Raw genomic sequence first — 115,343 nt, 5'->3', positions numbered from 1 at the left:
TTCTGTGAATACCGCAGCCTGCTGCCGCGTGGCGTGAAGCTGGCGCCGGAAGACGTGTGGGAGCGCATTGCGTTCGTACTGTCGATGAAAATGCAGGAGCCGCAGTTCTCCGGCCAGACCAAGGAGCGCCTGTCGTCCCGCGAAGCGGCGGCATTTGTTTCCGGTGTGGTCAAGGATGCCTTCAGCCTGTGGCTCAACGAGCACCCGGAACTGGGCCTGGCCCTGGCGGAACTGGCAATCAACAACGCCGGCCGTCGCCTCAAGGCCAGCAAGAAAGTCGAGCGCAAGCGCATCACCCAGGGTCCGGCATTGCCCGGCAAGCTGGCCGATTGCGCCGGGCAGGACCCGATGCGCTCCGAACTGTTCCTGGTCGAAGGTGACTCCGCCGGTGGTTCCGCCAAGCAGGCGCGGGACAAGGAATTCCAGGCGATCCTGCCGTTGCGCGGCAAGATCCTCAATACCTGGGAAGTCGATGGCAGCGAAGTCCTTGCCAGTCAGGAAGTGCACAACATCGCGGTGGCCATCGGCGTCGACCCGGGCGCGGCGGACATGAGCCAGTTGCGCTACGGCAAGATCTGCATCCTCGCCGACGCCGACTCCGACGGCCTGCACATCGCGACCCTGCTGTGCGCGTTGTTCGTGCAGCACTTCCGCCCGTTGGTGGATGCCGGTCACGTCTACGTCGCCATGCCGCCGCTGTACCGTATCGACCTGGGCAAGGAGATTTTCTACGCCTTGGACGAAGCCGAACGCGATGGCATCCTCGACCGCCTGGTCGCCGAGAAGAAGCGGGGCAAGCCGCAGGTCACCCGATTCAAAGGCTTGGGTGAAATGAACCCGCCGCAACTGCGTGAAACCACCATGGACCCCAACACCCGGCGCCTGGTGCAGTTGACCCTGGAAGACTTCGCCGCTACCTCGGAAATGATGGACATGCTGCTGGCGAAGAAACGCGCACCGGACCGCAAGTCCTGGCTGGAATCCAAAGGCAACCTCGCCGAGGTTCTGGGCTGATGCGCACAGGTTTCGCCCTGGCGATCCTGATGTTGAGCGGGCTGGCAGCGACTCAGGTCGCCGCCGCGCCCGTGGCTGAGCTCAAGCTGGTGTCCGAACACCCGGTGGACGGCATGCGCGGCGGTAACCTGTCGGGCCTGGCGCAGTGTGGCAAGGAATTGTGGACGGTTTCCGACCGCGATGACGACCAGATCTATCGTCTCGATACCCGTGCGCCGACCTGGCAAGCCGAAGCGGTAAGCATCGATGTACCGCCGGTGCCGGAGTCCGGGCTGCCCTGGGGGCTGCGTTCGCGCACCAAGGCTGCGTCGTTCATTCGCGGCGGCGACCTGGATTTTGAAGGCATCACCTGCGATGCCGCCGGCAATCGCTATATTGTCAGCGAAGCCCATGCGGCGGTGCTGCAAGTGCCGGTGAACGGTGCGCCTGAATGGTTGAAGATCGCCCCGGGCATGGTGCGTGAAGCACGGGCCAGTGGCATGTTGCTGCACTTCAATGCGTTGTTCGAAGGCCTGGCAATCAACCCCGGGGGTAATCAGATCTGGCTGGCTGCGGAGCGTGAGCGGCGCGGCCTCATCTCCATCAAGCGTCCGCAAAGCCTGTGGGATTGCGATGGCCCTTGCGTATTGCTGAGCGAGGCCGGCCAGGAGATGCAGCCGGCCAAGTTCATCGGTGCCAAGGCGGTGTCCAAGGATTTCGCCGATCTGTCACTGTTCAACGGCAAGCTGTTTACCCTGGAACGCAATGCGTTCCAGATCTGCCGGCGCGATGCGGTCACGGCCAAGGTCGAGCTGTGCTGGTCGTTCGCTGACGAAACCCTGACGCCCGAGCGGCGTTACGCCCAGCCCTATGGCCTGGCCGAAGCCCTGGTGGTGGACGCAGACGGTGCCTGGCTGGGCATCGACAATAATTTCGGCCCCCGCGCCGATGGTGAAAAACGCCCCATGGTCTATCGTTTCGCCGCCCCCGCCGGCGGCTGGAGCGCCCAGCCATGAGCCGCTACTTTTTTGAATCGATCCGGTGCGGCGGCATTTCCGCTGCGCCTTACCAAACAATGATGAGGCCCGCATGAGTGACATCCTCGCAGACAGCTTAGATGGCGTAGAACGCCGGTCGCTGGCTGACTTCACCGAAAATGCCTACCTCAACTACTCCATGTACGTGATCATGGACCGTGCCTTGCCGCATATCGGCGACGGCCTCAAGCCCGTACAGCGGCGCATCATCTACGCCATGAGTGAGTTGGGCCTGGACGCCGACTCCAAGCACAAGAAGTCGGCGCGTACCGTCGGTGACGTGCTCGGTAAATTCCACCCCCACGGCGATTCGGCCTGCTACGAAGCCATGGTGCTGATGGCTCAGCCGTTCAGCTATCGCTACACCCTCGTCGATGGCCAGGGCAACTGGGGTGCGCCGGATGATCCCAAGTCCTTCGCGGCCATGCGTTACACCGAGGCGCGCCTGTCGCGCTATTCGGAAGTGTTGCTCAGCGAACTGGGCCAGGGTACCGCGAACTGGGGGCCGAACTTCGACGGCACTCTCGACGAGCCGCTGGTGTTGCCCGCACGTTTGCCGAATATCCTGCTCAATGGCACCACCGGTATCGCGGTCGGCATGGCCACCGACGTACCGCCGCACAACCTGCGCGAAGTCGCCACCGCCTGCGTGCGCTTGCTGGATGAGCCCAAGGCCACGGTCGAGCAGCTTTGCGAGCATATCCAGGGCCCGGATTACCCGACCGAAGCGGAAATCATCACGCCGCGCGCCGACCTGCTGAAGATGTACGAGACCGGCAAGGGCTCGGTGCGCATGCGTGCCGTGTATCACATCGAAGACGGCGACATTATCGTCACCGCGCTGCCGCACCAGGTGTCCGGTGCCAAGGTGCTGGAGCAGATTGCTGCGCTGATGCAGGCCAAGCCATCGAAATTGCCCCAGGTCGCTGACTTGCGTGACGAATCCGACCACGAAAACCCATGCCGCATCGTGATCATCCCGACCAACAGCCGGGTCGACCATGAAGTACTGATGCAGCATCTGTTTGCCAGCACGGAGCTGGAGTCCAGCTACCGGGTCAACGTCAACATCATTGGCCTGGACGGTAAGCCGCAGCTGAAAAACCTGCGCAACCTGCTGGTCGAGTGGCTGGAGTTCCGGATACAAACCGTGCGTCGCCGCCTGCAGTTCCGCCTCGACAAGGTCGAGCGCCGCCTGCACCTGTTGGACGGCTTGCTGATTGCCTACCTCAACCTGGATGAAGTGATCCACATCATCCGTACCGCCGAGCATCCGAAAGCCGAACTGATCGCGCGCTTCGAGCTGAGCGAGATCCAGGCCGACTACATCCTCGACACCCGCTTGCGTCAGTTGGCACGCCTGGAAGAAATGAAGCTGCGCGACGAGCAAGACGCGCTGCTCAAGGAGCAAGCCAAGCTGCAGGCCCTGCTGGGCAGCGAAGCCAAGCTGAAGAAGCTGGTGCGCACCGAGTTGATCAAAGACGCCGAAACCTATGGTGACGACCGCCGTTCGCCAATCGTGCAGCGTGCCGAAGCCAAGGCGCTGACAGAGACCGAACTGCTGCCGAACGAGAAAATTACCGTCGTTCTGTCGGAAAAGGGTTGGGTTCGTTCAGCCAAAGGGCATGATATTGACGCCACTGGCCTGTCGTACAAGGCGGGTGATGGCTTCAAGACTGCCGCAGCCGGGCGTTCCAACCAGTTTGCGGTGTTTATTGACTCCACCGGGCGCAGTTATTCGGTGCCGGCCCATACCTTGCCCTCAGCGCGGGGGCAGGGCGAGCCGTTGACCGGTCGCCTGACGCCGCCACCTGGGGCGAATTTTGAATGTGTGCTGCTGCCGGATGATGATTCGCTGTATGTGATCGCTTCCGACGCGGGCTACGGGTTCGTGGTCAAGGGTGAAGACCTGCAGGCCAAGAACAAGGCGGGCAAGGCATTGTTGAGCCTGCCGAACAACGCCAAGGTCATCCTGCCGCGTCCGGTGGAAGACCGCGAAGGCAACTGGCTGGCGTCGGTGACCACCGAAGGGCGCTTGCTGGTGTTCAAGATCAGCGATCTGCCGCAGTTGGGCAAGGGCAAGGGCAACAAGATTATTGGTATTCCCGGCGAGCGGGTGGCCAGTCGCGAAGAGTACGTGACCGACATCGCCGTGATCCCGGAAGGTTCCACCCTGGTGCTCCAGGCCGGCAAGCGCACGTTGTCATTGCGCCCTGACGACCTCGAACACTACAAGGGCGAGCGTGGTCGTCGCGGTAATAAATTGCCTCGCGGCTTCCAGCGTGTGGATGCTTTGCTGGTGGAAACGCCGGTTTAAGGCGTATTAGAGCCCTCGATCTACGATTTAAAGCGTAGATCGACGCTTTGGCGCTGGAGTCATGGCGCATATTCACGGATGATATGGCCTTTCCAGCGCCGGCGTGGCCGAGCGTGTTTAGGTTATTTTTAGTATTACATTGTGGTTCGCCTTGTGGCAGCCACCTGGATGGGATGATGACTGCTCCACGCGTTCCTCTATTTTTGATGCTCGCTGGCCTTTTGGGGTTGGCGGGTTGCAGCACACACAAGCCTGTGTCGCTGTACCAGCTGGACAGCGGAAGTCCAGCTCAGCCAGCCCAAACCGCTGGCATGGCCGTTTTGCTCGGGCCGGTGGTCGTGGCCGACTACCTGCAACGCGAAACCCTGCTGCAACGTCAGAACGATGGAAGCCTGCAAGGTTCCACCGATGGTCGTTGGGCAGGCAGTTTGTCGTCTGACATCAGCCAGTTGATGTTGCGTCAGGTGGCCGGTCAGTTGGACAGCCAGCGTGTGGTCCTGGCGCCCGCGCCCACCGGCTTCAGCCCGGATGTGCAGGTCTTGCTGACCATTACCCGGCTTGATTCCGGTAAATCGCAACCGGCGATCCTCGATGCGCAATGGCGCTTGATCGACCGTCGCGGCCAGGTGCGTGATAACCGCATCGTGCACCTGCAGGAAGAGCACGCCGGCACCACCGCGTCCCAGGTTCAGGCCCAGGGCGTGCTGCTGCAGCAATTGGCGCAGCAGTTGTCGGTGGCCCTCAAGCCATTGGCCAACCAGCCGCCGATTGCCGAGGCGCCACGCAAGCAGGCTCCGGCCCAGGCCAAGCCGGCAGAACCGCAAAAGCCGAAGATGCCGATGGCTACGCCGATCCGTACGGATATGGAAGTGTTCAGGTTCTGATCTGAAAAAGCTCCAACAAAAAAGGCCCGCTGACTCAGCGGGCCTTCTTGTGTGTGGAGATATAAGTCACGGCGCAGATCAAGTGTGGGAGGGGGCTTGCCCCCGATAACGGTGGTTCAGTCAATGATGTGCTAACTGATACTCCGCAATCGGGGGCAAGCCCCCCTCCCACATGTTCTTCAGGGCTTTGCGCGGGTCTCATGCATCCGCGCCAACTGCCGCTCCAGCATCGAGGGGTACGGCTCCATCAACCTTTCCACGCAGCTTGCCCCCTCAGGGCTGGCAATTGGGCGGATACGCGCGCGCTGGCGGATCAGCGTGTCTTCACTGATCTTGCGCTCCACCAGCAGCAGGTTACGGCTGTGTTGAGACAAGGCCAGTGCGTCCTGGGCGTTTTCAGTCAACAGCAGGTCGATCTGGCTCATGCCGAACAGATCATCGCCCACGGTGAGGCCCAGTTGCAGTTGCAGGGTGATGCCGCTGTCGGCGACTTCGATCTGCAATTCATGGCCCAGGGCGCGCAGCAACTCACCGCAGCAAATCGCATTGGTCAGGTAATCTTCGCCGCTGTCTTCGCTGTGGAACAGCATCAGCGTGCTGCCGTCGTTCAGGGTGTGCAGTTCGCTCTGGTACAGCGAGGCGGCCTGGTCGAGGCAGTCACGGTAGCGCTCCAGCAGTTCGGTCAGGCGTGCACGGGGCAGGCGGCGCAATTGGTCCTGGGCACCCAGTTGTACGGCGAGCACAGCGCTGTACTGCGGCTCGCTGCTGCGTACCGGCGGCGCCTTGGGGGCGATTGCGGTGCTGTCGGCTGACGTATCACGCAGGTCGGCAAAGGGGTCTTCATCGTCCAGGTCGTCTTCTTCGGCCTTGAAGGCATGACGCGGTGCAGGCTTGAGGCCCGCCACCGGCGGACGCTCGTCGAAGCCAGGGTCACGCAGGTTGCGCACTTCGAACTCTGGCTCGTCGTCGTAATCGGTGTCGTCGTATTCAGGCTCTGGCTCGACTTCAGGCACCACCGGTTCCGGGGCGAAGCTGGCGTGCAGCTGGCGGGCAAGGTCGCCGATTTCATCCTGGCGGTCGGTAGCCGGGGTGTGTTCGTCGATGTCCCGCAGCCAGATGCGCAGTTGCATGAGCGGCGTGGAGATATGCCGGCCCAGGCGCAAGCTCAGGGCCAGGGCCAACGCCAGCAGGATGGCGCTGAGGATACCCATGCTTTGCAGGCTGATGGTCATCGGCTGCTGGAACTGCTGCATGTCGAGGCTGATACGCAGTTGGCCGGCCTTCACGTCCTGAAACGTGATATTGCTCTGGTACAGGCCTTCGGCTTCGCCCAGCAGGCCGTTTTTCGGGCGCTGCCCGGCTTCGGCCATGATGCGGTTGTCCACGCTGTAGATGGCGGCATGGGCCACGAGCGGGTTCTTGGTCAGGTTGTTGAGCAGCACGTTGAGGCTGAGGATGTCGTTGGACACCAGCAGCTCGGTCGCCGAGGTGGCGGTTTGCGTGGTCAGGCTCTCGCCCAGGGCGTCGGCTTGCTCGTGCATGGCCTGCTTGAATTGCAAACCCATCACGCAGGCGTAGATCACCAGGGCCAGGGCGACCAGGATCACGTTATGGCTGGCGATGCGTAATGCGATCGGTACACGGCGGTGGCGCAGTGCCCGGAAGATCAGCAGGAAGAAGTTGTCGGTTTTTACTGGCGTGGGCCGGTTCACTTGAGCTCGGCTCTTGGTCCGTGAAGTTGACGCGCAGTATAGCGACAGGCCCAAGACCGGCAAAGCGCTGGCTGTGCCCGATGGTCACTGAAAGTGGGTAGAATGCGGTTTTTTTCCAGCCTGGGGGTGCGCCTTGCGCGAAATTGTCCTGATTAACATCACTGGGGAAGACCGCCCGGGTCTTACCGCAGCCATTACCGGCGTTCTGGCCCAGGGTGGTGTGAACATTCTCGACATCGGCCAGGCGGTGATCCACGACACGCTGTCGTTCGGCATCCTGGTGGAAATTCCCAGCACCGAGCAGGCCTCGTCGGTGCTCAAGGACATCCTGTTTACGGCGTACAAGCTCGATCAGCAGGTGCGTTTCACCCCGGTATCCGAAGAGGATTACCAGCAGTGGGTGGCCGGCCAAGGCAAGAAGCGCCATATCGTGACGCTGCTGACCCGCAAGGTCACCGCCGAACAACTGCAGCGCGTCAGCTCCATTACCGCGCAATATGGTTTGAATATCGACCATATCGACCGTTTGTCGGGTCGCATGCCATTGGACACCCCGGCCGACAAGGGCAAGGGCTGCATCGAGTTCTCCGTGCGTGGTGAGCCGGCCGACCCGCAGGCCCTGCGCGCCGAATTCCTCAGCGTGGCCCAGGAACTGAATGTCGATATCGCCTTCCAGGAAGATTCGCTGTTCCGTCGTAACCGTCGCCTGGCGGTGTTTGACATGGACTCCACGCTGATCGAAGCCGAAGTCATCGACGAACTGGCCAAGGCGGCCGGCGTGGGCGAGCAGGTTTCCGCGATCACCGAGCGCGCCATGGCCGGGGAATTGGATTTCCGCGCCAGCTTCAAGGAACGCCTGGCCTTGCTCAAGGGCCTGGATGTGAGCGTGCTGGACTCCATCGGTGCGTCGCTGCGCCTGACCGAAGGCGCCGAAACCCTGTTCGCCGAACTCAAGCGCCTGGGCTACAAGACGGCGATCTTGTCGGGCGGCTTCACCTACTTCGCCAAGCAGTTGCAGGCCAAGCTGGGCATTGACTATGTGTTCGCCAACGAACTGGAAGTGGTCGATGGCAAGGTGACCGGCGTCGCGGTCGAGCCGATTGTCGACGCGCAGCGCAAGGCGGATCTGCTGAAGGAATTGGCCCACAAGGAAGGTTTGCGTCTGGAACAGACCATTGCGGTCGGTGACGGCGCCAACGACTTGCCGATGCTGGCAATCGCCGGTTTGGGCGTGGCGTTCCGCGCCAAGCCATTGGTCAAGCAATCGGCCAAGCAGGCGATTTCGACCTTGGGGTTGGATGGCGTGCTGTATCTGCTGGGCTTTCGCGACCGCGACGGTCAGCTGTAACTGACTAAATGTGGGAGGGGGTTTGCCCCCGATGGCAGTGGTTCAGTCACTGATGTGTTGACTGATACCCCGCTATCGGGAGCAAGCCCCCTCCCACATTGGGTTCGGCGTCAGGCTTTAGGTAAAGCGATGCCTTGGCCCATCTGCACCGGCGAACCCGCCACCAGTTCCTCAGCCCACTTCACCTGATCCGGCCCGAACAGCACGATCGCAGTGGAGCCCAGCTTGAAGCGACCCAGCTCCGCACCCTTCTCCAGGTGAATCGGCGCGCGGGCGGCTTCGTCATAGTGGAAGGTTTTCAGTTCGCGCTTCGGCGGGGTAACCAGGCCGGCCCATACGGTTTCAATCGACGCGACAATCATCGCCCCCACCAATACCACCGCCATCGGGCCGCGTTCGGTGTCGAACAGGCAGACAACACGCTCGTTACGCGCAAACAATTCCGGCACGTTTTCGGCGGTGGTCTGGTTTACCGAGAAAATCCGCCCAGGCACGTAGACCATCTCACGCAGGGTACCGGCCAGTGGCATATGCACCCGGTGGTAGTCCTTCGGCGACAGGTAAATGGTGGCGAAATCGCCGCCCATGAACGGCGCAGCGACCGCGGCATCACCGCCCAACAGTTCCAGCACGCTGAAGCTGTGGCCTTTGGCCTGGAACACACGACCGTGCTCGATGGGGCCAAGCTGGCTGACTGCGCCATCGGCTGGGCTCAATACTGCGCCAGGGGTCTGGTCCAGTGGGCGGGCGCCGTCTTTCAGGGCACGGGTGAAGAAGGCGTTGAAGTGCTCGTAAGCGGTCACGTCCTCCACCAGCGCCTGGGACATGTCCACTTCGTAGCGCTTGGCAAACCAGGTGGTGAAGGCATTCTTGAACCAGCGCACGCGGCACTCGGCGATGCAGCCGGCCAACCGCGACAGCAGGTGGTGCGGCAGCAGGTACTGGCTGAGGATAAACAACTGCTTTTTCATTGACTGTCCTTAAACCTTAAATCTCGACGGGGGTGTCGGGGTGGTTGCCCCATTCGCCCCAGGAACCGGCATAACCTTTGACTCGCGGATAACCGAGCGCCTTGGCCACCAGGTAGGTGAAGCCAGAGCGGTGATGAGTCTGGCAGTGGGTGATGATTTCTTTGTCTTTGGTCAGCCCGAGGCCTTCGAGAATCTGCGGCATGTCACGGCGGATGCGCAGGTTGCGCTCTTTGTCCATGCCGGCCGTCCATTCGAAGTTCACCGCGCCGGGGATATGACCACCTTTGGCCGCAAGCACCTTCTCGCCGGAATATTCCAGCGGGCCGCGCGCATCCCAGATCCCCAGGTCGGCAGCGCCGAGGCGGCTTTGCAGGTATTCGCGGGTAGCGGTGGGGCCGTCGTGCAGCGTGAGACTGACCGGGCCGCCGGCCGGGGCGGGCACGTCGGTGGAGAGCGGGTGCTTGCCCTCCAGCCACGCCAGCAGGCCGCCGTCCAGGTAGTGGTACTTCTGGTGGCCGATCACGTCGAGCATCCAGATAAAACGCCCGGCCCAGCCACCGCCTTCGTCGTCATAGACCACGTAGGTAGCGTCAGGCGTGTGGCCCAGTTCGCCGAACAGTTTCTCAAGATCGGCCTTGCCGGGCAGCAGACCGGGTGCCGGCGCCTGGCCCAGTTGGGTGCGCTTGGGGTCAACGAAATGCGCGCCGGGGATGTGCCCTTCGGCGTAGCGGGCGGCACTGGTGAGGTCCACCAGAATCAGGTGTTCGGCATCCAGTTGACCGAGCAGGTCACTGGATTCGATCACCAGCGGCAAGCCAGAGAAGTCAGGCATGTGAGGTCTCCTGGGCACAAATGTTGGCGATAAAGGACGGCGATTGTAGCGCAAGCATCAAGCGCTGCGGTTGGTAAAGCTGTGCAGGGCTTTCTCGATGCATTGGGCGGTTTTACCGAAGGCCTGCACGGTGGTTTCCGAGAACGGCCCGCCGCCTTGGTCGGCGACCATCACCATCACCACGCGCCCGTTGCAGCTCATGGAGCGCAACAACAGGTGCTCGCCGGTGAACAGGCGGCGCAGGATCGGCGGCAGCAGTGCCGAGAACTGGGCGTGGTTTTCCGGTGTGAGGCGCACCTGGGCGGACTTTTCCAGCAGGCGCTGCAGCAGCGTGCTGTTGACCACATCCAGGCTCAGGTTGGCGGCGTCCTTCGGCAGGCCGTCGGCCTGATGCACACGCAAGGTGCTCAGGGCACGATCGGCCATGAACAACAGGACGCGCTGCATGCCGCTGGCCACCAGGGCTTCCTTGGCGCACGTAGTCAAATGCATGGCGTTGGCAAAGCGGCTCGGCTCCACCAGCAGTTCGGTACAACGCTTGCGCCAGACGGCCAGGGCTTCGGCGGTGGGCGGTGGTGCGGGCAGCAGGCCGCGATGAATCTTGTGTACATGCCAGGGCCAGATCAGCGACAGCGCCGGGTGCCAGAGATCGGGCATCAAGGTGTCGCGGGCACTGGTGACCGCTTGCTGGTGGACCTGTTGCTGCACGTCGCTCAGGGGCTGTTGCAGGTACAGCGCGGTGAGGTATTGCCAGCGCTCGGTGTGCGGGCAGGTCCAGGATTCCTGGGCCGACATCGCCAGGCCGTTGGCCAGCAGCACCGTATTGGCCGGCTGATTCAGCCAGCGGCGCAGGTTGGGTTCGGCGTCGAGCAATTGCTGGTGGCGCAGGGGGGCGTCTTCGCGGGCGATATGCAGGGCCTTGACCAGCAAGCGCTGCTCGGTCCGCAGCAGGGTATACCCCTGGGACACCCAAATCGGCAGGTGCCAGGTCTCGGTCAGGCCGAGGCACAGGTCCAGCAGGCGCACGCCGAACAATGCCTGTTCGACCTTGCGTGCCGACTCGCCCTTGTGGATGACCCGCAGTTCCCACTCCTCCAAAAGCTTGGGGTAGGCAACGGCCATCGGCCACAGCGGTGAAAGAAACAGCAGGCTGCCCCAATGAATGTCCTGCCACAGCCGCGCCAGGCGGCTGCCGAACAATCCATTGGCTTGTTGCGAGGCGTGCTGGCTGACCAGCAACAACTGGCGCAGCGCTACGGGAATTTCATGGGCCGGCACCGACGGCAGGCGTGCCAGCAGTTCCTCGGCGCGTTTGAGGCCCAGACGGTTAAGCGCCACTTCGAGGTTTTCCGCCGGCGCTGTCAGGCTGCCATGGGTGTGGCTGTTGGCCTCGCGCATGACGCTGAGTACGAGGGCCGGGCTGTTTTGCATCAGCTCGGCAATATCTCGCAACGAACTGCGGCTATCGCGGATGGCTTTGCATACGCGGTCATGGCTGGCCTGTGGAACAGGCAGCAGCACCTCGTCCAGGCGCTTGATCCAAGCGGCTAGAGAAGTAGGTTTTGCAGTTGGGACTGTCGTTTCATTAGCCATGATTGGGGCGCGATCATCACTTGCGGTCAACACACCCGGAGCGGGCCGAACTGGCTTTTCGCCTTAACGGGCTATAGTCTGGCGCAGTTTTGCCGATAAGAGGAACAAGAGTTTTTCAGTTCCCCCAAATATGTCCATGAACCCGACGGCGCAAGTACTCATCTCCTATGGCTAAAATTATCGGCATTATCGTCGTCTTCGCGAGCGTGCTCGGCGGCTACGTCCTGTCCCACGGTAAAATTGCGGCACTGATCCAGCCTTTCGAGGTGCTGATTATTGGTGGTGCGGCACTGGGTGCCTTTCTGCAGGCGAACCCCGGCTACATGACCATGCACGTGGTCAAGAAGTCGCTGGCAATGTTCGGTTCGCGTTTCACCCACACCTTCTACCTGGAAGTGTTGGGCCTGGTTTACGAGATCCTCAACAAGAGCCGCCGCGAAGGCATGATGGCCATCGAGGCCGATATCGAAGACGCTGCGGCCAGCCCGATTTTCGCCAAGTACCCGGCCGTGCTCAAGGATGAACGCATGACCGCCTACATCTGCGATTACCTGCGCATCATGTCTTCCGGCAACATGGCCCCCCATGAGCTGGAAGGCCTGTTCGACATGGAATTGTTCAGCCTCAAGGAAGAGCTGGAGCATCCCTCCCATGCAGTCACCGGTATCGCCGACGGCATGCCCGGCTTCGGTATCGTCGCGGCGGTACTGGGTATCGTGGTGACCATGGCCTCCCTGGGCGAAGGTGATCAGGCGGCTATCGGCATGCACGTAGGTGCGGCGCTGGTGGGGACCTTCTTCGGTATTCTCGCGGCTTACGGCTTCTTCGGCCCGCTGGCGACCTCCCTGGCCCATGACGCCAAGGAAGAAATCAACCTGTACGAATCGATCAAGGCCAGCCTGGTGGCATCCGCTTCCGGCATGCCGCCATCGTTGGCGGTGGAGTTCGGTCGCAAGGTCCTGTACCCGAAGCATCGCCCAAGCTTCGCCGAGCTGGAACAAGCGGTTCGCGGTCGCTAAGCCATGGAAAACAACCAGCCGATAATCATCAAGCGCGTCAAGCGCTTCGCTGCGGGGCACCATGGCGGTGCCTGGAAAATCGCCTTCGCCGACTTTGCCACGGCGATGATGGCGTTCTTCCTGGTGCTGTGGCTGATGTCCACGGCCACGCCCGAACAGAAGATCGCCATCGCCGGCTACTTCAAAGACCCGATTGGCTTCTCGGAAAGCGGTACGCCGTTCGTGATCGACCTGGGCGGCTCGCCGCAACTGGCGCCTGAGCGCACCATCAACCCGGAAGTCAAAACCGAAGCGCCGCAGGAAAAAATCCCGATCGAGCGCGATACCGTCGAAGCCATGGCCGAGCAGGTCGAGCACGAACGCCTTGAACTGTTGCTGCAAGAGTTGCAGAACAAGGTCGAGGAAAACCCGCAACTGCTGAAGTTCAAGGATCAGATTTCGTTCGAGATCACTCCGGATGGCTTGCGCATCCAGATCACCGACGCCGCCAACCGGCCGATGTTCGACTCTGGCAGCGCACGCTTGAAACCGTACTTTGAGGACATCTTGTTGGCCATGGCCGACACCATCAAGGCGGTGCCGAACAAGATCAGCATCAGCGGCCACACCGATGCCAAGCCTTACTCGGGCCAGGGTGACTTTGGCAACTGGGAGCTTTCCGCCAACCGCGCCAACGCGGCGCGTCGTGCGCTGGTGGCCGGCAGCTATCCGGACCCGCAAGTGGCGCGGGTGGTGGGTTTTGCGTCCTCGCAACTGTTTGATGCGAAGGATCCGTTCAACCCGATCAACCGTCGCATCGATATCGTTGTGCTGACCAAGAAGGCTCAGCGTGCGATTGAAGGTGATCAGCCCGCGCCACCACCGGTCCCAACTCCGGGAGCGGGTGCGCCAGGTGAGGTGCCGGCCGACCCAAACACCATTCCGCCCGGCCAGGAGCCATTGCCGGCCCATGAGCTGCGGCAGAAGCTGAACCTGTTTGATGAGGGTGGGGTGAAAGACCCTACGGTGCCTGGGACGGGTTCCTAAGTCACCTACAATAAGGCCGCGATGATCGCGGCCTTATTGTTTCGCAAGTTTAGTAACTACTTTCCGGCAAGCTCGCAATAATCGACCGATAGCTGTTCATGCGCTGCTGCTGCACGCGGCCATCTTCCAGCGCCTTGAGCAGGGCGCAGCCCGGCTCGCGATCGTGTTTGCAATCGCGGAAGCGGCAGGTGCCGATCAGGTCGTTGAATTCGATAAAGCCCGCTTCCACGTCGCTGCGGCTGACGTGGCCGAGGCCGAATTCACGGATACCCGGGGAGTCGATCAACTCACCGCCGCCCGGGAAGTGGAACAGCCGCGCCGTGGTGGTGGTGTGGGTGCCCTGGCCGGACAGCTCCGACAGCGGCCCCACGCGGGTATCGACTTCCGGCAGCAGGCTGTTGACCAGCGAGGATTTGCCCACGCCCGACTGGCCGACAAATACGCTGATACGCCCGTCCAACTGCTGTTGCAGCTGTTCCATGCCGTTGCCGTGGTGGGCCGAGACTTCCAGCACCGGGTAGCCCAAGGTGCGGTAGACCGCCAGCAGCGCGTTGAGCGCGGGGGCATTCTGCTCGTCGATCAGGTCGAATTTGTTCAGCAGCAACAGCGGGCGAATGCCGGCATGCTCGGCCGCCACCAGGTAGCGGTCGATCAGGTTGGCATGGGGCTCGGGCAGCGGTGCGAACACGATCACGATCATGTCGACGTTGGCCGCTACCGGCTTGAGCTGGCCGCGGCTGTCGGGGCGGCGCAGTTCGGTGGTGCGCGGCAGCTGGGCGACGATCACGCCGATGCCTTGGTTGCCGGCACGCCAGACCACCTTGTCGCCGGTGACCAGCGCAGGCAGGTTGGCACGCAAGTGGCAGCGGAACACCTGGCCCGCGAGTTCGCCTTCCAGCGCCTCGACTTCGACCTGTACACCAAAGTGCGCGATCACCAGGCCCGTCTGTTCGGGGCCCAGGTCGCCGCCCTCGAGCGCGTCCACGGCGGAGGATTCACGTTTGGCGGCGCGTGCAGCGCGTTCACCTTGAATCTTTTCGATGCGCCAGTTTTGGCGACGATTGAGCTGGCGTTTGGCCATTGGTGTTCCGTGTCGATAATGCAAAGGTTAGGTAAAACGGTCGCGAGTCTAGCACGGCCCCGCCTGCTAAACTGCGCAGCTACGCCAAGGTGCCAAGAGAATCAAGCCATGCAAAACCCACAGAACCTGATTTGGATCGATCTGGAAATGACCGGTCTGAACCCTGACACCGACGTCATCATCGAGATGGCGACCATTGTCACCGACAGTAATCTCAATACCTTGGCCGAAGGTCCGGTGATCGCCATCCACCACAGCGATGCCGTGCTCGCCACCATGGACGAGTGGAACACCCGCACCCACGGCAACTCCGGCCTGACCCAGCGTGTGCGTGACAGCCGCATCAGCATGGCCGAAGCCGAAGCCGAAACCATTGCCTTTCTGGAAAAGTGGGTGCCGAAGGGCAAGTCGCCGATCTGTGGCAACAGCATCTGCCAGGACCGCCGCTTCCTTTATACCCACATGAAGGCGCTGGAAAGCTACTTCCACTACCGCAACCTGGACGTGTCCACCCTCAAGGAGCTGGCCGCGCGCTGGGCGCCGGAAGTCAAAGACAGCTTCCATAAAGGCAGCACCCATCTGGCGCTGGATGATATTCGCGAGTCGATCGCCGAGCTGCAGCACTACCGCAAGCATTTCATCAAGGCTTGAAACGCAGGCTGCTGACCGGGCGCCTTCGCAGGCAAGCCAGCTCTCACACTTGAATGTATTCCCAGGTCCAAGTGTGGGAGGGGGCTTGCTCCCGATGGCAGGCAACTCGATTTATCGCCAGGCGCCCCCTTTTGGTGCCATCAGCAAATGATTAGACTGCCGGCCTCTTTGCAAGGATCGCCATCATGCTGCTGATGCTCTACCTCATCGCCATCACCGCCGAAGCCATGACCGGCGCCTTGTCCGCCGGCCGGCGCGGCATGGACTGGTTTGGTGTGGTGCTGATCGCCTGCGTGACGGCGCTGGGCGGCGGCTCGGTGCGCGATGTGCTGTTGGGGCATTACCCGTTGACGTGGGTCAAGCATCCGGAATACCTGGTGCTGACCTCCGTCGCGGCGCTGGTGACGATCTTTATCGCACCGTTGATGCGTCACCTGCGCTCGCTGTTCCTCGCGCTGGATGCCGTGGGCCTGGTCGCGTTCACGCTGATCGGCTGCATGACCGCCCTGGAAATGGGCCACGGCATGCTGGTGGCCTCGGTCAGCGGGGTGATCACCGGCGTCTTCGGCGGCATTCTGCGGGATATTTTCTGCAACGACATTCCGCTGATCTTCCGCCGTGAACTGTACGCCAGCGTGTCATTCCTCGCCGCCTGGTTCTACCTGCTGTGCCTCTACCTGGAACTGCCCAGCGAGCAGGCAATTCTACTGACGCTGTTCAGCGGCTTTCTATTGCGCCTGCTGGCGATTCGATTTCACTGGGAAATGCCCAAGTTCGTCTACAACGACGACGTGCACTAGCGCGCCGCGTGCTGGTTCAGCGCCCATTCCACATGCTCGCGCACCAGCTCCGACGGATAATCCCGACGCGCCTTCAAGGCTTCCAGTACCGGGATGCTCGACGGCGCGTTGCCCAGGCCCACCGCCAGGTTGCGCAGCCAGCGTTCATAACCGGCACGGCGCAAAGGTGAACCTTCGGTACTGCTGAGGAATTTATCCTCATCCCACAGGAACAGCTCCGCCAGTTCTGCGTTATCCAGGTTGTGCCGTGGCTTGAAATCGCTTTCGGCGGTAGGTCGCGCGAAACGATTCCACGGACAAACGATCTGACAGTCATCGCAGCCGAATACCCGGTTGCCGATCAGCGGGCGCAGGTCTTCAGGGATTGCGCTCTTGAGTTCGATGGTCAGGTAGGAAATGCAGCGCCGGGCGTCCAGCACATAGGGGCCGACAAACGCATTGGTGGGGCAGATATCCAGGCAGGCGGTGCAGCGGCCGCAGTGTTCGGTACTGTGCGGTGGATCGACCGGTAGCGGCAAATCCACAAATAGCTCGCTCAGGAAGAAATAACTGCCGGCCTTGCGATTGAGCACCAGGGTGTTTTTACCGATCCAGCCAAGACCGGCTTGTTCGGCAATGGCTTTTTCCAGCACGGGCGCGCTGTCGACAAAGGCACGAAAGCCGAAAGGCCCGATCTGCGCCTGGATACGGTCGGCCAACTGTTGCACGCGTTTGCGGATCAGCTTGTGGTAGTCGCGGCCCAGGGCGTAGCGCGAGATGTAAGCCTTTTCCGGTTTTGCCAGCAGTTGCGCCATCTGGGTATCGCCGGGCAGGTAGTCCATGCGCAGCGACACCACGCGCAGGGTGCCCGGCACCAGTTCGTCCGGGTGCGAGCGTTTGCTGCCATGGGCGCCCATGTAGTCCATCTCGCCGTGGTAGCCCGCGTCGAGCCAGCGTTGCAGATGGTGTTCATGCTCAGCCAGGTCAAGGCCGCTGATGCCGACTTGTTGAAAGCCCAGCTCGCGCCCCCAGTCTTTGATCGATTGGGCGAGGGCGGGCAGATCGGAGGTAATAGCGGGCATGAGACACGGGAAACCACAGGTTAGATGCGTATAATTCTGCCAGACATCGGAGCTTGAAGACGCATGCCGCAGACAAAACACGAAATAACCGACGTTCAGCCTTTGTTGCATGGCCATTTGCCGCAACTGGCTGCGCGTTCACCGGACGCCCATAAAGGCCAGTTCGGTCACCTGCTGATGATTGGCGGCGACCGGGGCTTTGGCGGCGCCGCGCTGCTCGGCGCCGAAAGCGCCTTGCGCAGTGGTGCGGGCAGGGTGTCCCTGGCCACTCGCCTTGAGCATGTGCCGGCCGCGCTGGCCCGTTTGCCGGAAGTCATGACCGTCGGCGTGAGTTCGGCCAACCAGTTGATGGGCTTGCTGGAAAAAATCTCGGTGATCGTCATTGGCCCCGGCCTGGGCGAAGCCGCCTGGGGTAAAAGCCTGTTGTCTGTCGCAGCCAATGCACGGCAGCCGCAGGTCTGGGACGCCGATGCACTCAATCAACTGGCGACTGGCAGCGTGAGCTTGCCAGCCCATTGCGTGATCACCCCGCATCCGGGGGAGGCGGCGCGATTGCTGGGGATTTCGACAGCCGAGGTTCAGGCCGACCGTCTTAAGGTGGCGCGCGCGTTGAGCCAGAAATTCAAGGCAGTGGCCATCCTCAAGGGTGCTGGCAGTTTGATTGCCAGTCCGGACGGGCGCGTTTCGCGCTGCGATCAAGGCCATCCGGCGATGGCGACGGCGGGCCTCGGTGATGTTTTGGCCGGCCTGGTGGGTGCGCTGCTGGCCCAGGGCATGCCGGCCTATGAAGCAAGCTGCCTGGCCGTCTGGTTGCACGCCACGGCAGGGGATCGCCAGGGCAGCTTTGGTCGCGGGCTGGCCGCCAGCGACCTGATACCCGCCATTCGTCAATTGCTGGAGGAACAGTCGCCGTGTCTGAAGTAATCCTTTTCCTGGCCGATGAAGAGGCCATGGTGGCGTTAGGTCAGCGTATTGCGCAGGTCACGGCCGGGTCAGGGCTGATTTTTCTTGAAGGCGACTTGGGGGCAGGCAAGACCACACTGTCCAGGGGCATCATTCGCGGGTTGGGCCACACGGGGGCGGTAAAAAGTCCCACGTTCACTCTGGTTGAACCCTACGAGATCGGCGCAGTGCGGGCTTTCCACTTCGACCTCTATCGCCTGGTGGATCCCGAAGAACTCGAGTTCATGGGCATCCGTGATTACTTCGATGAGGACGCGCTGTGCCTGATTGAGTGGCCAGATAAAGGCACAGGCTTTTTGCCAAAGCCGGACCTGACCATTACCATTACGCCGCATGATCACGGACGTCAGCTGAAGTTGTTGCCCCAGAGTGCGCGCGGTGAGTCGTGGTGCGCTGCTCTGGCTTTGGAATTCAAATAATTGGTGGGGTTAGGTATGCGCTTTCGCGCGTTGGTTGCTGTCGTAGGGGTGTTGCTTGCGGCAATGACTGTCAATGCTCTGGCTGCTTCACAGGTGAAGAGTGTTCGCCTGTGGCGAGCGCCGGATAACACGCGACTGGTGTTCGACCTGTCTGGCCCGGTCCAGCACAGTGTCTTTACCCTAACGGCGCCTGATCGGCTGGTGATCGACATCAACGGTGCGACCCTGGCCGCGCCGTTGAACGTGTCCACCGCCAATACGCCGATTACCGCCATGCGCTCGGCGCAGCGCACGCCGACTGACCTGCGGGTAGTCATCGACCTGAAAAAGGTCGTGACCCCGAAAAGCTTCTCCCTGGCGCCAAACGCCCAATACGGCAACCGGCTGGTAGTCGATCTGTTCGACAACGCCGCCGATGCCGCGCCGCCGCCTGCGCCAACTCCAGCCGTGGCAACAGTGCCGGCAGTACCGGTCAACCCGTCCCAACCCCAGGTCAAGCTGCCACCGCCGCCGCCAGCCCCGGCCGGCAAGCGTGACATCATCGTGGTGATCGATGCCGGCCACGGCGGCGAAGACCCGGGCGCCTCTGGTTCGCGCGGCCAGCATGAGAAAGACGTGGTGCTGGCCATCGCCCGTGAACTGCAGCGCCAGGTCAACGGCATGAAAGGCTACCGCGCCGAACTGACCCGTACCGGCGACTACTTCATTCCGTTGCGCGGTCGTACCGAAATCGCCCGTAAGAAGGGCGCCGACCTGTTTGTCTCGATCCATGCCGACGCCGCACCTTCGGCCGCCGCCTTCGGTGCTTCGGTGTTTGCCCTGTCGGATCGCGGCGCCACGTCCGAGACCGCCCGCTGGCTGGCCGACAGCGAAAACCGTTCCGACTTGATCGGCGGGGCTGGCAACGTGTCCCTCGATGACAAGGACAAGATGCTCGCCGGTGTACTGCTTGATCTGTCGATGACGGCTTCGCTGACCTCCAGCTTGAACGTCGGCCAGAAGGTGTTGAGCAACATCGGCCGCGTGACCTCGTTGCACAAGCAGCGCGTGGAACAAGCCGGGTTCATGGTGTTGAAGTCGCCGGACATCCCATCGATCCTGGTGGAAACCGGGTTTATCTCCAACGTCAACGAAGCCTCGAAGCTGGCCAGTGCCAGGCACCAGCAGGCCTTGGCGCGTTCCATCAGCGCCGGTGTGCGCCAGTTCTTCCAGCAGAACCCGCCGCCGGGCACCTACATTGCCTGGTTGCGCGACTCCGGCAAAATCGCCCAGGGCCCGCGTGATCATCGCGTGCAACCGGGCGATACGCTTGCCATGCTGGCGGTGCGGTTCCAGGTTTCGGCCGCGTCCTTGCGCAGCGCCAACAACCTGAAGACCGATGAGTTGAAGGTCGGCCAGGTGTTGACCATCCCTGGCACTGAATTGGCGGCACAGTAATGAGCGAATCAACCTTGAACAGCGGGTCGCGCATTGAATTGCTCAGCCCGCGCCTCGCCAACCAGATTGCGGCGGGCGAGGTCGTCGAGCGCCCGGCATCGGTGATCAAGGAGTTGCTGGAGAACAGCATCGACTCCGGCGCCAAGCGCATTGATGTCGACGTGGAGCAGGGCGGCGTCAAGCTGTTGCGCGTGCGCGACGACGGCAGCGGTATCTCCTCCGATGACCTGCCGCTGGCCCTGGCCCGCCACGCCACCAGCAAGATTCGCGACCTGGAAGACCTTGAGCGCGTGATGAGCCTGGGCTTTCGCGGTGAGGCATTGGCCTCCATCAGCTCCGTGGCGCGCCTGACCCTGACGTCGCGCACCCGTGATGCCGAGCAGGCCTGGCAGGTGGAAACCGAAGGCCGCGACATGGCGCCTCGGGTCCAGCCGGCTGCGCACCCTGTGGGCACCTCGGTGGAAGTGCGCGACCTGTTCTTCAACACCCCGGCGCGGCGCAAATTCCTCAAGGCCGAAAAAACCGAATTCGATCACCTGCAGGAAGTCATCAAACGTCTGGCCCTGGCGCGTTTCGATGTGGCGTTTCACCTGCGCCACAACGGCAAGACCATCCTCAGCCTGCACGAAGCCCACGACGACGCCGCGCGCGCTCGCCGAGTGTCGGCCATCTGCGGAGCGGGTTTCCTGGAACAGGCGCTGCCGATTGAGATCGAACGCAATGGCCTGCGCCTGTGGGGTTGGGTGGGCTTGCCGACCTTCTCCCGCAGCCAGGCGGACTTGCAGTATTTCTTTGTGAATGGCCGGGCGGTACGCGACAAACTGGTGGCCCACGCAGTGCGCCAGGCTTATCGCGATGTGCTGTTCAACGGGCGGCATCCGACCTTTGTGCTGTTTTTCGAGGTCGACCCTTCGGTGGTCGACGTCAACGTGCACCCGACCAAACACGAAGTGCGCTTCCGTGACGGGCGCATGGTGCATGACTTCCTCTATGGCACCTTGCACCGTGCCCTGGGCGATGTGCGCCCGGATGACCAGTTGTCTGCGCCCATCGTGACGGCGGTGGTGCGTCCGAGCGGCCCCGAAGCGGGCGAGTTTGGCCCTCAAGGCGAAATGAGCCTGGCGGCAAACCTGCTGCAATCGCCGCAACCCCAGCCGAGCTACACAGCGCCGGGCTCTGGCTCGGGAGCGGGTTATCAGTACCAATACACACCGCGTCCGCAATCGGCTGTGCCGGTCGCCGAAGCGCAGGCTGCCTATCGTGAGTTTTTTGCGCCGTTGCCAGGGGCCGAGCCGGGCGCAGTGGCCTTGCCGGAAGGTGGCGGTGATATTCCACCGCTGGGCTACGCGTTGGCGCAGCTCAAGGGCATCTACATCCTCGCGGAAAATGCCCATGGCCTGGTGCTGGTGGACATGCACGCCGCTCACGAGCGGATCATGTACGAGCGCCTGAAGATCGCTATGGCCAGCGAAGGCCTGAGTGGCCAGCCGTTGCTGGTGCCCGAATCCCTGGCCGTCAGCCAGCGTGAGGCCGATTGCGCCGAAGAGCATCACGCTGTGTTTCAAAAACTGGGCTTCGAGTTGCAGCGCCTGGGTCCGGAAACCCTGGCCATTCGCCAGATTCCCGCACTGCTCAAGCAGGCCGAGGCCAACCGGCTGGTCGCCGATGTGTTGGCTGACCTGATGGAGTACGGCACCAGCGACCGTATCCAGGCACACATCAATGAACTGCTCGGTACCATGGCCTGCCACGGCGCCATCCGCGCCAATCGCCGCCTGGCCTTGCCGGAAATGAACGGCCTGCTGCGCGACATGGAAAACACCGAACGCAGCGGTCAGTGCAACCATGGCCGTCCGACCTGGACCCAGATGGGCCTGGACGATCTGGACAAACTGTTTTTGCGCGGCCGTTGATGAGCGCCTTGCCCCCCGCGATCTTCCTGATGGGCCCCACGGCCGCCGGCAAGACCGACCTGGCCATCGAGCTCACCAAGGTGCTGCCGTGCGAACTGATCAGTGTCGATTCTGCCCTGGTTTACCGGGACATGGACATCGGTACCGCCAAGCCCTCAAAAGAGCTGCTGGCGCAGTATCCGCACCGGTTGATCGACATTATCGACCCGGCCGAGAGCTATTCCGCAGCGGATTTCCGCACTGACGCCCTGGCCGCCATGGCAGAGATCACTGCGCGGGGCAACATCCCGTTGCTGGTGGGCGGCACGATGCTCTACTACAAGGCCTTGCAGGAAGGGCTGGCCGACATGCCGCCCGCCGATGCCCAGGTGCGCGCCGAGCTTGAAGAAGAGGCTGCGCGCCTTGGCTGGCAAGCCCTGCACGACCAATTGGCAGTGGTTGACCCGGTATCTGCCGCGCGCATTCACCCCAATGATCCCCAACGCCTCAGTCGCGCCCTGGAAGTCTGGCGGGTCAGCGGACAGACCATGACTGAACTGAGGCTGAAACAAACTGCGCAAAGTGCTGACGCAGGCGCATCTGGACAGTCACAATTGCCCTATACTGTGGCGAATCTGGCCATCGCTCCGGCAAATCGCCAGGTGCTGCATGAACGAATTGCACAAAGATTCACAATTATGTTGGAACAGGGGTTTGTGGACGAGGTCGTAGCACTGCGTTCAAGAGGTGACCTGCATCCAGGGTTACCTTCGATACGTGCTGTAGGCTACCGCCAAGTCTGGGATCATCTGGATGGCAAGCTGACGTCAGCTGAAATGCAGGAGCGCGGCATCATTGCCACGCGCCAATTGGCGAAGCGCCAGTTCACCTGGCTGCGCAGCTGGAGCGATTTGCACTGGTTGGACAGCCTGGACAGCGACAATCTGTCACGCGCCTTGAAATACTTGGGAACGGTCTCCATATTGAGCTGAGTCCTTGCAATTGCCGTCTATCCTTGGGGGTGTGGCGGCCATAAGCTATCTATTTTCCGATTTTTTATTATTGATCCTTAAAGGAGTGCGGCACATGTCAAAAGGGCATTCGCTACAAGACCCTTACTTGAATACTTTACGTAAAGAGAAAGTGGGGGTTTCCATCTACCTGGTCAACGGTATCAAGCTGCAAGGTACGATCGAGTCGTTCGACCAGTTCGTGATCCTGCTGAAAAACACCGTCAGCCAGATGGTCTACAAGCACGCTATCTCGACAGTGGTTCCAGTTCGTCCAATCCGTCTGCCGAGCGCAGCCGGTGATGATGCAGCTGACGCTGAGCCAGGTAACGCCTGATAGGAGTCTCCTTTGTTCTTTGAGCGCCACGGTGGTGGTGAGCGAGTAATCCTCGTTCACTTGGATGGACAGGACCCTGAGGCGCGCGAAGATCCGCAGGAGTTTCAGGAGTTGGCAAATTCGGCCGGCGCCGAGACCGTTGCGTTTTTTAACGTGCCGCGTCATCGGCCAACCGCCAAATTCCTGATTGGCAGTGGCAAGGTCGAGGAACTGCGCGACCTGGTCCATGCCGAAGAAGCCGATCTGGTGATCTTCAACCATACCCTCACGCCCAGTCAGGAACGTAACCTCGAACGTGTATTCGAGTGTCGCGTGATCGACCGCACCGGTCTGATTCTCGATATTTTCGCCCAGCGCGCCCGTACCCATGAGGGCAAGCTCCAGGTCGAACTGGCCCAGCTTGACCACATGAGCACCCGGCTGGTTCGCGGTTGGACTCACCTTGAGCGTCAGGGTGGCGGTATTGGTATGCGGGGCCCGGGTGAAACCCAGTTGGAAACCGACCGGCGCCTGCTGCGGGTTCGCCTGCGTCAGATCAAGGGCCGGCTGGAGAAGGTGCGTAGCCAGCGCGAGCAATCGCGACGTGGCCGTTCACGTGCCGATATTCCTACCGTGTCCCTGGTGGGCTATACCAACGCCGGCAAGTCCACGCTGTTCAACAACGTGACGAAATCGGACGTGTATGCGGCTGACCAACTGTTCGCTACCCTCGACCCGACCTTGCGCCGTCTGGATATTGACGACCTGGGGCCGATTGTCCTGGCCGACACCGTGGGTTTCATTCGTCATCTGCCCCATAAGCTGGTCGAGGCGTTTCGGTCTACGCTCGAAGAGTCGAGCAACTCCGACCTGCTGTTGCACGTGATCGATGCGGCCGAACCGGATCGCATGTTGCAGATTGAACAGGTCATGGTCGTGCTGGGCGAGATTGGCGCCCAGGACTTGCCGATCCTTGAGGTCTATAACAAACTCGATTTGCTTGAAGGCGTTGAGCCACAAATCCAGCGCGACGAGAACGGCAAGCCCCAGCGGGTCTGGCTGTCGGCGCGCGATGGCAGTGGTTTGGAGCTGCTTGAACAAGCCATTGCCGAGTTGCTCGGCAGCGATTTGTTCGTCGGCACCTTGCGCTTGCCTCAGCGTTTTGCTCGACTGCGTGCACAGTTTTTCGAGCTGGGCGCGGTACAGAAAGAAGAACACGACGAAGAAGGTGTCAGCTTGCTGGCCGTTCGGTTGCCGCGCTCGGAGCTCAATCGGCTGGTCAGCCGTGAAGGCGTAGTACCGACAGAGTTCATCGAACAACACACTTTGCAATAAAAGCCTGAGAAAGCGGTTGTGCCGCAGTAGCAGGCATTCTGTAGCATTGGTCGGCGCGCCGTGGGTGCGTCTTTGCTTTATCAGATGGAGAGCGCTATGGCTTGGAATGAGCCGGGTGGCAACTCGAATAATCAGGATCCTTGGGGTGGTAAACGCCGCAATAATGGCGACCGCAAGGGGCCACCAGATCTCGACGAGGCCTTCCGAAAGCTGCAGGAAAGCCTGAATGGGTTGTTCGGTGGTGGAAAAAAACGTGGTGGTGACGAGGGCGGTCGTACGAGCAAGGGCGGCGGCTATGGCCTGCTGGGCCTGGGTCTTGTCGTGCTGGCGGCCGTATGGCTGTACAGCGCCGTATACGTCGTGGACGAGCAGGAGCAAGCCGTGGTGCTGCGCTTCGGTAAGTACTACGAGACTGTCGGTCCTGGCCTGAACATCTATTTCCCGCCGATCGACAAGAAGTACATGGAGAACGTCACGCGTGAGCGTGCCTACACCAAGCAGGGCCAGATGCTGACCGAAGACGAGAACATCGTCGAAGTGCCGCTGACCGTGCAGTACAAGATCAGCAACCTGCAGGACTTCGTGCTGAATGTAGATCAGCCGGAAATCAGCCTGCAACACGCAACCGAAAGCGCCCTGCGCCACGTGGTGGGTTCCACCGCCATGGACCAGGTGCTGACCGAAGGTCGTGAGTTGATGGCCAGCGAAATCAAGGAGCGCCTGCAACGGTTCCTCGATACCTATCGCACCGGTATCACCGTCACCCAGGTGAACGTACAGAGCGCAGCGGCACCGCGTGAAGTGCAGGAAGCCTTCGACGACGTGATCCGCGCCCGTGAAGACGAACAGCGTTCGCGCAACCAGGCTGAAACCTACGCCAACGGCGTCGTGCCGGAAGCCCGTGGCCAGGCCCAGCGTATCCTTGAGGATGCCAACGGTTACCGTGACGAAGTGGTCTCCCGTGCCAAGGGTGAAGCGGATCGCTTTACCAAGCTGGTCGCTGAGTACCGCAAGGCACCTGAGGTGACTCGTGAGCGTCTGTACCTGGACACCATGCAGGAAGTCTTCAGCAATACCAGCAAGGTCCTCGTGACCGGCAGCAAGGGTGGGCAGAACAACCTGCTGTACCTGCCGCTGGACAAGATGATCGAAGGTGGTCGTAGCAGCTCCAATGCACCGTCCACCGGCTCCAATGCCGCTGCCAACGAAGCGAGCGCCCGTGCGGCCGCTGACTTGCTGCAACAGCAAACACGTACCAGGGAGAGTCGTTGATGAGCAATAAATCGCTGACCGCCCTGATTGTGGGCGTCGTCGTGGTCATCGCTGCCTGGAACTGCTTCTACATCGTGGCTCAGACCGAGCGTGCGGTGCTGCTGCAATTCGGCCGTGTGGTCCAGGCGGACGTCCAGCCGGGCCTGCATGTGAAAGTCCCCTACGTCAACCAGGTGCGTAAGTTCGACGGCCGCCTGATGACGCTGGATGCACCGACACAGCGCTTCCTGACCCTGGAAAAGAAAGCCGTGATGGTTGACGCCTACGCCAAGTGGCGCGTCAAGGATGCCGAGCGCTTCTACACCGCCACCTCCGGCCTCAAGCAGATTGCCGACGAGCGTTTGTCGCGCCGTCTGGAATCGGGCCTGCGTGACCAGTTTGGTAAGCGCACCCTGCACGAGGTGGTGTCCGGTGAGCGTGATGCGCTGATGGCGGATATCACGCGTTCGTTGAATACGATGGCGGAAAAAGAACTGGGCATCGAAGTTGTCGATGTTCGGGTCAAGGCCATCGATTTGCCGAAGGAAGTGAACCGCAGCGTGTTCGAGCGTATGAGCACCGAGCGTGAGCGTGAGGCCCGTGAGCACCGTGCCAAGGGTAACGAGCTGGCTGAGGGTATCCGTGCGGATGCCGACCGTCAGCGCCGTGTACTGCTGGCAGAAGCCTATCGCGAGTCTGAAGAGGCCCGTGGTGATGGTGATGCTCAAGCCGCGTCGATCTACGCCAAGGCTTACGGCCAGGACCAGGAGTTCTACGCGTTCTACCGTAGCCTGCGTGCCTACCGTGAAAGTTTCGCGAACAAAACCGACGTCATGGTGCTGGACCCAAGCAGCGACTTCTTCCGCTACCTGGAAAAGTCCAAGTAACCAGCCCGTGATTTTGTAGGGCGCACTCCGTCGGGCGGCTAAAACGCCTGGCGGGGTGATCCTTTCAGAAAACGGGTGTATGATGCGGCAGCCGGGAAATTCCCGGCTTTTTTGCGTCTGCATGTTTGATTCGGCAGGCGTGACAGGTTTTTCGAGGAAAGTGCCCGACGAGGCCGTTAACAGGTCGTTCGTCACGTCGCTCTTGCGCGTGGTTTATGCAGGGGGCGGGTATTTTCTGCTTCACTCAAGGCTCGGCCGAGGGCTGGCCGCCCGGATCATAGGGGAATGGCGTAATGGCAACGGTAGACCGCTGGCTGCTGCCAGATGGCATCGAAGAAGTACTGCCACCAGAAGCTGCGCGCATTGAAGTAGCGCGTCGCCAGGTGTTGGATCTGTTCCAGAGCTGGGGTTACGAGTTTGTCGTGACCCCCCATATCGAGTACCTGGAATCCCTGCTGACCGGCGCGGGCCAGGACCTGGATCTGCGCACCTTCAAGGTCATCGACCCGCAATCGGGCCGGCAAATGGGGTTCCGTGCCGACATCACGCCGCAAGTGGCGCGCATCGATGCGCACACCTTGCGCCGCGAAGGCCCGAGCCGCCTGTGCTACGCCGGCAGCGTGCTGCACGCTCAACCGCGTGCCTTGTCGTCTTCCCGCAGCCCGATCCAATTGGGTGCGGAGTTGTACGGTGATGCCAGCCCGAGCAGCGACGTTGAAGTGATCAGCCTGATGCTGGCCATGCTGCAACTGGCTGATGTCCCAGATGTCCACATGGACCTCGGTCACGTGGGGATCTACCGTGGCCTGGCCCGTGCGGCCGGTTTGTCCGGTGAAGTCGAGCAACAGCTATTCGATGCTCTGCAGCGTAAGGCGATCGATGAAGTCATTGCCCTGACCGCTGGCGTGCCTGCGGATCTGGCCGACATGCTGCGTGCACTGGTCAACCTGTGTGGCGGCCGTGAAGTGCTGGTGGCTGCACGTGAGCGCCTGGCCAAGGCGCCGGCGCCGGTATTGGCTGCACTCGATGACGTGCTGGCGATTGCTGAGCGGTTATCGGCGCGGTTCCCGCAGTTGCCGCTCTATTTTGATCTGGGCGAGCTGCGCGGCTACCACTACCACACCGGTGTGGTGTTCGCGGTGTTTGTACCGGGTGTTGGCCAGGCCATCGCTCAAGGTGGCCGTTACGACGACATCGGCGCCGACTTCGGTCGTGCGCGTCCGGCCACCGGCTTTTCCACCGATTTGAAAACCCTGGTGACCCTGGGGCGTGCTGAGGTCGAGCTGCCGTCTGGTGGCATCTGGATGCCCGACAGTACGGACGCAGCACTCTGGCAGCAGGTTTGCCAGTTGCGCAGTGAGGGTCAGCGAGTTGTCCAGGCATTGCCCGGGCAGCCATTGGCCGCCGCCCGTGAAGCGGACTGCGACCGGCAATTGATTCTGCAGAACGGGCTTTGGCAAGTATCGCCACTGGCTTCTTGAGTTTTCCTGCCGGCCATCGCCGGCACCAAGTTTGCGCGAATGAGGACAAGTGTTATGGGTAAGAATGTCGTAGTCCTGGGCACCCAATGGGGTGATGAGGGCAAAGGCAAGATCGTTGATCTGCTGACCGAACATGCTGCCGCCGTAGTGCGCTACCAAGGCGGCCACAACGCTGGCCACACCCTGGTCATCGATGGCGAAAAAACCGTCTTGCACCTGATCCCGTCGGGCGTCCTGCGCGAAGGCGTGCAGTGCCTGATCGGCAATGGCGTCGTGGTTGCACCGGATGCCCTGCTGCGTGAGATCACCAAGCTGGAAGAGAAAGGCGTACCGGTGCGCGAGCGCCTGCGTATAAGCCCGTCCTGCCCGCTGATCCTGTCCTTCCATGTTGCGCTGGACCAGGCCCGTGAAAAGGCCCGTGGCGAGCTGAAGATCGGTACCACCGGTCGGGGCATCGGCCCGGCCTACGAAGACAAGGTCGCACGTCGCGGCCTGCGTGTGGGCGACCTGCTCAACATGCCGCGCTTTGAAGACAAGCTGCGTGAACTGGTGGATTACCACAACTTCATGCTGGTGGGTTACTACAAAGAGCCAGCCATTGAATTCGACAAGACCCTGGCCGAGTGCAAGGAATACGCTGAGCTGCTCAAGCCGCTGATGCTGGATGTGACCGCAGAGCTGCACGACCTGCGTCGCGCTGGCAAGGACATCATGTTCGAAGGCGCCCAGGGTTCGTTGCTGGACATCGACCACGGTACCTACCCGTACGTGACCAGCTCCAACACCACTGCTGGCGGCGTTGCTACCGGTTCGGGCGTTGGTCCTATGTTCCTGGACTACATCCTCGGCATCACCAAGGCCTACACCACCCGTGTAGGTTCGGGCCCGTTCCCGACTGAACTGTTCGACGAAGTCGGTGCGCACCTGGCCAAGCAAGGTCACGAGTTCGGCGCGACCACCGGCCGTGCTCGTCGTTGTGGCTGGTTCGACGCCGTTATCCTGCGTCGCGCTATCGATGTGAACAGCATCTCGGGCATCTGCTTCACCAAGCTGGATGTACTCGATGGCCTGGAAACCATCAACATCTGCGTCGGCTACAAAGATGCCGAAGGCAAGGACGTTGCCCCGGTTGATGCCGACAGCTACGTGGGCCTGCAGCCAGTGTACGAAGAAGTGCCGGGCTGGAGCGAGTCGACCGTGGGCGCCAAGACCCTGGAAGAGCTGCCAGCTAATGCCCGCGCCTACATCAAGCGTGTCGAAGAGCTGATCGGCGCGCCGATTGACATTATTTCGACGGGCCCGGACCGCAACGAAACCATCGTTCTGCGTCACCCGTTCGCTTAATAAGCTGTTGATGTAAAAAGCAAAGGGCTCCTTCGGGAGCCCTTTGTCGTTTCTACTGCCTGAGCGGCACGACCCTTGCTTCGCTTCTCTCTTTCGCGGTGCTATCAAATTAATGGCACCCGTGGTGGAGGGATTCCCGATGTCTGCCGTTCTCTCATTGTTACAAAGCCGTCTGTTGCGGCCGGTGTTCGTTACCCTAGGTATCGCTCTTTTGGTGCAAGTGCTGGTGGCGGTTGCCCTCACCCGGAGCACAGTCACGGCGCTGGAAGCCGATTTAGGCAGTCGCCTGGGCATCGACAGCCAGAAGCTGTCCGGTGAATTGGCCCAGGCCGGCAAGGAAGTCACGTCGAGCCTGGACAGCTTGTCCAACAGTACCCGTCAGCGTCTGACCGCCGGGCTTTCCGAGCGCCTGCAGGCTGAGCAGAAGCAATTGCGTGCCACGCTGGAAAAAGATCTGCAGGACTCCGCCAATGATATGGCGCAGTTACTCGCCTCGGTGGCGCCCCGTGCCATGTGGGACAGTGACGTGCCGACGCTGTCGGAGTTTGCCCGGCGTGCACAGCGCAATCCCAACGTATTGTTCGTGGTTTATGACGACGCGGCGGGTGAGCACCTGACTCGTTATCTGAATCGCGAAAATCCGATCAACAAGGCGTTGCTGGAAAAAGGCCAGGGCGATCGCGCCTTGGACAAAGTCCTGAACGCCGCGAAGAACGATCCTTCGGTGTTCTACGTCGAGGCTTCCATCAGCCCTAACGGCGTGGAGATTGGCAAGGTGCTCATGGGGGTGTCGACCGCGTCGGTCGAGGCCGATCTGCAAGCGCTGGACAAGCGTTTTGCCGCATTGATTGCCAGCGGTGATAAGTTGGTCGGTGACAGCCTCAAAGGTGCCGCGGCGGATAGCGCGGCGGCCATGGGCGCTCGCCTGCAGTCGGCGCAAGCCACTGCGACCCAGATGACCGTCAACACCACCGGCGCCGTGCAGGAGGCTGCCGGCACCTTGCGTTGGCGCATCGGCATGGGGCTGGCGGGGGTTGGTTTCGGCGTATTGCTGCTGATCGCCGTGGTTCTCGGCCGCCGCGTGGTCAATCGCCTGAAACTGCTTATCGCGGCCATGGATGACCTGGCCGCGGGCGAGGGCGACCTCACCAAGCGCGTTCAAATCAACAGCAAAGACGAAATCGGCGACATGGCCTCGGCGGTCAATCGCTTTGTGGATAAGCTGCAACCCATCGTGCGCGAGGCGGGCGATGTGGCGCAGCGTACCGGCGTGGAAATCGGCGCCATGACCTTGCGCAATGCCGGCGCCGATGCGGCAGCTGGCTTGCAGCGTGATGAGGTGGCGGAGAGTTTGCGCGCGCTGTCGCAAATGGCCGACGAGGCCCAGGCCGAAAGCCACGCCATGCAGGCGGCGTTGCAACAGGTGGTGGATATTCGTCAGGCGACGGACGAGAACTCGCGCACTTCGGCCGAAGTCGGCAGTTTGATCGAGGCACTGGCGGGGCAAGTGCAGGCCGGTTCGCAGGTCATCGAGCGTCTGGCCCAGCAAAGCGAGCAGATCGAAGTGGTGCTGACGGTCATCCATGGCATCGCCGAGCAGACCAACCTGCTGGCGCTCAACGCGGCCATCGAAGCAGCGCGTGCCGGCGAAACGGGGCGTGGCTTTGCGGTGGTGGCGGACGAAGTGCGTGCGTTGGCCAGCAAGACCCAAAGTTCTACTGGCGATATCCAGGCGCATATCGTCGCGTTGCAGCAGGGCGCACGCGAAGCGGTCGAAACCATCGGCAAGGCCGGGCGTCAGGCCAATGAAGGCTTGCTGGTGCTGCGCGACAGCGTGCGCTTGCAGCAGACGGTGCAGGCCTCGGTGGAGCAGGTGCATGCGGCGATTGGCCTGGCTACCCGCGCAGCCGAGCATCAAGCCCAGGGTGCCCATGCGGTGCGAGGCCGGGTCGAGGTGATCCATGCCCAGGCCGAGCGTGCGGCGCAGGCGGTGGTGGAGACTACCGCCAGTGGCAAGGTGCTGGACGGGTTGGCGGCGCAGTTGAAGGCGAGTCTGGGGCAGTTTCGGGCTTAGCGTCGTCTGTTCTGGCCTCATCGGGAACAAGCCCCCTCCCACGGGTTGAAGTGCATTCAAAATGTGGGAGGGGGCTTGTCCCCGATACCGATCTCAGCGGCTCAAGTACATCCGAGTTGTTAACAGATAGACCGGCAGCCCCGACACCACTATCAACAACGCCGCATAAGGCGCCGCCGCCGCAAACTCCACATTCGAGGTATGTGCCCACACGGCAGTCGCCAAGGTATTCAGTCCGGTCGGACTGAGCAGCAACGTCGCCGTCAATTCCTTCATGGCGTCCAGGAACACCAGCGCAAATGCCGCCCCCAATGCCGGAAAAATAATTGGCAGCGTCACTCGGCAAAATGCACTGAACGACGATGCCCCCAGCGTGCGTGCAGCCTCTTCCAGCTGCGGTGCGGCTTTGTTCAAGGCTGTGCGGATCGGCGCCTGGGCCAATGGAAGAAACAACAACGCATAGGCGATCAGCAACAACGCCGACGTCTGGTACAGCGCCGGCACGTAATGCAGGGCGAAATACACCAGCGTCAACGCAATCACCAGGCCGGGCAGGGCGTGCAGCAGGTACGGCAGGCGTTCGGCCCAGATCGCCAGTTGGCCTTTGTAGCGCACCACCAGCAGTCCCACCGGCACCGCCAGCACCAGGCATAGTGCCGCGCCCCCCAGCGACAGCGTCAGGGAGGACAGCAAAGCCTCACCAATCTCGGCCACCGGAAACGCCGCCGAGGAACCTACCGCCAACCAATAGCCGAGCATGCCCAAGGGAATGCCGCTGCCAATGATCGCCAGCGTCAGGCAATACACCTGGCCCAGTGGCGCCCACTTGCCCAGTCGCACCTGCGCCGCATGTCGCGCCGCGCCCTGCCCGATGCGCACGTGCCGGCCCTTGCCGCGCACGCGCAGTTCCAGCCATAGCAGGGTCAGGCACATCAGCAGCAATACCGCCGAAAGCATCGCGGCATTGGCGTTACTGAATTCCAGTTCGAATTGCTGGTAGATCGCAGTGGTAAAGGTTTGCAGGCCAATGATCGACAGCGCGCCGAACTCCACCAGCATATGCAGCGCGATCAAAAGTGCCCCGGCCAGCAGCGACGGCCACAGCAAGGGCAGGGTGATGCGAAAGAATACGCCCCAGCGATTCAGGCCCAGAGTGCGGGCCGATTCTTCAAGGGAGGGGTCCAGGTTGCGCAAGGTCGCTGCCACCGGCAAAAACACCAGCGGGTATTTGGACAGGGTCATCACCAGGATCGCTCCGCCGAGCCCTTCGAAGTTGGCGCTCAGCGATACCCAGGTGAAGCTGCTGACAAACGCCGGCACCGCGAACGGCAGGCACAGGATTACGCCCCAGATGCGGCGCCCCGGCAGATTGCTGCGTTCCAGCAGCCAGGCCAGGGATAGGCCGATTACGCCGCACGCCACCGTCACACCGATCATCAGCGCCAGGGTGTTGCGCAGCAGTCCGAATACGTAGGGTCGCCATAGCAGATGCACCGCCTGCGCCCAGCCCGCCTGCCAGGCCTTCAGCCCGACGTACACCAGTGGCAGCAGGCTCAGGCCAACCAGTAGCAGGACGGGGAGCAGTAGCCAGATCGAAGGGCGCTTGCGGCGTGGGCTGAACCCCCCGCGCAAGGCGGGGGTGGGTAGCGATGGGTTCATCAGTTCAAGCCAACCTCACGTTCCAGCTCCAGGGCTTCTTCCGCGTTGCCCAGGTCGGCGGGGGTGACTTTCGGCGGTTGCAGTTCGCTGAAAGGCTTGAGGCCGCGGTTGGATTCCATGCCCTTGCGCAGCGGGTACTCGGCCGAGGTGTTGGTGATCACGCGCTGGCCTTCTTCGCTGGCCATGAACGCCAGCAGTTGCTGGGCTTCTTTTGGATGCTTGCTGGATTTCAGCGCGGCCGCCGAAGACACGGTGATCAGGCCGCCGGCATCGCCGTCGGTGAAGTAGTGCAGTTGTGAGTCCAGGTTGGTTTTTTCTTTCTTCAGGGCAAACCAGTAGTAGTTGTTCACCAGTACGGTGGCGACTTCGCCATTTTCCACGGCTTTAAGGGCAACCATGTTGTTGCTGTACACCTTGCCGAAGGCGCGCAGACCGGTCAGCCATTCTTCAGCGGCTTCGCGACCGTGCAACTTGATAATTGCCACGGCCTGTTCCTGGAACGCGCCGCTGGTGGGTACGAAGCCGACCTTGCCTTGCCACTCGGGGCCGGCGAAATCCAGTACCGACTTGGGCAGGTCTTTCTCGGCAATCAATTTCGGGTTGAAGGCCACGACGCGCGTGCGTGCGGTTACGCCCATCCAGTCGCCTTTGCGGCCGACGTAATCCTTGGGGAGCACGTCGAGCGTGCCAGCGTCGATCTTGGCCAGCAGGCCTTGCTCGCCAAGTTTGTTCAGTGGCGGCGATTCTTCGGTGTAGATCACGTCGGCAGGGGAGCGGTCGCCTTCTTCCACGACCTGGCTGGCCAGTTGGTTGCTGCTGCCTTTGCGTACGTTGACGTGAATGCCTGTCTTGGCTTCGAAGGCCTTGGCGAGTTCGTCGCCGACTTCTTTGTGTTGGCCGTTGTACAGGGTCAGGGAGACCTTGTCGGCGGAATAGGCGGCGGGGGAGAGTAGGGTCAGGCCGAGCAGGGTGATGGTCAGGCCACGCAGAAGGGACGTCTTGAGATGGGTATCGCGGATCATCATCCGGGGTTTTCCTCACTTGAGTGCAACAAATCATTGCAAGGATAAACGATAAAACTTCTCAAGTGCGCCGAAGGGGGGAATTGCCGGTGGCGTTTTCAAACCCCGGAAACGAAAAAACCCGCTTTCGCGGGTTTGATCTGAATTTGGTGCCCAGGAGAAGACTCGAACTTCCACGACCTTGCGATCACCAGCACCTGAAGCTGGCGTGTCTACCAATTTCACCACCTGGGCATTATCAAACAACGTTGCCGCTGTTGATGGGGCGAACTATACGGCGGGCTTTTTAATCTGTAAACCCCTGATTCAAAAAATATAAATCGATTTTCTCGTTAAAAATCAAAAGCCTGAAACGAAAAAACCCGCTTTCGCGGGTTTGATCTGAATTTGGTGCCCAGGAGAAGACTCGAACTTCCACGACCTTGCGATCACCAGCACCTGAAGCTGGCGTGTCTACCAATTTCACCACCTGGGCAGCATCAACAACGTTGCCGTCGTCGATGGCGCGCACTATACGGAGCCGTTTTTTAGCTGTAAACCCCTGCTATGAAAAAAACCTGGAAAATTTCGCCAATGGTCGTGCAAGGTGCGCGGCGAGGGCTGTAAAAGGCTTTTAAACGCTTGTTGATGCCTGAAATTTCCCGTTTCAATACGCGTATGCCAAACTAACCCGCATATAGACAAGGTGAAAAATCTCTAATGGCCGATTGGCAGTCCCTCGATCCCGAGGCCGCTCGTGAAGCGGAAAAATATGAAAACCCTATTCCTAGCCGCGAACTGATCCTGGCGCACCTCGCCGATCGGGGTTCGCCTGCTAGCCGCGAGCAGCTGGTCGAAGAGTTCGGTCTGACCACCGAAGACCAGCTCGAAGCCCTGCGCCGCCGCCTGCGTGCCATGGAGCGCGATGCTCAACTGATCTACACCCGCCGTGGTACCTATGCACCCGTGGATAAGCTCGACCTGATCCTCGGCCGCATTGCCGGCCACCGTGATGGTTTCGGCTTCCTGATCCCGGATGACGGCAGTGATGACCTGTTCATGAGCCCAGCGCAAATGCGCCTGGTGTTCGATGGCGACCGTGCCCTGGCGCGCGTTTCCGGTCTGGACCGTCGCGGTCGCCGTGAAGGCGTGATCGTTGAAGTGGTGTCCCGCGCCCACGAGTCCATCGTCGGCCGTTACTTCGAAGAAGGCGGTATCGGCTTTGTTGTGCCGGATAACCCGAAGGTCCAGCAGGAAGTGCTGATTACCCCGGGCCGCAATGGCGCAGCCAAGGTCGGCCAGTTCGTCGAGGTGAAAATCACCCACTGGCCAACTGCGCGCTTCCAGCCCCAGGGCGATATTGTTGAAGTGGTCGGCAACTACATGGCGCCGGGCATGGAAATCGACGTCGCGCTGCGCACCTACGACATTCCTCACGTCTGGCCTGACGCTGTGCTCAAGGAAGCCGCCAAGCTCAAGCCGGAAGTCGAAGAGAAGGACAAAGAAAAGCGCATCGACCTGCGTCATCTGCCGTTCGTCACCATTGACGGTGAAGATGCCCGCGACTTTGACGATGCGGTCTACTGCGAAGCCAAGCCCGGCAAGCTGCGCCTGTTTTCCGGCGGCTGGAAGTTGTTCGTCGCGATTGCCGACGTCTCCAGCTATGTGAAGATCGGTTCGGCCCTGGATAACGAAGCCCAGGTACGCGGCAACTCCGTGTATTTCCCTGAGCGCGTGATCCCGATGCTGCCTGAGCAGCTGTCCAACGGCCTGTGCTCCCTGAACCCGAAAGTCGACCGTTTGGCCATGGTGTGCGAGATGACTATCTCGAAAACCGGCGAAATGACCGATTACCAGTTCTACGAAGCGGTGATCCACTCCCAGGCGCGCCTGACCTACAACAAGGTCAGTACCATCCTGGAGCAGCCGAAAACCGGCGAAGCCAAGGCGTTGCGTGGTGAGTACGGGCATGTCGTGCCGCACCTCAAGCAGCTTTACGCGTTGTACAAGGTGTTGCTGGGTGCCCGTCATGTGCGTGGCGCGATCGATTTTGAAACCCAGGAAACCCGGATTGTCTTCGGTTCCGAGCGCAAGATCGCCGCGATCACTCCGACCACCCGTAACGATGCGCACAAGCTGATCGAGGAATGCATGCTGGCGGCCAACGTGGCCACCGCTGAATTCCTGAAAAAGCACGAAATCCCTGCGCTCTACCGTGTACACGATGGTCCGCCACCGGAGCGCCTGGAAAAACTGCGCGCGTTCCTCGGAGAGCTGGGCCTGTCCCTGCACAAAGGCAAGGACGGCCCGACGCCGAAGGACTACCAGGCACTCCTGGCCAGCATCAAGGACCGTCCGGATTACCACGTGATCCAGACCGTGATGCTGCGTTCCCTGAGCCAGGCGGTGTACAGCGCCGACAATCAGGGCCACTTCGGCCTGAATTACGAGGCGTACACCCACTTCACCTCACCGATTCGCCGTTATCCGGATTTGCTCACGCACCGCGCAATCCGCAGCGTGATCCATTCCAAGCAGAACACCCCGCACGTCAAGCGTGCCGGTGCCATGACCATTCCAAAGGCGCGGATCTATCCGTACGACGAAGCGGCCCTGGAACAGTTGGGCGAGCAGTGCTCCATGAGCGAGCGCCGCGCCGACGAAGCCACCCGCGACGTGGTGAACTGGCTCAAGTGCGAGTTTATGAAGGACCGCGTGGGCGAGTCGTTCCCGGGCGTGATCACTGCCGTGACCGGCTTTGGCCTGTTTGTCGAGCTGACCGACATCTACGTCGAAGGCCTGGTGCACGTCACTGCCTTGCCGGGCGACTACTACCACTTCGATCCTGTGCACCACCGCTTGGCGGGTGAGCGTACCGGTCGCAGCTTCCGTCTGGGCGATACCGTCGAAGTGCAGGTCATGCGCGTCGATCTCGACGAGCGCAAGATCGACTTCGGTATGCCTGACAAACCTGCCGAGCCGGCGGGCCGTAAAAAACGAGGCAGCGAACCTGCTGCGCCAGCAAGCAAAGGCAAGGGCGTTCCTGCGAAAGCTGCTGCCGCCGAGCCTGCGCCAGCCAAGGCAGGTCGTCGTTCGTCTTCCAAGGACAAGGCTCCCGAAGCCTACCGCCCAAGCGACGCGGCGGCGAAAAACGCCGAACTGCGCAAGAGTCGTGAGTTGAAGCAGCAGTTGCTCAACGAAGCCAAAAGCGGTGGTAAAGCGGCGTCTGGGGGAAAGTCCCAAGGGGCGGAAAAGCCGTCGAGCAAGCCAAGTAAACACCGTAAAGGCCCGCCAAAAGCGGGTTCGGCCCCCCGCGAAAAGCGGCGGCTCGCGCAAACCTAAGGCCAAGTCATGAGTCTGGAAAAAATCTACGGCGTCCACGCCGTAGAAGCACTGCTGCGTCACCACCCTAAGCGCGTCAAGCAAGTGTGGCTGGCCGAAGGCCGCAGCGAGCCGCGCGTGCAGGCGTTGGTCGAGCTGGCCAACCAAAACAAAGTCGCCATCGGTCAGGCCGAGCGTCGTGAAATGGACGTGTGGGTCGAAGGCGTTCACCAGGGTGTGGTGGCGGACGTCAGTCCGAGCCAGGTCTGGGGCGAAGCGATGCTCGATGAGCTGCTCGACCGTACCGAAGGTGCGCCGCTATTACTGGTGCTGGACGGCGTGACCGACCCGCACAACCTCGGCGCGTGCCTGCGTTCGGCCGATGCTGCGGGGGCGCTGGCGGTGATTGTGCCTAAAGACAAGTCGGCTACCTTGACGCCGGTTGTGCGCAAGGTCGCCTGTGGCGCGGCGGAAGTGATTCCGCTGGTGGCCGTGACCAACCTGGCGCGCACCCTGGAGAAACTCCAGCAGCGCGGCCTGTGGGTCGTGGGCACGGCGGGAGAGGCTGAGGTCAGCATTTATGACCAGGACCTCACCGGCCCGACCATCCTGATCATGGGGGCCGAAGGCAAGGGCATGCGTCGCCTGACCCGTGAACATTGCGATTACCTGGTGCACCTGCCGATGGCCGGTAGTGTCAGCAGCCTGAACGTGTCGGTCGCGACCGGCGTGTGCCTGTTTGAGGCCCAGCGTCAGCGTGGGGCCAAGGCCAAGGCCAAGGCGAAGAAGTAGTTCTAAGCCTGGAATAGAACCAACATGTGGGAGGTGGCTTGCCCCCGATAGCGGTGTTTCAGCTACAGATGCTGTGACTGACCCACCGCTATCGGGAGCAAGCACCCTCCCACATTTGCTTTTGAGGTGTTTGGGGAGATTGTTCAAATAATCACCAATCACCTTGCGCCCGTTCTTCCCCTTCTCTACAATTGCGCCCCTTGCCTTCCTGGCAGGCACCGATGTGCCTCCCTGCGGCAAGATCCATAAGTGTCATTCACTCCTTGTCTGACCGTTTTTGAGCGGCAGGCTACAACCCGTAAGGAGCATTCATGCGTCATTACGAAATCATCTTTTTGGTCCACCCGGATCAAAGCGAGCAAGTCGGCGGCATGGTTGAGCGTTACACCAAGCTGATCGAAGAAGACGGCGGCAAAATCCACCGTCTGGAAGATTGGGGTCGTCGTCAACTGGCCTACGCAATCAACAATGTTCACAAGGCTCACTACGTGATGCTGAACGTTGAGTGCACTGGCAAGGCCCTGGCCGAGCTGGAAGACAACTTCCGCTACAACGATGCAGTGATCCGTAACCTGGTCATCCGTCGCGAAGAAGCCGTTACCGGCCAATCCGAGATGCTCAAGGCTGAAGAAAACCGCAGTGAGCGCCGTGAGCGTCGCGACCGTCCTGAGCACGAAGGCGCTGATAGCGCTGATAGTGATGACAGCGACAGCAGCGATAACGCTGACGAGTAATCCACGGACCTTATTAAGGAGCCTATCAAATGGCACGTTTCTTCCGTCGTCGTAAGTTTTGCCGCTTCACCGCTGAAGAAGTGAAGGAGATCGATTACAAAGATCTCAACACTCTGAAAGCCTACGTATCCGAGACCGGCAAAATTGTTCCAAGCCGTATCACCGGTACCAAAGCACGTTATCAGCGTCAGCTGGCCACCGCTATCAAGCGCGCCCGCTTCCTGGCCCTGCTGGCCTACACCGACAGCCACGGCCGCTGAGACCGGGCAGTCGACAAGTAGTAAGGGATTGAATGCATGCGCGCCTTAGCTGAGTTCATCATGCGCGGTCGTGTGCAGGCCACTCTGGTAGTGGCTGGATGTGCGGCATTGCCGTTGCTTTATTGGTTGGGTGCTGCCGCAGGTTGCCTTGTGCTGCTGCGGCGCGGTTTGCAGGATGCCTTTGGCATCCTGGCCCTGGGACTGGTAGCCGCCTTGATCTGGTGGCTGCAATTGGGCGAACCCAAGGTACTTTTGGTGCTGCTGGGGTCGACGAGCCTTGCGTTGGTTTTGCGCGCAAGTGAGTCCTGGGTCCGCACGCTGCTGGTCAGCGTGGCATTGGGGTTGGTGTTTTCGGTGTTGATTGACGCGGCTTTCCGCCCGCAAATCGAGGCGCTGGCGCAGGAGATCGTCAAGATCCTGCCGCTGGCCCTCGGGGAACTCTACCAGCAGCTTTCGGTAGATGAGCGAGCGCGTCTTGCGACACTGGTTGCACCGGCCCTGATCGGCCTGATGGCGGTAATGATGCAGATCGTCAGCGTGCTGAGCCTGATGCTTGGGCGTTATTGGCAGGCGTTGTTGTACAACCCGGGTGGTTTTGGTCGCGAATTTCGCAGTATCAGAATCCCTGTGGGCCCGGCGATGTTGCTGCTGGCACTCATGGTTGTCGGACCGAACCTCGGTTCGCAGATGGCCTTGACCGTGCTGTTTTGCAGCGTACCGCTGGTGTTTGCCGGGCTGGCCCTGATTCACGGGCTGGTCGCGCAGAAGCGCCTGGCCAGGTTCTGGCTGGTGGGGTTGTACGTAACGATGTTGCTGTTCATGCAGCTGATCTATCCGTTACTCGTGGTTCTGGCCATTGTCGACGGCCTGATTGATTTTCGCGGTCGTCTGGCGCCGAAAGACGCCGATAACGCGAACGGTGAAGGTTAAAAGTTAGAGGATTTTCACATGCAACTGATCCTTCTGGAAAAAGTCGCCAACCTGGGCAACCTGGGCGACAAAGTGAACGTTAAGGCCGGCTACGGTCGTAACTACCTGCTGCCTTACGGCAAAGCCACCGCTGCAACCGCTGCCAACCTGGCTGCGTTTGAAGAGCGTCGTGCTGAGCTGGAAAAAGCAGCAGCAGACAAAAAAGCTTCGGCCGAAACTCGCGCTGCCCAACTGGCTGAGCTGGAAGTGACTATCACTGCCACCGCCGGTGACGAAGGCAAGCTGTTCGGTTCGATCGGCACCCACGACATCGCTGATGCACTGACCGCCTCCGGCGTTGAAGTGCAGAAGAGCGAAGTTCGTCTGCCGAACGGCACCATCCGCAACGTAGGCGAATTCGACGTAGCCGTGCACCTGCACGCCGAAGTTGAAGCCACCGTACGCGTTGTCGTGGTAGCAGCTTAAGCAACACCTAACTGACTGGCACCTCGCGTGTCAGGCAGTTAACATCGGGCACGATCCTGTTTACAGGTCGTGCCTTTTGTTTTTCTACAATCCCCTAATTCCAAGTGGCCATGAACGATATTTCAGCTCCTGAGCAATACGATCTGCAAACCGCTGCCCTGAAGGTGCCGCCGCATTCCATCGAGGCCGAACAGGCCGTGCTCGGTGGCCTGATGCTGGACAACAACGCCTGGGAACGCGTGCTGGATCAAGTCTCGGACGGTGATTTCTATCGTCATGACCACCGCCTGATCTTCCGTGCCATCGCCAAACTGGCCGACCAGAACTCGCCAATCGACGTGGTGACCCTGGCCGAGCAATTGGACAAGGAAGGCCAGACATCCCAGGTCGGTGGCCTGGGCTACCTTGGTGAATTGGCAAAAAACACGCCGTCCGTCGCCAACATCAAGGCCTATGCCCAGATCGTTCGCGAGCGCGCCACCCTGCGCCAACTGATCGGCATCAGCACCGAAATCGCCGACAGCGCCTTCAACCCCGAAGGCCGCACCGCCGCCGAAATCCTCGACGAAGCCGAGCGCCAGATTTTCCAGATCGCCGAGGCGCGCCCGAAAACCGGTGGCCCGGTCAGCGTCAACGACCTGCTGACCAAGGCCATCGACCGCATCGACACCTTGTTCAACACCGACAACGCCATCACCGGTATTTCCACCGGCTACACCGACCTCGACGAGAAGACCAGCGGCCTGCAGCCTTCCGACCTGATCATCGTCGCCGGCCGTCCATCCATGGGTAAGACCACCTTTGCGATGAACCTGGTGGAAAACGCCGTGTTGCGCAGCGACAAGACCGTACTGGTGTACTCCCTCGAGATGCCAGGCGAATCGCTGATCATGCGTATGCTGTCGTCCCTGGGCCGTATCGACCAGACCAAGGTCCGTGCCGGCCGCCTGGAAGACGACGACTGGCCGCGCCTCACTTCGGCGGTCAACCTGCTCAACGACCGCAAGCTGTTTATCGATGACACCGCCGGTATCAGCCCGTCCGAGATGCGCGCACGTACCCGTCGCCTGGTACGTGAGCACGGCGACATCGCCCTGATCATGATCGACTACCTGCAGTTGATGCAGATCCCAGGTTCCAGCGGCGATAACCGCACCAACGAGATTTCCGAGATATCCCGGTCCCTCAAGGCCCTGGCCAAGGAATTCAACTGCCCGGTAGTTGCCCTGTCCCAGCTCAACCGTTCTCTGGAGCAACGCCCTAACAAGCGTCCGGTGAACTCCGACTTGCGGGAATCCGGAGCGATCGAGCAGGATGCTGACGTGATCATGTTCGTGTACCGCGACGAGGTGTATCACCCCGAGACCGAACACAAAGGCATTGCTGAAATCATCATCGGCAAACAGCGTAACGGTCCGATCGGCTTTATCCGCCTGGCATTCATCGGCAAATACACGCGTTTCGAGAACCTGGCGCCGGGCAGCTACAACTTCGACGACGACGAATAACCCTTCTGTTCAATTCCGACCATTACCGTCGGAATTGGTCAAAATTTGTGCTATATTCCGCGCCCGCGATTTTTCATCTCAACACCGGTCACCGTCATGCAAACAGCCAAGCCGTTATTTGACTATCCCAAGTACTGGGCCGAATGTTTCGGTCCTGCGCCATTCCTGCCGATGAGCAGGGAGGAGATGGATCAGCTTGGCTGGGATTCCTGCGACATCATCATCGTCACCGGTGATGCCTACGTGGACCATCCGTCGTTCGGCATGGCCATCATCGGCCGGCTGCTGGAGTCCCAGGGCTTCCGCGTCGGGATCATTGCGCAGCCGAACTGGCAGTCCAAAGACGACTTCATGAAGCTCGGCGAGCCGAACCTGTTCTTCGGCGTCGCGGCCGGCAACATGGACTCGATGATCAACCGCTACACCGCCGACAAGAAAATCCGTTCCGACGACGCCTACACCCCTGGCGGCATGGCCGGCAAGCGTCCGGACCGCGCCAGCCTGGTGTACAGCCAGCGTTGCAAGGAAGCCTATAAGAACGTGCCGATCGTACTCGGCGGCATCGAAGCGTCCCTGCGCCGCATCGCCCACTACGACTACTGGCAGGACCGCGTGCGCAACTCGATCCTGATCGACGCCACCGCCGATATCCTGCTGTACGGCAACGCCGAGCGGGCCATCGTTGAAGTCGCCCAGCGCCTGTCGTGGGGCCACAAGATCGAAGACATCACCGATGTGCGCGGTACCGCGTTCATTCGCCGTGACACGCCCGAAGGCTGGTACGAGGTGGACTCCACCCGTATCGACCGTCCGGGCAAGATCGACAAGATCATCAACCCGTACGTGAATACCCAGGATACCCAGGCCTGCGCCATCGAGCAGGAAAAGGGCCCGGTTGAAGACCCGGAAGAAGCCAAGGTCGTACAGATCCTGGCCAGCCCGCGCATGACCCGCGACAAGACGGTCATTCGTCTGCCGTCCGTGGAAAAAGTCCGTGGCGACTCGGTGCTGTATGCCCACGCCAACCGCGTACTCCACCTGGAAACCAACCCAGGCAACGCCCGCGCCCTGGTGCAGAAGCACGGTGACGTGGACGTGTGGTTCAACCCGCCGCCCATTCCGATGACCACTGAAGAAATGGACTACGTGTTTGGCATGCCTTACGCCCGTGTTCCGCACCCGGCGTACGGCAAGGAGAAGATCCCGGCCTACGACATGATCCGTTTCTCGGTGAACATCATGCGTGGCTGCTTCGGCGGCTGCACCTTCTGCTCGATCACCGAGCACGAAGGCCGGATCATCCAGAACCGTTCCGAAGAGTCGATCATTCGCGAAATCGAAGAGATCCGCGACAAGGTGCCTGGCTTCACCGGTGTGATCTCCGACCTCGGCGGCCCGACCGCGAACATGTACCGCATCGCCTGCAAGAGCCCGGAAATCGAATCCGCGTGCCGCAAGCCGTCGTGCGTGTTCCCCGGCATCTGCCCGAACCTGAACACCGATCACTCGTCGTTGATCCAGCTGTACCGCAGCGCCCGTGCGTTGCCGGGTGTGAAGAAGATCCTGATCGCTTCCGGCCTGCGTTACGACCTCGCGGTCGAGTCGCCGGAATACGTCAAGGAGCTGGTGACCCACCACGTCGGTGGCTACCTGAAGATCGCCCCGGAACACACCGAGGAAGGTCCGCTCAACCAGATGATGAAGCCGGGCATTGGCAGCTATGACAAGTTCAAGCGCATGTTCGAGAAGTACACCAAGGAGGCGGGCAAGGAGCAGTACCTGATCCCGTACTTCATCGCGGCCCACCCCGGCACCACCGATGAAGACATGATGAACCTGGCCCTGTGGCTCAAGGGCAACGGCTTCCGCGCCGACCAGGTGCAGGCGTTCTACCCGTCGCCAATGGCCACCGCCACCGCGATGTACCACTCGGGCAAGAACCCGCTGCGCAAGGTCACCTACAAGAGCGACGCGGTGACCATCGTCAAGAGCGAGGAGCAGCGCCGTCTGCACAAGGCGTTCCTGCGCTATCACGACCCCAAAGGCTGGCCGATGCTGCGTGAAGCGCTGACCCGCATGGGCCGCGCCGACCTGATCGGGCCGGGCAAGGATCAGTTGATTCCGCTGCATCAGCCGTCCACCGACAGCTACCAGAGCGCCCGTCGCAAGAACTCGACGCCGGCCGGCAGCCACAAGGTCGCCAAGGAAACCACCACCAGGATCCTTACCCAGCACACCGGCCTGCCGCCCCGTGGCAGCGACGGCAGCAACCCGTGGGACAAGCGCGAACAAGCCAAGGCTGCGGCGCAGGCACGTAACAAGCAGGCAGCTAAAGAACGTAGCGATGCAGCCAAGGGCAAGGGCGGCAAGCCAGCCCGCAAGCCGGTCGTGCCGCGTTGATCGCAGCGTGAATATGCAAGACGCCAGCCTCGTGCTGGCGTTTTGCTTTCTAGGCGGTGGGGAGTCTGTTTGTTAAGGTGGCGCCCATTAAATCGCTATCGGGGGCAAGCCCCCTCCCACATTTTGAATGTATTCACACATCAAGTGTGGGAGGGGGCTTGCCCCCGATAGCATCAGTCCAGTCACCACCCCTTCAAGGATGAACACCCCCATGAGCAACCCCCTGCTCAACATCGGCATGGACTCCAACCGTTCCCAGTTCATGGCCCGCCAGCGCATTGAAAGCCAGATCAACCTGCCGAGCCTGTTCGCCGCCATCGACGCCGACCCCGGCATCGTCGGCGCGGGGGTGGTGTATATCGACGCTGACTTCAATGTCATTACCCTGCGCGAATTCAAGCCGATCTGCAGCATCAAGCCCAAGCGCATCATTTTGCGTGAGGCGCAGAGGTACATTTCGCCGGCGCAGTTTGCCAATCAGGTGGCTAACAACCCGCGTGAGTCCCGGTTGGTGGGCGAAGCAGTCAATACGACCCTGTCTTGTGCGGGCGCAATCCTCGGTTGGATTGTTGTGTTCAGCGGTACAGTCGCCGTGCCTTTCACGGGTGGCGCGAGCCTGGTGGTGGCGGGCATCGGTGCAACGGCTGCAGCGGCCAGCACTGCGCAATGTGTCGTCGGGGGGGTGAGAACTATCAACGAACTCAATGACCCGGCAGCCAACGACGATATGGATAGCGAGGACTGGTATCGCTATGCAATGCCGGTATTGGACGCCGCTTCACTGCTGGGTGCCGGCGCCTCTACTCTGACCACTCTTCGGCTGCTGCAGGCTCGAAAGGTGACCACTGGCAGAAGTTGGTACGAGTTATCCAAGGGGTTGACCCGCCAGCAACGCAAGGCGCTCACCAAAGAGTTGCTGAGCCTGAAAGATCCAAGACTGAGCAATAAACTCTTGAAACTGCGCCAGCGCTCCGGTGAGCTGGCCAAGCGCTATTCAGCTAGCGAGATCAATCACGCTACTGTGACGCAGATCAGAGACTCCCTCGGGGCTGCCGTTGGTCTTACCGGGAGCGCTATATCAGGCAACATTCGAACGATTGCAGTTGGCCTCTATGAGGAGGTTGAGTGATGGATCGTCCGGGTTCATTGAGAGCTTTTTTGGCGCAATATTTTCCAGCGTTTATATGCGCGTTCTTCCTTGCCTGCTTCTCTCTCTCCGCCGCTATTTCATTGGCATCAAGTACATTTTTTCGCAGTGACCCAGAGCGGGCGCGTTACTCTTTTCTGGCGGCAGTTTTATTGGGCTTGCTCTTGGCGTTCAGCCATTTCGTCATGATCAGAGGGCGAGAATGGGGGGCTTGGGCTATCGCAGCCTTCTACGTTGTATGTTTGCTGGTCGTGTTGCCAACCTATAGCTATCGGCCACATATGGCAGCGTATGTAATAGGGCTGCTGTTTCCGCTGTTGGGGTTACTGCTGCTCAATAGCAAACGCCACCGCGAAATGCGCAAAAAACTGTCCGAGATACGCCACCTGCGCCAAGCCGTAATCGCAAAGCGCAAAACCCGTTGATTGGGTAGATTCGCCACCCATCCTCACATTAACGCCACAAATATGTGCGGCGCCTGCACCACGACACCACCGTTGGCGCCGTTTTGGTGCTGTACTGCACCGGGTCTTACGATAAAGCGCAATGACCGCCGCTCTGGCATAAGTCTTGCGCGCTTTGTGTCCATGCCCTGGCTCGCAGGAGGCCGCCGTGTCGATTCATGTCGCGTTGCACCACGTTACGCATTACCGCTACGACCGCGCGGTCGAACTCGGCCCGCAGATCGTACGTCTGCGCCCGGCGGCCCACAGCCGCACGCGGATTTTGTCCTATGCACTCAAAGTGCTGCCCGAGCAGCATTTCATCAATTGGCAGCAGGACCCCCAGGGCAATTACCTGGCGCGTCTGGTGTTCCCGGAAAAGACTGACGAGTTGCGCATCGAAGTCGACCTGGTCGCCGAGATGGCGGTGTTCAACCCGTTCGACTTTTTCCTTGAGCCCTACGCCGAAAAAATCCCCTTCAGCTACGCCGCCGATGAGCAGCGCGAGCTGGCGCCGTACCTGGAAACCCTACCGCTGACGCCGAAGTTTGCCGCCTACCTGGCCGGCATCGACCGCACGCCGCTGCCGGCCGTGGATTTCCTGGTGGGCCTCAACCAGCGCCTGGCCGCCGACATCGGCTACCTGATCCGCATGGAACCGGGGGTGCAAACCCCGGAATTCACCCTGGAAAACGCGTCCGGCTCCTGCCGTGATTCGGCCTGGTTGTTGGTGCAGTTGCTGCGCAACCTCGGGTTGGCGGCGCGGTTTGTGTCCGGTTATCTGATTCAGTTGACCGCCGACGTCAAAGCCCTTGACGGCCCCTCCGGCACCGACGTCGACTTCACCGACCTGCATGCCTGGTGCGAAGTGTATTTGCCCGGCGCCGGCTGGATCGGCCTGGATGCCACTTCCGGGCTGTTCGCCGGTGAAGGGCATATCCCGTTGGCCTGTAGTCCTGATCCATCGTCTGCCGCACCGATCAGTGGGCTGGTGGAGCCGTGCGAGTGCGAATTTACTCACGAGATGTCGGTTGAGCGCATCTGGGAAGCGCCACGGGTCACCAAGCCCTACACCGAAGAGCAATGGCTGGCGATCCAGGCCCTGGGCCGGCAGATCGATGGCGACCTGCTCAAGGATGATGTGCGCCTGACCATGGGCGGCGAGCCGACCTTCGTCTCCATTGACGACCCTGACGGCGCCGAGTGGAACACCGCTGCCCTCGGCCCGGATAAACGACGCTTGTCCGCCGAACTGTTCCAGCGCATGCGCAAGCACTACGCACCCAAGGGCCTGGTGCACTTCGGCCAGGGCAAGTGGTACCCCGGCGAACAATTGCCGCGCTGGTCGCTTAACTGCTACTGGCGCCGTGACGGCGTGCCCATCTGGCACAACAGCGCGCTTATTGCCGATGAACAGCAGGACTACGGCGCCGATGGCGTAATGGCCGGGCGCTTCCTGGCCAGCGTCGCCGAGCGCCTCAAGCTGCCGGCGCGCTTTGTATTCCCGGCCTTCGAAGACAATTTCTACTACCTGTGGCGCGAAGGTGCGTTGCCACAAAACGTCACGGCCCAGGACCCGCGCTTGAGCGACGACCTGGAGCGCGAGCGCTTGCGCAAAGTGTTCAGCCAGGGCCTGGATAAAGTCATCGGCCAGGTGTTGCCGCTGGCACGCACCGCCGCCAATGATCGCTGGCAGAGTGGGCGTTGGTACCTGCGCGATAACCATTGCCGCCTGGTGCCGGGGGATTCGCCGCTGGGCTATCGCCTGCCGTTGGCCTCGCAGCCGTGGGTGACGGCGGCTGAGTATCCGTTCGTGCACCCCACCGACCCTAACCAGGATCAGCCGGAACTGCCGACCAGCACGCAACTGCAAAGCCATGGCGAACCTGCGCCGAGCGACGAGCGTGTGCCCAAGGTAGACGAGTCCGCCGACTGGCTGACCCGCACCGCCCTCTGCGCCGAAGCGCGGGAAGGGCGCCTGTACCTGTTTATGCCGCCGCTGGAGCGCGTCGAGGATTACCTGGAGTTGGTGGCCGCCATCGAAGCCACCGCCGAGGAACTGCACTGCCCGGTGCTGCTGGAAGGCTACGAACCACCGTTCGATATGCGCCTGAGCAACTTCCGTGTTACGCCGGATCCGGGTGTGATCGAGGTCAACGTGCAGCCGTCTGCGACCTGGGACGAGTTGGTGGAGCGCACCGAATTCCTCTACGAGGAGGCGCGGCAAACCCGGCTGACCACCGAGAAATTCATGATCGACGGCCGCCACACCGGCACCGGCGGCGGTAACCACTTTGTGCTGGGGGGCGCGACGCCCAAGGATTCGCCGTTCCTGCGCCGGCCCGACCTACTGCGCAGCCTGATCAGCTATTGGCACAACCACCCCTCGCTGTCGTACCTGTTTTCCGGCCTGTTTATCGGCCCGACCTCCCAGGCTCCGCGGGTGGACGAAGCCCGTAACGACGCGCTGTATGAGCTGGAAATCGCCTTTGCCCAGATGCCGCAGCCGGGTGAAGAATGCCCGCCGTGGTTGGTGGATCGCCTGCTGCGCAACCTGTTGATCGACGTGACGGGCAACACCCACCGCGCCGAATTCTGTATCGACAAACTCTACTCGCCCGACGGTGCCACTGGCCGCCTGGGCTTGCTCGAGTTGCGCGCCTTCGAAATGCCGCCCCATGCGCGCATGAGCCTGACCCAGCAACTGCTGCTGCGGGCGCTGGTCGCGCGCTTCTGGCGTGAACCCTATGCACCACCGAAATTGGCGCGCTGGGGCACCGAGTTGCATGACCGCTTCCTGTTGCCGCACTTTATCGAGCAGGATTTTGCCGATGTGATCGTCGAGTTGAACGCCGCCGGTTACCCGTTGCGCGCCGAATGGTTCGCCGCGCACCTGGAGTTCCGCTTCCCCAAGGTGGGCGATTACGCCGTCAGCGGGATCGAACTGGAACTGCGCCAGGCCCTGGAGCCTTGGCATGTACTGGGCGAAGAGGGCGCGGTGGGCGGCACGGTGCGTTATGTGGATTCGTCCCTGGAGCGCTTGCAGGTGAAGTTGAGCGGGCTGCCGCCGCAACGCTACCTGTTGACCTGCAATGGCATCCCGGTGCCGCTGCAACCGACCGGGCGCATCGGTGAGTTCGTCGCCGGCGTGCGTTACCGCGCCTGGCAACCGGCCAATTGCCTGCAACCGACCATCCCGGTCCATGCGCCGCTGGTGTTCGACCTGCTGGACACCTGGATGCAGCGCTCGTTGGGCGGCTGCCAGTACCATGTTGCACATCCGGGCGGGCGTAACTACGACAGCTTGCCGGTGAACGCCAATGAGGCTGAGAGTCGGCGCATGGCACGGTTTTTCCGTCTCGGCCACACGCCTGGGAAGCTCACCGTGCCGAGTGTTGTGATCAATGACGAATTCCCGATGACCTTGGATCTACGGCGTCACCCCAATAATAATGACTAAATGCGATCCAAATGTGGGAGGGCGCTTGCTCCCGATTACGGTGAATCAGCCGATACATAGGTTGACTGACCCACCGCGATCGGGAACAAGCTCCCTCCCACGAGGATTTGCAGTGTTTGTTAGGTTAATCTGAGCCCCTTTGCCTCTGCCGAGCGTTCCATGCCCGACTTGCTCGACCAATACCCGCTGACCGCGGGTACTTATCACGAACTGCTGGACGACAGTGGCGCGGTGCGCGCCCATTGGCAGCGCTTGCTTGATCACCTGCAACGCAGCACGCCCGCGCAACTGGCCCAGCGCCAGGCGCTGCTGACCCGGCAGATCCAGGAAAACGGCGTGACCTATAACGTCTACGCCGACCCCAAGGGCGCCGATCGCCCGTGGGAACTGGACCTGCTGCCCCATGTGCTGGCGGCCGATGAATGGCAGCAGCTGTCAGCCGGTATCGCCCAGCGTGCGCGCTTGCTCAACGCCGTACTGGCGGACCTCTACGGGCCGCAACGTTTGATCAAGGAAGGCCTGCTACCGGCCGAGCTGGTGTTCGGGCATAACAATTTCCTGTGGCCGTGCCAGGGCATCCAACCGCCTGACGGTGCGTTTCTGCACCTGTATGCGGTGGACCTGGCGCGTACCCCGGATGGCCGCTGGTGGGTCACCGCCGACCGGACGCAGGCGCCTTCGGGCGCCGGTTATGCGTTGGAAAACCGTACCATCGTGTCCCGCGCTTTCCCGGACCTGTACCGTGATCTGCAGGTGCAGCACCTCACCGGTTTCTTCCGCACGCTTCAGGAAACCCTGGCCCGCCAGGCACCGAGCGATGACCAGCCACCGCTGATCGTGCTGCTCACCCCTGGGCGTTTCAACGAGAGCTATTTCGAACACCTGTACCTCGCGCGCCAGCTCGGCTACCCGTTGGTGGAAGGCGGCGACCTCACGGTACGCGACAGCACGGTGTTCCTGAAAACCCTGAGTGGCCTGCGTCGGGTGCACGCGATCATGCGTCGCCTCGATGACGACTTCTGCGACCCGCTGGAGCTGCGCACCGACTCCGCTCTCGGCGTACCCGGGCTGCTCGACGCCGCGCGCCAGGGCAATGTGCTGGTGGCCAATGCCCTGGGCAGCGGCGTGCTGGAGTCCCCCGGATTGCTCGGCTTTCTGCCCAAGATCAACCAGTTCCTGTTTGGCGAAGAGTTGATCCTGCCGTCCATCGCCACCTGGTGGTGCGGTGAGGCGCCGGTGCTCGCCGAGGCCCTGGAGAAGCTGCCCGAACTGCTGATCAAACCCGCGTTCCCGTCGCAAAGTTTCACGCCGGTATTCGGTCGCGACTTGAGCGACGAACAACGCCAGGCCTTGGCCGAACGCATGCGTGCTCGGCCGTACGCCTACGTCGCCCAGGAGCTGGCGCAACTGTCCCAGGCACCGGTGTGGCACACCGTGGATGATCACTTGCAACACCGCGCCATCGGCATGCGCGTGTATGCCGTGGCCAGCGCGGAGGGCTACCGTGTACTGCCCGGCGGCCTGACCCGCGTGGCGGCCGATGCCGATGCCGAAGTGGTGTCGATGCAACGCGGCGGCGCCAGCAAGGACACCTGGGTGCTGGGCGAACGTGCCACCGGTGGCGAGCATTGGCGCGCCCAGCGCGCGATTAGTGCGCATGACCTGGTGCGCCGCGACCCTTATCTACCGTCCCGCGTGGTGGAAAACCTGTTCTGGTTCGGCCGTTACTGCGAACGCTGCGACAACAGCGCCCGCTGGCTGCGGATCGTGCTGGCGCGTTATGTCGACGGCGACGACCCCCTGGCCTTGCAGGCGGCGGTCGAGTTGGGTGAAAACCTGCGCCTGCTGCCGGAGGAGGGCGAGTTGCCCGAGCGTTTGCAGGCGGCCTTGCTCGGTGATGATTGGCCGTCGAGCCTGCGCGCCAACCTGCAACGCTTGCAGTGGGCGGCGTCCCAGGTGCGCGGCAAGTTGTCCCGTGAGAACTGGCAGGCCCTGGTGGAGCTGCAGCGTGAAGCCCTGGAGCTGGAAAGCGAAAGCCCGGATTTTGGTGAGTTGCTGGATTTCCTCAACCGCCTGGTGATGTCCCTGGCGGCGCTGTCCGGGTTTGCCCTCGACGACATGACCCGCGACGAAGGCTGGCGTTTCCTGATGATGGGCCGGCGCATCGAGCGTCTGCAATTTCTCAGCAGCAGCCTGGCGGCATTCCTGCGCGGCGTGGCGGTGTTCGACCAGGCGGGGCTGGAGTGGTTGCTGGAGCTGGGCAACAGCAGCATCACCTACCGCTCGCGCTACCTGGCGGTGCCGCAGCTGATTCCGGTCCTGGATTTGTTGTTGCTGGATGAACAGAACCCCCACGCGGTGCTGTTCCAGCTGAAACTGGTGAGCCGTACCCTGCGCCGTCTTAACGATGATTTCGGTGTGCCACGGGAGGCCGGCTTGGCGCCGTTGGTGGAGCGCCTGGCGCGTTTCGACCTGAGTTGCCTGGAGAACCCGTTGTTTGGCGAATCCAGCGTGCATGCCGCGCTGGAAGGCCTGGCCGACCTGCTGCAAGCGGTCGCCGATGAGAGTGGGCAAGTGTCGGATCGTCTGGCCTTGCGCCACTTTGCCCATGTGGATGATGTCAGCCAGCAAACGGTGTCGGTGTGATGAGTGCGCGCTACCAGATTTTCCACGATACCCATTACCACTACGACAGCCCGGTGTCCCTGGCCCAGCAGCTGGCGCATTTATGGCCGAGGCCGTGCGCCTGGCAGCGTTGCAGCGACCAGCAACTGGATATCAGCCCGCAGCCGTCTTCACGCCGGGATGAGCTGGACGTGTTCGGCAACCCGATTACCCGCCTGGCGTTCGAACGGCCCCACGATGAATTGCTGGTCAATGCCGGTTTGACTGTGGAAGTACTGGCGCGGCCGGTGCTGGATTTCCAGCACTCGCCCGCCTGGGACCAGACCCGCGACAGCCTGACCTACAGCAGCCAGCCGCTGTCGCCCGAGTTGATTGAAGCCTGCCGTTATCGCTTCGAATCGCCCTACGTGCACCTGAAGAAAACCTTTGTCGAGTTCTCGGAAAGCTGTTTTCCCCCTGGCGCGCCCTTGTTATTGGGGGTGCAGGCCTTGATGGAAAAAATCTTCAGCGAATTCACCTTCGATGCCGAAGCCACCCAGGTTGCCACGCCACTGGTGGAAGTGCTGGAGCGCCGCCGCGGCGTGTGCCAGGACTTCGCCCACCTGATGCTCGCCTGCCTGCGCTCGCGCGGCCTGGCGGCGCGTTACATCAGCGGCTACCTGCTCACCCAGCCACCGCCCGGCCAGCCACGGCTGATCGGCGCCGACGCGTCCCACGCCTGGGTCTCGGTGTATTGCCCGGTATCGGGCTGGGTGGATTTCGATCCGACGAACAATGTGCAGCCGGCACTGGAGCACATCACCTTGGCCTGGGGCCGGGATTTCTCCGATGTGTCGCCGTTGCGTGGGGTAATTCTGGGGGGAGGGAGCCATGACCCTGAGGTACGGGTGACGGTGATGCCGCTGGTGTAGGAGCGAGCAAGCTCGCTCCTACAGTAAATAATTATTCAGCTGGATCTTTTGGTGTTTCAGTCTCGTCGCTCGTTACTTCACCATCAGCATCCGGGTTGAGTGCGCCGGCTTCTTCATCTACCGCGGCTTTCTTGCGTTGCAGCTTTTCCTCTTTCTTCTGTTCCTTGGCCAAGTCTCTCTGACGTTTGGCGAAGGAGTAATTAGGTTTGGCCATGGGCGATCCTCTAGGGTCGAAGGTGAGGGTGGCGGCGCGCAGCTGCCTTGGGACGACATGGTAGCAGCTTCAAGGGGCGCTTGGCCTTCACTTACCGCAGGCGTACGCGGCCAGAAGGCCATTGAACAGTTGGTTGAGGTGCATGGCTCGGACTCCAGTGGGTGATGGGCCGATCATAGGCAGGTGCTGCGACTTTAGCTGGTAGATTGTGTCGATAAGTCTGATAGCCTAAAGTTGTATACAATCTGTTGATTCAGATCATAAGAATTTCAGCCTGCTTGAGGCACCCTTGTCGCAATACGCGTTTTTAAACCCTGCCTTGGAGATTCACATGTTTGCCAAACTCGTTGCTGTTTCCCTGCTGACGCTGGCTAGCGGCCAGTTGCTTGCTGCAGAGTGCAAGGTCACCGTCGACTCCACCGATCAGATGTCCTTCAACACCAAGGAAATCACGATCGACAAGAGCTGCAAGACGTTCACCGTCGAGTTGACTCACTCCGGCAGCTTGCCGAAAAACGTCATGGGCCATAACTGGGTGCTGACCAGCGCCGCCAACATGCAGCCGGTTGCCACTGACGGCATGGCCGCTGGCATCGACAAGAACTACCTGAAAGAGGGTGACGACCGCATCATCGCCCACACCAAGATCATTGGCGCCGGCGAGAAGGATTCGGTGACCTTCGATGTATCGAAACTGGCCGCCGGTACGGATTACGCATTCTTCTGCTCGTTCCCGGGCCACATCTCGATGATGAAAGGCACTGTGGTCGTCAAGTAAGACCGCGTTATCGTTCATCGGGGGCTTGCCCCCGATGACTGCCTGCCAATCAACACACCACTATCTGGCCCACCTCACGGCGCAAACGGCATCACCCGCTTGTGCTCGGTCTTGCTGTACGTCTCGCAAATAATCCGGAACGCTTCCTCACGCACCGGCTCACCGTGCAGGAATGCATCGATCTCGGCATAGGTCACGCCATGTGACGCCTCATCCGGCTTGCCCGGCGACAGGTCTTCCAAGTCGGCCGTCGGCACCTTCTCCACCAACGACTCCGGTGCTCCAAAGAACCGCGCGATGGCGCGTACCTGATTTTTCACCAGCCCGCTCAACGGTGCCAAGTCGCACGCGCCATCACCGAACTTGGTGAAAAAGCCCATCACCGCTTCCGCCGCATGATCGGTGCCGATCACCAGGCCGCTGGCCGCGCCGGCGATGGTGTACTGCGCCACCATGCGCATGCGCGCCTTGGTGTTGCCGAGCACGAAGTCGCGGGACACCGCTGCCTTGCCTTCAAACGCCGCCACTTCATTGGCCAGGGATTTCACCGCCGGGCCGATGTTCACGGTGTGGCGCTCGTCCGGGTCGATAAAATCCACCGACGCCTGGGCATCGATTTCATCGAACTGGGTTTCGTAGGGCAGGCGTACGGCGATAAACCGGTAGGCCTCGTCGCCGGTGCTGGCGCGTAGTTCCTGTATCGCACGTTGGGCCAGGAGGCCTGCGGTCAGGGAGTCGACGCCGCCGCTGATGCCCAGTACCAATGTCTTGAGCCCGGAATTGCGCAGGCAGTCCTGGATAAACGCCACGCGCCGGGCAACTTCGGCCTCGAGGGCGGCCTGGTCCTTGAACGGTGCTTGGACCTTGAGCTGCTGCGCAATCTCACGCTGTACGGCTTGCATGATTCACTCCTTGCTGGAAAGGGCAGGTACTTTGAAAACGTGACGCAAATAGGCGACAAAATTCGGGTCGGTGCAGTGGGTCTTGCCCGCTTCATCGGAGATCTTCGCGACGGGCTGGCCATTGCAGGCGGTCATTTTAAGCACGATGCTCATCGGTTCCACCCCTGGAATATCGCAGGTCAGGTTGGTGCCGATGCCGAAGCTCACATTAATGCGACCACGCAGCGCCCGGAATATTTCCAGGGCCTTGGGCAGCGACAGGCTGTCGGAGAACACCAGGGTCTTGCTCATCGGCTCGATGCCCAACTTATGGTAGTGGGCGATGGCTTTTTCCGCCCACTGTACCGGGTCGCCGGAGTCGTGGCGCAGGCCATCGAACAGCTTGGCGAAGTACAAGTCGAAGTCGCCGAGGAAAGCGTCGGTGGTGATGCAATCGGTCAGGGCGATACCGAGCAGGCCACGGTATTCGCGGACCCAGCAGTCGAGAGCGGCGATCTGGCTGTCGATCAGGCGCGGGCCGAGTTGCTGGTGGGCCATGATCCATTCGTGGGCCATGGTGCCAAGCGGCTTCATATCGAATTCGCGGGCCAGGTGCACGTTGCTGGTGCCGACGAAGCGCCCGGGGAAGTCATGCTTGAGCACGCTGACCACTTCTTCCTGCACGCGGTACGAGAAGCGCCGGCGCGTGCCGAAGTCGGCCACTTGCAGCTCGGACAGCTCTTCGCTGCTGGCGTTGGCCGTCAGCCAGTCGAACTTGCGGTACAGCTGCTCGCGGGCCTGTTCGAGGATCACGGTCTGGTAGCGGTAGCGGTTGCGCACCTCGCTGACGATCGCGAGCATCGGCACTTCGAAGAGGATTACATGCAGCCACGGCCCGCGCAGGCGGATAAACAGCTCGCCGTTCTCGATGCCGGTCTGCACATAGCGCAGGTTGAAACGAAACAGTCCAAGGAAGCGCAAAAAATCCGGCTTCATAAAGCTGATGCGTTCCAGGAAGCCCAGTTGGTCCGGGCTCAGGCTCAACTCGGCAAGGCGCTCGATCTGGTAGCGGATCTCCGCCAGGTACGGGCGCAGGTCTTCGCTGTTACGGCAACGAAACTCCCATTCAACTTCCACGTTGGGGTAGTTGTGCAGCACCGCCTGCATCATGGTCAGCTTGTAGAAGTCGGTGTCGAGCAGGTTCTGCACGATGCGATCGGCAAACACACTCTCGCTCATAACGGGAATCTCCAGACGGGTCGGCGATGGGCGCCGGCCTTTACGCACAATTAAGGAAGGGGGCTAGTGGCGCATAGACCTGTAGGGTTTTGCCAGTGATTTTTTTCGGTTAGACCACTGGCCTCATCGGGAGCAAGCCCCCTCCCACACTTGGAATGCATTTCAAATGTGGGAGGGGGCTTGCTCCCGATAGCGGTATTCCAGGCACTAAAGAACCTGCTCCATCATCCACTTCACAAACTCCCGCACCTTGGGCACTTCCGCCGAATGCTCGGGATAGGCCAGGTAATACGCGTCCTGGCTCGGCATCGCATGCTGCCAGGGGATCACCAGCTTGCCGTCGGCCAGTTCCTCTTCCACCAGGAAGCGCGGCAGCAGCGCCACGCCACAGCCCACCTGCGCCGCACGAATGCACATATAAAAGGTGTCGAAACGCGGGCCGTGGTAGCTGTGCTCGGTGTGATACCCCTGATCGGCAAACCAGTCATGCCAGCCCTGGGGCCGCGAGGCGTTTTGCAGCAGCACCAGGTCGCTCAGTTGCGTGGGGTCGGTGAACGGCTGCGCCGGCAGGCTTTCCGGGGCGCACACCGGCACCAGCTCTTCGCTGAACAGTTTCAGGCTCTCGGTGCCGGGGCGCGAGCCCTGGCCGAAGTAGAAGGCCATGTCGGCCTTGCCTTGCAGCAGTTCGTCCGGCTCCTGTTCGTTGCACAGGTCCAGGTGGATCTGCGGGTGGCGCAGGCGCCAGCCCTTGAGGCGCGGCACCAGCCAGCGCGCGCCAAATGTGTAGGGCGTGGACACGCGCAACACTTCGGTCTCGCCGCCGTAGGAGCGCAGGTAGTGGGTCGACATCTCCACCTGCGTGAGGATCTTGCGCACTTCCACCAGGTACAGGTCGCCCGCCGGGGTCATCTGCAAGCGGCGGCGTACGCGGCGGAACAGCAGGTGCTGGAGCAGTTCTTCCAGCTGCGCGACCTGTTTGCTCACTGCGCTTTGCGTGAGGTTCAGCTCCTCGGCGGCGCGAGTGAAGCTCAAGTGGCGGGTGGCGGCCTCGAAACACTGCAGGGCGGTGATCGAGGGCAAATGTCTTCTGTTCAGCACGGCACGCCTCTTTTTATTCTTTGCATGAATAAACGGAATGATATCTCGCCTAATCGTCGTTTGTTGGCAAGTCTTGGGCCAGCTACAAATAAGGCCTGGATCGCCGTGCGTGCCGCGGTGCGATTTTTTGTTCGAAGATTAAAGGAGTGACCCATGGTTGCCGCATTGCTTGATCGTCTCGGGGTAAACCCTGCGCTATACCAGGCGGGTAAACAACCCGTGCATTCGCCGATTGATGGCAGCCGTATCGGCAGTGTGCACTGGGAAGGTGCCGCCGAGGTGGAGCAACAGGTCAGTCGCGCCGAGCATGCATTCGAGGCCTGGCGCAACGTGCCGGCACCGCGTCGCGGCGAGTTGGTGCGCCAGTTCGGCGATGTACTGCGCGAATACAAGGCCGATCTGGGCGAGCTGGTGTCCTGGGAAGCCGGCAAGATCACCCAGGAAGGCCTGGGTGAAGTGCAGGAAATGATCGACATCTGCGATTTCGCCGTGGGTTTGTCCCGCCAGTTGTACGGCTTGACCATCGCCTCCGAGCGCCCAGGCCACCACATGCGTGAAACCTGGCACCCGCTGGGCGTGGTCGGGGTGATCAGCGCCTTCAACTTCCCGGTGGCCGTGTGGGCGTGGAACACCACGCTGGCGCTGGTATGCGGCAACGCGGTGATCTGGAAACCTTCGGAAAAGACCCCGCTCACCGCCCTGGCCTGCCAGGCGTTGTTCGAGCGCGTGTTGAAGAACTTCAAGGACGCCCCCGAGTACTTGAGCCAGGTGATCATCGGCGGCCGCGACGCCGGTGCTGCGCTGGTGGATGACCCCCGCGTGGCGCTGATCAGCGCCACCGGCAGCACCCGCATGGGCCGCGAAGTGGCGCCGAAAGTTGCCGCGCGGTTTGCCCGCAGCATCCTCGAACTGGGCGGCAACAACGCCATGATCCTCGGCCCGAGCGCCGACCTGGACATGGCCGTACGCGCCATCCTGTTCAGCGCCGTCGGCACCGCCGGCCAGCGTTGCACCACCCTGCGTCGGCTGATCGCCCACGAGTCGGTCAAGGAAGAAATCGTCACCCGACTCAAGGCCGCCTATTCCAAAGTGCGCATCGGCCACCCGCTGGAAGGCAACCTGATCGGCCCGCTGATCGACAAGCATGGCTTCGACAACATGCAGGACGCCCTGGAGCAGGCCTTGAGCGAAGGCGGCAAGGTGTTCGGCGGCAAGCGCCAGCTGGAAGACAAGTTCCCCAACGCCTACTACGTATCGCCGGCCATAGTGGAAATGCCTGAACAGAGCGATGTGGTATGCACTGAAACCTTTGCGCCGATTCTGTACGTGGTCGGCTACAAGGACTTTGCCGAAGCCCTGCGCCTGAACAACGCCGTGCCCCAAGGCCTGTCGTCGTGCATCTTCACCACTGACGTGCGCGAGGCCGAGCAATTCATGTCGGCAGTGGGCAGTGACTGCGGGATCGCCAACGTCAACATCGGCCCGAGCGGCGCGGAGATTGGCGGCGCGTTTGGCGGTGAGAAAGAGACCGGTGGCGGTCGTGAGTCAGGTTCGGATGCATGGCGCGGGTATATGCGCCGCCAGACCAATACCGTGAACTACTCGCTGGAATTGCCGCTGGCCCAGGGTATTACCTTCGACTAAATACCTGCCGGAACGCGGAAAAAATGTGGGAGCGGGCTTGCTCGCGAATGCGATGGATCAGCTGTATATCTGTTGACTGACCCACCGCTTTCGCGAGCAAGCCCGCTCCCACAGTTGATTGGATTACCAAGTCAAAACTGAATTTAGATGTTTGTTAGGTCTCATCGGAGTCTGGCAATGGCATTGCGCGAAACATGTTTGTGGGAACACCTAACCCCCGGCCGACCGGAGCGTGCGGCGCTGGCGGGCGAGGTCAAAGTGGATGTGTGTGTGATCGGCGCCGGCATCACCGGATTGTCGGCCGCCATTCACTTGCTGGAACAGGGTAAAAGCGTCGCCGTGCTGGAGGCTCATCGCACCGGTCACGGTGGTTCGGGGCGCAACGTCGGGTTGGTGAATGCCGGCCTGTGGATCCCCCCGGACGAGATCGAAGCCGGTTTCGGCGAAGCGGTGGGCAGCCAGCTCAACCGCATGCTCGGCGCGGCACCGTCGCTGGTGTTCAGCCTGATCGACAAATACACCATCGATTGCCAATTGCGCCGCGAGGGCACCTTGCACATGGCGCATAACGCCCGTGGCGAGGCGGATTTGCGCAGTCGTGAAGAACAATGGAAGCGCCGTGGCGCGCCGGTGGAATTGCTCACCGGCCAGGCCTGCGAGCAAGCCACCGGCACAAAAAAAATCGCCGCGGCCTTGCTGGACCGGCGTGCCGGCACCTTGAACCCGATGGCCTACACCAGTGGCCTGGCGAATGCTGCTGTGGGGCTTGGCGGGCAGTTGTTCGACCATTCGCCGGTCACCCGGTTGGAGCGCCAAGGTGCGAGCTGGTCAGTTCAGACCACCAGCGGTTCGGTGCAGGCTGCACAAGTGGTCATCGCCTCCAACGCCTACACCGAAGGTGAATGGACCGAGCTGCGACGCAATTTTTTCCCTGGCTACTATTACCAGGTCGCCTCCGCGCCGCTGACCGACGCCGCCGCCGAGCAGATTCTGCCCGGCGGCCAAGGCTCATGGGATACGCGCCAGGTATTGAGCAGCATCCGCCGCGATGCCGATGGCCGCCTGTTGCTCGGCAGCCTGGGCAACGGCAACCAGAAACCGGCGTGGTTTCTCAAGGCCTGGGCCGATCGGGTGCAACAGCATTACTTCCCGTACCTCAAATCGGTGCAATGGGAGTTCACCTGGACCGGCTGCATCGCCTTCACCCCCGATCACCTGATGCGCCTCTTCGAGCCAGCCCCCGGCCTGGTGGCAGTAACGGGCTATAACGGGCGCGGCGTGACCACCGGCAGCGTGGTCGGCAAGGCGTTTGCCGACTATTTGTGTCACCAGAATCCCCAGGCGTTGCCGATTCCGTTTGCACCCATGCAACCGCTGGCCGGGGTGGGCCTGCGCAGCTGCCTGTATGAAGCCGGATTTTCGCTGTATCACGCAGGGCAATGCCTGAGGATCGTGATCTGATCACCGAAATACCGCTCAGAAGCCTGCATTTTCTTAGCCGGCTACTAATCTGTATTGGTGCAGGTCGTAGCAATCGCGCACTGTAAATGTGCAGTTCCGTTACGCAGCCTGTTACAGCTGTAGGAACTGTCGTTTATTGCTTTGGTTGCAGGTGCGACCCGTCACGGTTGTACTTTTTCGGTCAATGGGTTGCACCTATTGATGCCAGAGGGTTGCACGTCCTGGCGAGCGGAGCCGAAAGGCCTGTAATAACAATGACACCGTGTCTTTTTGAAGAATAAAAACGTAATGGCACGAGGCTTGCTCTGGGCTTTCAGTGAAAAGTTTGAACGCAAGTTGTAGTGCCAAAAATCAAAAATATCGGAGCACCACTCATGTCCCAGACGTTTTACAAGAAAGGTTTTCTGGCCCTCGCCGTTGCAGCGGCGCTGGGTGTTTCTACGTTTGTTCAAGCTGATGTGAAGATTGGCGTTGCGGGGCCGATGACCGGCGCCAACGCGTCGTTCGGTGAGCAGTACATGAAGGGTGCCCAGGCGGCAGCCGAGGTGATCAACAAGGCCGGCGGCATCAACGGCGAGAAAGTTGTGCTGGTGGCAGGCGACGATGCCTGTGAGCCGAAACAGGCCGTGGCCGTGGCCAACCGCCTGGCGGACCAGGACAAAGTGATTGGCGTGGTCGGGCACTTCTGCTCGTCGAACACCATCCCGGCCTCCGAGGTCTACGACGAAGCGGGCATCATTGCGATCACCCCAGGCTCTACCAACCCACAGGTCACCGAGCGCGGCCTGGGCGCCATGTTCCGTATGTGCGGCCGTGACGACCAGCAAGGCATCGTCGCCGGCGACTACATCGTCGATGTGCTCAAGGGCAAGAAAGTCGCCGTCATCAACGACAAGGACACCTACGGCAAAGGCCTGGCCGACGCCACCGCTGCCCAGTTGACCAAGCGCGGCGTCAAGCCAGTGCTGGAAGAAGGCCTGACCCGTGGCGAGAAAGACTTCAGTGCCCTGGTCACCAAAATCCGCTCCCTGGGCGCCGACGTCGTGTACTTCGGTGGCCTGCACCCGGAAGCCGGTCCATTGGTTCGCCAGATTCGTGAAGCGGGCCTGAAAGACGTCAAGTTCATGTCCGATGACGGCGTGGTGACCGATGAACTGGTGGCCACCGCTGGCGGCGCGCAATACGTCGATGGCGTCTACATGACCTTTGGTGCCGACCCGCGCCTGCTGCCTGACAGCAAGGCCGTCGTGGAAGAGTTCCGCAAGGCTGGCTACGAGCCTGAGGGCTACACCCTGTACGCCTACGCTTCGCTGCAGGCCCTGGCCGCCGGCTTCAATGGCGCCAAGTCCAACAAGGGCGAAGACGCGGCCAAATGGCTGAAAGCGCACCCGGTCAAAACCGTGATGGGCGAGAAGACCTGGGACGCGAAGGGCGACCTGAAAGTCTCCGACTACGTGGTTTACCAGTGGGATAAAGACGGCAAATACCACCAGCTGGAAAAGCAGAAGTAATCCATGTGGGAGGGGGCTTGCTCCCGATGCGGTGGGTCAGATGAACAATTGTTGACTGACACGCCGCTATCGGGGGCGAGCCCCCTCCCGCATTGGGACAGTGTTGTTATTGAGATCTGTCTTTTCCTCCAGAAGCGCCGCACACCGACTGGTGTGCAGGTGCTCACCGCGTGAGATTGCGTTATGGATGGTATTTTCCTGCAGCAACTGGTCAACGGCCTGACCCTCGGGTCGGTCTATGGCCTGATCGCCATCGGCTACACAATGGTCTATGGCATCATTGGCATGATCAACTTCGCCCACGGCGAGGTTTATATGATTTCCGCTTACCTCGCGGCGATCAGTCTGGCACTGCTGGCTTACTTCGGCATCGAATCCTTCCCGCTGCTCATTCTCGGCACCCTGATCTTCACCGTAGTCGTCACCGGCGTGTACGGTTGGGTAATCGAACGGGTCGCCTACAAACCGCTGCGCAACTCCACCCGACTGGCTCCGCTGATCAGCGCCATCGGGATTTCCCTGATCCTGCAGAACTACGCGCAGATCGCCCAGGGCGCCAAGCAACAAGGTATTCCAACCCTGCTGGCCGGGGCCTGGCGTGTCGATATCGGCACAGGCTTCGTGCAGCTTACGTACACCAAAGTGTTCATCCTGGTCGCGGCATTCGCCGGCATGGCCTTGCTCACCTACATCATCAAGTACACCAAGCTCGGCCGCATGTGCCGCGCTACCCAGCAAGACCGCAAGATGGCTTCGATCCTGGGGATCAACACCGACCGCGTCATTTCCTACGTATTTGTCATCGGTGCTGCCATGGCGGCCCTGGCCGGCGTGCTGATCACCCTCAATTACGGCACGTTCGACTTCTATGCCGGCTTCATCATCGGCATCAAGGCGTTTACCGCAGCGGTACTCGGCGGCATCGGCTCCCTGCCAGGGGCGATGCTGGGCGGGATCATCCTGGGTATTTCCGAGTCGTTGTTCTCAGGGTTGATCAACTCTGACTACAAAGACGTGTTCAGTTTCTCCCTGCTGGTGGTGATTCTGATTTTCCGTCCTCAGGGCCTGCTTGGTCGCCCACTTGTGGCGAAGGTGTAAACATGTCTGCTGCCAAACCCATCGATATCAAGAAAAGTGTGGTCGATACGGTCCTCGCCGGCCTTATTTCGCTGATCGTGTTCGGTCCGATCGTCGGCGTGGTCCTCGACGGCTACAGCTTCAACCTGGAACCTGCGCGCGTGGCCACGTTGGTCGCCATCGTGATGGCCGGGCGCTTTGCCCTCAGCCTGTTCCTGCAAACCCCCAAGGGCCTGAAGGTTCTGCAAGGCTTCGAAAGGAGCGGCTCCGGCGTTCATGTACTGCCACCGGACTACAAGTCGCGGCTGCGCTGGATCATCCCGGCGCTGATCGTGATCGCCATCGTGTTCCCGATCTTCGCCAACAAGTACCTGCTGACCGTGGTGATCCTCGGGCTGATCTACGTGTTGCTGGGCCTGGGCCTGAACATCGTGGTCGGCCTGGCCGGGCTGCTCGACCTGGGTTACGTGGCGTTCTACGCCATCGGTGCCTACGGCCTGGCGCTGGGTTATCAATACCTCGGCCTGGGCTTCTGGAGCGTGTTGCCGCTGGCAGCCATCGCGGCGGCGCTGGCGGGGTGCATACTCGGCTTCCCGGTGTTGCGAATGCATGGTGACTACCTGGCCATCGTGACCCTGGGCTTCGGTGAAATCATTCGCCTGGTCCTCAACAACTGGCTGTCGTTCACCGGCGGCCCGAACGGTATGCCGGTGCCTTCGCCGACCTTCCTGGGCCTGGAGTTCGGGCGCAGGGCAAAGGAGGGCGGGATTCCGTTCCACGAGTTCTTCGGCATCGATTACAACCCCACCATCAAGTTCGTGTTCATCTACATCGTGCTGTTCCTGGTGGTGCTGGCCGTGCTGTACATCAAGCACCGCCTGACCCGCATGCCGGTCGGCCGCGCCTGGGAAGCCTTGCGCGAAGATGAGATCGCCTGCCGCTCCATGGGCCTGAACCACGTGCTGGTCAAGCTCTCGGCCTTCACCATTGGCGCGTCCACGGCCGGTTTGGCCGGGGTGTTCTTTGCCAGTTACCAGGGCTTCGTCAACCCGTCGTCGTTCACCTTCTTCGAATCGGCGCTGATCCTGGCCATCGTGGTGTTGGGCGGCATGGGCTCGACGGTCGGCGTGGTGATCGCGGCGTTCGTATTGACCGTCGCCCCTGAACTGCTGCGCAGCTTCAGCGAATACCGCGTGCTGCTGTTTGGCGTGTTGATGGTGGTGATGATGATCTGGCGACCGCGCGGCCTGATCCGGATCAGCCGTACCGGTGTGACCCCACGTAAAGGAGTGGCGCCATGAGTAAGGAAGTCGTCCTCTGCGTGGAACACCTGATGATGCACTTCGGTGGCATCAAGGCCTTGAGCGATGTGAGCCTCAAGGTTGAACGCAACTCGATCTTCGCCCTGATCGGCCCCAACGGCGCGGGCAAGACCACCGTGTTCAACTGCCTCACCGGCTTCTACAAAGCCAGCGGCGGCAAGATCGAACTGAACATCCGTGGCAAGCAGACCAATGTGATCCAGCTGCTCGGCGAGCGCTTCAAGGCGGTCGACTTCGTATCGCCGAAAAGCTTCTTCAGCCGGGTGTACTACAAGATGTTCGGTGGCACCCACCTGGTTAACCGCGCCGGCCTGGCGCGGACCTTCCAGAACATTCGCCTGTTCAAGGAAATGTCGGTGCTGGAAAACCTGCTGGTGGCCCAGCACATGTGGGTCAACCGCAACATGCTCGCGGGCATCCTCAACACCAAGGGCTACCGCAAGGCCGAAAGCGATGCCCTCGACCACGCGTTCTACTGGCTCGAAGTGGTGGACCTGGTGGACTGCGCCAACCGCCTGGCCGGTGAGCTTTCCTACGGCCAGCAGCGCCGCCTGGAAATCGCCCGCGCCATGTGCACCCGGCCGCAGATCATCTGCCTGGACGAGCCCGCAGCGGGCCTCAACCCCCAGGAAACCGAAGCCCTCAGCGCGATGATTCGCCTGTTGCGCGACGAACATGACCTTACGGTGGTGCTGATCGAACACGACATGGGCATGGTGATGAGTATTTCCGACCACATTGTGGTGCTGGACCACGGCAACGTAATCGCCGAAGGCGGGCCGGAAGCGATCCGCAACGACCCCAAAGTGATTGCCGCCTACCTGGGCGCAGACGAAGAGGAGCTGGTATGAGTGCACCTATCCTCGAAATGAAGGACCTGGACGTGTTCTACGGCCCGATCCAGGCCCTGAAAAAAGTCTCGCTGCACATCAACGAAGGCGAAACCGTCAGCTTGATCGGCTCCAACGGCGCGGGTAAATCCACGCTGCTGATGTCGATCTTCGGCCAGCCACGGGCCGAGTCGGGGCAGATCATCTACAACGGCGTCGACATTACCCACAAGTCGTCCCACTACATTGCTTCCAACGGCATTGCGCAGTCGCCGGAAGGGCGGCGGGTGTTCCCCGACATGACCGTCGAGGAAAACCTGCTGATGGGTACCATCCCGATTGGCGACAAGTTCGCCCAGGAAGACATGCAACGCATGTTTGAGCTGTTCCCACGGCTCAAGGAACGGCGTAACCAGCGGGCCATGACCATGTCCGGCGGCGAGCAGCAAATGCTCGCTATCGCCCGCGCGCTGATGAGCCGACCCAAGCTGTTGCTGCTGGACGAACCGAGCCTGGGCCTGGCGCCGATTGTGGTGAAGCAGATCTTTTCCACCCTGCGCGAGCTGGCCTCCACCGGGATGACCATCTTCCTGGTGGAGCAGAACGCCAACCACGCGCTGCGGTTGTCGGACCGGGCGTATGTGATGGTCAACGGTGAGATTCGCCTGACGGGTACCGGCAAGGAATTGCTGGTGAACGAGGAAGTGCGCAACGCCTACCTCGGCGGCCACTGATCTAAGTAACGACGCAGTACCCCTGTGGGAGGGGCGGTGCGACGATTCGACTTGCCCCCGATGGCGAAGTGTCAGTTTCAGAAGTACTGACTGACAAATCGCTATCGGGGCAAGCCCCCTCCCACATTTGTTTTGTGTGATCCACAAGGCCGATCCCAAATTGTGGAAAACAAATCCAGCCCCCCTCCAAAGCGCGACATATAGCCGCCGCAAATCCCTGTTTTGTCACAGTTTTGACTTGTCCCCATCCACTGTGGAACCGGCTGTGGGTAACGTGGGAGTAGCTGGCTGAACGCCTTTAAAACCGTGGCTTTCAGCTGTGTGGTTGTTTTTTGATCAGTGGCTTTTTCGCGGCCGATCGAGGGGTTTGTCAACCTGTTTAAAGACACAGGTATATGACTGAAATATGTCCCGTCAGCCTGTGGATAAGTCTGTGATTAAACTCTGGAAAGACGGCCGCAGAGGCCGGAATGACTGGCCTGGAGCCATCGTTCGTTTTCCCCCGCTGCCCATAGGCCTACATACGCCTGTGTCCAGGTCAAGCAAAAAACTTTCTAAAACTGCCTGAAAGCCTTGTACACAGCGGCCTGAAGCGTTTTGCACTTGCCCCCAAAGACTGTGGGCGCAGCTGTGGATAACCTGCGCGCATATGGCTGCAAGCCACGGTTTATATGGCGTTGCTCGTAGTGGTTAAAAAATGACCAGGCGTGCGTGAAGTTATGCGCATAGCGGTTGCCGCAACCGCAGCGTAAGGGCATTCTGCTGGCTGATTTTTTTCCGATGCCCGCAAGGAGAACACCATGTCCAACACGCTGTTTATTACTGGCGCTACTTCAGGTTTCGGCGAAGCCTGCGCCCGTCGGTTTGCCGAAGCCGGCTGGAAACTGGTGCTCACCGGTCGTCGTGCCGAGCGTTTGAATGCCCTGGTCGAAGAGCTTTCCAAGCAAACCGAAGTGCATGGCCTGGTAGTGGACGTACGGGATCGCAAAGGCATGGAAGACGCGATCGCCAACCTGCCGCCATCGTTCGCCACCTTGCGCGGGCTGATCAACAACGCCGGCCTGGCCGTGGGCACCGACCCTGCGCCCAAGTGCGACCTCGACGATTGGGAAACCATGGTCGACACCAACATCAAAGGCCTGCTGACCACCACCAGCCTGCTGCTGCCGCGCCTGATCGCTCACGGCCGTGGCGCCGGGATCATCAACCTGGGCTCCATTGCCGGCAGCTACCCGTACCCGGGCAGCCATGTGTATGGCGGTTCCAAAGCGTTCGTGAAGCAGTTCTCCCTGAACCTGCGCTGCGACCTGCAAGGCACCGGCGTACGTGTGACCAACATCGAGCCGGGCCTGTGCGAAAGCGAGTTCTCCCTGGTGCGCTTCGGCGGTGACCAGGCGCGCTACGACGCCACCTACGCCGGTGCCGAGCCGATCCAGCCGCAGGACATCGCCGACACCATCTTCTGGGTGCTGAACACCCCGGCACACGTCAACATCAACCGCCTGGAACTGATGCCGGTGAGCCAGACCTGGGCTGGGTTTGCGATTGAGCGTGGGGCCAAGTAAGGCCTTAGACCGAGTTGCTGCCATCGGGAGCAAGTCGAATCGTCGCACCGCCCCTCCCACATTGGGTCGTGTTCACACATTCAAATTTGTGAATACGGTCAAATGTGGGAGGGGGCTTGCTCCCGATGAGGCCCTGCAGGTCACCCAAGATGCTGGATCAGCCCCTGGTAGCAGGTTGCCAAATGATAGGGGGTGGTAGAAGGCATATCCCGCCGGCTCACCGCACCCTTGGCATCCAGGCATTCATGCCAGCCTTTTTCATGCAGGAAATGCTGTTGCAGCGCGAGCAATTGGCGCTGCAGCACCGCCTCACTGCCAGGCCGCAAGGTCAATGCCCGCAGGTATTCCGCCTGGGCCCAGATACGCTGGGTGCCGTCGCGCACGCTGCCGTCGAGTGCCAACATGCCGCTGACCGCTCCGGACGCGTTATCCACACCCTTGTGCTCTGCGTAGGCAAACGCCCGCGTCAGTGACGCATGCAGCGGCGTGCCGCGCAGCACGGGCGAGGATTCGAGCAAAAAGAACCACTCGAACTGGTGCCCCGGCTCAAACCAGTTATCCACAGCGCCCAGCGGTTTTTCCATCATCACGCCGTGCTGGCGGTCGATGAAACGCTGCTGCATGGCCGTCGCCAAGGCCAGCAGGGCTGCTTGCACAGGGGCATCCTCGCGCACCGCGAGGGTAGCGAGGAACGCTTCGGCCAGGTGCATCAACGGGTTTTGCAGCGGGCCGGACTGGAGGGACGACCAGTTGCGTTCCAGCACCGCCTCGTACAGGCCATCCTCGGTGGCGAAGCGCTGGGCGACTACTTCCAGGGCGGCGTTGAGCACCGATTCCACCAGCGGCTCACGCACCTTGGCCCAGTAATGGGCGCAGGCAAAGATGATGAAGGCGTGGGTGTAGAGGTCTTTGCGCTTGTCCAGCGGCTGGCCGGCGGGGTCGATGCTGTAGAACCAGCCGCCGTGTTCCGCATCGTGGAAATGCCGTTGCAGGGAGCGGAACAGCACGGCCGCGCGCGCTTCAGCGAAGGCCGCGCCTGGCTCGCCGATCAGGCTGGCAAACAGGTACAACTGCCGCGCGCAGGCCATGGCGCGATAGCGTTGCGGGGGCAGTGGGCGGTGATCGGCGTCCAGCGCCTCATAGGGCAACGCCAATTCGGCATTCCAGCCCGGGCCCTGCCAGAGCGGCACGATCAGGGTGTGGAAGTGCGTGAGCACGGCATTCAATGAAGGCTGAGGGGCGGAGCTTGGAGCGATGGGCATCGGCTGGCGTCGTCACGGCAGGGGTGTAGGCGCGCATGGTAGCAGAGGGGCAGCGTTAAGTTGTGAGCGGCAAGCTGCAAGTAAGAGCGGTTCGGCGTTTACTTGCAGCTTGTAGCTTGCGACTGTTAGCTGGCGAGCAACCACACCCCAGTCGCCGCCGAAGCCGCTCCGGCAATCCGCACCAACGGTGCCGCCGCAGCCGGCAGCCAGCGCACCAGCGCATACCCGGCAGCGTGCAGTGCAGCGGTGGCGCCGACAAACCCTGCGGCATACGCCCAAGGGCTCGACATCTCCGGCAACTCCAAGCCATGGGCCACACCATGGAACAGCGCAAACAACGCCGTCGCACCCATGGCCATGAACAACGGCGGACGCACCGCCAGTGCCACCGCCAGGCCCAGGGCCAGCACCGAGGCGGCAATCCCGCTTTCCAGCGCGGGCAATTGCAGACCTTCAAAACCGAGGATGCCGCCGATCAGCATGGTGCCGACAAAGGTGCACGGCAGGGCCCAGCGCGCGGCACCTTTTTGCTGAGCCGCCCACAGACCCACCGCAACCATGGCCAGCAGGTGGTCGAGGCCGCCCAGCGGGTGGCTGATACCGGCCACCAGGCCGTTGTCGCCGTGGCCAGGATGAGCGAAGGCCAGGGCGGGCGTGAGCAGCAGGGCGGCGGCTGCGAGGAGTTTGTTGAGGTTCATAAACAGGTTCCTTATGGGTTGATCAGGCGGCGGTCAGCAGGCCTTGGCGTTCGATAAAGGCGACGATTTCTTCCAGGCCTACCCCGGTTTTCTGGTTGCTGAACACGAAAGGCTTGCCGTTGCGCATGCGCTGGGTGTCGCTGTTCATCAGCTCCAGCGAGGCGCCGACCAGCGGCGCCAGGTCGATCTTGTTGATCACCAGCAGGTCGGATTTGCAGATACCCGGCCCGCCTTTGCGCGGCAGCTTGTCGCCGGCGGACACATCGATCACATAGATGGTCAGGTCCGACAGCTCCGGGCTGAAGGTGGCCGACAGATTGTCGCCACCGGATTCCACCAGGATCAGGTCCAGGCCGGGAAAGCGACGGTTGAGTTGGTCCACCGCTTCCAGATTGATCGAGGCGTCCTCGCGAATCGCCGTGTGTGGGCAGCCGCCGGTTTCCACGCCGATGATGCGCTCCGGCGCCAGGGCCTGGTTGCGCACCAGGAAGTCGGCGTCTTCGCGGGTGTAGATGTCGTTGGTGACCACCGCCAGGTTGTAGCGATCGCGCAGCGCGAGGCACAGGGCCAGGGTCAGGGCGGTCTTGCCGGAGCCGACCGGGCCGCCGATGCCAACGCGCAGGGGTTGTGTGTTCATCTGATTCTCCAAAATAAAAGGCCCAAAATTTAAAGCCCTAGGAACGGAACAGGCGGCTGTACTGGCGCTCGTGGGCCATGCTCGCCAGGGACAGGCCGAAGGCGGCGCTGCCGAAATGGTGGGGGTCGATGCAGGCGGCGTCCTGCTGGGCTTGTTGCAGCAGGGGCAGCAGCTCGCTGGTGAGGCGTTGCGCGGCTTGTTGGCCCAGGGGCAGGGTTTTCATCAGCACGGCCAATTGGTTTTCCAGCCAGCTCCAGAGCCAGGCGGCGAGGGCGTCGTCGGCGCTGATCGTCCAGGCGCGCGCGGCCAGTGCCCAGCCCAAGGCCAAGTGCGGTTCGCTGCGTTGCTCCAGGAAGCTGCGGGCGTCGCTGTCCAGTTCCGGCAGGCCATTGAGCAACTGCTGCAGGGAATAACCCATCTGCCGACTTTCCTGATACAGCTCCCGGGTTTCGCGGCTGGCTTGATGCGCTTCGCACAGCTGTGCCAACGCTGGCCAGTCCTGCTCTGCGGCGGCGCGACAGTGGGCGAGCAACAACGGGGCTTCGAAGCGCGCAAGGTTGAGCAGCAATTGGTCGCTGATCCAGCGGCGAGCACTGGCGGCATCGTTGACGCGGCCGTTCTCCACGGCCATTTCCAAACCTTGGGAATAGCTGTAGCCGCCAATCGGCAATTGCGGACTGGCCAGACGCAACAGCGCCCAGGCTGGGTTCATAGACGCACGCCGAACTGATGCAGCTTGGGCGGGTAGTTGAAATCTTCATCGCCACGACGGGAGTGATGGTGGCCACCGCCGTAGGCGCCGTGTTCCGGTTGGAATGGCGCTTCGATGGTTTCGGTGTGGGCGCCCAGTTGCTCAAGCATGGCCTTGAGCACGTAGTCATCGAGCAGACGCAACCAGCCATCCCCCACTTGCAAGGCCACATGGCGGTTGCCGAGGTGGTAGGCGGCGCGGGTCAGTTCAAAGGCGTTGCTGCAGGTGACGTGCAGCAGGTGTTCAGGGCGGGCGCACACGCGTACGACACGTCCGTCTTCGGCTTGTAGGAATTCGCCATCGTGCAACGGCGGCTGGCCGCGCTCCAGAAACAGGCCGACGTCTTCGCCGTCGGCACTGAAACAGCGCAGGCGGCTCTTGCTGCGTGCTTCGAAATTCAGCAGCAGCTCAGCGGCCCAGAGGGCTTGGGGGGCGATTCGGCGGTGGATCACCAGCATCAGGAAGCTTCCAGCTATGAGCGATGGAAGTGCTAGAGCAAGGGGCTTGCCAACCCGGTCAAGCGTAGGAATTGCCTGTAGGCAGGCAAGACGGTGCTACTAAACGGGGCGTGGGAAGGGTTTTTGAGTGGGCCAAAATGGTGCGATTTGCTGTTGTGCGCACTGGTCTCGGGCGTTTTCGGATTTGTCCTACGCGTGATCAGGAATCGGCGTTCAAAACATTACGTGCCGTGTCTTTAGGCTATGCGCCGTGTTTAATCCACTGCGACGTTCATCATGTTCAAGTCATTTTTTTGCTTGGTTATTGTCAGCCTGTCTTTGGCCATTTCATCGGCCTCGGCCAATTTGCAGCCACGTTCAACCTTCACCGTTTCGGTTAAGGAGGCCCCTATCAATGATGTGATCGACCGCGCCCACCAACTGCTGGGCACCCCCTACAAGTGGGGTGGTTCTTCAGCAGAGCAGGGGTTCGATTGCAGCAGCTTCCTGGTTTACCTGTTCAAGACCCAAGCCAATATCCAGATACCGCGCACCACGGTGGCGATGCACCGATCAACGGCCCCGACCATCCAACGCACGGCTTTAAAGCCAGGGGATGCGGTGTTTTTCAAAGGCAATGGGCGCGGCCAGGTCAGCCATGTCGGCCTGTATATCGGCGAGGGTAAATTCATTCATTCACCGCGCACCGGCAAAAGCATCCGCATCGATTCACTGAGCAACAGCTATTGGAACAAGCACTACACCACCGCCAAGCGTTTTCACACGGCGGGTTGACGGCTTATTCGGTGCTGCCCAGGCCTTGCCAGTGCTTGAGGCCGATAAAGATAAAGCGCAGTTGCTGGGTGATTTTCGCCTGGGGCGTGAGGTGGGCAGGCAACGCCTGGGCAGGCGGGTCGATGATGTCGGGGAGGGTGGCAAACACGCTCTTGACGATCAGGTCCGCCATCACGTGCAAACCTTCGGCATCCAGGTGCTGCAGTTTGGGCATCAGCGTCAGGTCTGCCGCCAGGTCGCGGGTGATGTCTTCACGCAGGGCTCCGATGGCTTGGCGCACCGCCAGGCAACCGCCGTATTGCTCACGGGCCAGGAACAGGAATTGCGAGCGGTTGGCCGAGACCACATCGAGAAAAATCCGCACTGAGGCATCGATAATGCCGCCCATCACGAATTCGTTGTGGCGCACCAGGCGAATGGTGGCGCGAAAGGTCTGGCCCACCTCACTCACCAATACAAGTCCAAGCTGGTCCATATCGGCAAAGTGGCGATAGAAACCGGTGGGGACAATGCCTGCGGTTTTGGCCACTTCACGCAGGCTCAGGCTGCCAAACCCACGACCACACTCCATCAGATGGCGGGCAGCGTCCATCAGGGCGAGGCGGGTCTGTTGCTTCTGTTCGGCGCGGGGCAGCATGGGCAGGCGGGCTTTGTCGGCGAGTACAGCGACGCACTCTAGCAAAACAGCTTCGTTGACGTCGAACTTGGCGGGGGATAGATGAGGAGGTTGCGTGACAGGCTCTACAAAAAGTCAAAAGCCCGGTCGGTAGATCGGGCTTTTTTGTGGGCCACCACGGGGTCAGCTCTGAGCTTGATGCAGTTCTTGCAGGCGATCAGCACCACCTTCGGCGACACCTTCAGTGTAGCCACGTTCGTTGGCTTGTTCCGCGCCACCTTCAACCAAACCTTTCTGTTCCAGGCGGTTACGGCCGTTTTCGGTCAGGCCTTCGGTGTAGGCGCGTTTGTTGGCTTGTTCCGAACCGTTTTCAGCAACAGCGCCTTTGGCGTAGTCACGGTTCTCGTCTTCTTGCGAACCGCTGCGGGCCAGGGTCTGGTTGAAGTGAACGGCGTCGGCTTTGACTTGTGGGGTAACCTGTTCGGCGGCAGGCAGCGCAAATGCGCTGGAAGCCAGGATGGATAACAGGACGGTAGCGAGTACTTGGCGTTTCATGATGGGTTGCTCCTTGGGAGGGCGATAAAGTGGGTACGGGGCTAATGCTACTCTCGATAAGTCGATATAAAAGTTCATAAACGCAATGGTAATAATCAACAGAATTGATTGTTCCCGGCGGAGGCTCTAGAACAAGCCTCTCAAGCACGCGGTTTTGCACCGTGGTGGGTATTTTCGACACGAACCTGGGTAACAATGGTGCGTCGTTGATGGCCAGAATGTGTCTGGTTGGTCAGGTAAATGGCTTTTTGCGGTTAAATCGGTGATCGGGTTAAACCCCCGGTCGGTTTGCCAGTCGTAGTTTTATAAGCTGTCTTAATGGCTGTAACCCGGCCAGTCGTATTCAGGAGTCCTGTGCAATGACGCGCACTCGTAAAATCGTCACTTGGAGCTGCGCCAGCTTCGTTGTGTTAATCGCTGTGGTGGTGCTGGTCCTGGTGTTCTTCGACTGGAACCGCATCAAGCCCCCGCTCAATGCCAAAGTCTCCGAAGAGCTGCATCGTTCGTTTGCCATTAACGGCAACCTGGCGGTGGTGTGGGCACGTGAGCCCGATGAAGGCGGCTGGCGCGCCTGGGTGCCGTGGCCCCATGTGATTGCCGAGGACCTGACCCTGGGCAACCCCGACTGGTCGAAAAAACCGCAGATGGTCACGCTGAAAAAGGTCGAGTTGCGTATTTCGCCGCTGGCGTTGCTGGTGCAGCGCGTGGTGATCCCGCGTATCGACCTCACCGAGCCCAGTGCCGAGTTGCAGCGCCTGGCCGATGGGCGCGCCAACTGGATGTTCAAGTTCGATCCCAAGGACCCCGACGCCGAACCTTCCAACTGGGTGGTGGACATCGGCGCCATTGGTTTCGACAAGGGCCACGTGACCCTCGACGACCAGACCCTCAAGACTCAGTTGGACGTGATCATCGACCCCCTGGGCAAGCCGATCCCGTTCGGCGAAATCGTCGGTGACGCCGATGCCAGGAAGGCCTTGGAAAAAGGCTCCGCGCCCCAGGACTATGCGTTCGCCCTCAAGGTCAAAGGCCAGTACCACGGGCAGAAGCTCGACGGCAGCGGCAAGATCGGTGGCCTGCTGGCCTTGCAGGACGCGGCCAAGCCGTTTCCGCTGCAAGCCCAGGTCAAGATTGCCGATACCAGCATCGCGCTGGCAGGCACCTTGACCGACCCGTTGAACCTCGGCGCCCTGGACCTGCGCCTGAAACTGTCCGGCAGCAGCCTGGGTAACCTCTACCCGCTGACCGGCGTCACCTTGCCGGATTCACCGGCCTACTCCACTGACGGCCACTTGATCGCCAAGTTGCACGAGGCCAGCGGCGCGTCATTCAGCTACGAAAACTTCAACGGCAAGATCGGCAACAGCGATATTCACGGCAACCTCGCCTATGTCGCCAGCCAGCCACGTCCCAAGCTCAGCGGTGCGTTGGTGTCCAACCAATTGCTGATGACCGACCTTGCCCCCCTGATCGGTGCCGACTCCAACGCCAAGCAAAAAGCGCGTGGCGGGATGAGCAAACAACCGGCGACCAAAGTGCTGCCGGTGGAGGAGTTCCGCACCGAGCGCTGGCGCGACATGGATGCCGATGTGGAATTCACCGGCAAACGCATCGTGCACAGTGCCGAATTGCCCTTCAACGACCTGTACACTCACCTGGTACTCAACGATGGGGAACTGAGCCTGGAGCCGCTGCGATTCGGCGTCGCCGGCGGCAAGCTGGATGCGCAGATCCGCTTGAACGGCCGCACCACGCCGATGGAAGGCCGCGCCAAATTCACTGCGCGCAACTTCAAGCTCAAGCAGTTGTTCCCGACCTTCGAACCGATGAAAACCAGCTTTGGTGAACTCAACGGTGATGCCGATATTTCCGGGCGCGGTAACTCCGTCGCGGCGCTGTTGGGCACCTCCAACGGTGACCTGAAGATGCTGATCAACGACGGCGCCATCAGCCGTGGCCTGATGGAAATTGCCGGGCTAAACGTGGGCAACTATGTGGTGGGCCGCCTGTTTGGCGACAAGGAAGTGAAGATCAACTGCGCGGCGGCGGACTTCGGGATCAAGACCGGCCTGGCAACCACACGGTTGTTTGTGTTCGATACCGAGAACGCGATCATCTATATCGATGGCACCGCCAACATGGCCACCGAACAGCTCGACCTGACCGTCACCCCCGAGTCCAAGGGCTTCCGCCTGTTTTCCCTGCGTTCGCCGTTGTACGTCAACGGCCCGTTCATCAAGCCCAATGCGGGTGTAAAAGCCATCCCCCTGGCCCTGCGTGGCGCGGGTATGGTGGCTCTGGGTGTGATCGCCGGCCCGGCAGCGGGTCTGTTGGCGCTGGTGGCACCAAGCGCCGATGCGCCGAACCAGTGTGCACCGTTGTTGCAGCAGATGAAGGAGGGCAAGGCACCGAAGACGGTGAAAGGCTAGCGGACAGAACACAAACCCAAATGTGGGAGGGGGCTTGCCCCCGATGCGTCGTTTCAGCCACTGCATCCGGTGGCTGACACTCCGTCATCGGGAGCAAGCCCCCTCCCACATTTTTTTGAATTGCGCGGCTTACAGGCTTTCGAGAATATCCGCCATATCGTCCGCATGCTCTTCTTCCTGAGCCAGGATCTCTTCAAACAGACGACGCGTGGTTGGATCCTTATCGCCGATGTACTGGATGATTTCACGGTAGCTGTCCACCGCGATCCGCTCGGCCACCAGGTCTTCGTAGACCATTTCCTTCAAGCTGTTACCGGCCACGTATTGGGCGTGGGAGTTTTTCGACAGCAGGTCCGGGTTGAACTCCGGCTCGCCGCCTAACTGCACGATGCGTTCGGCGAGTTTGTCGGCGTGCTCGGCTTCCTGGGTGGCGTGTTCGAGGAACTCCTGCGCGGCGACGGCAGCTTTAACGCCGCTGGCCATGAAGTAGTGGCGCTTGTAGCGCAGCACACACACCAGCTCAGTGGCCAGGGAGCCGTTGAGCAGGCGGATAATCTCTTCGCGGTCGGCGTCATAGCCCTCGGTCACGGCACCGTTTTCGACGTTTTGGCGGGCGCGGCTGCGCAGGGTCGCAACGTCAGTCAAGTTTGCTTCAGTCATCTCAATCTCCTGGGGCTAATCCGGTTTTACGCCACGCTCTGTCGGCGTGATCGCTCCCAGTTGTGAGTCACGGGCGCAGCAAAAAGTTTTATTGGATTTGCCCGGCGTGTCATCAGCGCGTCGCTGGAGTTGCGCTAGCCTGCCATCATCCTTTCTTGATCCAGGGCGTTCGCTACATGTCGCAGTTGTTAGCCACGCGTTACCCCTTGGTGCTGGTGCCTGGCATGCTGGGGTTCGTGCGCCTGGGGTTCTTCCCTTACTGGTACGGCATTGTCCCGGCACTGCGGGCGGGTGGGGCGCAGGTGTTTCCCATCCAGGTGGCGCCGCTGGATTCCAGCGAGGTGCGTGGCGAGCAGTTGCTGGCGCAGATCGAGCGGATTCGCCTTGAGACCGGCGCCGACAAGGTCAACCTGATCGGCCATAGCCAGGGCGCGCTGACCGCCCGTTATGCGGCGGCCATGCGCCCGGAGTGGGTAGCATCGGTGACGTCGGTGGCCGGGCCCAATCACGGCTCGGAACTGGCGGACCATATCCACGCGCATTATCCGGCCGACAGCGTGAAGGGGCGGCTCATGAGCGCGCTGTTTCATCTGGTTGCAGCGGTGATGAGCCTGCTGGAAACCGGCTATCGCGGCCCGCGCTTCAAGGCGGACTTGCAGGCGTCCCACCACTCCCTGACCAGTGCAGGCGTGGCGCTGTTCAACCGCGAGTATCCCCAAGGGCTGCCGCACACCTGGGGCGGGCACGGGGCGGAGGTGGTCAATGGCGTGCGCTACTACTCATGGTCCGGCACCTTGCAACCGGGCAAGACCGATCGCGGGCGCAACCTGCTGGACGGGACGAATCGCAGTTGCCGAGTGTTCGCCCGCAGCTTCGTGCGCGAGAAGGGCCAGTGCGACGGCATGGTCGGGCGCTGCAGCTCGCACCTGGGGCGGGTGATCGGCGATGACTACGCCCTGGACCACTTCGATATCGTCAACCAGTCCATGGGCCTGGTAGGCAAGGGCGCCGAGCCGATCCGGTTGTTCGTCGAGCATGCCCAGCGCCTGAAGGCCGCCGGGGTTTAAGCCTGGCGGCGCACCGGTGTGGTCCAGCGCTCGGACAAAATCACCCCGCCCAAGGTCAGCAAGCCCCCCACCAGGTGATACAGCGCCAACTCTTCCTTCAACACCACGGCGGCAATCAACGCGGTGATCAACGGCAGCAGGTTGAAAAACAGCGTTGTGCGGCTTGGTCCCAGGGTCTTCACCGAATGCATCCACGCCAGCGGCGCGAGCATCGAAGCCAGCAAGCACGCATAAAGCACCAGTGGAATATTCGCCCAGCCCAGGCCGGCTTTTGCCGAAAACAGAAACAGCGGAAACAGCACCACCACTGCCACCAGCACCTGTAAATACAGAAGCACCAGCGGCGGCAAGCGCAGTTGCCATTTTTTCAGCAGGGTGCTGTAGACCGCATACGCCAGGGTCGCGACCAGCATCATTGCGTCGCCCAGGTTCACGCCGTGCTGCAGCAACGCGCCGAGGCTGCCGGCCGACACCACCACCACAACCCCGGCGAACGACAGCACCGCACCCGTCAGCGCACCAAACGTCAGGCGCTGGCCCAGGCTGATGATGGCCGCCGTCAGGGCCATCAACGGCATCAACGACAGGATGATGCCCATGTTGGTGGCGCTGGTCAGCGAAGCGGCGTAGTACGCCAGGCTCTGGTACACCGCCATGCCCAGCACGCCGAGGATGCAGATCTTGCCCAGGTTCGGGCGGATCAGCGGCCAGTTGGCGATGACCGGTTTGAGCATGAACGGTGTAAACAGCAGTGCTGCCAGCAACCAGCGGTAAAAGCCGATTTCAGCGGGGAAAATCGAACCCACGGCCAGTTTGTTGACCACGGTGTTGCCGGCCCAGATAAAAATGGCCAGCAAGGGATACGCGTATTGCATGACATCGCCGTACAGAGGAATGAGCGGGGATTATCCTCTCTTCGCGGGAATGTGTAACAGGATTTGGCTACACTCTCGGAAGGCTGCGCTCCTCGGCGCGGTAACAGGGAGAAAACTTCATGAAGATGTTGCGTGTTCCGTTGATGATGTTAGGCCTGCTGCTCTGTTCCCAAGGCTTTGCCGCCACCGCGCAGCAAAACAAGATGACCACCTGCAATGCCGAAGCCACCACCAAGACGCTCAAGGGCGACGAGCGCAAGGCATTCATGAAAACCTGCCTGTCGGCTCCGGCGGCCAATGATGCGAAGACGCTCACGCCGCAGCAGCAGAAGATGAAGGATTGCAATGCGTCGGCGAAAACCAAGGCGCTGACCGGCGATGCGCGCAAGACGTTCATGAGCACCTGCCTGAAGAATTGATAGCCCCGGGCCCTAGAAGGCTGCGACACTCGCACACAGCCCACCTGTAGGAGCGAGCTTGCTCGCGAAGAACACAATTACCCCGCGTTTATTCAGAATAAACGCGTTATCGTTGGCGACCTTCGCGAGCAAGCTCGCTCCCACACATCCTTTAATGCCGTTCGTTTTGAGGCTGTATGCCAACGTTTTCTCAGCGTCATGTGTTGTTGCTGGCCAGCTACATCATCATTTTCGGCGGGTTGCTGCTGGTATTGCCGCTGAAATTGCTGCCCAGCCTGTTGGCCGGCCTGTTGGTCTATGAACTGGTCAACATGCTCACCCCCCAACTGCAACGGTTGATCGAAGGGCGCCGCGCGCGCTGGTTGGCGGTGGCCTTGCTCGGCACCCTGATCGTCAGCGTGCTGACCCTGATCTTCGCCGGTGCCATCAGCTTCCTGCTCCACGAAGCGGAAAACCCCGGGGCCTCCCTCGACAAGTTCATGGGTGTGGTCGACCGGGCGCGCGGCCAGTTGCCGCCGTTCCTCGATGCCTACCTGCCCGCCAGCGCCGCCGAATTCCGCGTGGCCATCGGCGACTGGCTGAGCAAGCACCTGAGCGAACTGCAACTGGTCGGCAAAGACGCCGCCCACATGTTCGTCACCCTACTGATCGGCATGGTGCTTGGCGCGATCATCGCCCTGCAGCGCGTGCCCGACCTGACCAAGCGCAAGCCTTTGGCCGCCGCGCTGTTCGACCGCCTGCACCTGCTGGTCCAGGCGTTTCGCAACATCGTTTTTGCACAGATCAAGATCGCCGCGCTCAACACCGTCTTTACCGCCGTGTTCCTCGCCGTGGTATTGCCGTTGTGCGGCATTCACCTGCCGCTGACCAAAACCCTGATCGTGCTGACCTTCCTGCTCGGCCTGTTGCCAGTGATCGGCAACCTGATGTCCAACACCCTGATCACCATCGTCGCGCTGTCGCTGTCGATCTGGGTGGCGGTGGCGGCGCTGGGGTATTTGATCGTGATCCACAAGGTCGAGTACTTCCTCAACGCGCGCATCGTCGGCGGGCAGATCAGTGCCAAGTCGTGGGAATTGCTTCTGGCGATGCTGGTGTTTGAAGCCGCGTTTGGTTTGCCGGGGGTGGTGGCGGGGCCGATTTACTATGCGTATCTGAAGAGTGAGCTGAAGCTCGGCGGGATGGTTTAAGGCGTGTGTTGCCTGGGCGGGCCCCATCGGGGGCAAGCCCCCGATGAAGTCACCACGGTATTTCAGGTGAGATTCAGCAGCCGTAGCGCTTGCTGGCTTCAATCGCCAAACCGCTGCCGATACTGCCGAAGATATTCCCTTCCACATGCCGGGCATTCGGCAGCATTGCCGAGATGCTGTGGCGCAGTGCTGGAATACCGCTTGAACCACCGGTAAAGAACACCGTGTCCACCTGGGCCACCGACACCGAGGCATCGGTGAGCAACTGCGTCACGCTGTTGCGCACGCGCTCCAGCAAGCCGTCGATGGCCGACTCGAACAGTGCGCGGCTCAGGTCCACGCTCAACCCCGGCTCAACCCGGTCCAGCAGGACGTGGCGGCTGTCGTCATGGGTGAGTTGGATCTTGGTCTCTTCCACTTCCATGGCCAGCCAGTGCCCGGCGCGCTGTTCGATCAGCTTGAACAGGCGGTCGATGCCGCCGGTGTCTTCGATGTCGTAGCGCATGCTGCCCAGGGCCAGCTGGGATTTCTGCGAGTACACCGAGTTGATGGTGTGCCAGGTCGCCAGGTTCATGTGGTGGCTGGTGGGCATGTAGGCGCCGCTTTTCATGCGGCTGCCGTAGCCGAACAGCGGCATCATGCCGGCCAGGGACAGTTGCTTGTCGAAGTCGGTCCCGCCGATGTGCACGCCGCCGGTGGCGAGGATGTCGTCCTGGCGGTTGTCGTTGTGGCGGCGGTCCGGGGACAGACGCACCAGCGAGAAGTCGGACGTACCACCGCCGATGTCGACGATCAGTACCAGCTCTTCTTTCTCGATGGTGGACTCGTAGTCGAACGCGGCGGCAATCGGTTCGTATTGGAACGAGATGTCCTTGAAACCGATCTTGCGCGCCACGTCGACCAAGGTGTTTTCGGCTTCCTGGTCGGCCATCGGGTCGTCATCGACGAAGAACACCGGGCGGCCCAGTACCACTTCTTCGAACTCGCGGCCGGCGGTGGCTTCGGCGCGGCTCTTGAGTTGGCCGATAAACAGCGCCAGCAGGTCGGTGAACGGCATCGCCGTGCCCAATACGCTGGTGTCGTGCTTGATCAACTTGGAACCCAGCAGGCTCTTGAGCGAGCGCATCAGCCGGCCTTCGTAGTTTTCCAGGTATTCGTGCAGGGCCAGGCGACCGTAGACCGGGCGGCGCTCCTCGAAGTTGAAGAACACCACCGACGGCAGGGTGATCTTGTCGTCCTCCAGCGCGATAAGCGTTTCCATGCCGGGGCGGATCCAGCCGACGGTGGAGTTGGACGTGCCGAAGTCGATACCGCAGGCACGGGCTGGGGATGGGTTTTTCATGTCTATCGGGTTCCGGTTGAAAAACGGCCGCGCAGTGTATGCCAGTCGAGGGCGGATGCGTAGGCCGACCATCCGTTAAATCGTGCTTGAAAGTTCAGCATTTGCCCCCACATCTGGTGCATACGGCAAGCGCCGATAACACTTTGACGCACCCCCAGGCCACGACACTCTACAGGTGCAAAGCAACGCACGTTGTGCCCCGGGCTGTGCGATCTCGATTAAGGATGGTGAATCGCCGATGGATTTCAAAGACTACTACAAGATTCTGGGTGTCGAGCCGACGGCCGATGACAAGGAAATCAAGGCCGCCTATCGCAAGCTCGCGCGCAAATATCACCCGGACGTGAGCAAGGAAAAAGACGCCGAAGCCAAGTTCAAGGACGCGTCCGAAGCCTATGAAGCGCTTAAAAGCGCCGATAAGCGCGCCGAATACGACGAGCTGCGCAAATACGGCCAGCATGGCCAACCGTTCCAGGGCCCGCCAGGCTGGCAGAGCCGTGGCGGTTTTGGCGGTGGCCAGGGCACCGAAGACTTCTCTGACTTCTTCAGCTCGATCTTTGGCGGTCGTGGCGATGCCTTTGGTGGCGGCCAGCGTCGTCCGACCGGGCGCAAGGGCCAGGACGTGGAGATGCAGCTGTCGGTGTTCCTCGAAGAGACGCTGTCCACCGAGTCCAAGCAGATCAGCTTCCAGGTGCCGCAATACGACGCCTCGGGCCGGCATGTCAGCAATACCACCAAGAGCCTGAACGTGAAGATCCCCGCCGGCGTGGCCGACGGTGAGCGTATCCGCCTCAAAGGGCAGGGCGCACCGGGCATTGGCGGTGGGGCCAATGGTGACCTGTACCTGATCGTCAAGTTTGCGCCGCATCCCAAGTTCGAAGTGGATGGCGAAAACCTGATCATCAACCTGCCGCTGGCGCCGTGGGAATTGGCGCTGGGCGCGGAAGTGGCCGTGCCGACCCTGACCGGCAAGATCAACCTCAAGGTGCCAGCCGGCAGCCAGAACGGCCAGCGCATGCGTGCCAAGGGCCATGGCTTGCTGAACAAGGCCGGGCAGCGTGGCTTCCTGTACGTGCAGCTCAAGGCGGTGATGCCACCGGCAGGCGATGACGACGTGAAAGCCTTGTGGCAGGAGCTGGCAAAAAAAGCCGCGTTCAATCCGCGCGAGCAGTTCTAAGGGGATTTGTGGTGAGGGCACAAGCTCCCTCACCACAGGTTCCAAGTCAGAACAGGAAATACCGCTGCGCCATCGGCAACACATCCGCCGGCTCACACCACAGCAGCACGCCATCGGCCTTGACCTGATAGGTCTGTGGGTCCACCTCGATATCCGGCAGGTAATCGTTGTGGATCAGGTCGGTTTTCTGCACGTCGCGACACCCTTTCACCACCTCAATCTGTTTCTTCAAGCCCAGCGCTTGCGGCAAGCCTGCGTCCAGGGCTGCCTGGCTGATAAAGGTCAGGCTGGTGGCATGCAGTGAGCTGCCGAAACTGGCGAACATCGGGCGATAGTGCACCGGCTGCGGGGTGGGGATCGACGCATTGGCATCGCCCATCAGGCTGGACGCAATCGCGCCGCCCTTGAGGATCAGGGTCGGCTTGATGCCGAAGAACGCCGGGCGCCACAGCACCAGGTCAGCCCACTTGCCCACTTCGATGGACCCGACGATATGGCTGATGCCATGGGTGATCGCCGGGTTGATGGTGTACTTGGCGATGTAGCGCTTGGCGCGGAAGTTGTCGTTGCCGGGGCCGTCACCGGGCAGGGCGCCACGCTGTTTCTTCATCTTGTCGGCGGTCTGCCAGGTGCGGGTGATCACTTCACCAACGCGGCCCATGGCCTGGCTGTCGGAGCTGATCATCGAGAACGCGCCGAGGTCGTGCAGGATGTCTTCGGCGGCGATGGTCTCGCGGCGGATGCGGCTTTCGGCGAAGGCCACGTCTTCGGCAATGCTCGGGTCCAGGTGATGGCAGACCATCAACATGTCCAGGTGCTCGTCGATGGTGTTGCGCGTGAACGGCCGCGTCGGGTTGGTGGAGCTGGGCAGCACGTTGGGAAAGCCGCAGGCCTTGATGATGTCCGGCGCGTGTCCGCCACCGGCACCTTCGGTGTGGTAGGTGTGGATGGTGCGGCCCTTGAGCGCGGCAAGGGTGGTTTCGACAAAGCCGGATTCGTTGAGGGTGTCGCTATGGATCGCCACCTGCACGTCGTACTGGTCGGCGACGCTCAGGCAGTTGTCGATGCTGGCGGGCGTGGTGCCCCAGTCTTCGTGCAGCTTCAAGCCGATTGCGCCGGCCTTGACCTGCTCGATCAACGGCTCGGGCAAGCTCGCGTTGCCTTTGCCGGTAAAGCCGATGTTCATCGGGAACGAGTCGCTGGCCTGCAGCATGCGCGCCAGGTGCCAGGGCCCGGAGGTGCAGGTGGTGGCGTTGGTGCCGGTGGCCGGCCCGGTGCCGCCGCCGATCATGGTGGTGACGCCGCTGGTCAGCGCCTCTTCGATCTGCTGCGGGCAGATGAAATGCACGTGGGAGTCGATGCCGCCGGCGGTGAGGATCATGCCTTCGCCGGCAATCACTTCGGTGCTGGCGCCGATGGCCATGGTTACGCCGGGCTGGATGTCCGGGTTGCCGGCCTTGCCGATCGCGTGAATGCGGCCGTTCTTCAAGCCGACGTCGGCTTTGACGATGCCCCAGTGGTCGATGATCAGCGCGTTGGTGATCAGGGTGTCGACGACTTCATGGGCGAGCAATTGGCTCTGGCCCTGGCCGTCGCGGATGACTTTGCCGCCGCCGAATTTCACTTCTTCGCCATAGACGGTGAAGTCCTGCTCGACTTCGACGAACAGCTCGGTATCGGCCAGGCGGACCTTGTCACCGACGGTGGGGCCGTACATGTCGGCGTAGGCTTGGCGGCTGATTTTCATAGGTGTGTGCCCTGAGAAGAATGTGTTGAATGTGACACCGCTATCGGGAGCAAGCCCCCTCCCACCTTTGATGTGTGAACACGGTCAAAATGTGGGAGGGGCGGTGCGACGATTCGACTTGCTCCCGATGAGGCCCTAAAGGTCGCCCATGATCCGTCCGGCAAACCCGAATACCCGCCGTCCGCCGCTCAAATCAACCAGCTCGACCTCACGGCTCTGCCCCGGCTCAAACCGCACCGCCGTGCCCGCCGGAATATTCAGGCGCATGCCGCGGCTCAATGGACGGTCAAACGTCAGCGCGTCATTGGTCTCGAAAAAATGGTAGTGCGAACCCACCTGGATCGGCCGGTCGCCGCTGTTGGCCACGCTGAGGGTGACGGTGCGCCGGCCGACGTTGAGTTCGATCTCGCCAGGCTGGATCTGATATTCGCCAGGAATCATGCAGGTTGCCCCAGGGTCTTGAAGTAGATGGCGGTCGGGCTGTAGCGCCCGTCCGGGCTTTGGCAGTAGTCGGGCAGTTCACCGAGCTTGGTGTAGCGCAGCGACTGGTAGAAGGCTTCGGCAGGCGAGCCGGCTTCGGTGTCCAGGTACAGCAGGCCGCGCTTGTGCTGGCGCGCGGCGAGCTCCAGGGTGTTCATCAATTGTTGGCCCAGGCCGTGGCGCCGCGCGCTGCTGTGCACCAGCAGCTTTTGCACTTCGGCGCGGTTCAGGCCGTTGGCTTTCTGACACAGTGCCAACTGCACGCTGGCGATCACCTGCTCATCGCGCACCACCACCCACAGCAACAGGCCGGCGTCTTCAATGCTCGCCTGCACGCTTTCCAGATAGACGCGGGCCTGGGCCTCATCGAAGTCGGCCATAAAACCAACCGACGCACCCTGCTTGACCGCATCCAGTAACAGCTCGATCAGGCCCCGGCGGTAGTGGGCAAAACTTTCAGCATTGACTCGACGCAGTTGCGCGGCATTCATCGAACTCACTCCTTGGGCGGTTGCGCGCCCGGATTCAATGTCAGTTGCATAAAGGTCAGGTCCAGCCAGCGGCCGAACTTGATGCCCACTTGGGGCATTTGCCCGGTGGTGACGAACCCCAGGCGTTCATGCAGGCGGATCGACGCCAGGTTGCCGCTTTCGATAGCCGCCACCATCACATGCTTGCCACAGGTTCTGGCGCGTTCGATCAGGGCCTGCATCAGCAGTGGGCCAAGGCCTTTGCCGCGCTGGTCGTTGCGTACATACACCGAGTGCTCGACGCTGTAGCGGTAGCCTTCGAACGCGCGCCAATCGCCAAACGAGGCATAGCCGATCACTTGCTCATTTTCGGTCGCCACCAGAATCGGATAGCCCTGGGCCTGGCGTGCACTGAGCCAGGCCTGGCGGTTGCCGAGATCCACCAGTTGTTCGTTCCAGATCGCCGTGGTGTTGAGTACCGCGTCGTTGTAGATGTCGCGGATCGCCGGCAGGTCTTGCTCGGTTGCATCACGAATCATGGCCGTGCCTCACGCGATGGGTTGGTGGACAGTCACCAGTTTGGTGCCGTCGGGGAAGGTGGCTTCCACCTGGATATCCGGGATCATTTCCGGGATGCCTTCCATCACCTGTTCACGGCTGAGCAGGGTGGTGCCGTAGTGCATCAGGTCGGCCACGGTGCGGCCATCGCGGGCGCCTTCCATCAAGGCGGCGGAGATATAGGCGATGGTTTCCGGGTAGTTGAGCTTCACACCGCGCGCCAGGCGCCGTTCGGCTACTAAGCCGGCGGTGAAGATCAGCAGTTTGTCTTTTTCCCGTGGGGTCAGGTCCATGGTTCAAGGTCCTTCAAACATCATTCATAAAAACACCGCAGATCCCCTGTGGGAGGGGGCTTGACCCCGATAGGGCCGTGTCAGGCAATGCATCTGTCACTGATCCACCGCTATCGGGAGCAAGCCTCCTCCCACATGTTGATCTTCAGGTGCTCCAGATTCTTGGTGAGACCGCCTCTCGCCCAAACATGGCGGGGCGTAACAATTTCCATAAATCAATCAACCATCCCCGCGCCAGCAGCGCTTCGCTGGCCAGGCAGCGGGCGACCAGCAAGCCGGGCAGTTGGGTCAGGTCGCCGCGCACGGCGTGGGGCAGGGCGCGGCAGTGTTCGAGTAATTCAGGTTCTATATCGCCGGTCACCAGCAGTGTGGCGAACACCGGTTGGCCGTCCAGGCCGATGGGCGAGTCGAGCAGACCGTCGGCGCCCACAATGCGCTGGCGCTCGTGCCAGAGCAACTGGCCGTCGCGGCGGATATCCAGGTGCGATTGAAAGTGCCCCAGGTCGAAACGCTCGCCACTGGCCGGGCGTCCCAGGGCGATCACGTCCCAGTAGAACAACCGGGCATCGCCGTGCAGGTCGATGCGGGTGCTGAGTTCGGCCTGGGCGGCGCTGAACACGATGGTTTCCTGGGGCAGCCATTCCAGGGTCGCGCCGGTTTCCACGGTCAGGTCCAACTGCTGAAACGCCGGGCCGCTGGCGCGATACCACTTGGCTGCGCCGGGGCTGGTCAACTGGGCCCAGGCGCCCTCGGCGACATGGGCGCGGATGTCCAGGCGATCACCGCCGGCAATCCCGCCAGGTGGGTGCACGATGATGTGCTGGCACACCTCGGGACCTTCGGCGTACAGGTGCTTTTGCACCCGCAGCGGGCCGAGATGGCGGCGCATCACCGGGCGCGTGGTGTCGCCGAAGCGCGCATAGCCGAGTTCCAGCTCGGCGTGCCAGCTGGGCGTGAACAGGGCAGGGGAAACGGGCAGGTTCATGGTTTCTTGTGCTTATCGTCAGGACGCTACAGGTTAGATGGTAACCAAGCCGCGCACACCCTCGCTTTCCATATTTTCACCGCGGCCCTGCTGCACGATTTCACCGCGCGACATCACCAGGTAGTGGTCGGCCAACTCGGCAGCAAAGTCGTAGAACTGCTCCACCAACAGGATCGCCATGTCGCCGCGCGCCGCGAGTTTCTTGATCACTGCGCCGATCTCCTTGATTACCGACGGCTGGATGCCTTCGGTGGGCTCATCGAGGATCAACAGGCGCGGACGGCTGGCCAGGGCCCGGCCGATGGCCAACTGTTGCTGCTGGCCGCCGGACAAATCGCCGCCGCGCCGGTGCTTCATTTGCAGCAAAACCGGGAACAGTTCATAGATAAACGCCGGCACTTCCTTGGCTTCCGAGCCGGGAAAACGCGACAGCCCCATCAGCAGGTTTTCTTCCACCGTCAGGCGCCCGAAAATCTCCCGGCCCTGGGGCACATAGGCGATCCCTGCGTGCACCCGCTGGTGCGGCTTGAAGCCGGTGATGGCCTTGCCTTCCCAATTCACCGCGCCTTCTTTGGCCGGCAGCAGGCCCATCAGGCATTTGAGCAGGGTGGTCTTGCCCACGCCGTTACGGCCGAGCAGGCAGGTGACTTCGCCGATCTTCACGTCGAAGGACAGCCCACGCAGGATGTGGCTACCGCCGTAGTACTGGTGCAGCTTGTCGACTTGCAGCATGTTCAGTTCTCCTTAGCGACCGAGGTACACCTCGATCACCCGCTCATTTTCCTGCACCTGTTCCAGCGACCCTTCGGCCAGCACACTGCCCTGGTGCAACACGGTCACGTGGTCGGCAATCGAGCCGACAAAACCCATGTCGTGTTCCACCACCATCAACGAATGCTTGCCCGCCAGGCGCTTGAACAGTTCGGCGGTGAATTCGGTTTCGGCGTCGGTCATGCCCGCCACCGGTTCGTCCAGCAGCAACAGTTGCGGGTCTTGCATCAGCAGCATGCCGATTTCCAGGAACTGCTTTTGCCCGTGTGAGAGCAGCCCGGCGGGCCGATGCACCGAAGCGGTGAGGCGGATGGTGTCGAGCACTTCATCGATACGATCCTTTTGCTCACCGCTCAGGCGTGCACGCAGGCTGGCCCACACCGACTTGTCGGTCTTCTGCGCCAGCTCCAGGTTTTCGAACACGCTCAGTGCTTCGAACACCGTGGGTTTCTGGAACTTGCGACCGATGCCGGCCTGGGCGATCTGCACTTCGCTCATGCTGGTCAAGTCGAGGGTTTCGCCAAACCAGGCCTTGCCGTGGCTGGGCCGGGTCTTGCCGGTGATCACGTCCATCAGCGTGGTCTTGCCCGCGCCGTTGGGGCCGATGATGCAGCGCAATTCGCCGACCCCGATGTACAGGTTCAAGTTGTTGAGCGCCTTGAAACCGTCAAAGCTGACGCTGATGTCTTCGAGGGTCAGGATGGTGCCATGGCGGGTGTTCAGGCCGGTGCCTGCGGCCTGGCCGATGCCGATCGCATCGCGGCCGCTGCCCGCATCAAAAATAGGTTCGAGCATGACGTTCCTCATTTCTTCAACAGCCCGATAACGCCCTTGGGCAGGTACAGGGTGACGATGATGAACAGCGCCCCGAGGAAGAACAGCCAGTACTCCGGAAAGGCCACGGTGAACCAGCTCTTCATGCCATTGACCACGCCCGCGCCGAGCAACGGCCCGATCAGCGTGCCACGCCCGCCCAAGGCCACCCATACGGCGGCTTCGATGGAGTTGGTCGGCGACATTTCACTCGGGTTGATGATGCCCACTTGCGGCACGTACAACGCACCTGCCAAGCCGCATAACACCGCGCTCAACACCCATACGAACAGCTTGAAGCCGCGCGGGTCGTAGCCGCAGAACATCAGGCGGTTCTCGGCATCGCGCAGAGCGGTCAGCACCCGGCCGAACTTGCTCTGGGCCAGGCGCCAGCCGATGTACAGGCTCGCCACCAGCAACCCCACTGTTGCCACGAACAGCACGGCACGCGTGCCTGGTTCGGTAATGCCAAAGCCGAGGATGCTGCGGAAGTTGGTGAAGCCGTTGTTGCCACCGAACCCGGTCTCGTTGCGAAAAAACAACAGCATCCCGGCAAAGGTCAGCGCCTGGGTCATGATCGAGAAATACACGCCCTTGATCCGCGAGCGGAACGCGAAGAAGCCGAACACCAGCGCCAGCACGCCCGGCGCCAATACCACCAGGCACAGGGCCCAGAGGAAGTGCTCGGTGCCGACCCAATACCAGGGCAATTCGGTCCACGACAAAAAGGTCATGAACGCCGGCAGCTCATCGCCAGAGGCCTGGCGCATCAGGTACATGCCCATCGCATAACCGCCGAGGGCAAAGAACAGGCCGTGGCCCAGGGACAGCATCCCCGCATAACCCCACACCAGGTCCAAGGCCAGGGCGACGATGGCGTAGCAAAGGATCTTGCCCACCAATGTCAGGGTGTAGGCCGATACATGCAGCGGGTTGTCCGGCGACAGCAGCGAACACAACGGCAGGGCCAGCAGCAGCAACAGCACCACCGCGCCGACTGCAATCGTCACCTTGGGGCCGGCCTTTTGTGCGGCCGTGAGCATCAATGGCTGGTTCATCAGTCAATCACCCGTCCTTTCAGTGCGAAGAGTCCCTGCGGGCGTTTCTGGATAAACAGAATGATCAGCGCGAGGATCAGGATCTTGCCGAGCACGGCACCGATCTGTGGTTCCAGGATCTTGTTGGCGATACCCAGGCCGAACGCTGCCATCACGCTGCCGGCCAACTGGCCGACACCGCCGAGTACCACCACCAGGAACGAGTCGATGATGTAGCTCTGGCCCAGGTCCGGGCCGACGTTACCGATCTGGCTCAGCGCCACGCCGCCCAGCCCGGCAATGCCGGAGCCCAGGCCAAACGCGAGCATGTCCACACGCCCGGTGGGCACGCCGCAGCAGGCGGCCATGTTGCGGTTCTGGGTGACGGCGCGCACATTGAGCCCCAGGCGCGTCTTGTTCAGCAGCAGCCAGGTCAGCACTACCACAAACAGCGCGAAAGCGATGATCACGATGCGGTTGTACGGCAGCACCAGGTTGGGCAGCACTTGAATGCCGCCCGACAGCCACTGCGGGTTGGCCACCTCGACGTTCTGCGCACCAAACACCAGGCGCACCAGTTGGATCAGCATCAGGCTGATGCCCCAGGTGGCGAGCAGGGTTTCCAGTGGCCTCCCGTACAGGTGACGAATCACCGTGCGCTCCAGGGCCATGCCGATTGCGGCGGTGACGAAAAACGCCACCGGCAGCGCGATCAGCGGGTAGAACTCGATGGCCGCAGGCACGTAGCGCTGCATCAGCAGTTGCACCACATAGGTGGAGTAGGCGCCGAGCATCAGCATCTCGCCGTGGGCCATGTTGATCACACCGAGCAGGCCGAAGGTGATCGCCAGGCCCAGGGCCGCCAGCAGCAGGATCGATCCCAGGGACATGCCGCTGAAGGCCTGGCCGAGGATTTCACCCATCATCAGTTTGCGTTTGACCTGGGCCAGGCTGGTCTCGGCGGCGGTGTGCACGGCGGCGTCGGTTTCCACACCGGGCGCCAGCAGCGCTTCGAGGCGGGTGCGGGCCAGCGGGTCGCCGGTACTGCCGAGCAGGCGCACCGCAGCGAGGCGCACCACCGGGTCGGTGTCCACCAGTTGCAGGTTGGCCAGGGCCAGGCTGAGGGCGGTGTGCACGTCCTCGTTGGTTTCGGCGGCGACCTGCTGGTCGAGGAATTTGAGTTGCGCAGGTTGCGCGCTTTTTTGCAGGGTTTGCGCAGCGGCCAGGCGCACCTTGGGGTCGGCGGCGAGCAGTTGCTGGCTGGCTTGTACGTTATCGATCAGGCCACGCAGGCGGTTGTTCAGGCGCACGGTCTTGGTTTCACCGTTGAGCGTGAGCTTGCCTTGTTGCAGGGCGTCCACCAACTCGATGCGCGCCGGGTCGGGCTGGGCGGCCCAGTCCTGGAGGAGCTTGGCTTGTTGCATCGGGTTGGCGGCCAGGAAGTCTTCGGCGTCGCCGGCATGTACTGCCAAGGGCAGCAATAGCAGCAATGCCAGGAGATAGCGATTGAGGGCAGCGGGCATAAACAAATGTCCTAGTCATGCGCGGACAGTGTGGGAGGGGGCAAGCCCGCTCCCACAGTTGACCTGTGGTCGGGCTTTAGTTGCTCTTCACCGCATAGTCCGGCTTCTTGTCATTGCCCGGAATGTAAGGGCTCCACGGCTGCGCCCGGATCGGTTCCTGGGTCTGCCACACCACCGAGAACTGCCCATCGGACTGGATCTCGCCGATCATCACCGGCTTGTGCAGGTGGTGGTTGGTCTTGTCCATGGTCAGGGTGAAGCCCGACGGCGCTGCGAAGGTCTGGCCGGCCAGTGCTTCACGCACTTTGTCGACGTCGGTGGATTTGGCTTTTTCCACTGCCTGCGCCCACATGTGGATGCCCACGTAGGTGGCTTCCATCGGGTCGTTGGTCACGGCTTTGTCCGCGCCCGGCAGGTTGTGTTTCTTGGCGTAGGCTTTCCAGTCGGCGACGAACTTGGTGTTCACCGGGTTCTCCACCGACTGGAAGTAGTTCCAGGCCGCCAGGTTGCCCACCAGCGGCTTGGTGTCGATGCCGCGCAGTTCTTCTTCGCCCACGGAGAAAGCCACCACCGGTACGTCGGTCGCCTTCAAACCCTGGTTGGCCAGCTCTTTGTAGAACGGCACGTTGGAGTCGCCGTTCACGGTGGAAATCACCGCTGTCTTGCCGCCAGCGGAGAACTTCTTGATGTTGGCAACAATGGTCTGGTAATCGGCGTGGCCGAATGGGGTGTAGACCTCTTCGATATCTTTATCCGCTACGCCTTTGGAGTGCAGGAACGAGCGCAGAATCTTGTTGGTGGTGCGCGGGTACACATAGTCGGTGCCGAGCAGGAAGAAACGCTTGGCGCTGCCGCCTTCTTCGCTCATCAGGTATTCCACCGCCGGGATCGCCTGCTGGTTCGGCGCCGCACCGGTGTAGAACACGTTCGGCGACATCTCTTCGCCTTCGTATTGCACCGGGTAGAACAGCAGGCCGTTGAGTTCTTCGAACACCGGCAATACCGATTTGCGCGACACCGAGGTCCAGCAGCCAAACACCACGGCGACCTTGTCCTGGGTCAGCAACTGCCGGCCTTTTTCCGCGAACAACGGCCAGTTCGAAGCCGGGTCCACCACGACCGGCTCAAGCATCTTGCCATTCACCCCGCCCTTGGCGTTGATCTCGTCGATGGTCATCAGCGCCATGTCTTTGAGGGACGTTTCGGAGATGGCCATGGTGCCGGACAGCGAGTGCAGGATGCCGACCTTGATGGTCTCGGCGGCCTGCACGGTCCACGTCATGCCCATGGCGACAATGGAGGCGGACAGGGTGAAAGCCTTGATCAAGCTGCGACGCTTCATGGTGCGGTCTCCGTAAACGTTTAGTTTTTTTTGATAGGCCGATGTGAACGCTGAACAGGTACTAGCAAAGGCTGTGCCCGATGGAGAAATGCCCGGTTTTACTGGAGAAAAAGCCCGGCAGCGGTTGTGTGTGCACCAATAGCGGGCAGGCACGCATAGGCGGTGCAGGCGGTGCGCCTAAAGAGTGCTGCGCCCCCAGAAAACTGGATAACTATGCAGTGCCCTCGCTGTGATCCAAGCGAGGACGCTGTTGGGTGGCTGGCGTTCTGCAAGCCCGGTGCGGGTGAGCACCGACAATGAGCGTGATCAAGGAAGTGTCATGGAAGAGTATTTACCCAGAGAAAAACGAGCGGCCGCCTCGGCGGTGAGAGGTATTCAGTACAAGCTCAGTCCTGCATTTATCAGTGCCGACGATGCCGCGCGTTATGTGCACGCGCGCATCGGCAACAAGCGTGACAAGGAATACGGCAGCGTCATTCTCCAGCGCTTGGCGGATAACAAGGTCTTTGCCACCGAGCCGATTCCCGGCAAGGCGGTGACCTTCGATTTTTCATTGCTGCTGGCGCGTGGGGCGCGCAACGAGTTTCTCGCCCCGACGGGTTATAAACTGGTGGGAGGGGTGCACTCCCACCCTGAGCAATTTGCCGATTTGAAGGCGAAGAACCCACGGTTCCGCGATCTTCAGGTGCGTATTTTCAACAGTTTTTTTTCTGAGCGGGACGTTGTCTTCAATCACTATGAGGGGCGCGCGTTTGGCGCTGCCTACCTGTCGGGCCCCAATGGTGTACTGCTCAAGTACCTGCCCAGCTTCTCCGAAGCCGAGCGCAGGTTTGTCGATTGGATCGATAACGTCAGCACCGCCGTGCCTGAGGATGGGCACGACGGCTCGCTGGAAGGTTTCATCAAGAAGGTGGCGTCTTTGGGGCGCCTGTCATTGTTGGTCGCCAACGCGGATTGGGGCGGCGTCAGTGGCGTCATCGATCATCTCTGGCAGCCTTACCTGCCCTTGAAGGCAGGGCGTGAGACGATTGCGTGTGGCGGGCTCTACCCTGATGTGACGCGGGCACTGAATGCTGCGCAGGCCCGCATGAGGCGCACGCCCAACGTGCACCAGATGGCAATGGTGCTCAAACATGAGTTGCGTGATGAGTTCGTCGCTACCCAGGCTTTTTCCCTCAGCAGCGCAGCGCAATTGCCGGTCGATAACCAACTGCCGTTGCTCGCGGGCGGGCCGTTGTTGCCGGAGGGCTTTCACCTGCATGGGTTCTTCTATTTGTCGCGGCCGGTGCCGGCGCTGTTCCCCACGGTAGAACCCTGGCTGTACCAGCAGTTCTTCAGCCCCGAGGAGCTGGCAGCCTACATCGCCACATCCCGTCGCTACCTGCATGCGTCGCCGTCTGTGCTGGGTATCTCGTTGTACCTGCGCACCCGGGACAATGCGCTGTTGCGCTACCGGTTCAGTGGCTCGCCGGCGGAAACCCGATTGCTCGGTACTGAGCAGGCAGACCTTCAGCAGGCGTTGACCCCGCGTCAGTTTGTGGCGCGGGTGGCCGAAGCCGGTGAGTTGAGCGTCGAGCAGACCAGCCCGCTGTGGGATGTGGAAGGTGTGGTCGAGAGTGGCTGGGTACCCTATGCAACCTTCCCGTTCAAAAAACCAACGCTGGGCCAATCGTTTTCGTCGGCCGACAAGGCGGCGCGGTTCGCCCATGCGCAGGTGGGCGCGCGGCGTGAGCGTGAATATGGGGCGCTGATACTCAAGCATCCCGACCAGCATTACGTGTTGACCGAACTGCTGGAAACGGGTGCCAACCCTTTTGGGTTCGAGGGTTTCTTTCCCTGGGATACCTACAGCAAACAACTGGCACTGCCCGATGGTTACCAATTGCAGGGCTGGTTCGGCTCACACAGGGCGGTGTCGTCCGCGGACCTCGATAGCGCGTTCAAGATGAGGTGGACTCAGGACGATATCAGCGTCCACGCCCAGAGTTTCTCGGATGTCGAGGCATACCGTGTGCATCAGTTGCAAGTGCCGGGCTATCTCTCGGGCGCTGTGGACAGCCTGGTCGTGCTGGAACCCCAGGCGCCGGACCAGGCCGAGTTCTCCCGTTTTTTTGCGCCGGCGACCCAAGGCAGCTTGATTTCCAGGCAGCTGGCGGACGGTACCTATAAGCCCGCCGATGTCGTACGCAAGCTGGCAGAGGTCAGCCGATTGCGGGTTGTGCTGGGCAATGGGTTATGGGGGGCGGCCGCCGTTGTCGACCGACACTGGAAACCCTTTGCGGCAGTACCGCCGCCCAAATCCCGGCCGGGCGGCGTCGACAGGGTGGTGACCCTGCCGACCTTGAGTCCGGCGTTTATTTCGCCGGATGACGCGGCGCTCTGGGCCCACCGACGTATCGGGGCGCGACGCGAACGAGAGTACGGCGGGGTGATTCTGCAAAGCCCTGGCGGCTATTTTTTCGCCACCGAACCGGTGCATGGCAAAGAGCTTGAGTTCGATGTGCGCGAGGTGTTGAGCACCCATGCCGATGGCAGCTTCTTGTCGATCCCTGGGTATCAGCGGGCTGCGCTCTACCATTCCCACCCGGCGGACCATGAGGTGGTAGCGAGCAGCAATCCGAATTTTTCCCCTCAGCAGGTGAAAGCACACCTGAATTTTTTCTCCACGTGGGACGCCGCCGCCGACATCGTCTGGCAAAAAAACTTCGCGCTTTCGTACGTGTCCGGGCCGGATGACTCACTGATTCGCTATCGACCCAGTGGCACATTTGCGGAAAAACAGTACGCCAAGTGGCTGTTGGGAGAAATTGCCGATGGCCCTTTCGGCAGCGATGGGACGCTGGAGGGTTTCATAAAAAAAATGCAGATGCTGGGAGAACTGAGTTTTGTCACCGCCAGCGCCCTGTGGGGCGGTTCTCGAGGCGTGGTGCCGGCAAACTGGCAACCCTACCAGGCATTCGCACACACGCCGACGGGGATGCGGCCTTTGCTGTCTGCCGTATGCACCGCGCCCACCGATGCCATCCAGGCTGCCGTGGAGGGCTTGCCTGCCAGTCAGGACACCTGGCGCATCGGCCTGATCCTCAAGCGTAGTGGCCAGCCGGAATACCTGGCGACCCCAGCGCTGGGCACTCAGCAACCGCGGTTCTCCATGACGGACTTTCTGATGTGGAACCAGGACGGTCGTTATGTACTGCCTGACGGGTTTGTCATCGAAGGGTTTTACTGCGACGCGCCCCCGGCGCGATCCCGGGTACCGGAGGCACAGCCGTGGCTGTATCGCAGCTTTTTCCCGGCGTTGGGGTTGGCGACGGCGGCGCAGCAGGCGCGTCTGATCCCCCGTGAGCAAGTGGCGGAGCAGGGCGTGAGTCTTTATCTACGAGCCCCGGACGACGCGGTGCTTGCGTACCGGTTTTCCTATTCGCAGAAGGAGGCTGGCCTTTATCGCGTCCAAGGCACCACGGTGGACGATCACGGATTTGAAAGCGCGCTGTTGACGGGTGTGCTGACCCCGCAGGCTTACGTCCACAAGGTGGCAATGGCCGGGACGCTGCAGGTGCTCAGTACCAGCCGGATCTGGGACCAGGCCGGGGAGGTGGTGGATAACTGGCGGCCTTTTTCGAACATTCCCGAACCGGTGGTCGGCCCCGCCTTTGCCTTGCCCGATGACGCCGCCTACTGGGCTCACACCAGTATTGGCGAGCGGCGGGACAAGGAGTACGGCGGCGCGATCCTCAAGCGCGATAACCACTATTTCGCCACGGTGCCGGTTGCGGGTGACGAGGTGCGGTTCGACTTCCAGCGTATCCTGGCCACCGATGATCAGGGGCACTTCATCGCCCCGGCTTCTTATGAGTGCCAGGGTCTCTATCATTCCCACCCCGCCGACACCGGCGAGGTGAAGCAGCACAATCCCAGCTTCAACCTGGACCAGGTGGCGCTGTTCACCAGCTTCTTCTCGAATGCCGATCAGGTGTTTGCCCTGACCCACCGTGATTTCACTCCGGTGCATTATCTGTCCGGGCCTGATGGCTCGTTGCTCAAGTACACCAGCAGTGGTTCGAACGAAGAGCAAGTGTTATTGCGACAGATGACCGGGGCCGAGCCAGTGGTGCCGTTCACGGCATTTGAAGGTGCCGTGTGGAACCTGGCGCAAGCCGGAGACTTGCGGGTGGTGGTCGCCAACAAAGTGTGGGGCGGGATTCGTGGTCGCGTGGTAAAGGGCTGGACGCTGGGCAGCCCGGTCAGCCGTGAGGCCACGGTACAGGACCAGCCGTTTTTTAGCCCTCAGACCAGCATGGGGCACACCGCTGTGTTGGTCGCCCTGAACAGTCGCGATCTATCGGGGCGTGCCGCCGTGGGGTTTGTACTCAAGCACCGAACGGCCCCGAGTTATATCGCCACGTTGCCGGCGGCTCCGGGCACCACCTTGGGCAGCTTGTTTCCTGTGCGTGAAAACGGCCAGCCGAAGCTGGTATCGAACTACCGCCTGGTGGGGCTCTATTACGCGAACTCGGCCCAGGCACCGCAGAAACTGCCGCCCGAGGACGCGTGGCTGTATAAGCGCTTTGCGTCCCCAGCGCTGCTGGTGGATGTGATGACGCAGTCGCTGGCCACCACAGGTATCCAGATCGCCTCCCTCGGGCTCAAGCTCTACCTGCGAACCGCTGACAATGCCTTGCTGCACTGGCAGGTCCCGAGTGCTGAGTCCGCCCAGGAGCTGTTTACCCTCGACGGCCAAACCGTCACCGACAAAGGCAATGAAGCAGCGTTGCTCGACGGCTCGCTGTCACCCCGGGATTTTGTTCGCCGGGTGGCCCGTGCCGGCGACCTGGTGGTGGTTCAGCGAGGCGGGCTCTGGAGCACGCTGGGGCCGGTGCATGACAGCGAGGCATTACCACTGGGCTCGACTGCAGTGTCACTGAGTGCCGCGTTCCTCACCGCCGATGATGCCGCACGTCATGCCCACGAGAAGATCGGCTTTCGCCGGGGAACCGCCTATGGCGGTTATATCCTCAAGGGCACAACGGGGCGATTTGTGTTCACCGAGCCCATGATCATTCACGGCGATGGATTCGCCACCGACCTGCTGACACCCATCGTGGGCAATGGGGCACTGGTGCCCCCCGCAGGCTACCGGATTCATGCGCGCTATGCCTCCCACGCGGCGTTGTCTGCGGGTGATCGGGAACGCCAGCAGCGATTGAAATGGACGCTGACCGACCTGGAGGTCAACACCACGTTGTTCTCGGATGTGGAGATCCGCTCGGTGATTCAGTCGCGGTTGCCGGCCTATTTGAGCGGTTCGCCCAATAACCTGATCAGCTACACCCCCAGTGGCTCGGACAGGGAGTTGCTGGTACAGAGCAATACCACCCGCGAGCCGGGCAAAAACGGCTATTTCGAGCGGCTGGAGTCGGGCGCGCTCAAACCGGTGGACATCGTTACCCGGCTGGCCGATGCGGGCAGTCTCCAGGTGCTTGTGCAGAGCCCCCTGTGGGGCCCGCGCGGCAGGGTCTACAACGACTGGACGCCGAACTTCGAGTACGCCGCCGCTGCGCTGCAAACCCCGGCGTTGGGTGCGATCTTCAGCAGTCAGGACGCGGCCGCGATCAATGCCCATGTTCGCGGGTACGGCAGGAACCTGGATGCTCAAGGGTGTACCGCGTACATCCTCAAGCACCCGCAGGCGGATGAGTACGTGGTTAGCGAACTCTTACCCATGAGTACCAACGGACGTTGGTTGAGCGACGCTTCCAGGGGGAGTGGCTACCTGGGGGGTGGAAGTTTTGTGCAAAATTTCGTGCTGGTGGGGCTGCTCTATTCACAGCAATGGCAACCCTCGGGATTACCGACCCTGGAGGCCTGGCTGACGCAGTTTTTTGTCACGCCCGAGGTGCTGTTGCGTGCCGAAGAAGATGCCCGGTACCTGCCTCGCGCGTCCACCAACGGTGCGCTGCCGGTCTACCTGTCGACCCTGGATGGTGCCCTGTTGCGTTACCAGCCCCAAGCTTCCACCCTGCTCAAGGCGCCAAGCGCTGACGAGGGCGTGACGATTGAAGGCATGAGCCTGCGCAATGGCGCGTTCGATACGCGCCGGTATATTTCACTGGTCGCCCGCGCCGGTGACCTGCGGGTGCTGTACAGCAGCCAGTGCTGGGACCGACGAGGCGCGGTGAGCCCCGGCACCGAACAATGGCGACCGTATGCCAATTTCATCCGCCGTCGTCTGGGCCCGGCGTTCCACGATCAGGACGACGCGGCACGCCATGCACGCTCGCTGCTCCAGAGTAACGGGTTGATGGGCGGCTTGATTCTCAAGCGTCCGGATGGTTTGTTCGTGACCACCGAACCCCTGAAAGTGCCTCGGGAAGACTTTGACCCCAAGTGGATTTTCCCTGACGAAGTGGTCAGTACCGGCGGCTTCCCGGGGGGCCATACCATTGTCGCGCGCTACCGCTCAAGCTCGCCTCGCGACCTGCCGTTTGCGCTGGAAGCCCGGCAGGAGAGCCTCTACCGCAACATGCTGTCCACCCGGGTGATTTCTGCGGCTCTCTCGGGCCAGGATGCCAGCCTGGTCCGCGAGTACCTGTTGGGCTCCGATGGTTGTGTACTGAGCTACACCCGCAGCCATACCACCCTGGAAGAACAACTGAAAAAGGACCTGGTGCCGCTGAACCGGGTCCGCGGGGACCGCTTGGAAAACCGCATCGAACGTCAGATTCGCACAGGCGAATTGACCCCCGCTGAGTTCGTCACCCGCCTGGGCAATGCCGGTGTATTGCGCGTGGTGGAGGGCAGCCAGGCCTGGGGGATCCCACGCAGGATAACCGGGGCGTTCGTGGCGGTTCAGGTCGAGCCGTTGATGATCAGAAACGCGCTGGCAGACCCGGCGTTCAGTCCGATCTTCACCCAGCAGAAGGATGCGGTGCGTTATGCCCATGAGCACCGCAGGCATGGCGAACACCTGCAATTCGGCTACATCTTCAAGTCGAAGAAAAACGGGCGCTACATGGTCAGCCTGCCCTTGGTACGCCAGAGCTATCGTGACTTTGGGCAAGTCTTTCCCCATGGCCTGCTCCCCCAGGACTATGGACTGGAGGGTTTCTATCTGTGTGCCAGCAACGAAACCCTGGCCCCCGTCGGTGATCCGCTGCGCCAGGCGTTCTTTTCTCCTACGGATATCGACACCGGCATCCGCTTCGCCTTGCAGGGGGTGAAGGACAAGCAACTGGCGTTTTACCTGTCGTGCCAGGACGGAGCCTTGCTTCAGTATCAGTACCAGGGCACCGATGCTCAACTGGACAGTTGGGGGCGACTGGTCGAGCTTCGGCAGCAGTTGCGCGATGGCGTGAGGACGGTGCTCAGTTACGTGCATGACCTTATCGCAATCGGCCAGTTGGACACCCTTGTGCCGGGGCGAATCTGGACCACGCGCAATCGTATCGATCAGTTCTGGCAGCCTGGCGTTGCCGAGATATTTGTCCCACCGTGGGCGGCGGCCTGTGGGCCGGTGTTTTCCCACGGCGATGATGCCGTGCGTGACCTCAAGCGCCGACTGTCGCCCTATCAGAGTCAGCAGTACCTCTCTGCGGTGCTTGCCAATGGCGGGGGGGCCTCGTTCCTGGCCACGTTGCCGGTCGCCGCAGGGCTTGCCGAGTCGCTGATTCTGCGCTTGTTCTACAGCGGGCCCCAGGGTGCGGTCCAACCGGCGATGCCACCTGCACCCATGCCGGACTTCCCGTCAGGCTACGCTGTTGCAGGCGTTCACCTGTTGTTCAGCAGCATGCCGGCCACGGACAGCCGTGAAGCCAGGGACCAAGCCCTGATCCGCAACTTTGTGGCACCGTCCTCCGTGAGCTATTTCATTCGCGTATTACGGGGCGGCACTCGTCAGCCCGCGGCGCTGTACCTGTCGTGTCTGGGCGGTGGGTTATTGAAGTATCTGCCGAGCTTTTCGCCTCAGGAAAGCCAGGTGCTGGTGGCGGGTCCGAACGTGTATCCCAGCGTTTTTCTGAAGGGCTTGGTCAAGGTCGGGAAGCTGTTTGTCCTGGATAAGGATGATTTCTGGATGAACGAAGGGCAGTTGTCTGAACAACAACTGGAGCGTTCCAATGGCCCGGAAATCGAGGGCCCGGAAGAGGATGAACCGCTGAGCATTCGTGACCGCGATGAGCTGTAAGCGTTAGCGCGTCAGGCCGATAAAGCACAGACCACGGGGCGACAGCGAGAGGGTGCTGTCGCCCCGTGGTGTTCAGTGCCAGGGCATCTCACCCGGTTTATGTCGAACCTGTGGTGGATTGACGTTGCGTAAACAGCCGCGACAACACCAGGCGATCCAGTGCCCAGATCACGATCAACGAGGCGCCCACCAGCGGGAAAATGATCGCCAGCCCGAGCATGATCACCATCGCGGTTTTCCACTTCGGCAGGTCGTGACGCAACGGCGGAACACCCAGGCCGCCCTGGGGACGGCGCTTCCACCAGATCACCACACCGCTTACGGCGCTGAGCAGGATCATCAGGCAGATCAGCAGCACGATCAGTTGGTTCACCCAGCCGAACATCTTGCCCTCGTGCAGCATTACGCCGGTCTCGGTGGCCCGCGCCACGGTGTTGTAGTGCGCCCAGCGCACATCGGCGAGGACTTTGCCGGTGTATTGGTCCACGTGCAGCGTGGCGTCGTTGCGCGGGTCGTCGGCGAACACGGCGATAGTGAACACGCCCTCGGCGGTGGTGGGGACGGTGATGCTGTAGCCGGGCTCGACCTTGCGTGCGTTGGCCAGGTCAACCACGTGTTGCAGGCTGACGGTGGGGGCTGCGGGAGCGGCGTGCATGGCGCCGTGCTTCATGTGTTCGGCATGATCGCCGGACATCGGCATCGGCGTATTTTCCATGGCCCAGGGCACGGTCTGTTGCGTCGCGGTGTTGAGCACGCGCGCCTGTTGGTCGGACTGCGGCACGTTGTTCCACATCGCCGCCGGGAAGGTGTTCCACAGGTCGGCGTATTGCTTGCCCCAGAAGCCGGTCCAGGTCATGCCGCTGAGCAGCATCACCAGCAAAAACGCCGCGCCCCAGAAACCTGCGACGGCATGCAGATCACGCCAGAACACGCGGCCACGGGTATTGAAACGTGGCCACAGCACGCCGGCCGACGTCTTGCCGCGCGGCCACCACAGGTACAGGCCGGACACCACCAGCATCACACCCCAACCGGCAGCGAGTTCCACCAGGCGATCGCCGACGGTGCCGATCATCAACTCGCCGTGCAGGGCGCGGGCAATGGCTTGCAGGTTTTTTTTCGCATCCTGCTCACCGAGTACGGTGCCGCGATAGGGGTCGACGAACACCGTCACTTCGCGACCACCGTCGTGCATCACGAACTGCGCGCTGCTGGTGGCGTCGACGGGTGGCAGGTACTTGCTGATCTTGCCCTGGGGAAAGGCCGCCTGGGCACGTTGCAACTGTTCGTCGGCACTCAGTGCGTGCTCGGCGCTTTGCACCTTGAGCAGGTCGCCGTACATCAGCGGGTCGAGTTGGGGCTTGAACAGGTAAATGATGCCGGTCAGGGCCAGCAGTACCATGAAAGGGGCGACGAAGAGGCCGGCGTAGAAGTGCCAGCGCCAGGCCAGGTTGTAGAAGGAAACTTTTTGAGTGGTCATCAGGGATGCTCCGCAAAGCTTAATTTTTTGTCGTTGGTCAGGCCGCCATCGGGGGCAAGCCCCCTCCCACATGTGGAATGCATTCCAACTGTGGGAGGGGGCTTGCCCCCGATGCTTTTAGAAGCTCATATCCACCTTGGTCCACAGAGTGCGACCTGGCTCCTTGATGGCCTGCGGGTCGTTGGCCGGGTAGCCGAACCCGGCGTTGCCGGCCAGGTTCAAGTGCTCGGCGTAGGCTTTGCCGAACAGGTTGTCGACGCCGGTGCTGACCTTGAAGTTTTTGTTGATGCGATACGCGCCATTCAGCGAGAACACGCCAAAGCCGCCGCTCTTGTCGTAGTCCTTGCCGACCACGTTGCCCTTGTTCTGGTCGATGCGGTTTTGCGCCGCCACCACCCGCCACAGGGCGCCGACGCTCCAGTCGTCCTCGCTGTAGGTCAGGCCGAAACGTGCATCCAGCGGCGGCATTTGCGGCAGGGCCTTGCCGTCGCTGCTGTTCTTGCCCCAGGCGTAGGCGAGGGTGGCGTCGGCCTTCCAGTGTTGCGTCAGCGTGTAGGCCGCGCCCAGTTCGCCGCCCATGATGCGCGCGTCCACATTGCGTGCCTGGGAGGTGGTGCCCATCATCCCCGGCCGGTAGTCGAACAGGATGAAGTCACGCACCTGGCCGACGTAGCCCGAGGCCCAGGCTTCGAGGTTGTCGGCTTTGTACTGCGCGCCGAAGTCGAGCTGGGTGGTTTTCTCCGGCTTCACGCCGTCGAAGGCGTTGACTGAACCGACTGCACCGGTGTTGGGCGAGAACAGCTCCCAGTAATCCGGAAAGCGTTCCGAGTGGCCCAGGCCGGCATAGAGCGTGGTCGGGCTGTCGGCCAGGTCGTGCTCGTAGCGCATAAAGCCCGAGGGCAGGGTATCGGCGCGGGTGTCGTCGGCGGTCGGGTTGGCGCGTGCGCTCATGCCGGAACCGGTGGTCTGGCGGAAGTCCTTGGCCGAGGCGCGGTCCAGGCGCGCGCCGGTGATCAGGCGGTCACGGTCGGCGGCGTACCAGGTGAGTTCGCCGAACACGCCGTAGTTGTGGAAGTTGGCGTCCTTGACCTTGGGCAAATCCTTGTAGGTGTCGATGCCCATGCTGCTGCGTTGGCGATGCTCGTTGGTCTGTGCATCCAGGCCGCTGATCAGTTGCACGTCGGCCCAACGCCAGGTGGCCTTGATGCGCGCGCCGAGGGTGCGGCGGTCGACGTTGGAGGCCATGGGCCCGGCCATCATCCCGGTGCCCGAGGGCGTGCGCAGGCTGTAGTTGTCCATCACGTGGTCGGCGTAGTTGTAGTAGACCTGGGCTTCGACCTTATCCAGCACTTCGCCGATATTCGATTTCTCGAAGCGCAGGCCCAGGCTTTCGCGCAGGAACTGCGAGCCGTCCATGCCGCGCCCGGCGTAACGCGCTTCGCCGTCGCCACGGCCGGCGGTGAGCTCCAGCAGGGTGTCGGCATCCGGGGTGAGGCCGACGGCAACGTCGCCATTCCACTTGTCGTAACGCGAGGCGACGGTGTCGTTGTTGCCGTCCTTGTAGTCATCGGCATGGGCCTGGTTACCGATTACCCGCACATAGCCCAGCGGCCCGCCAGCGGCGGCATCGATGACCTTGTCGAAGCGCCCGTTGGAACCGGCCAATACACTGGCATTGAGCCGCGTGCCGAGTTCACCGAAGTGCTCCGGTTCGCGCTCGAACAGGACGGTGCCGGCCGACGCGCCCGGGCCCCAGAGTACGGTCTGCGGGCCTTTGATCACGGTGAGCTTGTCGTAGGTTTCCGGCGAAATGTACGAGGTCGGTGCATCCATCCTGCCGGGGCAGGCGCCGAGCATCATGCTGCCGTTGGTGAGGATGTTCAGGCGTGAGCCGAACATGCCGCGCAGCACCGGGTCGCCATTGGTGCCGCCGTTGCGTACCAGGGCGAAGCCGGGGATGGTCTTGAGGTAGTCGCCGCCATCGCTGGCGGGCACCGGTTGGCGCGGGTCCTTGGGGTTGGTAATCACGGTCAGCGGCGAGCTGGGCGCGATCGCGGTGATCACCGTGGGCGTCAGCTCATGTTCGGCGTGCTCATCGGCCTGAGCGTGGGGGGCGAGCAGGGCGCCGCATAGGGCAGCGAGCACAGAAGTACTTCCCAAACGGGAGTCAGCAGTAAACCTGGACATGACAAATTCCATCAATCAATCGTAAACAACACGGCCAGCAGCCTGCGGCTGTCTGTCTAAAGTCGGCCGGGGTGAAGTAACGGTGTCAGGTGCTTACGAGGCGATGGGCGGGGCGCGGCTGCGCGCGCCGGGGAAAATGCTCTGCCGGGCATGGCCGAGGCGCGGGTGGGGGGTGAGGGCATTGGCCGGCGGCGGGGTACCGATGGCCACGAATGACACGCTGCCAGGCAGGGCCGGGCAACTGAACAGCAGGTCGCAATAACCGCACTTGGCCCAGAGTGCGTGATGTTCGTCGGGTGCTTTAGGGTGGTGGCCTTCGCCATGCTCGCCGGGCATGTCCATGGACATTTCCATCGGCATACCGGCGTGATGGTCCATCGGCATCGCTTGGGAAATCAGCGGACCGATAAAGATCATCAGCATGGCGAACAGGCTGATCCAACTGCCGCGCATCACGCGGTGGTGTGGAGATAACCTGGCGCGGGGGGCGCCCATCTGGAGTCAGTCTATTGAGGGTGTTTGTGCTCGTGGCCGGCCATCGGCGGTACTTTCTGTACCGACACTTCCACCTCGACCTTGCCGGCTTTTTCAAAGGTCAGGGTCAGTGGGAATTGCTTGCCATCGGCCAGCAAGCTGCGGTCCTTGAGGCCCAGCAACATCACGTGATACGCCATGGGCGCGAAGGTCAGGTCACCCTTGGCCGGTACGGCAACGCTGGGGACTTGCTGCATCTTCATCAAGTCGCCCTGCATCACATGCTCATGCAGCTCGGCCTTGTCCGCCACCGGCGTGTCGGCACTGAGCAGGCGATCCGGGTTCGCGCCGGTGTTATGAATCACGAAATACGCGGCGACGGTCGGCGCATTCGGCGGCAACTCCTGGGACCAGGGATCGCTGACCAGCAGGTCGCCGGCCTTGTAGTCTTCGGCATTGGCAGCACTGAACACCGGCAGCAGCAACGCAGCCAGAAGCAGGGAAGATTTAAGCATGGCAGTTCTCCAGAACGGTTCTAAACGCAGTTCACTTGCGAAGACGATCAAGCCGTTGGAGAGGCGCGGGGGTTAAGGCTCGGCCACTGCTGGCGCGGGGTGGGGGTTTGCAATGGGGGGTGTGGTTGACGCTGTACCGTCTCAAATCGCGTGAGATACAACTGCGGCACATGCCCCGGCAACGCCACCAACGGCGCCGAGCCGGAGCAACACCAGCAATGCTGCATGGTGGAATGATCGTCCTGCTGCGGCGCCGGGATTTCCAGCTTGCCCAGGGCAATGGTCTTCAGGCTGGCGCCATTGGACGAACAGAAACTGCCCCACAGCAATTGCTGCATGGGGTTCTTGGATTGTTGCATCGCACTGGCCATCGGCATGGCAAAGGCATTGAACAGCACTGCAAGGCAGGCGATCCAGGCAATTGCAAAGCGTTGACGGGCCATGGCGGACAATCCGTAGGGTTAAACGATCAGGCGGGTATTTAGCCTGATCGGGGGGGATAAGTAAAAAGTAGTGGTGTGGTTTGGTGTCGCAGTGCTGGGTTTGAGGATAGACGGGGAATCGAGGGGATGCCGATCTTCAAGTCAACGCCCCTCCCACATTTTGGATTGTGTTTGGCTATTGCTTGGCGTTGAGCCTGAGAGTCGCGCGGGCAATGTCGGCTCGCGCCACTTTGATCAATGAGCCATCGCCTGGGTCTTCTTCGATACAGGCCTCAAGGAAAGCATCCATATCTTCTTGTGTGTGGAGATGGTCAGCAGCGTCGAAAACTGTGAACGTTGTCTTTCTGTCAGATAGGTATTGGGCTTTTTCCAGCCATTGGTTTAATCGAGCTGCGACTTCGGGTTCATCCAATTTTAGTTCGTCGGCCTCAAGGCTTAGCGCGTGCGCGAACTCTGGGTTCGCGATTATGTGCTCGATAATTGTGCTTTCAGCAGGTCGAGTCAGGTGCTGCGTACGGGGTTTGTTAGTCATGTGAACCTCATGTTTACGCCGTAGGACAAAGCGTCGAGGATCATCGCCAAGGGTATGCGGTTCTAGGTAGTCAGCGGGTTCCGTTACGCATGTAGGTAAATTCTCCTTGATCCGCCGCGCAGCCCGAATATGAATTCGTTCCACAGAAACTTCCGACAACTCTTTGAGGTTGCCGGTAGGAAACTCAATCTCTAGTCTCCGGACACCGCTGAAAACTCAGCGGACGGGCGTCGCGGCCCGGATTGATTAAGCATTGCCTCCTTTCAGTTGACGCTTTTTTATCGTCTACTGTGTGGCGCTATGGTGGCTGTGCGCGGGATACCTTCGGGTATGCCGGCTTCCTTAATCTCCGGTCCGCGAACCTGCGCACAGCTGCCACCCCCATCGCATCGCGGCGATCAGTGGCAGCTCCACTTAGATTAAGGCGCTTCACAATGATCAAACCCACCCCAAATCCCCCCGTCCGGCTGTTCACCGTGACAGATGGCATCAGCACCGAAGACCTGCTGGTCAACCTCAGCGAAACACTCGCCTCGGCCAATGCGCTGAGCTGCGATCTGGCGTTTGACCTGGAAGGTTCGAAACGCGAGGAGTTGCTTGGCGTTGCGCAGTTGATCGAACTGGCGCAGTTGTTGGCTGATCGGGTACACCGCGGCGTTGGGCAGGTGTCCGCCGCGAGCAGCTAACAACGCAGTTCAAGTGTGGGAGGGGGCTTGCCCCCTCCCACATTTGAACTGTGTTGTTCAGGGAGATTGGATTGCCTGTAAGACCGCCACCACTGTGGCGAACTCCCGATCCACCACAGCCAATACCGGCCGCTTCAACACCAACACCGGCACCCCTCGTTCCCGCGCCACTTCCAGCTTCGGCTCGGTGGCGGTACTGCCACTGTTCTTGCTGATCAGCACATCAATCCCACGCCGTTCAAACAACGCGCGTTCATCTTCAAGCAGAAACGGCCCGCGCGCGCCAATCACTTCGCACCGCTCATTCCCCGGATACACATCCAGCGCGCGCAGCGTCCAGAACTGCTCGGGCGGGATTTCATCAAGGTGCTGCAACGGCTCGCGGCCCAAGGTGAACAATGGACGCTTGAAGGGTTTCAAAGCCTCGATCAATTCAGCCCAGTCACTGACCTCTCGCCAGTCATCGCCGGCCTGCGGTTGCCACGCGGGGCGACGCAATGCCCAACAGGGCACACCGCTCAACCGTGCAGCCTCGGCGGCATTGCGGCTGATCTGCGCCGCATATGGATGGGTCGCGTCGAGGATCAGGCTGACCTGTTCGTCGCGAACAAACTGCGCCAACCCTTCGGCACCACCATAACCGCCGACACGCACCTGGCAGGTGAGATCGGTCGGCACACGCCCCACACCCGCCAGGCTGTAGATATGCGCCGGCCCCAAGGTGCGCGCGATAGCCAGTGCTTCGGTCACACCGCCCAGCAGCAGGATGCGTTTCATCGCGGCTTGACCACTTCCAGCAATGTGATCGGCAGCGCCTGGCGCCATGTATCGAACTCCCCCAACGGCTGCGCCTGGGCCACATGGATGCGCGTCAGTTCGCCGCCGTGTTCCGCGCGCCAGTTCATCAAGGTCATTTCACTTTGCAGGGTGACGGCATTGGCCACCAATCGACCGCCGGGGCGCAGGTGTTGCCAGCAGGTGTCGAGTACGCCGTCGCGGGTGACGCCGCCGCCGATGAAGATGGCGTCGGGTGCTGTAAGGCCGTGCAACGCGTCCGGGGCCTTGCCGCGAATCAGTTGCAAACCGGGCACGCCGAGGGCGTCGCGGTTGTGTTCAATAAGGCCCTGGCGGCCTTCGTCTGCTTCAATCGCCAATGCGCGGCAGCTCGGATGGGCGCGCATCCATTCGATACCGATGGAGCCACTGCCCGCGCCCACGTCCCACAGCAGTTCGCCGGGCATCGGGGCGAGGCGGGCGAGGGTCATGGCGCGGACGTCGCGCTTGGTCAATTGGCCGTCGTGCTGGAAGGCGGAATCGGGCAAGCCAGCGAGGCGCGACAGACGTGGTGTGTCGTTGGAAGCCAGGCAGTCGATGGCGACCAGGTTCAAATCGGCGACCGAGGCGTGTTGCCAATCCTCAGCCAAACCGTCGATGCGCCGCTCATCCGCGCCGCCCAGGTGTTCAAACACGGTCAATCGGCTGGGCCCAAACCCGGATTCAGCCAACAACGAAGCAATCAACGCGGGACTGCCGCCGTCATTACTCAGTACCAATAAACGCACACCTGTGGCCAGATGCGCATTGATCGCCGCCGCCGGCCGGGCCACTACGGACAGCGTCACCACCTCCTGCAACGGCCAGCCCAACCGCGCCGCCGCCAATGACACCGACGACGGCGCCGGCAAAATCAGCAGTTCTTCAGCCGCCACCTGCCGCGCCAGGCTGGCGCCCACGCCATAGAACATCGGATCGCCACTGGCCAGCACACACACAGGTTCGCCACGCCGCGCCAGTACCGGCTCCAGGGAGAATGGGCTCGGCCACACCTGGCGCTCACCGCGAATACACACCGGCAACAGGTCCAACTGGCGCTGGCCACCTATAATCCGCGAAGCGCGCAACAGGGCATGCCGGGCATTCCTGCCCAGCCCCTTGAAGCCGTCTTCACCGATGCCTACAACCGTCAGCCAGGGCGACATATCAATTCCTTGAGCGACATCCGACGGGCAGGCTTTTCATGCCGCCGGACAAAGCAGGCATAATACCGCGCCTTTACCCGTCAACCGGTAGCCCCGTGAACCCAACGCCCGCTGTGAATACCTTGCGCCCCTCGGCTTGTCCGGGGTTGCTGCGTATCGTCCAGGCGTTGGATGGCGGCATTTGCCGGATCAAATTGGCCGGTGGCTCGATCAGCGCCGCCCAGGCCCATGCCGTGGCGGATGCGGCCCAGGCCTACGCGGGCGGGGTGATCGAGGCGACCAACCGCGCCAACCTGCAAATACGTGGGATCGGTGCCGAGCAAGACGCCTTGATTGCCATGCTGCTGGCCGCCGACCTGGGCCCGAGTAACGCTGCTGGCGACGACGTACGCAACCTGATGCTCAGCCCCAGCGCCGGTATCGATCCGCAGATGCTGTTCGACACCCGGCCGCTGGCCGAGCAGATCCTCGCCACCTTGCAAAATCATCCGCGTTTCCATGAGCTGTCGGCCAAGTTCGCCGTGCAACTGGATGGCGGCGAAGCCCTGGCGATGCTCGAACATCATCATGATCTGTGGCTGTCGGCGTTCGTACGCAATGGCGAGACGCTCCTCGCGTTCGGCCTGGCAGGGTGTCCAGGGCTGGATGCGCCGTTGGCCGCCGTGCCGCTGGAGCAGGGTCATGGGTTGGTGGTGGCGGTGCTGGAGGCGTTTCTTGACCTCGCCACCCCAGAGCAAACCCGCATGCGCCATCTGGCTGTGGATAAGTTGCTGAGCCGCCTCAGTCTCTCGCTGCTGCCGGTCGACGGCTTCAAACGCCCGCCCAGCGGCGCTTTGCTGCACCTCGGGAGTTATCCACAGGCTCAGAAAAATCAATTCTACGTCGCTGCCATCGCACCCTTGGGGCGCCTGGATTCGACGATGCTCAAGGGCGTCGCGCAACTCGCCAACGAACATGGCGACGGCACATTGCGCTTCACCCCTTGGCAAGGTGTGCTACTGCCCAACGTCGAAAAACCTCACGCCGTGACCCAACGCCTGACGCAATTGGGCTTTCTCTGCTCAGTCGACCAACCCCTGGCGCACATGATCGCCTGCACCGGCTCCAGCGGTTGCGCCAAGGCCCTCGCCGACACCAAGGCCGACGCCGTGCAACTGGCCGCGTTGCATCCCGGCCATGACGTGCACCTGTCCGGCTGCTCGCGCTCCTGCGCCGCCGCGCACGTTGCGCCGGTCACCTTGCTGGCGGTGAGCCCCGGCCACTACGACCTCTATTTTCGCGAGGCAGCCCACCCCGGTTTCGGCCGGCTGCACGCGCGCACTCTTTCCATTGAAGCGGCGGGCGCCTTGCTGCGCGCTCACCCACGGAGCAACACCGATGATTGATTACATCCGCGACGGTCAGGAGATCTATCGCAACTCCTTCGCCATTATTCGCGCGGAAGCCAACTTGGAGCGTATCCCGGCTGATTTGGAGAAACTCGCGGTGCGGGTGATTCATGCGTGCGGCATGGTCGAGGCCATCGACGGCCTGCAGTTCTCCGAAGGTGCGGGTAAGGCCGGGCGCGATGCGCTGGCCGCTGGCGCGCCGATTCTGTGTGATGCGCGGATGGTCTCCGAAGGCGTGACCCGTGCGCGCCTGCCCGCCAATAACCCAGTGATCTGCACCCTGCGCGACGACAGCGTGCCGGAGTTGGCGCGGGAGCTGGGCAACACCCGTTCCGCTGCCGCCCTGGAGTTGTGGCGTCCGCACCTGGCAGGCAGCGTGGTAGTGATCGGCAACGCGCCGACGGCGTTGTTCTACCTGCTCGAGATGCTGGATGCCGGTGCGCCGAAACCGGCGTTGATCCTCGGCTTCCCGGTCGGCTTTGTCGGCGCGGCCGAATCCAAGGCCATGCTGGCGGCGGACAGCCGTGGCGTACCGTTCGTGATCATGCAGGGCCGCCTGGGCGGCAGTGCCATGGCCGCCGCTGCGGTGAATGCGCTCGCCACGGAGGTCGAATAATGCCGGCACGCGGACGTTTGATCGGCCTGGGCGTCGGCCCCGGTGATCCGGAACTGATTACGGTCAAGGCCCTGCGCCTGCTGCGCGAATCACCGGTGGTGGCGTATTTCGTGGCCAAGGGCAAGAAGGGCAACGCCTTCGGCATCATCGAAGACCACCTGGTACCACAGCAAACCCTGATGCCGCTGGTGTACCCGGTGACCACCGAAGCGCTGCCGGCGCCGTTGTCCTATGAGCAAGTGATCAGCGACTTCTACGACACCGCCAGTGTCGATGTGGCCGCGCACCTGGACGCCGGTCGCGATGTGGCGGTGATCTGTGAAGGCGACCCGTTCTTCTACGGCTCCTATATGTATTTGCATGACCGTCTGGCCGAGCGCTACGAAGCCCAGGTCATCCCAGGTGTGTGCTCGATGCTCGGCGGCGCCTCCGTACTCGGCGCGCCGTTGGTGTATCGCAACCAGAGTCTCTCGGTGCTCTCGGGCGTGTTGCCTCACGAAGACCTCAAGCGCCGCCTGGCAGATGCCGACGCTGCGGTGATCATGAAGCTGGGGCGCAATTTCCCCAAGGTGCGCCAGGTACTCGAAGAGCTCGGCCTGGCCGAGCGCGCGCTGTATGTAGAGCGCGCGACCATGGCCAACCAGAAAATCGTGCCGCTGGACCAGGTGCAGCCGATGTCTTCGCCGTACTTCTCGCTGATCATCGTGCCGGGTGAAAGGTGGCAAGGTTGATGAACCCGGCGATTGTCATTCTGGGCCAGGGCAGCCTGGCCACCGCGCGCAGGATTCAGCAGGCTTACCCTGGCGCACTGATCCACGGCCTGGCGGGTCGAGTTGAGGGTGCAGACCAGTCTTACAGCGAATTTGGCGCGACCCTGCGTCAGCTGTACCAGCAAGGCACGCCGCTGATTGCCCTGTGTGCGGCCGGCATCGTGATCCGCACACTGGCGCCGCTGCTGCTGGAGAAAGGCGAAGAACCCGCCGTGCTGGCCGTGGCGGAAGACGGCAGCGCCGTGGTGCCGTTGCTCGGTGGCCTGGGTGGTGTGAACGTCATGGCGCGGGACATCGCAGCGGTACTGGGCGTTGCTGCGGCGATCACCACCAGTGGCGAGCTGCGTTTCGGTACCTGCCTGCTCAACCCGCCGGCGGGTTATGAGCTGGCGGACCTGGAGCTGGGCAAGCGCTTCGTGTCCGACCTGCTGGCCGGCGAAAGCGTGCGCATCGAAGGTGCGGCGCCGTGGTTGGATCAGGCGAATTTGCCCCAGGACCAGCAGGCGCATTTAGCCATTCACGTGGGCAGTGCCGAGCGTGTGCCTGCCGCCAACGAGTTGCTGATCTATCCGAAGACTGTGTGCGTGACCTGCAGGCCGGGTGCGCAGTTGGCGGAGCGTGTCCGCACGGCGTTGCACGAGGCGGGCATCGCCGTGCAATCCCTGGCGTGCCTGTTGGCCAGCGATAGGCAGATGGCCGAAGCGTCGCTGCATGAAGCGGCGTTGCAGTTGGGGGTGCCGCTGCGGTTTGCCGACGTGGCGCCAAGTGCAGACATCGTCATCAGTGTTGCCGAGCAGCCTTTGGACCTGGCCCAGGTCGGTCGCCGCCGTGGTCGCCTTGCCGTGATCGGCCTGGGCCCTGGCGCCGCCGAGTTGATGGTGCCGGCGGTAAAGGCCGAACTCGCGCGCTGCACCGATGTGCTGGGCTACGAAACGTATGTGCGCATGGCCGGGCCGTTCCGTAACGACCAGGTGCAGCACTGCACCGATAACCGCGAAGAGATGCAACGCGCCCGCCATGCGTTTGAGCTGGCCGCCCAGGGCCGTTCGGTGGTGGTGGTGTCGTCCGGCGACCCGGGCGTCTTCGCCATGGCGGCGGCGGTGATCGAGGCGTTGCACGAGTCTGGCGATCCGGCGTGGCATCAGGTCGAGCTGGAAATCCTGCCGGGCGTCTCGGCCTCCCTGGCCACCGCCGCCCAGGCCGGTGCGCCGCTGGGCCATGACTTCTGCGTGATGTCGCTGTCGGACAACCTCAAACCCTGGTCGATTATCGAAAAGCGCCTGGACCTCGCGTCCCAGGCCGACCTGGCGCTGGCGTTCTACAACCCGATCTCGCGTTCGCGGCCTTGGCAGCTGGGGCGCGCCCTGGAAATCGTCGCGCAACACCGCACGCCTGAAACCCCGGTGGTGCTGGGCCGCGATATCGGTCGCCCCGGCCAGACCCTGCGCGTCACCACCCTGGGGCACCTCACGCCAGACCAGGTGGACATGCGCACCATGGTGCTGATCGGCTCATCCACCACCTGCACATTCCCTCGCGCCGGTGGCGGTGAATGGGTGTACACCCCGCGCTGGTACGGTGCCAAACCCGCCTCCTGAAAACGCCTGGGCGGCTGCACGAAAGCTCCGAATGACAATGGGTGGTTGCCTATTGTCGCTCGGGGCTTTTTCTTTTTTTGGCCACGAAAACCGGAAGGGTTCGAGGAGCACCCCGTCATTGCTGGGCAGGGGTTTTTGCCGTGTGCCGGCAAGCGATGTTTGTGGCATGGAAGAGCCGCCGGTGGCTGGACTAGTGTGGACACAAGCCCCGAGTCGGGGTGTTTGTGGAGAACTGAAAATGGAGCGACATCACAGAAGGATCAACAATACAAAACGGCGCAAGTTGATTGCTGCCTACACATTACCGAGGGCGTCAGGTGCGCAGCCCTCATTGCCCCTCGACACGGAGGACGACTGCAACGCGGCGGTGGTCAACAACGGTGTGATTTCGTTTGCCGAGGGGCTGTCCGGGCTGAACCGGGAATACATCCGTAAAAGCTATCTGCTGGCCAGCAGCTATGTCAGCGATGTATTGAAAATCCACCGAGGTACCGAGGCCTGGTACGACGAATTCATCAAAGTGATGATCGGTTTGGGTTGGCTGCCGGTGCGCAGTCGTTTCGAGCGGGTTTCAAGCTCCGGCAAGGGCCTGACGGTGCAACTTGCGGCGCTGAACATCATCGCCAGCCTGTTGGCGTCGACGTCACTGACCGGGCCGTTGCTCACTGCACTGCCCAAACTGGCCGCTGATGCGCTGGAGGCCCTGAAGCAGCAGCCGGCATCCTTCGAGCTGTTCAAGCGCAATAGCAGCGTGCACGAGGGCGGTGATTTTGGCCTGGCGTCATGCGCCGAAACGGACGGCGAATTGACGATGGTGCTGGTGACTTACAGCACCCATGGCGTGAGCAAGCAGGTTGGGCTGCCTTTTCTGGAATGGGACAGTACCCAGTTCGAGGCTTTCAGCGGGCAGACCTGCCTGGTGCTGAATACCTCGGTGGTCAACGAAAAAACCATCCGACTGATGCGTGAGAGTGCGGGCGACAAGGTGCAGTCGGCGATTGCCAAATACCGCATCTAAGGCACCAGGTAGCCGCGCACCCCAGTAAAGATGATCTGCGCGGCGAGGGCACACACGAACAATCCCATCAAACGACTGACAATCTGCAAGCCCTGGTCACCGAGAATCCGTTCGATACGGTTGGACAGGTACAGCACCACGCCGACCGTGAGGCTGGCCAGGGCGATGCTGAGAATGGCGGTGATCTTGTCATCCCAGTGCGGCTGGCTGACGCCCATGACCAGCAGTGCACCGATGGTGCCGGGGCCGACGGTGAGAGGGATGGTCAGCGGCACGATGGTCACGTCCTGCTGCACGTTGTCGGTCTGCACCGCCGATTTGCCTTGGGCCATGCCCAGGGCGGAGATAAACAGCACACTGCCGGCGCCGATGCGGAAGGCGTCAACGGTGATGCCGAACACGCTGAAGATCACCCGGCCGAACAGGTAGAGCAACACGCTCGACACCAGGGTTGCCAGCGCCACTTTCCAGGCCAGGCGTCGCCGCTCTTTGCTCGAATAACCACGTGTCAGGCTGATAAAGCAGGACAGCACGAAGAACGGGCTGTAGAGCACCAGCATCTTCAGGTAAACGCTGAATAACACGTGGAGCATGGGAGTGGCTCGCGGGCGGGGAAAGTGTGGAGAGTCTATCAGGCGCCAGAGATCAAATGTGGGAGGGGGCTTGCTCCCGATTGCGGTGTAACAGTCAGATTATCTGTAGCCGAACCACCGTCATCGGGGGCAAGCCCCCTCCCACATGGGGACAGCATTTCAAGTCAGGACGGGGCGTGCTCAGGCCGCTGTTGACGCTGCGCCACCCA

General features: G+C 61.6%; 98 protein-coding genes, 2 tRNA genes and 1 pseudogene (2 of these 101 only partly in view). 56 read left to right on the top strand and 45 right to left on the bottom strand.

What is annotated here, in order from left to right; genetic code table 11:
* The 4 genes from parE to FBY10_RS08915 form a co-directional block, all read left to right on the top strand.
* Positions 1–1,014, top strand: the 3' portion of a protein-coding gene (gene parE / locus FBY10_RS08930) for a DNA topoisomerase IV subunit B (RefSeq protein ID WP_027604917.1). 891 nt of this gene lie to the left of the window's left edge; only the last 1,014 of its 1,905 coding nucleotides appear in the window; the start codon falls outside the window, past its left edge; the stop codon is at positions 1,012–1,014.
* Positions 1,014–2,009: an esterase-like activity of phytase family protein gene (locus FBY10_RS08925; protein ID WP_145336007.1), complete on the top strand. Its 996-nt coding sequence runs from the start codon at positions 1,014–1,016 to the stop codon at positions 2,007–2,009. Before parE ends, FBY10_RS08925 begins: the two co-directional genes overlap by 1 nt.
* Positions 2,010–2,082: 73 nt before the next feature.
* Positions 2,083–4,347 carry a DNA topoisomerase IV subunit A gene (gene parC, locus FBY10_RS08920; RefSeq protein ID WP_131696780.1) on the top strand — a complete coding sequence of 755 codons (2,265 nt, stop codon included), beginning with the start codon at positions 2,083–2,085 and terminating at the stop codon, positions 4,345–4,347.
* 173 nt (positions 4,348–4,520) lie between these two features.
* A complete protein-coding gene (locus FBY10_RS08915; protein WP_131696779.1) occupies positions 4,521–5,231 on the top strand; it encodes a membrane integrity-associated transporter subunit PqiC in 711 nt (236 codons plus the stop codon).
* A gap of 179 nt (positions 5,232–5,410) precedes the next feature.
* On the opposite strand, the gene FBY10_RS08910 is transcribed toward FBY10_RS08915, so the two are convergent.
* On the bottom strand, positions 5,411–6,943 hold the full coding sequence (locus FBY10_RS08910) for an AhpA/YtjB family protein (RefSeq protein WP_131696778.1): 1,533 nt from the start codon (positions 6,941–6,943) through the stop codon (positions 5,411–5,413).
* A 133-nt stretch (positions 6,944–7,076) separates the two neighbouring features.
* On the opposite strand from FBY10_RS08910, the gene serB reads away from it, so the two are divergent.
* Complete coding sequence (gene serB / locus FBY10_RS08905) at positions 7,077–8,291, top strand: phosphoserine phosphatase SerB (RefSeq protein WP_053139356.1); 1,215 nt, start codon at positions 7,077–7,079, stop codon at positions 8,289–8,291.
* A 110-nt stretch (positions 8,292–8,401) separates the two neighbouring features.
* Here serB and asd read toward each other — a convergent pair whose 3' ends face one another.
* From asd to FBY10_RS08890, 3 genes are read right to left on the bottom strand one after another with little or no spacing between them, the layout of a single operon-like run.
* Entirely contained in the window at positions 8,402–9,262 is an 861-nt protein-coding gene (asd, locus tag FBY10_RS08900; protein WP_145336009.1) for an archaetidylserine decarboxylase, read from the bottom strand.
* A gap of 16 nt (positions 9,263–9,278) precedes the next feature.
* Positions 9,279–10,094 (bottom strand): rhodanese-like domain-containing protein, encoded by an 816-nt coding sequence (locus FBY10_RS08895; protein WP_131696776.1) that lies wholly within the window; start codon positions 10,092–10,094, stop codon positions 9,279–9,281.
* A gap of 57 nt (positions 10,095–10,151) precedes the next feature.
* Entirely contained in the window at positions 10,152–11,687 is a 1,536-nt protein-coding gene (locus tag FBY10_RS08890) for an HDOD domain-containing protein (RefSeq protein WP_145336011.1), read from the bottom strand.
* Between the two features lie 167 nt (positions 11,688–11,854).
* On the opposite strand from FBY10_RS08890, the gene motA reads away from it, so the two are divergent.
* Positions 11,855–12,706, top strand: coding sequence for a flagellar motor stator protein MotA (motA, locus tag FBY10_RS08885; protein ID WP_099583685.1), 852 nt, complete (start codon positions 11,855–11,857; stop codon positions 12,704–12,706).
* Positions 12,707–12,709: 3 nt separating this feature from the next.
* Entirely contained in the window at positions 12,710–13,732 is a 1,023-nt protein-coding gene (gene motB, locus FBY10_RS08880) for a flagellar motor protein MotB (protein WP_145336013.1), read from the top strand.
* A 49-nt stretch (positions 13,733–13,781) separates the two neighbouring features.
* Here the strand turns inward: motB and rsgA are convergent, their stop codons facing one another.
* On the bottom strand, positions 13,782–14,813 hold the full coding sequence (gene rsgA / locus FBY10_RS08875) for a small ribosomal subunit biogenesis GTPase RsgA (RefSeq protein WP_053139368.1): 1,032 nt from the start codon (positions 14,811–14,813) through the stop codon (positions 13,782–13,784).
* A gap of 108 nt (positions 14,814–14,921) precedes the next feature.
* Between rsgA and orn the strand changes: the two genes are divergently transcribed.
* On the top strand, positions 14,922–15,464 hold the full coding sequence (gene orn, locus FBY10_RS08870; RefSeq protein WP_010213620.1) for an oligoribonuclease: 543 nt from the start codon (positions 14,922–14,924) through the stop codon (positions 15,462–15,464).
* Positions 15,465–15,646: 182 nt separating this feature from the next.
* Positions 15,647–16,264, top strand: a complete 618-nt coding sequence (locus FBY10_RS08865) for a trimeric intracellular cation channel family protein (protein WP_172681530.1) — start codon at positions 15,647–15,649, stop codon at positions 16,262–16,264.
* Here the strand turns inward: FBY10_RS08865 and queG are convergent.
* A complete protein-coding gene (gene queG / locus FBY10_RS08860) occupies positions 16,261–17,325 on the bottom strand; it encodes a tRNA epoxyqueuosine(34) reductase QueG (protein WP_131696773.1) in 1,065 nt (354 codons plus the stop codon). The two genes, FBY10_RS08865 and queG, sit on opposite strands and share 4 nt — an antisense overlap.
* Before the next feature lie 63 nt (positions 17,326–17,388).
* Here queG and FBY10_RS08855 point away from each other — a divergent pair, with 63 nt between their 5' ends.
* The 12 genes from FBY10_RS08855 (at position 17,389) to FBY10_RS08800 (ending at position 31,734) form a co-directional block, all read left to right on the top strand.
* Positions 17,389–18,249, top strand: coding sequence for an NAD(P)H-hydrate dehydratase (locus FBY10_RS08855; protein ID WP_145336014.1), 861 nt, complete (start codon positions 17,389–17,391; stop codon positions 18,247–18,249).
* A complete protein-coding gene (tsaE, locus tag FBY10_RS08850; RefSeq protein ID WP_131696771.1) occupies positions 18,237–18,707 on the top strand; it encodes a tRNA (adenosine(37)-N6)-threonylcarbamoyltransferase complex ATPase subunit type 1 TsaE in 471 nt (156 codons plus the stop codon). The genes FBY10_RS08855 and tsaE overlap by 13 nt, the downstream gene beginning before the upstream one ends.
* Positions 18,708–18,722: 15 nt before the next feature.
* Positions 18,723–20,144, top strand: a complete 1,422-nt coding sequence (locus FBY10_RS08845; protein WP_131696770.1) for an N-acetylmuramoyl-L-alanine amidase — start codon at positions 18,723–18,725, stop codon at positions 20,142–20,144.
* Positions 20,144–22,057 (top strand): DNA mismatch repair endonuclease MutL, encoded by a 1,914-nt coding sequence (mutL, locus tag FBY10_RS08840; RefSeq protein ID WP_131696769.1) that lies wholly within the window; start codon positions 20,144–20,146, stop codon positions 22,055–22,057. Before FBY10_RS08845 ends, mutL begins: the two co-directional genes overlap by 1 nt.
* A complete protein-coding gene (miaA, locus tag FBY10_RS08835) occupies positions 22,057–23,028 on the top strand; it encodes a tRNA (adenosine(37)-N6)-dimethylallyltransferase MiaA (RefSeq protein WP_053139381.1) in 972 nt (323 codons plus the stop codon). The genes mutL and miaA overlap by 1 nt, the downstream gene beginning before the upstream one ends.
* Before the next feature lie 94 nt (positions 23,029–23,122).
* Positions 23,123–23,383, top strand: coding sequence for an RNA chaperone Hfq (hfq, locus tag FBY10_RS08830; protein WP_003171355.1), 261 nt, complete (start codon positions 23,123–23,125; stop codon positions 23,381–23,383).
* A 12-nt stretch (positions 23,384–23,395) separates the two neighbouring features.
* On the top strand, positions 23,396–24,697 hold the full coding sequence (gene hflX / locus FBY10_RS08825) for a ribosome rescue GTPase HflX (protein ID WP_027604899.1): 1,302 nt from the start codon (positions 23,396–23,398) through the stop codon (positions 24,695–24,697).
* Between the two features lie 96 nt (positions 24,698–24,793).
* The gene (gene hflK, locus FBY10_RS08820) at positions 24,794–25,969 is read left to right on the top strand and encodes an FtsH protease activity modulator HflK (RefSeq protein ID WP_131696767.1); all 1,176 of its coding nucleotides are present in this window, start codon (positions 24,794–24,796) and stop codon (positions 25,967–25,969) included.
* Complete coding sequence (gene hflC, locus FBY10_RS08815; protein ID WP_122538372.1) at positions 25,969–26,835, top strand: protease modulator HflC; 867 nt, start codon at positions 25,969–25,971, stop codon at positions 26,833–26,835. Before hflK ends, hflC begins: the two co-directional genes overlap by 1 nt.
* Before the next feature lie 293 nt (positions 26,836–27,128).
* On the top strand, positions 27,129–28,316 hold the full coding sequence (locus tag FBY10_RS08810; RefSeq protein WP_053139387.1) for an ATP phosphoribosyltransferase regulatory subunit: 1,188 nt from the start codon (positions 27,129–27,131) through the stop codon (positions 28,314–28,316).
* Between the two features lie 54 nt (positions 28,317–28,370).
* On the top strand, positions 28,371–29,660 hold the full coding sequence (locus FBY10_RS08805) for an adenylosuccinate synthase (protein ID WP_027604896.1): 1,290 nt from the start codon (positions 28,371–28,373) through the stop codon (positions 29,658–29,660).
* Between the two features lie 139 nt (positions 29,661–29,799).
* Complete coding sequence (locus FBY10_RS08800; RefSeq protein ID WP_131696765.1) at positions 29,800–31,734, top strand: methyl-accepting chemotaxis protein; 1,935 nt, start codon at positions 29,800–29,802, stop codon at positions 31,732–31,734.
* Positions 31,735–31,827: 93 nt separating this feature from the next.
* Here the strand turns inward: FBY10_RS08800 and FBY10_RS08795 are convergent, their stop codons facing one another.
* From FBY10_RS08795 to FBY10_RS08780, 4 genes are all read right to left on the bottom strand, one after another.
* Entirely contained in the window at positions 31,828–33,393 is a 1,566-nt protein-coding gene (locus FBY10_RS08795; RefSeq protein WP_131696764.1) for an iron ABC transporter permease, read from the bottom strand.
* Positions 33,393–34,418 (bottom strand): extracellular solute-binding protein, encoded by a 1,026-nt coding sequence (locus FBY10_RS08790; RefSeq protein ID WP_145336016.1) that lies wholly within the window; start codon positions 34,416–34,418, stop codon positions 33,393–33,395. The genes FBY10_RS08795 and FBY10_RS08790 overlap by 1 nt, the downstream gene beginning before the upstream one ends.
* A gap of 144 nt (positions 34,419–34,562) precedes the next feature.
* A tRNA-Leu gene (locus tag FBY10_RS08785) sits at positions 34,563–34,649 on the bottom strand.
* 154 nt (positions 34,650–34,803) lie between these two features.
* A tRNA-Leu gene (locus FBY10_RS08780) sits at positions 34,804–34,890 on the bottom strand.
* Positions 34,891–35,114: 224 nt separating this feature from the next.
* Here FBY10_RS08780 and rnr point away from each other — a divergent pair.
* The 13 genes and pseudogenes from rnr (at position 35,115) to FBY10_RS08715 (ending at position 53,390) form a co-directional block, all read left to right on the top strand.
* Positions 35,115–37,749, top strand: a pseudogene (rnr, locus tag FBY10_RS08775) (ribonuclease R).
* Positions 37,746–38,507: a 23S rRNA (guanosine(2251)-2'-O)-methyltransferase RlmB gene (gene rlmB, locus FBY10_RS08770; protein ID WP_145336018.1), complete on the top strand. Its 762-nt coding sequence runs from the start codon at positions 37,746–37,748 to the stop codon at positions 38,505–38,507. The pseudogene rnr and the gene rlmB overlap by 4 nt, the downstream one beginning before the upstream one ends.
* 311 nt (positions 38,508–38,818) lie before the next feature.
* The gene (gene rpsF, locus FBY10_RS08765; protein ID WP_003171371.1) at positions 38,819–39,241 is read left to right on the top strand and encodes a 30S ribosomal protein S6; all 423 of its coding nucleotides are present in this window, start codon (positions 38,819–38,821) and stop codon (positions 39,239–39,241) included.
* A 29-nt stretch (positions 39,242–39,270) separates the two neighbouring features.
* A complete protein-coding gene (gene rpsR, locus FBY10_RS08760) occupies positions 39,271–39,501 on the top strand; it encodes a 30S ribosomal protein S18 (RefSeq protein WP_003171373.1) in 231 nt (76 codons plus the stop codon).
* Between the two features lie 36 nt (positions 39,502–39,537).
* The gene (locus FBY10_RS08755) at positions 39,538–40,431 is read left to right on the top strand and encodes a hypothetical protein (protein ID WP_131696760.1); all 894 of its coding nucleotides are present in this window, start codon (positions 39,538–39,540) and stop codon (positions 40,429–40,431) included.
* 18 nt (positions 40,432–40,449) lie between these two features.
* Positions 40,450–40,896, top strand: a complete 447-nt coding sequence (gene rplI, locus FBY10_RS08750; protein ID WP_003171376.1) for a 50S ribosomal protein L9 — start codon at positions 40,450–40,452, stop codon at positions 40,894–40,896.
* A 110-nt stretch (positions 40,897–41,006) separates the two neighbouring features.
* On the top strand, positions 41,007–42,404 hold the full coding sequence (gene dnaB / locus FBY10_RS08745) for a replicative DNA helicase (protein ID WP_017526410.1): 1,398 nt from the start codon (positions 41,007–41,009) through the stop codon (positions 42,402–42,404).
* A gap of 96 nt (positions 42,405–42,500) precedes the next feature.
* Positions 42,501–44,804 (top strand): YgiQ family radical SAM protein, encoded by a 2,304-nt coding sequence (locus FBY10_RS08740; RefSeq protein WP_145336020.1) that lies wholly within the window; start codon positions 42,501–42,503, stop codon positions 44,802–44,804.
* A gap of 211 nt (positions 44,805–45,015) precedes the next feature.
* Positions 45,016–45,933 carry an NAD synthetase gene (locus FBY10_RS08735; RefSeq protein ID WP_131696758.1) on the top strand — a complete coding sequence of 306 codons (918 nt, stop codon included), beginning with the start codon at positions 45,016–45,018 and terminating at the stop codon, positions 45,931–45,933.
* Positions 45,933–46,376, top strand: a complete 444-nt coding sequence (locus tag FBY10_RS08730; protein ID WP_145336021.1) for a hypothetical protein — start codon at positions 45,933–45,935, stop codon at positions 46,374–46,376. Before FBY10_RS08735 ends, FBY10_RS08730 begins: the two co-directional genes overlap by 1 nt.
* A 187-nt stretch (positions 46,377–46,563) precedes the next feature.
* A complete protein-coding gene (locus tag FBY10_RS08725; RefSeq protein WP_145336023.1) occupies positions 46,564–49,854 on the top strand; it encodes a DUF2126 domain-containing protein in 3,291 nt (1,096 codons plus the stop codon).
* Between the two features lie 159 nt (positions 49,855–50,013).
* Positions 50,014–52,500 carry a circularly permuted type 2 ATP-grasp protein gene (locus tag FBY10_RS08720; protein WP_131696755.1) on the top strand — a complete coding sequence of 829 codons (2,487 nt, stop codon included), beginning with the start codon at positions 50,014–50,016 and terminating at the stop codon, positions 52,498–52,500.
* Entirely contained in the window at positions 52,500–53,390 is an 891-nt protein-coding gene (locus tag FBY10_RS08715; protein ID WP_131696754.1) for a transglutaminase family protein, read from the top strand. Before FBY10_RS08720 ends, FBY10_RS08715 begins: the two co-directional genes overlap by 1 nt.
* A gap of 31 nt (positions 53,391–53,421) precedes the next feature.
* On the opposite strand, the gene FBY10_RS08710 is transcribed toward FBY10_RS08715, so the two are convergent.
* Positions 53,422–53,604 (bottom strand): hypothetical protein, encoded by a 183-nt coding sequence (locus tag FBY10_RS08710; RefSeq protein WP_092490350.1) that lies wholly within the window; start codon positions 53,602–53,604, stop codon positions 53,422–53,424.
* A gap of 331 nt (positions 53,605–53,935) precedes the next feature.
* Between FBY10_RS08710 and azu the strand changes: the two genes are divergently transcribed.
* Positions 53,936–54,382 carry an azurin gene (gene azu / locus FBY10_RS08705; RefSeq protein ID WP_090400850.1) on the top strand — a complete coding sequence of 149 codons (447 nt, stop codon included), beginning with the start codon at positions 53,936–53,938 and terminating at the stop codon, positions 54,380–54,382.
* A gap of 74 nt (positions 54,383–54,456) precedes the next feature.
* Here azu and nadE read toward each other — a convergent pair whose 3' ends face one another.
* The 3 genes from nadE to FBY10_RS08690 all read right to left on the bottom strand — a co-directional run bounded on the left by nadE (position 54,457) and on the right by FBY10_RS08690 (position 57,600).
* Positions 54,457–55,284: an ammonia-dependent NAD(+) synthetase gene (gene nadE / locus FBY10_RS08700; protein WP_145336025.1), complete on the bottom strand. Its 828-nt coding sequence runs from the start codon at positions 55,282–55,284 to the stop codon at positions 54,457–54,459.
* 3 nt (positions 55,285–55,287) lie between these two features.
* The gene (gene pncB, locus FBY10_RS08695) at positions 55,288–56,502 is read right to left on the bottom strand and encodes a nicotinate phosphoribosyltransferase (RefSeq protein WP_116627318.1); all 1,215 of its coding nucleotides are present in this window, start codon (positions 56,500–56,502) and stop codon (positions 55,288–55,290) included.
* A 207-nt stretch (positions 56,503–56,709) separates the two neighbouring features.
* Positions 56,710–57,600: a LysR family transcriptional regulator gene (locus FBY10_RS08690; protein ID WP_131696752.1), complete on the bottom strand. Its 891-nt coding sequence runs from the start codon at positions 57,598–57,600 to the stop codon at positions 56,710–56,712.
* Between the two features lie 153 nt (positions 57,601–57,753).
* Here FBY10_RS08690 and FBY10_RS08685 point away from each other — a divergent pair, with 153 nt between their 5' ends.
* The 8 genes from FBY10_RS08685 to FBY10_RS08645 all read left to right on the top strand — a co-directional run bounded on the left by FBY10_RS08685 (position 57,754) and on the right by FBY10_RS08645 (position 67,744).
* Positions 57,754–59,244 carry an aldehyde dehydrogenase family protein gene (locus tag FBY10_RS08685; RefSeq protein WP_131696751.1) on the top strand — a complete coding sequence of 497 codons (1,491 nt, stop codon included), beginning with the start codon at positions 57,754–57,756 and terminating at the stop codon, positions 59,242–59,244.
* A gap of 177 nt (positions 59,245–59,421) precedes the next feature.
* Complete coding sequence (locus FBY10_RS08680; RefSeq protein ID WP_145336027.1) at positions 59,422–60,705, top strand: FAD-binding oxidoreductase; 1,284 nt, start codon at positions 59,422–59,424, stop codon at positions 60,703–60,705.
* Between the two features lie 374 nt (positions 60,706–61,079).
* Complete coding sequence (locus FBY10_RS08675; protein ID WP_027607701.1) at positions 61,080–62,216, top strand: branched-chain amino acid ABC transporter substrate-binding protein; 1,137 nt, start codon at positions 61,080–61,082, stop codon at positions 62,214–62,216.
* A gap of 183 nt (positions 62,217–62,399) precedes the next feature.
* Positions 62,400–63,314 carry a branched-chain amino acid ABC transporter permease gene (locus FBY10_RS08670; RefSeq protein WP_003188099.1) on the top strand — a complete coding sequence of 305 codons (915 nt, stop codon included), beginning with the start codon at positions 62,400–62,402 and terminating at the stop codon, positions 63,312–63,314.
* Between the two features lie 2 nt (positions 63,315–63,316).
* Positions 63,317–64,594, top strand: coding sequence for a high-affinity branched-chain amino acid ABC transporter permease LivM (gene livM, locus FBY10_RS08665; RefSeq protein ID WP_145336029.1), 1,278 nt, complete (start codon positions 63,317–63,319; stop codon positions 64,592–64,594).
* Entirely contained in the window at positions 64,591–65,466 is an 876-nt protein-coding gene (locus FBY10_RS08660; RefSeq protein ID WP_131696748.1) for an ABC transporter ATP-binding protein, read from the top strand. The genes livM and FBY10_RS08660 overlap by 4 nt, the downstream gene beginning before the upstream one ends.
* A complete protein-coding gene (locus FBY10_RS08655; RefSeq protein WP_025857339.1) occupies positions 65,463–66,179 on the top strand; it encodes an ABC transporter ATP-binding protein in 717 nt (238 codons plus the stop codon). Before FBY10_RS08660 ends, FBY10_RS08655 begins: the two co-directional genes overlap by 4 nt.
* 800 nt (positions 66,180–66,979) lie before the next feature.
* Complete coding sequence (locus tag FBY10_RS08645) at positions 66,980–67,744, top strand: SDR family oxidoreductase (RefSeq protein ID WP_053134501.1); 765 nt, start codon at positions 66,980–66,982, stop codon at positions 67,742–67,744.
* Between the two features lie 140 nt (positions 67,745–67,884).
* Here FBY10_RS08645 and FBY10_RS08640 read toward each other — a convergent pair whose 3' ends face one another.
* The 5 genes from FBY10_RS08640 to ureE form a co-directional block, all read right to left on the bottom strand.
* Positions 67,885–69,006 carry an AGE family epimerase/isomerase gene (locus tag FBY10_RS08640; RefSeq protein ID WP_131696747.1) on the bottom strand — a complete coding sequence of 374 codons (1,122 nt, stop codon included), beginning with the start codon at positions 69,004–69,006 and terminating at the stop codon, positions 67,885–67,887.
* Between the two features lie 125 nt (positions 69,007–69,131).
* Complete coding sequence (locus FBY10_RS08635) at positions 69,132–69,704, bottom strand: HupE/UreJ family protein (protein WP_131696746.1); 573 nt, start codon at positions 69,702–69,704, stop codon at positions 69,132–69,134.
* Between the two features lie 22 nt (positions 69,705–69,726).
* Positions 69,727–70,341, bottom strand: coding sequence for an urease accessory protein UreG (gene ureG / locus FBY10_RS08630; RefSeq protein ID WP_012721947.1), 615 nt, complete (start codon positions 70,339–70,341; stop codon positions 69,727–69,729).
* Positions 70,342–70,378: 37 nt separating this feature from the next.
* Positions 70,379–71,053, bottom strand: a complete 675-nt coding sequence (locus FBY10_RS08625; RefSeq protein ID WP_145336031.1) for an urease accessory protein UreF — start codon at positions 71,051–71,053, stop codon at positions 70,379–70,381.
* Entirely contained in the window at positions 71,050–71,550 is a 501-nt protein-coding gene (gene ureE, locus FBY10_RS08620) for an urease accessory protein UreE (RefSeq protein WP_145336033.1), read from the bottom strand. Before ureE ends, FBY10_RS08625 begins: the two co-directional genes overlap by 4 nt.
* A gap of 276 nt (positions 71,551–71,826) precedes the next feature.
* On the opposite strand from ureE, the gene FBY10_RS08615 reads away from it, so the two are divergent.
* Positions 71,827–72,324 carry a C40 family peptidase gene (locus tag FBY10_RS08615; protein WP_145336035.1) on the top strand — a complete coding sequence of 166 codons (498 nt, stop codon included), beginning with the start codon at positions 71,827–71,829 and terminating at the stop codon, positions 72,322–72,324.
* 4 nt (positions 72,325–72,328) lie between these two features.
* Here FBY10_RS08615 and FBY10_RS08610 read toward each other — a convergent pair whose 3' ends face one another.
* Positions 72,329–72,961: a TetR family transcriptional regulator gene (locus FBY10_RS08610; RefSeq protein ID WP_065900186.1), complete on the bottom strand. Its 633-nt coding sequence runs from the start codon at positions 72,959–72,961 to the stop codon at positions 72,329–72,331.
* Positions 72,962–73,123: 162 nt separating this feature from the next.
* On the bottom strand, positions 73,124–73,495 hold the full coding sequence (locus FBY10_RS08605; protein ID WP_145336037.1) for a hypothetical protein: 372 nt from the start codon (positions 73,493–73,495) through the stop codon (positions 73,124–73,126).
* Between the two features lie 359 nt (positions 73,496–73,854).
* Here FBY10_RS08605 and FBY10_RS08600 point away from each other — a divergent pair, with 359 nt between their 5' ends.
* Positions 73,855–75,924, top strand: coding sequence for an AsmA family protein (locus FBY10_RS08600; RefSeq protein WP_145336039.1), 2,070 nt, complete (start codon positions 73,855–73,857; stop codon positions 75,922–75,924).
* Between the two features lie 129 nt (positions 75,925–76,053).
* On the opposite strand, the gene FBY10_RS08595 is transcribed toward FBY10_RS08600, so the two are convergent.
* The gene (locus FBY10_RS08595) at positions 76,054–76,584 is read right to left on the bottom strand and encodes a bacterioferritin (RefSeq protein WP_027607715.1); all 531 of its coding nucleotides are present in this window, start codon (positions 76,582–76,584) and stop codon (positions 76,054–76,056) included.
* A 176-nt stretch (positions 76,585–76,760) separates the two neighbouring features.
* On the opposite strand from FBY10_RS08595, the gene FBY10_RS08590 reads away from it, so the two are divergent.
* Positions 76,761–77,651 (top strand): triacylglycerol lipase, encoded by an 891-nt coding sequence (locus FBY10_RS08590; protein ID WP_131696741.1) that lies wholly within the window; start codon positions 76,761–76,763, stop codon positions 77,649–77,651.
* On the opposite strand, the gene FBY10_RS08585 is transcribed toward FBY10_RS08590, so the two are convergent.
* Positions 77,648–78,526, bottom strand: a complete 879-nt coding sequence (locus FBY10_RS08585) for a DMT family transporter (protein WP_131696740.1) — start codon at positions 78,524–78,526, stop codon at positions 77,648–77,650. The two genes, FBY10_RS08590 and FBY10_RS08585, sit on opposite strands and share 4 nt — an antisense overlap.
* Before the next feature lie 119 nt (positions 78,527–78,645).
* Here FBY10_RS08585 and FBY10_RS08580 point away from each other — a divergent pair, with 119 nt between their 5' ends.
* A complete protein-coding gene (locus FBY10_RS08580) occupies positions 78,646–78,945 on the top strand; it encodes a PsiF family protein (protein WP_131696739.1) in 300 nt (99 codons plus the stop codon).
* 176 nt (positions 78,946–79,121) lie between these two features.
* A complete protein-coding gene (locus FBY10_RS08575; protein WP_131696738.1) occupies positions 79,122–80,135 on the top strand; it encodes an AI-2E family transporter in 1,014 nt (337 codons plus the stop codon).
* A gap of 73 nt (positions 80,136–80,208) precedes the next feature.
* On the opposite strand, the gene FBY10_RS08570 is transcribed toward FBY10_RS08575, so the two are convergent.
* Complete coding sequence (locus FBY10_RS08570) at positions 80,209–81,477, bottom strand: Hsp70 family protein (RefSeq protein WP_131696737.1); 1,269 nt, start codon at positions 81,475–81,477, stop codon at positions 80,209–80,211.
* A gap of 238 nt (positions 81,478–81,715) precedes the next feature.
* On the opposite strand from FBY10_RS08570, the gene FBY10_RS08565 reads away from it, so the two are divergent.
* Positions 81,716–82,654, top strand: a complete 939-nt coding sequence (locus FBY10_RS08565) for a DnaJ C-terminal domain-containing protein (RefSeq protein WP_131696736.1) — start codon at positions 81,716–81,718, stop codon at positions 82,652–82,654.
* 46 nt (positions 82,655–82,700) lie between these two features.
* Here FBY10_RS08565 and ureC read toward each other — a convergent pair whose 3' ends face one another.
* The 11 genes from ureC to urtA all read right to left on the bottom strand — a co-directional run bounded on the left by ureC (position 82,701) and on the right by urtA (position 92,673).
* Positions 82,701–84,401: an urease subunit alpha gene (ureC, locus tag FBY10_RS08560; RefSeq protein WP_145336041.1), complete on the bottom strand. Its 1,701-nt coding sequence runs from the start codon at positions 84,399–84,401 to the stop codon at positions 82,701–82,703.
* 135 nt (positions 84,402–84,536) lie between these two features.
* On the bottom strand, positions 84,537–84,842 hold the full coding sequence (locus FBY10_RS08555; RefSeq protein WP_027607724.1) for an urease subunit beta: 306 nt from the start codon (positions 84,840–84,842) through the stop codon (positions 84,537–84,539).
* Positions 84,839–85,372, bottom strand: coding sequence for a GNAT family N-acetyltransferase (locus FBY10_RS08550; RefSeq protein WP_145336043.1), 534 nt, complete (start codon positions 85,370–85,372; stop codon positions 84,839–84,841). The genes FBY10_RS08555 and FBY10_RS08550 overlap by 4 nt, the downstream gene beginning before the upstream one ends.
* 5 nt (positions 85,373–85,377) lie before the next feature.
* Complete coding sequence (locus tag FBY10_RS08545) at positions 85,378–85,890, bottom strand: GNAT family N-acetyltransferase (RefSeq protein WP_090400824.1); 513 nt, start codon at positions 85,888–85,890, stop codon at positions 85,378–85,380.
* A gap of 9 nt (positions 85,891–85,899) precedes the next feature.
* Positions 85,900–86,202, bottom strand: coding sequence for an urease subunit gamma (gene ureA / locus FBY10_RS08540; RefSeq protein WP_003171437.1), 303 nt, complete (start codon positions 86,200–86,202; stop codon positions 85,900–85,902).
* Between the two features lie 145 nt (positions 86,203–86,347).
* Complete coding sequence (locus FBY10_RS08535; RefSeq protein ID WP_131696733.1) at positions 86,348–87,187, bottom strand: urease accessory protein UreD; 840 nt, start codon at positions 87,185–87,187, stop codon at positions 86,348–86,350.
* A 33-nt stretch (positions 87,188–87,220) separates the two neighbouring features.
* Positions 87,221–87,919, bottom strand: coding sequence for an urea ABC transporter ATP-binding subunit UrtE (gene urtE, locus FBY10_RS08530; RefSeq protein WP_122538470.1), 699 nt, complete (start codon positions 87,917–87,919; stop codon positions 87,221–87,223).
* 12 nt (positions 87,920–87,931) lie between these two features.
* Positions 87,932–88,765, bottom strand: a complete 834-nt coding sequence (gene urtD, locus FBY10_RS08525) for an urea ABC transporter ATP-binding protein UrtD (RefSeq protein WP_178116730.1) — start codon at positions 88,763–88,765, stop codon at positions 87,932–87,934.
* Positions 88,762–89,829, bottom strand: coding sequence for an urea ABC transporter permease subunit UrtC (gene urtC / locus FBY10_RS08520; protein ID WP_131696731.1), 1,068 nt, complete (start codon positions 89,827–89,829; stop codon positions 88,762–88,764). Before urtC ends, urtD begins: the two co-directional genes overlap by 4 nt.
* The gene (urtB, locus tag FBY10_RS08515; protein WP_145336045.1) at positions 89,829–91,331 is read right to left on the bottom strand and encodes an urea ABC transporter permease subunit UrtB; all 1,503 of its coding nucleotides are present in this window, start codon (positions 91,329–91,331) and stop codon (positions 89,829–89,831) included. Before urtB ends, urtC begins: the two co-directional genes overlap by 1 nt.
* Positions 91,332–91,407: 76 nt before the next feature.
* On the bottom strand, positions 91,408–92,673 hold the full coding sequence (gene urtA, locus FBY10_RS08510; protein WP_131696729.1) for an urea ABC transporter substrate-binding protein: 1,266 nt from the start codon (positions 92,671–92,673) through the stop codon (positions 91,408–91,410).
* A gap of 319 nt (positions 92,674–92,992) precedes the next feature.
* Here urtA and FBY10_RS08505 point away from each other — a divergent pair, with 319 nt between their 5' ends.
* Complete coding sequence (locus tag FBY10_RS08505) at positions 92,993–100,855, top strand: DUF4329 domain-containing protein (protein ID WP_145336047.1); 7,863 nt, start codon at positions 92,993–92,995, stop codon at positions 100,853–100,855.
* Between the two features lie 97 nt (positions 100,856–100,952).
* On the opposite strand, the gene FBY10_RS08500 is transcribed toward FBY10_RS08505, so the two are convergent.
* The 6 genes from FBY10_RS08500 to FBY10_RS08475 form a co-directional block, all read right to left on the bottom strand.
* Positions 100,953–102,335, bottom strand: coding sequence for a PepSY domain-containing protein (locus FBY10_RS08500; protein ID WP_145336050.1), 1,383 nt, complete (start codon positions 102,333–102,335; stop codon positions 100,953–100,955).
* Between the two features lie 117 nt (positions 102,336–102,452).
* Positions 102,453–104,522: a TonB-dependent copper receptor gene (locus FBY10_RS08495; protein ID WP_145336052.1), complete on the bottom strand. Its 2,070-nt coding sequence runs from the start codon at positions 104,520–104,522 to the stop codon at positions 102,453–102,455.
* Positions 104,523–104,615: 93 nt separating this feature from the next.
* Positions 104,616–105,017, bottom strand: coding sequence for a DUF2946 domain-containing protein (locus FBY10_RS08490; RefSeq protein WP_145336054.1), 402 nt, complete (start codon positions 105,015–105,017; stop codon positions 104,616–104,618).
* Positions 105,018–105,028: 11 nt separating this feature from the next.
* Positions 105,029–105,511: a copper chaperone PCu(A)C gene (locus FBY10_RS08485; RefSeq protein WP_145336056.1), complete on the bottom strand. Its 483-nt coding sequence runs from the start codon at positions 105,509–105,511 to the stop codon at positions 105,029–105,031.
* Positions 105,512–105,558: 47 nt separating this feature from the next.
* Positions 105,559–105,954 (bottom strand): DUF2946 domain-containing protein, encoded by a 396-nt coding sequence (locus FBY10_RS08480; protein WP_145336059.1) that lies wholly within the window; start codon positions 105,952–105,954, stop codon positions 105,559–105,561.
* A 175-nt stretch (positions 105,955–106,129) separates the two neighbouring features.
* The gene (locus FBY10_RS08475; protein WP_122309255.1) at positions 106,130–106,486 is read right to left on the bottom strand and encodes a DNA-binding protein; all 357 of its coding nucleotides are present in this window, start codon (positions 106,484–106,486) and stop codon (positions 106,130–106,132) included.
* Positions 106,487–106,920: 434 nt separating this feature from the next.
* Here FBY10_RS08475 and FBY10_RS08470 point away from each other — a divergent pair, with 434 nt between their 5' ends.
* Positions 106,921–107,172, top strand: coding sequence for a DUF6124 family protein (locus tag FBY10_RS08470; protein WP_145336061.1), 252 nt, complete (start codon positions 106,921–106,923; stop codon positions 107,170–107,172).
* A gap of 57 nt (positions 107,173–107,229) precedes the next feature.
* Here the strand turns inward: FBY10_RS08470 and FBY10_RS08465 are convergent, their stop codons facing one another.
* Both FBY10_RS08465 and cbiE read right to left on the bottom strand, forming a co-directional pair.
* Entirely contained in the window at positions 107,230–107,949 is a 720-nt protein-coding gene (locus FBY10_RS08465) for a cobalt-precorrin-6A reductase (protein WP_145336063.1), read from the bottom strand.
* A complete protein-coding gene (gene cbiE / locus FBY10_RS08460) occupies positions 107,946–109,151 on the bottom strand; it encodes a precorrin-6y C5,15-methyltransferase (decarboxylating) subunit CbiE (protein ID WP_145336065.1) in 1,206 nt (401 codons plus the stop codon). Before cbiE ends, FBY10_RS08465 begins: the two co-directional genes overlap by 4 nt.
* Before the next feature lie 38 nt (positions 109,152–109,189).
* On the opposite strand from cbiE, the gene cobG reads away from it, so the two are divergent.
* The 5 genes from cobG (at position 109,190) to FBY10_RS08435 (ending at position 114,541) form a co-directional block, all read left to right on the top strand.
* Positions 109,190–110,536, top strand: a complete 1,347-nt coding sequence (gene cobG, locus FBY10_RS08455) for a precorrin-3B synthase (protein ID WP_131696720.1) — start codon at positions 109,190–109,192, stop codon at positions 110,534–110,536.
* Positions 110,529–111,155, top strand: a complete 627-nt coding sequence (locus tag FBY10_RS08450; RefSeq protein ID WP_131696719.1) for a precorrin-8X methylmutase — start codon at positions 110,529–110,531, stop codon at positions 111,153–111,155. Before cobG ends, FBY10_RS08450 begins: the two co-directional genes overlap by 8 nt.
* The gene (locus tag FBY10_RS08445; RefSeq protein WP_145336067.1) at positions 111,155–111,886 is read left to right on the top strand and encodes a precorrin-2 C(20)-methyltransferase; all 732 of its coding nucleotides are present in this window, start codon (positions 111,155–111,157) and stop codon (positions 111,884–111,886) included. The genes FBY10_RS08450 and FBY10_RS08445 overlap by 1 nt, the downstream gene beginning before the upstream one ends.
* Positions 111,886–113,523, top strand: a complete 1,638-nt coding sequence (gene cobJ / locus FBY10_RS08440) for a precorrin-3B C(17)-methyltransferase (RefSeq protein ID WP_145336069.1) — start codon at positions 111,886–111,888, stop codon at positions 113,521–113,523. Before FBY10_RS08445 ends, cobJ begins: the two co-directional genes overlap by 1 nt.
* Before the next feature lie 238 nt (positions 113,524–113,761).
* Entirely contained in the window at positions 113,762–114,541 is a 780-nt protein-coding gene (locus FBY10_RS08435) for a hypothetical protein (RefSeq protein ID WP_145336071.1), read from the top strand.
* Here FBY10_RS08435 and FBY10_RS08430 read toward each other — a convergent pair.
* Together FBY10_RS08430 and FBY10_RS08425 are read right to left on the bottom strand one after the other, a co-directional pair.
* Positions 114,538–115,134 (bottom strand): MarC family protein, encoded by a 597-nt coding sequence (locus tag FBY10_RS08430; RefSeq protein WP_003217330.1) that lies wholly within the window; start codon positions 115,132–115,134, stop codon positions 114,538–114,540. The genes FBY10_RS08435 and FBY10_RS08430 overlap by 4 nt on opposite strands.
* 164 nt (positions 115,135–115,298) lie before the next feature.
* Positions 115,299–115,343, bottom strand: the end of a protein-coding gene (locus tag FBY10_RS08425) for a hybrid sensor histidine kinase/response regulator (RefSeq protein ID WP_131696715.1). Its footprint extends 2,727 nt past the window's final position; only the last 45 of its 2,772 coding nucleotides appear in the window; its start codon lies beyond the right edge, outside the window; its stop codon occupies positions 115,299–115,301.

The organism is Pseudomonas sp. SJZ103 (genome assembly GCF_007828335.1).
Lineage (GTDB): Bacteria > Pseudomonadota > Gammaproteobacteria > Pseudomonadales > Pseudomonadaceae > Aquipseudomonas.
Note: the sequence above shows the minus strand (reverse complement) of the source record. Positions and strands in the feature narration are given on the sequence as shown.

Coding starts and splice junctions, on each gene's coding strand:
- FBY10_RS08800 (WP_131696765.1), top strand. CDS start 29,800: ATGTCTGCCGTTCTCTCATTGTTACAAAGCCGTCTGTTGCGGCCGGTG.
- FBY10_RS08915 (WP_131696779.1), top strand. CDS start 4,521: ATGATGACTGCTCCACGCGTTCCTCTATTTTTGATGCTCGCTGGCCTT.
- FBY10_RS08435 (WP_145336071.1), top strand. CDS start 113,762: ATGGAGCGACATCACAGAAGGATCAACAATACAAAACGGCGCAAGTTG.
- FBY10_RS08720 (WP_131696755.1), top strand. CDS start 50,014: ATGCCCGACTTGCTCGACCAATACCCGCTGACCGCGGGTACTTATCAC.
- FBY10_RS08655 (WP_025857339.1), top strand. CDS start 65,463: ATGAGTGCACCTATCCTCGAAATGAAGGACCTGGACGTGTTCTACGGC.
- FBY10_RS08795 (WP_131696764.1), bottom strand. CDS start 33,393: ATGAACCCATCGCTACCCACCCCCGCCTTGCGCGGGGGGTTCAGCCCA.
- hflK (WP_131696767.1), top strand. CDS start 24,794: ATGGCTTGGAATGAGCCGGGTGGCAACTCGAATAATCAGGATCCTTGG.
- FBY10_RS08500 (WP_145336050.1), bottom strand. CDS start 102,335: ATGACCACTCAAAAAGTTTCCTTCTACAACCTGGCCTGGCGCTGGCAC.
- cobJ (WP_145336069.1), top strand. CDS start 111,886: ATGAACCCGGCGATTGTCATTCTGGGCCAGGGCAGCCTGGCCACCGCG.
- asd (WP_145336009.1), bottom strand. CDS start 9,262: ATGAAAAAGCAGTTGTTTATCCTCAGCCAGTACCTGCTGCCGCACCAC.
- FBY10_RS08925 (WP_145336007.1), top strand. CDS start 1,014: ATGCGCACAGGTTTCGCCCTGGCGATCCTGATGTTGAGCGGGCTGGCA.
- FBY10_RS08555 (WP_027607724.1), bottom strand. CDS start 84,842: ATGATTCCTGGCGAATATCAGATCCAGCCTGGCGAGATCGAACTCAAC.
- FBY10_RS08475 (WP_122309255.1), bottom strand. CDS start 106,486: ATGACTAACAAACCCCGTACGCAGCACCTGACTCGACCTGCTGAAAGC.
- FBY10_RS08680 (WP_145336027.1), top strand. CDS start 59,422: ATGGCATTGCGCGAAACATGTTTGTGGGAACACCTAACCCCCGGCCGA.
- cbiE (WP_145336065.1), bottom strand. CDS start 109,151: ATGTCGCCCTGGCTGACGGTTGTAGGCATCGGTGAAGACGGCTTCAAG.
- FBY10_RS08610 (WP_065900186.1), bottom strand. CDS start 72,961: ATGCTGCCCCGCGCCGAACAGAAGCAACAGACCCGCCTCGCCCTGATG.
- ureG (WP_012721947.1), bottom strand. CDS start 70,341: ATGAACACACAACCCCTGCGCGTTGGCATCGGCGGCCCGGTCGGCTCC.
- parC (WP_131696780.1), top strand. CDS start 2,083: ATGAGTGACATCCTCGCAGACAGCTTAGATGGCGTAGAACGCCGGTCG.
- FBY10_RS08490 (WP_145336054.1), bottom strand. CDS start 105,017: ATGGGCGCCCCCCGCGCCAGGTTATCTCCACACCACCGCGTGATGCGC.
- FBY10_RS08735 (WP_131696758.1), top strand. CDS start 45,016: ATGAGCAACCCCCTGCTCAACATCGGCATGGACTCCAACCGTTCCCAG.
- FBY10_RS08570 (WP_131696737.1), bottom strand. CDS start 81,477: ATGAAAAACCCATCCCCAGCCCGTGCCTGCGGTATCGACTTCGGCACG.
- urtA (WP_131696729.1), bottom strand. CDS start 92,673: ATGAAGCGTCGCAGCTTGATCAAGGCTTTCACCCTGTCCGCCTCCATT.
- FBY10_RS08470 (WP_145336061.1), top strand. CDS start 106,921: ATGATCAAACCCACCCCAAATCCCCCCGTCCGGCTGTTCACCGTGACA.
- FBY10_RS08895 (WP_131696776.1), bottom strand. CDS start 10,094: ATGCCTGACTTCTCTGGCTTGCCGCTGGTGATCGAATCCAGTGACCTG.
- FBY10_RS08710 (WP_092490350.1), bottom strand. CDS start 53,604: ATGGCCAAACCTAATTACTCCTTCGCCAAACGTCAGAGAGACTTGGCC.
- FBY10_RS08550 (WP_145336043.1), bottom strand. CDS start 85,372: ATGAATGCCGCGCAACTGCGTCGAGTCAATGCTGAAAGTTTTGCCCAC.
- FBY10_RS08645 (WP_053134501.1), top strand. CDS start 66,980: ATGTCCAACACGCTGTTTATTACTGGCGCTACTTCAGGTTTCGGCGAA.
- ureE (WP_145336033.1), bottom strand. CDS start 71,550: ATGCTGGTGATCCACCGCCGAATCGCCCCCCAAGCCCTCTGGGCCGCT.
- azu (WP_090400850.1), top strand. CDS start 53,936: ATGTTTGCCAAACTCGTTGCTGTTTCCCTGCTGACGCTGGCTAGCGGC.
- FBY10_RS08485 (WP_145336056.1), bottom strand. CDS start 105,511: ATGCTTAAATCTTCCCTGCTTCTGGCTGCGTTGCTGCTGCCGGTGTTC.
- FBY10_RS08625 (WP_145336031.1), bottom strand. CDS start 71,053: ATGAACCCAGCCTGGGCGCTGTTGCGTCTGGCCAGTCCGCAATTGCCG.
- FBY10_RS08615 (WP_145336035.1), top strand. CDS start 71,827: ATGTTCAAGTCATTTTTTTGCTTGGTTATTGTCAGCCTGTCTTTGGCC.
- urtC (WP_131696731.1), bottom strand. CDS start 89,829: ATGAACCAGCCATTGATGCTCACGGCCGCACAAAAGGCCGGCCCCAAG.
- FBY10_RS08605 (WP_145336037.1), bottom strand. CDS start 73,495: ATGAAACGCCAAGTACTCGCTACCGTCCTGTTATCCATCCTGGCTTCC.
- FBY10_RS08670 (WP_003188099.1), top strand. CDS start 62,400: ATGGATGGTATTTTCCTGCAGCAACTGGTCAACGGCCTGACCCTCGGG.
- FBY10_RS08600 (WP_145336039.1), top strand. CDS start 73,855: ATGACGCGCACTCGTAAAATCGTCACTTGGAGCTGCGCCAGCTTCGTT.
- FBY10_RS08565 (WP_131696736.1), top strand. CDS start 81,716: ATGGATTTCAAAGACTACTACAAGATTCTGGGTGTCGAGCCGACGGCC.
- FBY10_RS08730 (WP_145336021.1), top strand. CDS start 45,933: ATGGATCGTCCGGGTTCATTGAGAGCTTTTTTGGCGCAATATTTTCCA.
- FBY10_RS08890 (WP_145336011.1), bottom strand. CDS start 11,687: ATGGCTAATGAAACGACAGTCCCAACTGCAAAACCTACTTCTCTAGCC.
- FBY10_RS08590 (WP_131696741.1), top strand. CDS start 76,761: ATGTCGCAGTTGTTAGCCACGCGTTACCCCTTGGTGCTGGTGCCTGGC.
- FBY10_RS08580 (WP_131696739.1), top strand. CDS start 78,646: ATGAAGATGTTGCGTGTTCCGTTGATGATGTTAGGCCTGCTGCTCTGT.
- miaA (WP_053139381.1), top strand. CDS start 22,057: ATGAGCGCCTTGCCCCCCGCGATCTTCCTGATGGGCCCCACGGCCGCC.
- queG (WP_131696773.1), bottom strand. CDS start 17,325: ATGCCCGCTATTACCTCCGATCTGCCCGCCCTCGCCCAATCGATCAAA.
- rpsR (WP_003171373.1), top strand. CDS start 39,271: ATGGCACGTTTCTTCCGTCGTCGTAAGTTTTGCCGCTTCACCGCTGAA.
- cobG (WP_131696720.1), top strand. CDS start 109,190: ATGCCGCCGGACAAAGCAGGCATAATACCGCGCCTTTACCCGTCAACC.
- FBY10_RS08535 (WP_131696733.1), bottom strand. CDS start 87,187: ATGAACCTGCCCGTTTCCCCTGCCCTGTTCACGCCCAGCTGGCACGCC.
- motA (WP_099583685.1), top strand. CDS start 11,855: ATGGCTAAAATTATCGGCATTATCGTCGTCTTCGCGAGCGTGCTCGGC.
- FBY10_RS08480 (WP_145336059.1), bottom strand. CDS start 105,954: ATGGCCCGTCAACGCTTTGCAATTGCCTGGATCGCCTGCCTTGCAGTG.
- FBY10_RS08790 (WP_145336016.1), bottom strand. CDS start 34,418: ATGATGATCCGCGATACCCATCTCAAGACGTCCCTTCTGCGTGGCCTG.
- FBY10_RS08755 (WP_131696760.1), top strand. CDS start 39,538: ATGCGCGCCTTAGCTGAGTTCATCATGCGCGGTCGTGTGCAGGCCACT.
- FBY10_RS08675 (WP_027607701.1), top strand. CDS start 61,080: ATGTCCCAGACGTTTTACAAGAAAGGTTTTCTGGCCCTCGCCGTTGCA.
- FBY10_RS08575 (WP_131696738.1), top strand. CDS start 79,122: ATGCCAACGTTTTCTCAGCGTCATGTGTTGTTGCTGGCCAGCTACATC.
- FBY10_RS08845 (WP_131696770.1), top strand. CDS start 18,723: ATGCGCTTTCGCGCGTTGGTTGCTGTCGTAGGGGTGTTGCTTGCGGCA.
- FBY10_RS08445 (WP_145336067.1), top strand. CDS start 111,155: ATGCCGGCACGCGGACGTTTGATCGGCCTGGGCGTCGGCCCCGGTGAT.
- FBY10_RS08810 (WP_053139387.1), top strand. CDS start 27,129: ATGGCAACGGTAGACCGCTGGCTGCTGCCAGATGGCATCGAAGAAGTA.
- FBY10_RS08595 (WP_027607715.1), bottom strand. CDS start 76,584: ATGACTGAAGCAAACTTGACTGACGTTGCGACCCTGCGCAGCCGCGCC.
- urtD (WP_178116730.1), bottom strand. CDS start 88,765: ATGAGGAACGTCATGCTCGAACCTATTTTTGATGCGGGCAGCGGCCGC.
- FBY10_RS08715 (WP_131696754.1), top strand. CDS start 52,500: ATGAGTGCGCGCTACCAGATTTTCCACGATACCCATTACCACTACGAC.
- hflC (WP_122538372.1), top strand. CDS start 25,969: ATGAGCAATAAATCGCTGACCGCCCTGATTGTGGGCGTCGTCGTGGTC.
- dnaB (WP_017526410.1), top strand. CDS start 41,007: ATGAACGATATTTCAGCTCCTGAGCAATACGATCTGCAAACCGCTGCC.
- orn (WP_010213620.1), top strand. CDS start 14,922: ATGCAAAACCCACAGAACCTGATTTGGATCGATCTGGAAATGACCGGT.
- FBY10_RS08660 (WP_131696748.1), top strand. CDS start 64,591: ATGAGTAAGGAAGTCGTCCTCTGCGTGGAACACCTGATGATGCACTTC.
- pncB (WP_116627318.1), bottom strand. CDS start 56,502: ATGAGCGAGAGTGTGTTTGCCGATCGCATCGTGCAGAACCTGCTCGAC.
- FBY10_RS08640 (WP_131696747.1), bottom strand. CDS start 69,006: ATGCCCATCGCTCCAAGCTCCGCCCCTCAGCCTTCATTGAATGCCGTG.
- FBY10_RS08685 (WP_131696751.1), top strand. CDS start 57,754: ATGGTTGCCGCATTGCTTGATCGTCTCGGGGTAAACCCTGCGCTATAC.
- ureA (WP_003171437.1), bottom strand. CDS start 86,202: ATGGACCTGACCCCACGGGAAAAAGACAAACTGCTGATCTTCACCGCC.
- rlmB (WP_145336018.1), top strand. CDS start 37,746: ATGAGTCTGGAAAAAATCTACGGCGTCCACGCCGTAGAAGCACTGCTG.
- livM (WP_145336029.1), top strand. CDS start 63,317: ATGTCTGCTGCCAAACCCATCGATATCAAGAAAAGTGTGGTCGATACG.
- nadE (WP_145336025.1), bottom strand. CDS start 55,284: ATGCAAGCCGTACAGCGTGAGATTGCGCAGCAGCTCAAGGTCCAAGCA.
- mutL (WP_131696769.1), top strand. CDS start 20,144: ATGAGCGAATCAACCTTGAACAGCGGGTCGCGCATTGAATTGCTCAGC.
- FBY10_RS08585 (WP_131696740.1), bottom strand. CDS start 78,526: ATGCAATACGCGTATCCCTTGCTGGCCATTTTTATCTGGGCCGGCAAC.
- rplI (WP_003171376.1), top strand. CDS start 40,450: ATGCAACTGATCCTTCTGGAAAAAGTCGCCAACCTGGGCAACCTGGGC.
- FBY10_RS08855 (WP_145336014.1), top strand. CDS start 17,389: ATGCCGCAGACAAAACACGAAATAACCGACGTTCAGCCTTTGTTGCAT.
- urtB (WP_145336045.1), bottom strand. CDS start 91,331: ATGCCCGCTGCCCTCAATCGCTATCTCCTGGCATTGCTGCTATTGCTG.
- FBY10_RS08635 (WP_131696746.1), bottom strand. CDS start 69,704: ATGAACCTCAACAAACTCCTCGCAGCCGCCGCCCTGCTGCTCACGCCC.
- FBY10_RS08430 (WP_003217330.1), bottom strand. CDS start 115,134: ATGCTCCACGTGTTATTCAGCGTTTACCTGAAGATGCTGGTGCTCTAC.
- rpsF (WP_003171371.1), top strand. CDS start 38,819: ATGCGTCATTACGAAATCATCTTTTTGGTCCACCCGGATCAAAGCGAG.
- hfq (WP_003171355.1), top strand. CDS start 23,123: ATGTCAAAAGGGCATTCGCTACAAGACCCTTACTTGAATACTTTACGT.
- FBY10_RS08465 (WP_145336063.1), bottom strand. CDS start 107,949: ATGAAACGCATCCTGCTGCTGGGCGGTGTGACCGAAGCACTGGCTATC.
- ureC (WP_145336041.1), bottom strand. CDS start 84,401: ATGAAAATCAGCCGCCAAGCCTACGCCGACATGTACGGCCCCACCGTC.
- FBY10_RS08450 (WP_131696719.1), top strand. CDS start 110,529: ATGATTGATTACATCCGCGACGGTCAGGAGATCTATCGCAACTCCTTC.
- motB (WP_145336013.1), top strand. CDS start 12,710: ATGGAAAACAACCAGCCGATAATCATCAAGCGCGTCAAGCGCTTCGCT.
- FBY10_RS08545 (WP_090400824.1), bottom strand. CDS start 85,890: ATGATTCGTGATGCAACCGAGCAAGACCTGCCGGCGATCCGCGACATC.
- FBY10_RS08505 (WP_145336047.1), top strand. CDS start 92,993: ATGGAAGAGTATTTACCCAGAGAAAAACGAGCGGCCGCCTCGGCGGTG.
- urtE (WP_122538470.1), bottom strand. CDS start 87,919: ATGCTGCAAGTCGACAAGCTGCACCAGTACTACGGCGGTAGCCACATC.
- FBY10_RS08740 (WP_145336020.1), top strand. CDS start 42,501: ATGCAAACAGCCAAGCCGTTATTTGACTATCCCAAGTACTGGGCCGAA.
- FBY10_RS08805 (WP_027604896.1), top strand. CDS start 28,371: ATGGGTAAGAATGTCGTAGTCCTGGGCACCCAATGGGGTGATGAGGGC.
- rsgA (WP_053139368.1), bottom strand. CDS start 14,813: ATGGCCAAACGCCAGCTCAATCGTCGCCAAAACTGGCGCATCGAAAAG.
- FBY10_RS08495 (WP_145336052.1), bottom strand. CDS start 104,522: ATGTCCAGGTTTACTGCTGACTCCCGTTTGGGAAGTACTTCTGTGCTC.